This window comes from Pseudomonas karstica (assembly GCF_009707515.1).
Taxonomy (GTDB): domain Bacteria; phylum Pseudomonadota; class Gammaproteobacteria; order Pseudomonadales; family Pseudomonadaceae; genus Aquipseudomonas; species Aquipseudomonas karstica.
On sequence record NZ_WLYI01000009.1, the window covers coordinates 1 to 112,341 of the forward strand.

Here is a 112,341-nt window from a genome sequence, read left to right on the forward strand (position 1 = left end):
GCGTGGTGTTGGCGCCGCCGTTGCACAGGCGCAGCAATTCGTCGACATCTACCGGGAGCAGCTCGCTGAGCCTGCGCCCTAGCAAGACGCCGTGACCATGGGTTTCATGTTCGACGAAGGCTGAACGGTTGGCGCCGATGACCCGGCCCTGATCGTCCAGTACCAGTAGTTGCTCGTTGGCCAGATCACTGATCTCCTCGCAGGGCTTGATCATCAACGTCAGGGTATTGCGATGGCTGTGGCGCAAATACGCGTTTTCGATCATCCGTGCGTACATGATCACCAGTTGCAGCGTCAGGTACTGCGCGGCTTTCGGGCCGTTGCTGTTCAGGCAAGAAGCATTGAGACAGCCGCGTACATTACCCAGTGAATCGAAGATCGGTGACACAGAGCAACTCAGCCGGTCGTTCTCGCGCAGGAAGTGCTCGTCGCGGTGGATGATCAGCGCGCTACCTGAAGCCAGCCCGGTGCCGATACCGTTGGTACCTACCAGCGACTCGTCCCAGCGAGACCCGATGATGAGCCCGGAGTCGGCATACGCGCTGCCGGTTGTCGGTACTTGAGAGTCCAGCGCGATGCCGCGCTCGTCGCTGAGCAGCACCGCAAAACCGGCCTGGCCCACCCGCTTGGCCAGGCCGCTGACGCCTTGGCCGGCAATGGACATGTAATCGTGGTGAAGTTCCTGGTGGCGATGGATCTCGGCGGCGCTGAGAACCACCTTGTTGCCGCGCCCGGCAGGTTCCAGGCCGTGCTCCATGACACTGCGATACCACGACTGCACAATCAGTCCATCGGATGGCAGGCTGCGGTCGGGAAAGTAGTCACCGACGAACGTATTGAGGTCGGTGGGGCCGGTTCCCAAGGTCTGTAAGGACATGATGACTCTCCTGATGCGGCTGCTTTGCGGAGGAGGCAGCGCATATTTATTGTTCTGGTTTCGCAAAAGCTCAAGGCTGCGCGAGTTGCCCCGGCGACGGGCGTGGAGCTTCAGACTAGCCGTTGCCGAAAAAATAGTCTGTTACAAAAAACTCTCCGCGCACAAAGACGCACCAGCAAAGCTCATGCCGGGTCAGCGGTGATGTCGACAGGGGCTCTGTGATGGGGGGTAGGCAGTGAGGTGGACAAGGGTGTTGCGCGTCGTCTGTGCCAAGGGTGCAGCAGGTGTAGTGAAAGTGTTGCGCCGAGGCGTTGAACTCGCGGTTCCGGCACGTGGCTGTCGGTCTTGCGGTACCTCTGCATCGGCGTATAACAGAGCTGCCGGAGCGTTCCGGCCTTCTCCAGGAGCATCGCTTATGTGGACCAAACCGACCTTCACCGACCTGCGCATCGGCTTTGAAGTCACCATGTACTTCGCCAGCCGCTGACTGCCAGGTTTCATCGTGGCACTGGCGGTCGCTCGTGACCGCCAGAATCTGCTGCTCGACTCAATAAGACCCCTCAACCGCCTTTGCACCGCTGACGATAGCGATGCCGGAACTGCTGCCCAACCGAGTGGCACCCGCTTCGACCATCCCTTGGGCGGTTGCCAGGTCACGCACTCCGCCCGAAGCCTTTACCCCGATGTTCGCGCCCACCACTTTGCGCATCAGGCGTACGTCCGCCAGGGTTGCGCCGCCATGGCCAAAGCCGGTAGAGGTCTTGACGAAGGCGACGTTCAGTTCGCGGCACAAGGTGCAGGCGCTGATTTTTTGTGCGTCGGTGAGCAATCCGGTTTCCAGGATGACTTTCAACGGCACCGCCCCGCATGCCGCCAAGACCTGGGCGATGTCGTCACGCACTTGATCCAGCAGGCCGTCTTTCAACCAGCCGATGTTCAGTACCATGTCGATCTCACCGGCACCGGCCTCGATCGCCAACTGTGCCTCATACGCCTTGGCCGCGCCCATGCCTGCACCCAGGGGGAAGCCGACCACCGCGCAGACCAAGGGTGCGGCGCCGCGCAGGCATTCGACGGCGAACGGCACATTGGCACTGTTGACGCACACGGATTTGAAGCTATGTTCACGGGCCTCCAGGCACAGTTGGCGAATACTCGCCTGTGAAGCATCAGCGGCCAGCAGGGTGTGGTCGATGTAGGTGGCAAGCGGCGAGACGTTAGGTGACATGGCAGGTGTCCTGTAAGGATGAGGTGATGAGAAAAGCCTGTTCGTGTTAAGTTGGATGCATTAAATGTGAAAAAAATAACATTGTAAATGGGATTTGTGACTGCCCTTGTCAAGGGATCGCAATCATCGGGGGTTGGAACGCAGTGGACTCAAAGAAAAACGAAAGATTTCGGGCCATGCACAATGCATTGCAGGGAAAGTCGGCGATTCATCTGCGGGACATGGCTGTGCTGCTCGGCGTATCGGAAATGACCTTGCGTCGTGACCTGGTGAATGACCCGCAAGGCTTGCGCCTGCTGGGCGGGCACGTGACCCGCAGCGGGTCGTTGGAGCCGGATTATCAGGTGGCTGAACAGGATCAGCGGCACATCGCCGAGAAGCGCCAGATCGGTGTGCGCGCCGCGAGCCTGGTGCGACCGGGCGACACTGTGTTTATCGATTGCGGCACCACCACGCCATTTATCGTCGAAGCCTTGCCCGATGACCTGGAGTTCACCGCGCTGTGCAACTCCCTCAACGTGATGCTCAAGCTCCAGCAAAAGCCCAACTGCACCATCATCCTCTGTGGTGGCACCTTTCATCGGCGCAACATGGTCTTCGAGAGCCGCGCCGAGGCGGGCATCCTGGAGGGTATCCGCGTGGCCTGGGCGTTTATTTCGGCGGCCGGTGTCAGTGCTGCCCACGGCGTGACCTGTTACAACCTCAACGAAGTAGAGGTCAAGCGGCGGGTGATGGCGCGGGCACAAACCTGCGTGCTGGTGGCCGACCATAGCAAGTTCGACCAGGTGCGCGCCGCACACTTTGCCGAGTTGGCGGACTTCCAGCGGGTGATCAGCGATGGCGGCCTTGAGGCGGCACAGCAGCAGGTCGTCAAGGACAGCGGGGCGATGTTGTTGATTTGATTGTGTTGGTTGTTATTTTTATTTCATTTGTTTGGATTTTAACAAATTTGCCTTGACACTCCCGGGTGCAAAAGCATAGTTTTTCAAATGTGATCGCTGTTCACATTTGTGAGCGCGGCCTCCCTGAAGGCCGCGCCCGAATCCAGACAACAATAAAAATAGGAATCACCATGTTACAGATAGCCCGTAAACCTGTTCGTGTGTTGTCCCTTGCATTGGCTGTGGCAGCTTCGGCGCTGGCGCTGAACGTTCAGGCCAAGGATCTGAAGATCGGTTTCAGCCAGGTCACCCTGCAATCTCCCTTCTATGTACAACTGCGCGATGGCGCCAAGGCTGCAGCGGCCAAGGGCGGCGACGAGCTGATTTTCCTCGATGCCAACGGCGATATCAGCAAACAGAACAACGACATCCAGGACCTGCTGACACGCAAGGTCGACATCCTCATCATCAATGCCGTGAACCCCGACGCGGTAGGCGCCGCACTCGACGCTGCGCAGCGCGCCAAGGTCCCGGTAATTGCCGTAGACCGGGCGATCAACGCTGCGGTGGCTACCACCATCGGTCGCAACAATGCCGAGATGGGCGAGCTGTCCGGCAAAGCCCTGGTCGCCGCGCTCAAGCAGCGCGGCGTGACCAAGGGCAAGATCATCGAGATCCAGGGCGATGCCGGCGGCACGGTCATGAAGGAGCGCCGCAAGGGCTTCCACACCGCCCTGGCCGGCACCGACTTCAAGATCATCGACGGCCCCTACAGCGAGTACATGCGCGCCAATGCCGTGACGGCGATGCAGGACCTGCTCCAGGCGCACTCCGACCTCAAGGCCGTGATCGCGCATAACGACGACATGGCCATGGGCGCGCTGCAAGTACTCACCGAAAGTGGCAAGAAAGACGTACTGGTGGCCGGGATCGACGGTTTGTCGGAAGCGCTGAACGCCATTCAGGGTGGCGATCAATATGTCTCCACCGCGCTCAACGACCCACGCTATTTGGGCGAGGTCGCGATTGAGGCGGCACGGGCGCTGGCCGCCGGCAAATCGGTGCCCAGCTTTGTCGATGCCGGCACCCAGGTGGTGACCAAGGCCAACGTGGCCGAGGTCAAGCACGACTCGACCTTCGGCGAATACCGCCCCGGCGCGCTCTAACGTTTCTGCGCCGACCCTTTGACCATTTTGCTGGCACCCCTTTACGGGAGGTGCCTGTTCGAACGCACTTATCAATCAATAGAGGATTTCACTGTGAAAGCGGCCGTCATGCACCAACCGGGCGATATCCGGGTCGAAGATGTTCCAAAACCGCAAGTCAAGGCTGGCCACGCCCTGGTTCGGGTTGCAGCCTGTGGCGTCTGCGGTTCGGACATTCCACGGATGCTCAGCAAGGGTGCCCATGTGATGCCGTTGATTTGCGGTCATGAGTTCGCCGGTTTCATCGAGGAGATTGGCGGCGGCGTCGAAGGCTACGCCATTGGCGAACTGGTGACAGTGCCGCCGATGATCCCGGACGTCAGCAGCGACCAATATGCCCGTGGTTTCCCATCGCGCTCGGAAAATTACGATTACTTCGGCAGCCGCCGCGACGGCGCCTACGCCGAGTACGTCAACGTGCCATTGAGCAACCTGATCAAGGTGCCTGAAGGCATGGATCCGATTGCCGCCTCCCTGGTGGACCCGGCGGCGATTGCCCTGCACGCGATCTGGAAGGCTGACTTCAAGGCCGGGCAGAGCGGGGCGGTGGTGGGCTGCGGGCCGATCGGCCTGTTTGCGATTCAATGGCTGCGCATCATGGGCGCCAAGGACATTGTCGCCATCGACATCGCCGAAGAAAAACTCGCCATGGCCCGTGAAGCGGGTGCCACCCATACGCTGCTCAGCGGCGCGCCGGATGCCGAACTGCCACGCTGCCAATTGGTGATTGAAGCGGCCGGCCATCCGAGCTCGATCAACCAGGCCGTGCAATTGACCAAGGCCGGCGGGCACGTGGTGTTTATCGGGATTCCAACCAGTGATGTGCCGATCAGCACCGCGACGTTCTCGCACTTCCTGCGCCAGGAAATCTCCTTGCACGGCGCCTGGAACTCGTTCTCCGCACCGTTCCCCGGTGACGAGTGGACCGCTTCCATCGACAAGCTGGCCTCGGGCGAATTGCATTGGCAGTTCATGATTACCCACGACTTGCCGCTGGATGAATTACCCGCCATGTTCAAGCGTTATGCCGATCGCAGCGAAGTGGCCGCCAAGGTGATTTTCCGTCCCTGATCCGCGCGCCTATGTTGTGTGTCGCCAAGCACCGCGATGCTTCTGGTGAGCGGTGCTGTGAGGCTTAAAACAAAAAGCGTCGTCATCACAAGACGCAGGAGGACTACCGATGACCTTGTTGCTGGGACTGGATTTTGGAACAGGTGGGGTGCGGGCCGGTTTGTATGACTTGCACAGCCACAAACTGGTGCAGGTCGCCGAAGCGTCCTATGCCACGCAGTACCCGCAATTGGGCTGGGCAGAACAGACACCGGCCGACTGGTGGTCGGCCTTGGGCAAGGCCTGCCGCCAACTGATGGCCCAGGCCGGGCACCCTCAGGTGGCCGCCGTGTGCGTGGCAACCACGGCCTCCACGGTGGTGGTTGCCCAGGCCGATGGCCAGCCGTTGGCCCCGGCGTTGTTATGGATGGATTGCCGCGCCGCTGCCGAGTCGGCGCGCTCGGCCCACGTGACGCATCCGATGATGAATCAGGGCGGCGACGCAGTGGAGTGGCTGGTACCCAAGGCCATGTGGCTGGCCGAGCACGAACCCCAGGTGTATCAGCGTGCCGAGCGCATCTGCGAGGCGGTGGACTGGATCAACTTTCAACTGACCGGGCGTTGGGTTGCCTCCCAGCTCAATGCCAGTTGCAAGTGGAACTACGACACCCTGCAGCAGCGTTTCCCGGTGGAGTTGTATGCTGAACTGGGCGTGCCGGAACTGGCGGAAAAACTCCCCCAGGAAGTGATCAAGGTTGGCGGACGTATTGGTCCGTTGACCCTGGATGCGGCCAACCATCTGGGCCTGAGCCGCGACACGCTGGTCGCCCAGGGCGGTATCGACGCCCACATGGCGATGCTCAGCGCTGGCACCACTGGCGCCGGTGAGCTGCTGTTTATCGGCGGCACCTCGGTGGTGCAGTTGATGCACACTCCGCAACGCATCGATGTGCCGGGCATTTGGGGGCCATACCCCGGCGCCTTGCTCGATAACCAATGGTTGATGGAAGGCGGACAAGTCTCGGCCGGTTCGATCCTCAACTGGCTGGCGCAAAAGATGTTCGGCCTCGACGACGCGGGCCATCAACAGCTGATCCGTCAGGCGGCAGAACTGCAGCCAGGATCCACCGGCCTGCTGGTGCTCGATTACTGGATGGGCAACCGCACGCCGTATCGCTCGCCGGACATGCGCGGGGCGATCATGGGCCTGTCGCTGAACCACGATCGGCATGACCTGTATCGCGCGTCAGTGGAAGCCATTGCCTTGGGCTCGGCGAACATCTTTCACACCTGGCGCGCCGAAGGCATCGACATTACCCGTGTGGTGGCCGCCGGTGGTTTCCAGAAGAACCCACTGTGGTTGCAGGCCACCGTAGATGCGACGGGCGTACCGTTCGAAATGGTGCCCCACGACAACCTCACCCTGATCGGCACGGCTGCAGCCGCAGCCTGTGCCCTGGGCGCGTTCGGCACCTTGCAGGAAGCCGCGACCGACTTCACCACCGTTGGCCGGTTGATCGAGCCCGATCCATACGCCCACGAGCAGTACATCGAGTTGCTGGGCCGTTACCGTGCCGCGACTGACAGCGTCGCGCCCATCAGTTGCAAACCACCGGCAAACCGCACGCTCGGTGTAAGGCCGGCAGCATGAGCGCCCGTCCTGACGAGTCATTTCCCCCCAGGCTGTCGGCGGATTCCCCACGCGACGACCTGATGGTCCAGGTGGCAAAGCTCTATTACGACCTGGAGAAGACCCAAAGCGAAATCTCCCGGGAGACCGGCCTGACCCGTTGGCAGGTCAGTCGACTGCTGCGCGAGGCGCGCGATTGCGGAGTGGTGCGCATCGATATCGTCGCCCGCTCAGCGCGCTTGCCGCAGCTTGAAGTCGCGTTGCAACGGCGCTTTGGCTTGCGTGAAGCCTTGGTGCTGGACGTCGACGACAATGACACTGCGTTGAATGTCGTGACTCAGGCCGCCGCTTGTTATCTGTGCAATCTACAGCCGATGCCGGCGCTGATCGGCGTGTCCTGGGGCCGAACCTTGACGAAAATGGCCCAGTGGCTGGTGCCGCGCTGGAACGAGGGCGTCAATGTGGTGCTGCTTAACGGCGCGATCAATACCCGGTCGATGGGCGAGCCCAGCCATAACGTCGCCGAGCGCTTCGCCCAGGCGGCCCGCGGCCAGGCAACATTGCTGCCGGTGCCGGCGATTCTCGGGCACGCCCATACCCGCCAAGCCCTTGAGCAGGACCCGGTGATCGCCCAGGTGCTGCGCCTGGGCGAGGCCGCGCCTGTGGCGTGTTTCAGCCTGGGAGAGTTGTCCGACCATTCGGTGTTGATGGAGTCGGGTTATATCGACCGGCCGTTGCTGGCCGCGCTGGAAAAGCTGGGGGCCGTGGGCGACATCATGGGCCGGTTTATCGGCATGGATGGTGAGCCGGTGATGCCCGAGCTGGACGCCCGCACCCTGGGCCTGCCACTGGCGGCGTTGCGCGACAAGCCCTGGTCGATCGCCGTCTGCGTCGGTGCCCACAAGCACCGGATCGTTCACGCCAGCGTCAAGGCCGGTTACGTCAATGTGCTCGCCACCGACGTCGGCACCGCCCGTTATCTGCTGGAGCAGGATCATGAATGAGTTGGCCCTGGATATTCGCCATGTCAGCAAGCGTTTTCCGCCTAACGTGGTGGCGCTGACGGACGCTTCCCTCGACGTTCGCCCGGGAGAGGTGCATTGCCTGCTGGGGGCCAATGGCGCGGGCAAAAGTACCCTGTTGAAGATCGTCGCCGGCGCCCACCGGCCGGACGCTGGCGAAATGTCGATCGCCGGCCGGCGCGTCGATCTGAAAACCCCGCAACAGGCACGCCAGGCCGGGATCGCGATGATCTATCAGGAACTGGACCTGATCCCGCAAATGACCGTCGAGGAAAACCTCATGCTCGGTTATGCGCCCCAGCGCTTCGGTATTATTTCACGGGGCCGGCGCAGTGCGTTGGCCAAGGCTGCCTTGTTGCGAGTGGGGGCGAACTTCTCCAGTACCGACCGGGTCGGCAGCCTGTCGATTGCCAATCAGCAACTGGCGGCCATTGCCCGGGCGCTGACCTGCGAGGCGAAGCTGGTGGTGATGGATGAACCATCCGCCGCGCTCAATGAAACCGAGCTCAAGCGGGTGTTCCAGGTGATTCGTGAAATGACCGCCGCTGGGGTCGCGGTGCTGTACGTCAGCCATCGCTTGAACGAAATTCGCGAGATCGGTGATCGGGTCACGGTGCTGCGTGCCGGCCGCACCTTGCAAACCCATGAGTTGACGCAGATCGACGACCAGGCATTGATCGCCGCCGTTGTGGGTGAGCACCGCGATTTGCTGGAGCGCAGCCCACGTCAGGCGCCTCTTGAAAATCTGGCGCTGAATATTCGTCGACTGCAAGGTGAGCACGGCCTGGACGTGCAGGGGTTGGAAGTGCGCCAAGGTGAAATCGTTGGCCTCGCCGGGCTCAACGGTGCGGGCCGCAGCACCTTGCTCAAGGCCTTGTTTGGGGTGGGCCGCAATGCCAGCGATGTCGAGTTGTTCGGCCAGCCCTATCGCCCGCAGACCTCGCGCCAGGCCATCCGCCAGGGTGTCGGGTTGGTGCCGGAGAACCGCAAGACCGAGGGCCTGTTGCTGGATGCGCCGATCTACCGCAACGCCTGCCTGGTGCATACCCGGCACTTGAACTGGTTTTCCCATCGCCAGGCCAAGGACCGCGCCGGACCGGTGCTGCAACGCTTGCAGACCAAGCTCGACAACCTTGAACAACCGGTGCGCCAGTTGTCTGGAGGCAACCAACAGAAAGTGGTCATGGCCAAGTGGGTGATCGATGGAGCACGGCTGTTGCTGCTCGACGAGCCGAGTCGCGGCCTGGATGTCGGCGCCAAGGCCGACCTCTACGCCCTGGCGCGCAGCCTGGCGCAAGAGGGCGCTGCAGTGTTGGTCGCCAGCAGTGAGCTGGATGAGTTGTATGTCAATTGCGACCGGATCTGGGTCATGCATGAGGGGCGCAATGCGGTGTGTTTCGACCCCTTGAATGCCAGCCGCGACCAGATCGACCAGGCCATCCTTATCGGTAAAAGAGTGTAGAACCATGACTATTGCCAGTAATCCAACCCCTGTTTTTGACAAGCCCGTAGCCCTGTCGAGCAGCCGCCGCCGTGCGCTGCTGGAATGGGTTATGCGTTACAACTTCGTGTTCATTTTCCTGTTTGCAGTGGTGGTGGCGACCTTCCTGTCCGACGACTTCCTGACCTTCGGCAACATCGCCAACCTGTTCCAGCAGGGAGCGATTGTCGGGATCATCGCCATCGGCATGACCTTCGTCATCCTTACGGCCAACATCGACCTGTCGGTGGGCAGCTTATGTGCCTTCGGCGGAATCCTGGTGGCGGTGCTGCTGCAACAGCAGGTCAGCGGCTGGCTGGCGGTGCCGGCGACCTTGCTGGTGGGCCTGGCCGTTGGCGCCTTGATGGGCAGCCTGACGGTGTTTGGCAAAGTGCCGAGCTTCATCATTACGCTGGCCGGGCTGGTGTCGCTGCGTGGCGCGACGTTCCTGGCTTCCGACGGCGCGCCGATTGGTGGGCTGCCGGCCAGCTTCACGGCGTTCGGTTCGTCGATGATCGATATCTTGCCCAGTGCGGGTATCGCGTTTCCGGTGCTGGGGCTGATCTTCATCCTGATCACCGTGTTCGCTTGGCTGGTGCTGCGCTACACCGTGTTTGGCGAATATGTGCTGGCCACCGGCGGCAACCTGGAAGCCGCGCGGCTGTCCGGGGTGCCGGTGCGTGCGGTGACGGTGGCGGTATTCGCCATTTGCGGCGGCCTGGCGGCATTTGCTGGTTTATTGATGACCTCGCGCCTGCACGTCGGCCAGCCGACCGCGGCCCAAGGGCTGGAACTGGATGCCATCGCGGCCGTGGTCCTGGGTGGCACCAGCCTGTTCGGCGGGCGCGGCAGCGTGGTCGGCACGGCGGTGGCGGTGATGCTGCTGCAGGTGTTGCGCAATATCTTCAACCTGCTGGGGCTTGGCTCGTTCTACCAGATGGCTATCACTGGGGTGATCATTGTCCTGGCGATCCTGCTCAATCGGTTGATCGACCATTACGCTGGCCGTACCTGAACCTTTTAAACACGGAACCCTGCGATGAATGCACCCACGCGCGCGCCCGGCCCGGTCAAGGCCGTGATCTTCGACATGGATGGCCTGCTGCTCGACACCGAAGGCATCTACACCGAAGTGACGCAGTTGATTGCCGACCGCTACGGTCGCACGTTCGACTGGAGCATCAAGCAGAACACCATTGGCCTGGGGGCCTACGAGCTGGCCAGTTACATCGTCCAGGCCCTGGGCTTGCCGATGAGCCCCGAGGAATTTTTGCAGGTGCGCACGCCGTTGATGAATGAGCGCTTCCCGCGCGCGACGGCGATGGCTGGGGCCCAGGCACTGGTGCGGCACCTGTCGGCGCAGGGTATTCCGATTGCCGTGGGTACCAGTTCTTCGCGGCATTACTTCGAGCTGAAAACCACCTTGCACCGTGACTGGTTCGCCTTGTTCGACGCCATCGTCACGGCCGATGATCCCCAGGTCGGCGCTGCCAAGCCAGCGCCGGATATCTTCCTGGTGGCCGCCGAGCGCCTGGGTGTCAAGCCCGCTGACTGCATCGTGTTCGAAGACTCACCGTTTGGCATCAGCGCTGCCAAAGCTGCCGGCATGTATGCCGTGGCGATCCCGGACCCGGCGATGCCCGACGAGAAATTCCACCACGCGGACCTCCGCCTGCTCAGCCTGGAGGCTTTCGATTTGCAGGGTTGGGGGTTGCCCGGTTATCTGTCACCCGACGTTGGAAAGGTTGCACCTTGACGCTCGTACCTCAGGTAGTTGTGTGCACCAGTACCGGTGCAGACGAAACCGGCTCGCTCATACATTGACTTCGCAGGGTTATCAGGGTGAACACTCAACGCCAGGTGAGTGAAGCCCTGTCTCGTTGCATCCAGCGTATACGCATCAAGTAACGCCCGGCCAATACCGGCTCGCCTGTACGACTCGTGGACGTTGATTGTGCAAAGCTCGGCGCAGCCTTTCTCGGGTGCCCACAACGAGTATCCGGCGAACTGCTCGCCAATGACCGCGACTGTCATCCGCTCAAAGTTCTCTACCCACCGAGTCAGGTGTCGCTCCATCTGGGAGCGCCAAGCCTGTTCATGATCGGGTTCCCAGCGCCGAATATAGGACTGTTCTCCCCTGTATATCGATGGAAGATCCGTGACCCGTGCTTGTCTTAATCTGAGCGCCATCCTGGTGCCTTGTGGGTAATTGGGCCAGGGCAACTTAGAAGCTGTACTTGGCGGTCAGCATCAGGTTGCGGGGGGTGCCGTAGGTGTCGCCACCATAGCTCACGGAATTGGAGATGGACGAGTAGTACTTGCGATCGAAGATGTTGTTGGCGTTGAGTTGTAGGTCCAGGTGCTGGTTGACCTTGTAGCCGGCCATCAGGTCTGTAATGGCGTAGGCGCCCTGCTTGAGCCGGTAGTTACTGCCATCGAGCAGTTTGATGTCGTTGTACAGGCGGCTCTGCCAGGAGACGTTGCCGCCGACGCGCAGTTTTTCCAGCGGGCCCTGGAAACGGTAGTTGGTGGACAGCTTGAACATGTGCTCCGGCGTGTCGGTGTCGAAGCGCTGGTTCACGTTCTGTGGATTGGCATTATCCTTGATGGTGTGCAAACGAGCGTAGGTATAGCCGCCGCCTACCTGCCAGTTTTCGGTCAATGCGCCCTGCAGTTCGAAGTCGATGCCCTGGCTGCGAATCTCTCCGGAGGCCTCATTGCAGGTTGCCTGCGGGCAGTTCGCCACGAGCACCTGTACTGCGCGGTTTTCCTGGTCGACGCGGAACAGGGCCAGGCTCGCATTCAGCGCACCATCAAGGTATTCGCCCTTGATACCGACCTCGTAGTTCTTGCCAACGATCGGCTTAAGCGGGGTGCCGGAGGTGTCCTTGGCGCTCTGCGGAGTGAAGATGTCGCTGTAGCTGACATAGACCGAGTGCTGGTCGTCCAGGTCGTAGATCAGGCCTGCGTAACGGGTGAGGTTACGGGTGACCTTGTAGTCCCCGTCGCCATCACGGTTGTCATAGTCGTACCAGTCCAGGCGTGTGCCGAGGATCAGTTTAAGCGGGTCGGCCAGGCTCAGGCGGGTGGTGATGTAGATACCATCCTGAGTGGTGACTTCGCGGCTGTTGCCAGTGTGGACAAAGTCCGGTTTGCCGGCATTGATCGGCCAATTGGTGTCATACGGGGCGTAGTCGTGGGTGGTCATGTCGTAGATGCGCTTGCTGGCACCCACCACCAGTTCATGTGTACGCCCGAACGCGTCGAAGGGGCCACTGACAAAGGCGTCCACGCCGGCCTGGTTTTCATCGTGGGCAGACTGGTAGACAGTCCGGGCCAGTGTGTTGTTCGCCCAGCGCGACTGGTAAGACCCGGTGAACATCGCGTTCTGCTCGGAGTAGTTGGCGTTGAACTGAAGCTGCCAGTCATTGGCCAGGCGCTGACGGACTTCGGCGAAAAGGGTGTTGATCTCCTGATCTTTGTTCTCCCAATCAGTGCCGGGGTTGTACGAACGCGGCAGGTCCAGATGATGGCCGTCAAGACCGATCATCGAAGATCCCCAGAAGTAATTGGTCTTGTCTTTCTGGTGCGAGAAACCGAGGGTGAGGGTGGTGTCTTCGCTCAGGTCTGCTTCGGTGACCGCGTAGAACAGGCCGTGATCTTCCTCGGCATTATCTACGAAGCTGTTGGTATCGCGATAAGACGCGACTACTCGGCCGCGCAGGGTGCCACTGTCGTTGAGCGGGCTGGAGGCGTCGATCTCGCCACGGTAGTCGTCCCAACGGCCGGCGGCGCCGGTCAGGGTGACTCTCTGTTCGGCGAGTGGCCGTTTGCGTACAAGGTTGATGGCCGCCGAAGGGTTGCCAGCTCCGGTCACCAGGCCGGTGGCACCGCGCACAATCTCGACCCGATCGAACATCGCCAGGTTTGGCTGAGCGCCGACAGTCCAGCCTTGATAGCCACTTGGAATGCCGTCATACATGAGGTTGTCGATGTCGAAACCGCGCGCTGAGTATGTCTGCCGACCGGGGCCACTGGAAAAGTCGAGGAACAACCCAGGAGTGGCCTTCACCACGTCGTTGATGCTGGTCATGGCCTGGTCATCCATGCGCTGACGGGTAATGACGGTGACGGCTTGTGGTGTTTCACGCATTGTCAGCGGCAGCTTGGTCGCAGTCGACATTGCGCCAGTGGTGTAGGAGTTGGAGTCTTCGGTAATACTGCCCAGTTGGCTACTGGTGATTTCGGTGGCGCCTAGTTCCAGGGTGGTCGGCTCGGACTTCTCCTGCGTAACGCGGCTGTCATCGGCCAATGCCGGCGCCAGGGAGGCCATGCAAATGGCCATGGTCAAAAGATCTCTGGACGGGTGGAAATAACGCAGCGAGTTGGCACACGACGACATGAACGGCCTCCGCAAATACTAATAATTATAAGAATCATTATTAATAAGTATCTCAGGATTTGTCGTAGCAAAAAAGCTGGGCAGGCAAAAAGTTAGTGATCATAGAGAAGGAGGGGGAGACAGTCGGATTCTGGCGTGATCAACGGTATTTGAGGATCGCGACCTGTTGCAGTGCCTACTGGATGCCGGCAGTTGAAATTCCACTGCATCGAGCAATTGACCCTGACTCGCACTGGAGCCCGTCGCCATCGGTGAGGACGTAATCCTTGTCTTTCGGTTTGACCGCCTTGAGCTGGCGGTCGGAGAGGCGGGTGGTTTGAGTGCACATGAGAAGTTCTCCATGACACCTTTTGGTATTCCCAAGATTAGCGCCGGGTAGCCGGGAATGCCATTGGGAATACCAAATCGCCGGGAACTCAAAAAACCTGGAAAGCCTCCCGCAGCCCTGAAGCCCCCGTATTCACTGGATTTCAGGCACAAAAAAAGACGTCCGTGGACGTCTTTAGATGATGAAGTGGTGGGCCGGGGTAATCTGAAATGGGTTGTTAAGCTTTTGATTCTGCTGGGTAACATTAGATGTCACATCTCTTTGGAATACCAACTGGAATACCATGAGAAATTGAACTGATCAGATGTCGTACTCAACACTTTGGTCCTTGCTGATAGATCTGGGCGCGACAAATTTAGCTTGGGCCAATTTCGGTGGTCGCTTAGCGGTCAGCTTTAACGGCTTGATTTTCTAGTCGTTCAGAGGGCCATCTGTTTACTCTATGCCGAGTAAGTTGCGCATCCCACCCGTGGTGCGCTTGCCAAAGCCCGTGGGTATGAGGGTTTTTTGCTCTTTCATCTCAGCCAATACCGCCAACCACTCGGTTTTGCTGAAGCGCAGTTTGGTATCGTTCCAGCTATGCATGACTTCGGCCACGATGGCTTCATCGGTTACCGGGCGGCCCTCCAGGATGAAATCGTTCCAGGCTGCGTAAAGTGTGACGGTCATTTCGCAATGATCTGTATTCCACTCTCGCATCAGCTCGATAACTTGCTCAATAGAAGCGCGCTCCGTGGCCATCCAGGCGTTCTTATACGCCTGCTGATGTTGCCCAGCGTGTGAGAGCGGGCGGTAGGCATGGCCAACAGTCTCGCGCTCAATACGCTCGTACCACTTACGGTTTTGCAACTCACCTTCGATCTGATTCATCAAATGGCGATCATGTGGGCCGGCGGCGTCGCGGAGGTAGTCACCCTGAATGGCGGCGAGCCTGGCGACGTGTTCGGCTAAGTAAATCACCTTCTGCAGCTTGCGTTGGCCGAAGGTGCGTTGGCTATGTAGCCGATGAGTGATTTCTGCTGCGAGCAGGGTGCGAGCTACTCGCCGGTCCGTAATACTAGGAGCCTGCCGGCTATCTTCGTCTAGAGCTCGTTCGACCAAGGTGCTGGCTAATTGCTCGCTCAGCTGACGGGCTTGGGTTAGTCGGGTTTGGAGTTGCTCGCAAAGTGTCATTAGTTGATCGACTTTGCCGACGATTTTGTGTTGTTCTGCGAGCGGTGGAAGAGCAATTGGATAGTCATTCATTGCTTTGAGGCCAAGATTCTTGATTGTGGTCCCAGTCGCGCTTTTTAAGGCGTATTTCATAAATCCAGGGGCCTCAATCAACAATCTGACAAAGTGTTTGGATACTCCGCTGGCAAGGTTGAAGTAGCAGGCACTTTTCCCTAAAATAATTTTTTCATGTTTGTAAAAAGCAACATTTCCGATAGTGCCGTTGATTGAAACTAGGATGCTTTGCTCATCCAGTGACTTCTTATGTTTGGAATACTCACTTTCACTAACGGTCTTGGTTTCTGGCTTGATGACTATCTTGCCTTGCTTCAAGTTGTTTCCGTTCACGAAGTAGTAATCACCATCTGGGCTATAAATCGGCGTGCCGTGCAGGCCATCACCTAGTTGTCGCGTTATCTGTGAAAGCCTAACCCACTTCCACCCCCGGGGCGTTTGAAATACTCTATCTTCTGAAGGAATAGGGGCCGTCAGCTTTGGCTTTCTGATTTTTCCTTCTGAGTGTAGCAGCGCTATCTCTTTAGTTATTTTTCCCAGTAACTCGTCGGCTGGTTCATCGTTTGGATCTTGCGGTACCAACTTTCCCATCACGGCCAATTGCAGCAGAGTTTGTTTAAGGGCGTCGATGCTGGATTCGGTGGTGAACAGGGTTTGGAAGTGTTCGGCCAGGCGTTGCCAGTTGGCGGCGAAGTCGGTGGCGTCGCTGGCTTGGGGCAGGCTGTCGAGTAGCGTTTGCACCAGTTTGGTGTGGGCGTTTTCGGTGTCGGCCTGCTGAGCTTCCAGGCGGTCGCACAGGGCCATCAGCTCGTCGACTTTGGCAACGATGCGGTGTTGTTCGGCGAGTGGAGGAAGCCCTACTGGCTGAGCAAGGAAAGGCCCACGATTAATGTGTGCCATAACTAGGCCATGAGCATGGTCACTATCGGCAAGAACCTTGATCGCCCACTTCAACAACCAATAAAGATACTGATCGTGCATCACTGCGCTAGGAATTACGCGAAATATGTGCTGGTTAAGAACGGCTTGCTCACCCTGCCAAATAAACGCATCAAGGGTCGCAGACCAAGAAACCAGAATATCGCCGGGGCTGACCACTACCGAACTATCAACTTCTCGTTCGGTACGATTGAACTCGGAATTTCGACCAGAAAGATTCTGAATCCGAATAATCGGTCTTCCTATGCTAGACCAGTCACTAGGCTTGAATGCCAGCCCATTGATGTAGTCACCGGTATCAACAATACGGCACCACACCCAACCACATGGCAACCTAAATGGCTGCTCATTATTCGTAACTTCCACGGCAGGCTTTTCTTTTTTAATTTTCCCGTCGGCCATTGCTTTAACACGTGCAGTACGAGACGCATCCAACCCTGATTTTGCGGATAAATCCTCGGATTGTTGCGTTACAAGCTGACCGCGCACCGCCAACTCCAGAATCAGCTCACGCAGCTTCTTGATGCCATTCGGCGCACCGGCCAGCAGCGGCAGATTGTTGGTGAGCAACGCTGTCATACCTTGCGCTCCAGGGCTTCGGCCAGCACGGCCTTGAGCTGGTCGCGCAGGTCACTGATCTCGCTTTGCAGCGTGGCGTAGTTACGCAGCAGCTCGTCCGGGTCATGGCTGATCTGTTCGCCGATATGAGGGTTCTTGCAGTCTAGGTTCCAGTTGCGGGCCTGCAACTCCTCAACGCTGACCTTCCAGGCGAATTCGTGTTCTACTCGTGCGGCAAAGCCATCGGCTTCGCTGCCCCACCATGCCTCTTCCACGGCGAACTCCTCGATACGCATGGGGCGAGTCTTGGAGTAGTTCTTCACGCCGACCGGATACTGGTGTTCGTAGAACCACACCTGTTTGGTCGGTGTGCCTTTAGTGAAGAAGAGCAGGTTGGTCTTGATACCGGTGTAGGGGTTGAACACGCCGTTGGGTAAGCGAACGATGGTGTGCAGGTTGCACTCCGTCAGCAGTTTTTCCTTGATACGGCTTTTGATGCCTTCGCCAAACAGAAATCCATCGGGCAGCACCACGGCGGCGCGGCCACCGTCTTTCAGTAGCTGCATGATCAGCACCAGAAACAAATCGGCGGTTTCGCGGGTGCGGAAGGCGGCAGGGAAGTTGGTTTCAATGCCGTCTTCTTCCATGCCACCGAACGGCGGGTTAGCCACTATGCAGTGCACGCGTTCGCTCGGGCCCCAGCTGATCAGCGGTTTGCTCAGGGTATTGTCGTGACGGATCTGGCTTGGCACCTCGATGCCGTGCAGGATCATGTTGGTGGTGGCAAGCAGGTGCGGCAGCGGCTTTTTTTCCACGCCGAAGATGCTGGCCTGCAGGGTGCGCTCGTCCTCGGCGGTTTTTACATAGCGGCTGCGTTTGTGCTCGATGGCGCAGGTGAGAAAGCCGCCGGTGCCGCAGGCCGGGTCCATGACCTTTTCATCCAGCTTGGGATCGACCATGCGCACCATAAACTCTGTGACCGGGCGCGGGGTATAGAACTCGCCAGCGTTGCCCGCGTTCTGCAGGTCGCGCAGCAGTTGCTCATAGAGGTTGCCGAACTCGTGGCGCTCTTGGGCTTTGTTGAAGTCCACGCCTTCTTGAATCTTGTTGATCACCTGGCGCAGCAACTGCCCGGACTTCATGTAGTTGTAGGCGTCTTCAAACACGCTGCGCACCACAAAGGCCGAGGGCGTGTTGCTGTACTCGTGCAGGTTCTGCAATTGGGGGAACAGATTATTGTCGATAAAGTCCTTCAGCGCATCGCCGGTCATGCCTTCCGGGTTGGCGGCCCAGGTACGCCAGCGGCAACTGTCGGGAATGGGCGAGCGATAGTTGTCATCCATCAGTTCCCATTCAAGCTCGCGGTCATCGAAGATTTTCAGGAACAGTAGCCAGACCAACTGGCCGATGCGCTGGGCGTCGCCGTCTACGCCAACGTCTTTGCGCATGATGTCCTGGATGGACTTGATGGTGGAGCTAATGGACATGAAGTTCTCTCAACGCGTACCGCAAGGGGGGCGAAATTCTACCGGATAGTGGGGGCGACTGCTTTGGCATGTCGTCGGTGTTTAGCCGCTAGCTTGCGTAAAGTTCGTCTTCCAGCTCATGGATAGCCTTGTTGTAACCAGCTTTACCGCCAAAGGCTTTGACCAGTTCGAGGGGCGCACCGAACTGACTGAAAGGGTCGAGCTGCAGGATTTTGATGTCCTCGATATGCTCGACGCCGGTATCGGCGTATTTATCCAGCAACGCTTCCAGAACCTGGCGAGCCGCTCCGGAATACTTCGCAAAATAGTTGCGCTTCTTCACCTGCTCCGCCCGCTCGCGGCGTGATAGGGCAGGTTGATCGAAGGCGACGTGACAGATCAGATCGAACGGGTCGAGCGGCTTGCCCTGTTTCTTTTCCACCTCTTCTGCCAAGGCCTCCCACATCACGCCTTGGACGGCCATCTCCTCGATGATGACTTTCTTTTGCTCGGAGTCACTCCAGCGCCGAAGGAAGTCATCCAGGGAGGCAAACTGCTTTTGCACACAGGCGCGGGTGTAGTCGTGGAGCGATTCCGTGATCAGTCGGCCATCCGGGCCGTAATACTGCACACGCTCGGCGATGACATAAATCGGGACGTTGTCGATGACGTACTTGATGCGTTTTTTGCCCTCATCTTCGCCGGTAAAATCCAGATCATCGCCCTCGTTATCGTTGCCTGCGCTGATGCCATCTTCGTCGGCAAGCGGGTCATCCGGTGGTACGGGAGAGTCATCACCTTCTGGGGCGTAGATCACCACCGGGTCGCCGTCGAAGGCCGGGTCGGCAAACAGCTCGGTGGCCTTTTTGAAGTCCATGATGGTGAACCAGTACTTGCCGTAGTCTTCGTTGATGCGAGTGCCGCGACCGATGATTTGCTTGAACTCGGTCATCGATTTGATGTGCTGGTCGAGCACGATCAGCTTGCAGGTCTGAGCGTCGACGCCCGTGGTCATCAGCTTGCTGGTGGTGGCAATCACCGGGTAGCGCTCTTCCGGGTTGATGAAGTTGTCCAGCTCGGCCTTGCCTTCCTGGTCATCGCCGGTGATACGCATAACGTATTTGCGATTCTCAGCCACACGCTCGGGGTTGAGGTTGACCAGTGCCTGGCGCATGCGCTCAGCGTGGTTGATGTCGTCGCAGAAGACGATGGTTTTCTGAAACTGATCGGTGGCCTTGAGGAGTTCGGTAACTTTCTGCGCCACCAGTTGGGTCCGCGCCTCGATAACCAGGGTGCGGTCCATGTCCTTGAGGTTGTAGATGCGGTCTTCGATCAGCTCGCCATTCTTATCGAGCATGCCTTTGGGTGGCCGCCAGCCTTGCAGGTCTTTATCGAAGTCGATACGCACTACTTTGTAGGGGGCGAGAAAGCCGTCTTCGATGCCTTGCTTCAAGGTGTAGCTGTAAATCGGCTCACCGAAGTAAGTGATGCTGGATACTTCTTTGGTTTCCTTTGGTGTGGCGGTAAGGCCGACATGGGTGGCGCTGGAGAAGTATTCGAGGATTTCACGCCAGGCGGAATCCTCGGAGGCGCTGCCACGGTGGCATTCGTCGATCACGATCAGGTCGAAGAAGTCGCGGGAGAACTGCTTGTAGATGTTCATCTCTTCATCAGTGCCGGTGACGGCCTGATAGAGCGACAGGTAGATCTCGTAGGAGGTATCGATCTGACGTTTGGCGATTTTGGTCATCGCCTGGCCGAAAGGCTTGAAGTCGTTGTTCTTGGTCTGGTCGACCAGGATGTTGCGGTCAGCCAGGAACAGGATCCGTTTCTTCTGTTTCGATTTCCACAGCCGCCAGATGATTTGGAAGGCGGTGTAGGTCTTACCGGTGCCCGTGGCCATCACTAGTAAGATACGGTCTTGGCCACGCGCTACAGCTTCGACGGTGCGGTTGATGGCATTCATCTGGTAATAGCGCGGCATGCGCCCGGAACCGTCGTCGTAGTAGGGCGCTTCGATCTTGTGCTGGGCGGTATTATCCAGCCCCTTCCACTGGCAGTAGCGCTGCCAAAGTTCGGCAGGGCTGGGGAATTGATCAAGGGTGAGTTCGGTTTCTACCTGGCTGCCTGTGCCACTGCGGTCGTGAAACAGGAAACCATCGCCATTGCTGGAGAACACGAACGGTACGTCCAGCGCCTCTGCATAGCCCAGGGCTTGCTGCATGCCCGATCCAACGGAGTGCTTGTTGTCCTTTGCCTCGATCACCGCGATAGGCAGGTTGGCTTGGTGGTAGAGGATGAAGTCTGCGCGGCGTGCTTCTCCACGGCTGTGAAGTTTGCCCCGGACGATAATGCGGCCTTTGGTAAAGCTGACTTCCTCGCGCACCTGCTTGTGCATGTCCCACCCAGCTTGTTGAATGGCAGGGGCGATGTACTTGCTGCAGATGTCCCGCTCGGAAAGTGATTTCTTGTCCATGGCTGGCTATGTCCCTATGGCGTGCCGTGGACTTTACCAGATCGGGCTGGAGGCATGCTGCCAGTATTGGCACGCTAGGCTGAAACGCAGCGTGGTAAGCCCGGAAAGCGTACGCTTCTAATCCTTACGTGCGTCGGTTTGCTCCATCCGCGTAATTGCCGCGCGTAGAAACGGTGCCTGTCAGGTATCTGGGAATTGACGTAGACGATGCCCTTGAGATGGCAGAGCAGACCGATATCTGGCTTGGATAAGCGACGGTTGAGGTCAGGTCGTCGCTATCCGGCCCATACCGGCGTCTATCTAACAGGCGGTGAATGCAGGCACGCAGGAGTCGGCCACAAGCCTGGCTCAGCGTGTGGCCCCATAGAAATGCTGACTGTCTTATGAGCTAGCACCGGTATGCCACCCATCACTAAACATGGGGTATGAAACGAATGTGCTGGGAGCTGGTGTTTCAGCCAGAAGCGAACATCTTCAACAGGGCTATTGCTAAGGAAAAGAGGGACTACCTCGAATTCTTTGCGCTTAGCGTATGCACGTATTGGAAACCCGCTTGCTCCCAATCGCGCCAGTCTGGCGTCGTGTTAGGGAGCCAGGGAACATTGATAATTTCAACTAGCTTTTTTGTATCTTGTTCGTAAAACCCTGCCTGAACGCCTTCAGGAAGTTCTACAGCTAGCGGATAGGTATTTTTGTAGGCGCTATGATCAAGCTTCCATCCGGATTCTATCTGTTCCAAAATTTCGGTCAGCCGATTTTTCTGAACTTCGGCAATTTTCTCGATGAGTTCATCAAATGTGCAGATAAGAGGCTCGCCCTCTGAAAAATCGGAGAATCGTGCGCTAGGCCGGTCCCCCACACTCTTGTCCAGCTCGCGGCCAGTCCGGATATAGAAGTTTAGTGCTCCCAAATCGAGCACATCACCTCTCAGTTCTGCTTCACTCTCAAGCACTGCCAAAATATAAATCTGTGCCGGAAAGCCATAAGTCCAGCAGTTTGCATCTTTCAGAGGGTTCCAATAAGTTGTTTTGCTTAAGCTCCATGTTTTGGGGGCTCTAGTGGTTTTAAATTCACACGTTGTGCCCCAAGTTAGCTGAAGGTCAAACACATCACCGTGAGGTTGGCTCTCGTAGTGCTCGCGAATGCTTTTTTCGAGATCACCTTTGCGAGGATGCCAGGTGGTTAAGGTTCGCACCGTTTCGCCAACGATTTGATCAATGTTTTCAATGAGGTGTTGAACTAAGATGTACTCGATCAATACTCCGCGCAGCATAGGCACAGACATGTTCGAAAAGGCCCAACCCCAAAAACCGGAAGCTTTGTAGGGGGTTGAGATATCACCGAGTGAAAACTTAGTTGCCTCGCTGATCAAAGGATTTTTCAAAAGAAGTTCCTTAGATATGGTTTGTTGTGTAGGTAAAAAGTTGTTGTAGGAGTAATTCCATGCGGCGCCATGTGAGAACTCTGTAGTAATTTTTGCGCTAAGTTTTCTGAAAACCCAAAAACTGCCCATGTCGAGGCCAGTAGCAGACTCATAATTAACTTGCCGTGGAAGATTTTTTACCACTGCTGGCCTATATTTTGAGTGCCTCGCTGACTCCCGAGGGAGTCAGCGAGGCACTACGCGAGAAGCAGAAAGGCAGTGAATCACCAATACCGTGCGTAGGTCTAGACTCTGAAACTAACGCGATCAACTTACTCAAGCAGCCAGAGTTCGCATTGGTATGTCATACTGCACCCACCATTCGAGATTAAGGTTCCGGTAAGGTACTATCCCAATGCTTGGACAGAGTTTGCCAAACGTTTTTCTTGTCCAAATTGGGTGGTGTAGAACCGCTGCTCTATTCCATAGATGAGCATCTTTAGGTCGTTGTCCGTAGAAATGTCAAACATTCCCGAGTCTTTGTTAAATTTCAAGCTCTCGCCGCAATAGCCATCAATGTAGGAAAGCATACCTTCTTTGTCTTGCTCGGGTAACGCTGCCAACGTAGCCATAGCCAGTGCAATTCGTTTTCGGTTTGGCTTTGATACTTTGTCGGCATCAAATTCATTGCGGAGCGTAATAAATGGCTCGTCGAGGAATTGCTTAACCTCTTCTTGGGTTGCCTCTTTATAAAGCTCATCGATGCCCGGAAAAATACTGGAAATTGTCGCCAGATTTTTGAAAATCAACACGTCAAGTGCGGAGAAATATACCGCATCCGGTTGAGCATTGATCACCAACCTCAGTCGATCATCTTCAACCTCTGCCACCTCACCGAAGACAAAGGTCTTTCGGCGTAGAAACAGAGAAGGCGTGACTTTCTGAAAGTAGAAATCATCGCCCTGAAGCGCACAGATGTGAGAGATATCCGGAAATTTATCCTTAGGTAGGTCGTCGTAGTCTTTTGCATCGAAGTCCGATGTGAGAATTTCAGAGCAGTAGGCTTGCTCTGAAAACTCTTCGACCTTAAACCAGCACTCCTCGTCCAAATTATGATCGGGGTTGTAAGGAATGCACGCTGCGGGATCAATCTCCAATTTTGGGAATAGTGTGTAATCGGAAATTAACTTGAAGATTGGCTTTTTGCGCAGTTTTTTTACTTTTACTAGTACATGGTCCATATGTTCACTCTCGCTCAATAAATGTGTAATTATTTATTCTGAAGGCTTTGGCAATGGCGATATCACTGGGAACCTTGTATCTCTCGCGACTGATGAGGAATATGGAGGCCTTGGATGTCGTGGTTATATTGTAGAACTCATATCCATACAGCAAAAATAAGGGGTTGAAATATAATGCCTGTGACCTGAACGTAAAAATGAACAGGACCCCATATACAAAGAATAGTGTTTCCCAGTTGCTCACGCTGAGCGCCACGAAGAAATACCCCAGGTAGCTGGGTAAAAAGCTATTGTTCGCGTGCTCGATACTATCCACCTGCCCTTGCTTGAACTCGTCCTTTCCTAACAAAGAACTGAGGCGAAGACTCACTCCAGTGAGAAGGATCGGAACCAAAAGGTATAAGGCATAGGACACGGCATTAGGTGTTTTGTCTAACCAGGGAAGGCCAGAAAAGAAATGTGCCAGCGTAAGACCTTTTTGAACGAGATAAATGATGACCAGAAGCGGCGTAGCATTGAAGGTCAGCAATATCCTGAATATAAAGTTAAGATCAAATCGTAACCTGTCCATAGGTTCCTTAGCGTAAAGATTAGGCATCGAAATTTCAGCACCGCAGACCGGAACGATATCAAATTGCCATATTTTCGTCTAGCGTATGCTGGTTCGTCAGGTTGATCTAACATACAAGTTGGGCGAGATAGCCTTGCTGGGATTCGTGAAGCCGCCGCATCCCGACCAACAAGTTTCGATGCTTGAGGCTGTAATTGACGTTTGAAACTTTGCCTTTCCCGCTAAACCCTCCGATCCAGCGATCTTTGATCGCGCCGATCGGAGGGTTCACTTGCTTTTTCTCGAAGCTACCGCGTTCCACTTTCTCCTTTCAGATTTGATTAGCGCCGTGCCTTTGCCCCTTAGCAATTGCCCGCGATCTCTATCGAGCGCCGCGCCGTTTCAGTGTCAGAGCGGATCTTTTCGTGGGGGTATAAATGTAGGTGTGGCGACAGCGGCGACAGCGGCGACAACCCATGCGGAACGTGGCCTGGAGCGTGGCGACAAAAGTGGCGACAGTCGCCAATTTTGTTGCACTTTGGCCGTGACGCTTGACCGTATTTTCGAGCGGGTATAAAAATTGGCGCACGGATCGCTGTCGTTGACAGCACCAGCCCAGGTAGCCAGAACCTTCAAGGCTACGCCACTTGCGTGGTGGTTATCCCAAAGTGCGATTAGCATCCGGCGGCTCGCACGGTCACTCCCCAAGAGTGATGGATGCCTACTCGACTTGTCTGTCCACTGCGGCAGACGATGGACCTCCCTCGCTGCGCTGCAGCAACCTCACCTCTCGGCACATTTCGTTGCGCCAAACTGCGCCCGTCTCTTTCTGCTGGAAAGAGACGGGCGCTCGTACCACTGCTGTAAGCCACGTCGTACAGGGCATTGCCGCAACTCTCCTCGTGACAATCGGCCTGACAAATCCGATTCGTAGCCATCCGCAATGACACAGGCACGGGTGCCGCAGCCAATGGAAAGGCTGCACCTGACTGACAGTCAGGCATGCCCCAGGTGTCGATGTTGTTGCCTTCTCCCACTCAGGATCTCCAGGTGTCGAACTCGTCAGTCGGCACAGCCTCCACCCGCCCGCATCTTCGGATGCGTCTAAGGAGGCCAGATTCATGGGTTCATGCCCTTGCTCCCGGTCGTAAGGAGCCGTGCGTTCCGCGTCAGTGAACACCTCACAGGTCGCAGGGGCCTTGATCCCTGATAACACTCAACAGCTGTGGCGGGACTACGTGAGGACAACCAGCAATGAACGAGGAGAGGGCTCATGCCGCAGTTAGATCCGAAGTTTGAACTACCACGACCACCTCGACCGCTGATTGAGTCGAATCCCGTGGCCCAGCCTTATCCGGTGCAGGCACTGGTGGGATTCTTGGGCCTGCGGTGGAGCGCATGGCGGAGGTCATCGGCGTGCCCCAGGCGCTGGCCGCGCAATCGGTGTTGGCGGCCTCGGCGCTGGCCACACAAGGCCATGCGGGCTTACATCTCGACGGGCGCAGTTATCCGCTGTCGCTGTACCTGATCACCGTGGCCGCGTCAGGGGATCGCAAGACGGCGACAGATCGATTTGCCTTGCTGCCAGCACGGCAATGGGAGCGTGAGCAGTGGCAGCGTTACCGCGAACAGCTTGTACGGCACCGTGCCGCACAGCGGCAGGCGCAGCGTATCAAGCCTGGCGATCCTGAGTCCGCGAACGGAATGTCGCTCGAAGCGGAGCCCTCAGCCCCTAGGCTGATCACCACGGACCCGACTATCGAGGCCCTGATCAAGGGGCTCTGTCATGACCTGCCTAGCATGGGTTTGTTCTGTGATGAGGGTGGACAATTCCTCGGCAGCAGCACCATGAGTCGGGATAACCGTTTGAAGGCGGTCACAACCTTGTCGTCACTCTGGGACGGTAGCCCGATAGATCGCGCTCGCTCCATGGTTGGTGAAAGCTTGCGAGCCTACGACCGGCGCTTGAGCCTGCATCTGATGCTGCAACCATATTTAGCCATGCAGTTACTCAGTGACCCGTTGCTGCAAGGGCAAGGCATTCTCGGCCGCTGCCTGATGACCTGGCCCTCCAGCCTGGCAGGACAGCGCAGTTATCAGGCTGTCGACTTGTCGAAAGATGGCGCCCTAAAGCGCTATCACCATCGCCTCTCTGCCCTTTTTCATCAGCCTTGGTCACTGTCTCCTGATGGTGCTTTGCAGTTATCACCGCTAACCCTCTGTCCGTTAGCCCGCCGTCGCTGGATTGATTTGCATGATGCCATCGAAGCTCAGCTAGGTGAGTTTGGTGAGCTGGCCAGCGTACGGCCCAGCGGATCGAAGGCCGCCGATAACCTGCTGCGCGTCGCCTGCATTCTGGCAGTTGTGGAGGAGAGCAGCGTCGTGGAGGTCGACCATATCCAACGGGCCTCGGCCTTAGTTGGCTACTACCTCACCGAGATCCAGCGTCTGACTGAGCAGGAGCCAGTGTGTCGAATTAAGGAGGAGGCGGACCGGCTGCTGCGCTGGCTCCAGGTCAAAGATTGGAAGCGCTTCAGTATTCGTGAACTGAATCGCAATGGTCCCCGCTTTGCCCGTAAGAGCAGTCGCCATGCCACCAAGCTGTTAGTCGAGTTGCTTGACCATCAGTGGCTGATCACCGACGGCCACACCTTCGAGGTGCGCCATGTTCAATCTTGATGAAGCACTGCGCAACCACCTAGCTCAACGCCAAAAGGAGCCGAAAGCGCGGTTTGTCGCCGCGAGTGTCGCCACTTTGTCGCCACGCTCAAAGCCAGGCAGGACAAGGGATGTCGCCGCTGTCGCCGATGTCGCCATCCTCCGTAAAACTATCACCTCGACGACAGCCATTATCCAGTGGTTAGAAGAGGAGGGTGCGCATCTCTACGTTACCGACAACACGCTGTGTTTTCGCCCGACTGATTGGGCCCAGTTCGCTATCGTGAGTGTGCACTGGAGAGCCCTTTTGCATGATCTCGCGGCAGTCGATCAGGAGCAGGAAAATGGCTCGGTTCGGTAAGCGAGCGGTGCGTAATTTTGGCTTTGGTCGCCAGCTCAGCTATGCCGGACCGCAAGCACTGAAGGATCTATTTGGCGACGGCCATTTTGCTACCGTCAAAGCTCATAGCGATCGGTGGCAGGCTTTCGTGAATTGGTGTCGTTCCGAGGAAGGGCCGAGGCTGAATGACGCGCGACTGATCGACCGTGACATCCTCATGGGGTACGCCGCTTATGTTCGTAAGCAGGTTGATCAGGGCAGCGTCGGCATTGCCACCGCACAGAACCGACTGTCCAGCGTGAACCGAACGATGGCCGCGCTGCGCAGTGATCAGTACGTCAAAATCCCCAGTCCGAGTAAGGCGCTAGGCCTACAGCGTTCAAGCGTTCGTAGTGAGGCACCGCAAGGCCAAGACCGTGTGCAGGTCAGACTGATTGCGCAAACTCTGTCAGAGCGACAGCAATCGAGAGTGAGTGCCATTGTGTTCTTAGCTCGGGAGACCGGCATGCGGCTGCGTGAAGCGATCTTGGCGGACCTGCCACGGCTGCAACGAGAGGCTCAGCGACTGGGCAAGATCAATATCCAGGATGGCACCAAGGGGGGGCGGGCAGGTGCATCAGCGCCGCGTTGGATCGCAGTCACGGATCAAGTTCGCGATGCCCTCGATAGGGCCACGGAAGCGTCACCCAAGGGCAGTCGGAATCTGTTAGCACCTGATGAAAGCTACAAAGACTTCTCACAGGCAGTTGTTCGACCTGCTCGGGACATTCTGCATGAGCATGGATTGAAAGGCTTTCATGAGCTGCGAGCGGCTTACGCCTGTGAGCGCTATGAGCAACTGACCGGCTTCTCTGCACCCATTAATGGCGGCCGTGGTTATCGAGAGGATCGAGCACTCGATCAGCGTGCACGACAGCAGATCAGCCATGAGTTGGGGCATAACCGCATCGATGTGGTGAGTGCCTACATCGGAGGTCGGCGATGAAGGCCGAGTTCGATATGACGTTGTTTCTGAGTCCTGTGCTCAAAGGTGCGCACGCTACGCGGCAGCGGCACATCAGGCAGGCAGAAAAGATGCGAGAGGTAATTCGTGAGCGCTGGAGTTGCGCAACTCCTTGGTCCTGGAGGGACAAACACGTGAGATGGTTTCTGGAGCACTATCTGCGTTGTTCAGCACCAGGGACCGTTTACTACTACGGATTAACAGCGAGGTTAATCCGCTGCAGAAAGGCGCAACTCAGTAAGCGGACAGTGCGTCTATCTTGCGTCCTATCTAGTCGTTTGTTGCTCCAGAGCTAGACGAGGCAGCACCTTCAGCAGTCGCGATAGAACAGCTTGAGATCAGGCGAAAGATACCTGAGTAAAGCAAACGTCAGAGTACAGGCTTGCGCCTGATTCGCATGGCGGAATACGTTCACTTATAAAGACTTCGGTACAGGCATGTCCCCGTGTTTTTAATCAATAGCGGAGTGGGCGTAGGCGTTTGAGCCGCCAAAATACAGTCCAGCTTGGGAAGCACTGCGATGTCCTTGCTTACCACAGGCGCCGCCACTTTCACCTTGGCGTCAGACAACGTAATACATAGATGCGCGTAGCTACCTATCTTCTTCAAAGCGACATTTCTGTGCCGGCCAGGGCAGATCAACAATATGTCCCCAAAGCGAAACTGACGGAACGCCCTCACGCTGTACAAACCATTGGGCCCTCCGTAGGCCTCCAGCTGCCAGAGATTTTTATTAAAAACCTCCTTTGGGTAATCCTTTTCGTCCAGGACATAGCTCAGCTCGGTATTGTCCCTGATCTTGATCAGATTGCCTGCGGAATAGACCCACAAATCCAAAATTGCAGGAAGTAAAACGGCATTGGCAAAAATGCATACCAGCAGAGCAAGAGCGGCTCGACCGGTGCGCTGCAGCACGTTGCCTTCTGATAAATAGAAAGACATAACAGGCGCTAGGTAAAGACACATGATCAACAAGCAGACGCCGATCGCCCCAAGTGCTTCCCAGCCGTTCTCTCCGCCGCGCCAAGCCATGATACCTAGTTGAGCCGGAAACACTCCGCTCATTGAAGTAAAAGCGAGCAATAGACCTAGCCAGCCAAGCCGAACGGTGCGATAGCCTTTTCTACGCCAAGGTTTACGAGGCCCAGGCGAGAGCTCCAGTACTTTTTCCTTGAGTGATGCTTCTTTGCAGAGGACATGCCACGCTGCCCAAGCAGCAGCAAATGCGACAAATACGAAAAAGTAGCCAGGAGCAACGGCTATACCAAAGGTTGAACCCAGTAGATTAAGCGAGAGTAGTCCGTATCCTCCACCGACAATAAGGCTAAATCGAAATGCGAGCGTTTTTTCCAACTCCCTTCCAGGCGAGCATTGTGTAATACACATCATGAAGGCTAACGACGGCACTGATACGATAACCAGAAGCGAAGCTAGAACGAGTAAAGTAAAAAACAACCAAGCTACGAGGTTCGATGGGTTTCCCAAAGAGCTCAGAATCAATTCTGGGTGATGGATAAGCCACAAATACTTGGTTAGAAGTGAAGTTGAAATTAATGTCGCTGCCAAGGGAAGCCACCATTTGATGTCGGCAAGTAGTCCAGACAGCGCTTGCCGGTAGCTGGTAGCTCTCGATATCTCCGTTGGCGTTTCGGGTAGTGGGTTTTGCGCGGTGGTTTGCTGTTCCACTTCACCGGTCATTAGCGAAGATTCCTTCCTTGGGGATCAAATGACATTTGGTCGTTCTGGCTTTGCGAGGTGCGCAATTCTAATGGAACGAGACCTCTTGTCAAAACTCACTACCAATCGCCGGTTATGCCAGATAGTCGTACCCGTCACGCCTAGCTTTAGCGCCCTCTCAACGGTGCTGTGGCTGAAACACGCCGTAAGCGTCCGCGCATCCCGTTTTGCGTAGCTAAGCCGGTTGCCAATGATGCGGCACAAAACTCCCCGATTTCACTCGCCCGCTGCGTCGGCAGGCGAGTGAGGAGGTCCTTAAAATAAGCTTATGCATCATGCCCGTTGAACTTGGCCGACTGGATCAAACTCATTGGTGCTTCTTCCCGTTTTCCGCTGCGTAATGACCCAACGAACAACCCATTCTTGCGCCCTAGCGTCCATGGTCGTATCTGATTTTCGACGTGGTTATTGTCTGCGCAACTCGTGGTTGTCTGATAGAACTTTTAAGCGTGACCCCCTGAGTATGGGAATGCGGAGCCTTCCCATACTCAGGGGCTTGGCCGAGGGGGCGCAGGCATGTAGGAGAATTAGCGACAGTCGTCATTTCTGTTGCCATGCTCCACGACAGGGATCGCATGGATTGTCGCCGGTGATGCTCAGCGTATCGGCACCACGTTACGGTCCCTGGTTTGATTGATGGCAGATGCCGACAGGCTTCCAGTGGCTGCCTTCTGAATATGCTCACTCCACCAGGCCATCATCGGACGCCGGCGTTCGATGTAATCCGCCCTGTTGTAGGCGCTACGAACTTCGTCCTTGTCGACATGCGCCAGTGCGACCTCGATCAGTTCCGGATCCCAGCCATGCTCATTCAGGATGGTACTCGCCATCGAGCGCAAGCCGTGGCTGACCAGACGGTCCTGAAAGCCCATGCGCTTCAATGCCATGTTGGCGGTCTGGCTATTGGCATGGGTGCGGGGATTTCTATCTGAGGGGAACACGTACTCTCTGTTACCACTGAGTTGCTTGAGCGTCTCCAGTAACGAAAGTGCCTGATCGGTAAGGGGGATTGTGTGCGGCCGACGCTTTTTCATACGCTCTGGCGGAATGGTCCAAATGCGCTTGTCGAAGTCGATATCTGCCCATCGTGTGGTGGCTGCTTCGGCAGGGCGGGTCATCGTGTGCAACTGCCATTCGATCAGGCAGCGGGTCGTGCGCTTGATGCTGGCGTTCGCGATTTCCATCATGAGCTCGGGAAGCTCCTCAGGTGGAAGCGCAGCCATGTTCTCTTTCTTGGGTTTCTTGAACACCGCCCGAATTCCATTGAGGGGATTCGAGAATATCAGTCCAGAATTGACGCCGTAGGTCATGATCTCGTTGAGCCGCTGGCTCAACCTTTTCACAGTTTCGAGGCTGCCCTTGGCCTCGATTGGGCGAAGGATCTTGATGACCATTGGAGCAGTGATCTGCGAGAGCGGTGTTGTTTTCATGCTTGGGAGAACATGAAGCGTCAGTGATCGCCAGATGTCTTCGCCGTAGGCCTTGGTAACCGAGTCTTTCTTCAACTCGAACCAGGCCATGGCCACCTTCTCGAAGGTGTGCTCAGTTTCAGCGAGCTTGGCTTGCCGTACCTCATCACGTTGGGCTTTGGGATCAATACCCAGGGCGAGCAGCTCACGCGCCTCGACGGCTTTCTTTCGGGCATTGGCCAGCGAGAGGTCGGGGTACGGACCGAGGGCCATGTTGATACGGCTTCTGGTCAACGGCTCGCGATAATTGAAATTCCACATCATCGAGCCGCTGGCGCGCACTCGAAGCTGCAAGCCATCGCCGTCGCTAAGGACGAAGTCTTTACCAGTTGCCTTGACTGCCTTGAGCTGGCGATCGGAAAGGCGGGTTGCGTTAGTAGGCATGGGACTACCTCCAGCACCGTTTTGGTATCCTGAAAATAGCACCAGGTAGTATGGGATACCACCCGGGATACCAAAACGCCTGGAACTCAGAGAGGCTCCAAAGCCCCCAAAAGCCCTAAAACCCCCGTAATCATTGGGTTTCAGGCACAAAAAAAGACGTCCTTGGACGTCTTTAGATGATGAAGTGGTGGAGCCGGGGGGATTTGAACCCGCATCCAACCTACGTAGTCCGTGGCTTGCAGCCTAGTAGCTGGCATAAAGCTGTCATTTGAGTGTCCAGACCTTGACAGCAATTTTGGCCATCTCGCGCTGTCGTTGCTCAATGGCATCCATATCCCACTGATCCAACTCCGCGATTTGGCTGGTCAGCTTGAATGGTGAGTCCCGGAAAACTTCTCGTTTTTCTTCAAAGGCCTCGTTGCCAAATGTGCTGTTTGACTTAGAGGACATAATCGCTAGATTCCCCAGGCGTTTTTGATATGCACGTGCGTCTTCAGAATCCCAATCTGTGAGCCATTCAGATGAAGGCGTCTGGGGCAATATGTGCTCCAGATTAACCTTTTGGACGTCCTCGTTCGGTACCAGTTCGCCCGTCGATCCTGGTAGCCCTAACTCCAGTGTTCTGAGGTAATACCGTGCGAGAGCAGGTTTCGAGATAGAGGCGATAGAGAAAGCCTGCTCGAATGTTGCGTCTGATGGAAGGTTGGAAAATGCAGCTATGATTTCTTTAATAGATGTGAGCTTTCCTTCAGTGACCCCTTTGGCGGCTTCGCCATAAACTCGCTCAAGAGTGCCGCTGCCCGTGCCGCCTACGATTTGATAACGAACCGCAACGGCAACCAGCCGCTTAAATGTCTCGCCTATTTTCTGCTGTGAGAATTTTTCCATCACAGCTAAAAGCAACGGCCGGACCTGTGTCATGCCTAGTACGTTGAATGCTGCTACAGATTCCTTGGTGCCTTGCTGTCCTCGCCACAATTCATGATCAGTATTCAAAAGCGCAGCGTAATTTCGAGCTGCGTTACACAGTTCTGTCGAAAAGCCGAGAGCAAGCTTTTTGCTTGTTATCTTTCTTTTTATCACTCCGAACAGTTCTTTTTCTCGAATCAAGCCATATTTTGACATGGCAAAATGACGAAGGTAAGTTACAACTAGCGGGTCATCAGATGCGCTTTCCAACGTCGCCACCATTGTTAGCCAGCGATCTTTGGTATCGGCGATCTTATCGCCCGACCGGTGAAATAGATAATTTTTAAGCAAGTCGGAAATCGCAAGTTCAAGACCCCGGTCGTTGAGGGTCTCAAAAATTATGAACGCGTTAGTGTCGTCTGGGGCCTGAACTACGATTATTTTTAGATTGGTTTCTAGATAATCCAGCCACTCATGCAGAGTTTCCTCGGAGTCATGCGCTTCTTGGCATAATTTGTCCACGAAATCTGTCAAGTAACTTGATGCTTTCAGGAGCCTTTTATGAGACTGGCGCTGATATTTCTTCAGGTCAATAGCGCCGCGATCATCAATTAGTTCTTGGTAAAGTTCATCGTCGACCTCGTTGAGTATTAATCGTGGTTCGCGCTCCTTTGTCTTCCTATCAACGCTTGCCAAAAAATCGTTGCGGATTGACGTTTCGGCCTCCGTATCACCTTCTGATCGGAACCGATCTCGGATTGCAGAAATTAGCAGGCTCACTGTTGTCAGCCGCTGCTGTCCATCCACTACTTCAAATCTTCTGTCGATCGGTCCTGTGGCAACGATCGATCCGAGGAAATACTCACGTTCTTTGGACTTGATTGCGTCACTGACGTCCATTACCAAGGCTTCAACATGTTCAACTTCCCAAGCGTAAGAGCGCTGGTACGCCGGAACCCGGAACCGTTTGGTTTTAAGTGCGTTACTAGTGCCGTCGAGGTGAATGCTAATTTCTTGTACAGTTGACATGGTTTCTATCCATGAAATGCTCATTGGGAAGCCCTTTGGGACGAAATCTCGTCTGCGAGGCCGGCGGCGAAGATGGCCTCCGCCTTGGTCCCTGCCAGCTTATCTGCTTGTGGTATCCATTTGCCATACACTCGGGCAATCATGGTCCAATCGCTGTGTCCCATTTGCTTGGCCACCCACATTGGATGCTCACCCGCAGACAGCATCATTGACGCGTAGGTGTGGCGAGTCTGATAGGGGCGCCTGTACCTGACGCCAGCCTTCTTCATCGCCGGCACCCACATCGTTTTTCGGATCGGCCCATCGCCCGTCCAGCGCTCAAGCGTGCGCGGGTTCTGGAAAACTTCTGCATCTGCCAAGAAGGTGAGGGCTTTTTGAGCTTTCAATGCCTCCAATGCAGGCCTGAGCAGTTTCACGCTTCGGCGACCTGCGGCCGTCTTCGTAGTCTCCGCTTTACCCTTGCCGGCCTGGGTCATCGCTCGACTAACCATGGCCTCTTCGCGCAGCCAATCGATATCGCCCCAGTCCAGCGCTACCAGTTCGCTGGTACGCAGACCGGTCCATAGGGCGAACTGCATCATGTTGCGAGCCTGGCCGGAGAGGGCGGCCAGCACTGCCTGTTGCTCCTCTGGACTGAACGGGTCGACGTCATCCTCTTTCGGCGGTGCCGCCTTCCGCGAGTAGGTCCAGCCGGCTAAAGGGTTCAGTTCGATCAACTCTTCCTCAGTCGCGTCATTGAGTGCAGATCGCAGGCAGCTTTGAATGTTGCTTAGCGTCTTGTTGCTCACCTCCAAGGTGTCGAGCCAGTCCCGCACCGCTTTTCGCTTCAGGTCGACCATCATTGTGTCGCCCAGAGCGGGGATCAGGCGCAGGGTGACCAGCTTCCGGTATCCATCGAAGGTACTGCTGGCGACGTGCTTTTCCTTGGCGGCTAGCCACCTGGTCAAGAATCCATTGACCGTTTCGCGGGATGCCTCAGGCGCAAACTTCGCCGCCCGGGCAGATCCCGGAAAGGTTACCGCGTAGTCAAAGGTTCCGATCGAAATCGCGTGCTCGATCGCGGCTTTATGCTGCTCGGCCTTCTTCAGATTAGTGGCGGTGGGCTTGAGCGTGATCCGCTCACGGCACCTGACGCCCCGATACATGAACGTGATTTCGATACTCGTATCGGAGACTGCCCGAACTCCCCTCCCGCCTCTACCCATGATTCATATCCCTCTACATCGAGAAGCGTCCGGCCATCCGGCGCCTTGATCCATATCTCACCGAGCCGCCAGATGCCGTCACGAATCTTTGAGCGGATCGCGTCCTCTGTGTAGCCAGACTCGCTGGCAAATTTCCTGACGGTCACATAGCGCATAGCTTCACCGCTCTTCGTGTCGCGACACGTTTTCGTTAACTGCAGAATGTGTCGTCGCCATTTTCAGAAGCATGGGGTTAGCCTCGCCGGAAGTGATCAGCCAACAGCCGGCGAGCGTCGACCCCGCACGATGCCGACATGGCGTAGATCTGGCCGAAGGTGGTTTCCCGGTGCTGCAGTGCGTTGAATAGCTCAATCAAGCGCAGGCCCAAGGGACCGTTACGGCGGCTCACGGCAGCGACTCCGGGGTCTCTGCTTCGGCGTCCAAGGCACGCTGACCGTACATGCGCACACGGTCATCAATGTGCATCTGCTCTGAAACCACCGAAATTCCGGTAGTTTCACTGGCGGCTATGGCCAGGGCATCCAGCAGGATCTGTTGGCGGTTCTGACCATCCAGATACTGGCGCACAGCCTGGACGAACACGCTGTTCATGCTTCGATCAGCATTGTTTGCTGCTGCTTCGATATCGGCGCGAAGGCCGTCCGGCAGACGCACCACAAACTTGTCGGCGGTGCGCGAATCGTAATTGGTGGTGCTCATGCACATCTCCAGTGCGGCCGAAGCCGCAGAAGCAATTAATGAATTAACGAATAAGCAGGCTGCGGACGGGGCGGACACGGAGCTCGTAGTACTTGACGCTGACGTCCTGATAGCCATCACCGAAGTACATGGTGAAAGCGCTGAGGGCGGAGCGCTGCGAGCTGCTCCAGTACGCCTCTTTGGCGAAGCTGTCCGGAACGAAAGTCCAGGCATGGTTCAGCTCGGCAATGCTCGGAAGCACGAAGTCGTGATGTCCGTCAGCCGTGTAATTTCCAGCAGACTCAGCAGCGGGGAACGATCCCTCGGTATCGCGCAGAGTGCAGGTGTTCAGTACCCCATTGATCTTGCTGGTGGCGGCAGTCTCGGTGCCGTGCTCGCCCCAGGCGAAGGTGCCCACATCGGTGTCGGCGAAAATCTTGTGGTACTGCTGACCGTCTTCGTCTTGCTGGATGCCGGCGTAGATGCCGCCCTGGCCAGGCCAGATTTCGCCGATGGCTGGCGGGGTGAGCTCGTCACCGACAGGCGCTGCAGGTGTAATGTTGCTGGGCTCTAGGTAGCTGGAGCTGGACGCCAGGTGCTCAGGAAGAAAGCTGCTGATGCTGACGTGCAGGTTCTTGATTTGGATCAGTGGTGATTTCATTTCTCATGCTCCGAGTTGCCCGCTGGCTTGCGGGTGTTGAGGACGTACAAAACAATGCAGGTCGTACAGATCATCCAAACAGCTGTACCAGCAAACCCAGCAACTACCAGAGCGTCGGAAGAGCTGCCGATAAGTTCGGGGATGGCAATGAGCACCCAGGCCAACAAGCCGGCCAGGTAACACAGTGCGAACATCAGGATTTTGAATAGCGTCTTTGGTGACATTTCACTTTCTCCAGGGCGAGCAAAGGTCCGCCGCGTTGTTGGCTTTCGCAAAAATCAGGGTTGGTTAAACGGTGTGAGCAGCCTCGATGCGGCGGACGGCCACGCGGGTTTCAACGCGGCGTTCGCCTGGGCGGCGGATTCGGTTCATGTGATCGTCGGTGATGGCCGCGTGAAGTGTCAGAACTGCACAAATCAGAATCACCATATGACGTGCGATGCCGCGGCAGAACAGCTCGGCAGGGATCGCTGACCGACTTGTAACGCCGAGCTTGTAGAAAACGCGTTCGATGGATTTTTTAACGGTGCCTGGAGCGCAGCCAACAGCGCGGGCGATTTCCTTATTAGCCAGGCCGGCGCAGATGGCGAGGGCGGCACGCAGCTCTTGTTCAGCAAGTACGCCGGTTGTGCCTTGGATCTTGCCGAAATTGATAACCGTGCCCATCTCTTTTACCCGTCATATGCGCTGCTGATGGATAAAAATATAAGTAAATTTATAGAAGCTATCAAGCAGTATTTTTATTATTTTATCGCTTTACTGGTTTTATCTAATCGCCAGGCGAAAAAAAACCCGGCGAACCGGGCCTTGAGAGCTTGTACTTCAGCTAGTAAAAAGACGCGCCCCAGAATACTCGGCCCATGATGCGGATTCTGGATTCTTCCATCTCGCGCACAGAATATGTCTCGTCGGGATGCTCATAAGTGTTGTAGCTCTTCATGCGGATGCCGCCGCCAGGCAGTCGATAGAGCGCCTTTACTCTAATCTGCCCTCCGTGATCTATCACGTACATGCGGCCGTCGACCACTTGGGTTTCCCGGAGGTGAGCAACCACGGTGCCGCCATCTTGCAGGACGGGGGCCATTGAGTTGCCAGATATTGCCACCGCGACAACGTACTCGGGTAGCACGCCTTGCTTTGAAAGTATCTCGGTGTTGAGGTCTAGGTGTACTTTTACGCTGATTTCAACGACCGTCTTTGACGGATCTTGAGAGTCGTCCAGCTCGATTAAGTAGGGTATTTCCTCGGTCAGAAGGGAGTTTGAGGGGGCATACCTACTTGCACTCCTCAATTCTTCGATTCTGTCCCTCAGGGCGGCGTTAAGTGCCGCGTCATCCTCATGCTCTCCTCGCAGTATCTCTTCAAGCTCACTGCTGAAGTAGGTCGTAACGTCCTCAGGAGCCAGCATTTCGCCTTCCCCGGACACTAGCCAGGTGCTGTTCACCCCGCACGCTCGGCTTATCTGCACCAGATACGAGGAGCGGAGTGTCTTCCCGGATTCGAGTTGGCTGATGGCTGTCTGCGCGATGCCCACGGACTCTGCAAGCTGGGACTGTGTGAGCCCTGCTTTCTTGCGAGCCATTTTAATTCGGTCGGATAGATTCATCCGTTGATCCTATAAAGATACTTATGGGGTTGCAAAGAAGTTTGCTTATGTGCAGTCTATAAAAAGACTTATCAGAGGCCTACTTCATGGCTAAAAATATCAGTTCGCTAATTAGTCACTTTGGAAGCCAGTCCTTGACAGCAAAGGCCCTTGGCGTCTCTCAGGCCACGGTTTCCTATTGGTTGTCCGGCTCTCAGAAAGTCAGCCCTGAAAAGGCGCTTCTTGCCGAGTCAATCACACATGGAGCTATCAAGGCTTCCTCGCTATGTGACCTGATCGCTCAAGTCGAAGCACGCCACAAGGTAGGTGAATCATCCCCCATATTTTCATGTTCCGCACCTGGGCCTGATGGATCTGTATGCGCATCCAGTGCCTGCTAGGCAGGTACTGTGCGGATGAACAGCCTAATCAACGGACTTACTCGAACGCTCGGCCAAGACGATCCTGTGTATGTCGCTGAAGAGGCATCCCATGCGGTGACGAGTAAGTGCAATGAGTTCAGTGGATTCCAATTCCACAATTACGCAACCTTCAGCAATAGGCCCTCTCCAGGGCCTGGTCAGCGACTTCCAATGGTTGGCTTTTGCCTGCCCAATGAAAAGGAACACGGCATGAGCCAGCACCCACCTTCACAGTTTTTGTTGTCTGGCTAAATCGCAGGCAACAAAAAGGCCCGCATTCGCGAGCCTTCTTAACCAGTCCACGCCAATGGACTTTTTGAATCTTCGTCCTTAGGAGACGATTTCATGCACCCAAAAAATAGCAACAATCAGAATATAGCGCAAGACTCGATCACAACTCAAGTGGATTTCTGCAATACGCCCATAAGCAACACGGGCACCCAGATGCTCCAGGTTGTTGCGGGAATTGACTCCCGTGACGCAATTCAGCAGGCGCGCACTCTCGCTTCCGGGCTCGGCCAGATTTGTCAGCACATGCATGACAGCCTGAACTACGGTGAGATGACCTACACCGACGGCATGGCGACATTGCAGTTTGTGGCCGAAAGCGTGAGCGCCATTCTCTGGTCCGTTCAGCGCGGCCTTCCCTCTGAAATTGCAGAGAGGGAGCAAGCATGAACACTCTTACAGAGCAAATCAAAGAACTGGTTGAAGAGGCCGAATTTCAGATGCTGGCACACGCTGACATTTGCAGTTGGGTTGCAGCCGTCGCCCGCGCCATCGCCCGCGACGCTGAAAGCGGCGGCGGTCGCGATGTACCGGCACTTACTGATCTGGTGAAGTATTTCGACGATTCCGGCCGCGCCACCCTGGACGATGCGTTTGAGCAGTTCAAGAAGATCGCATCCCTTGTACCCGCGCCACAAATCTCGCAATCCGAAAACGTGGCGCGCGAAAGCGGGGTGGCTGGACATGAGTCGTAAAACCATCCTTCCAGATCGCTTGGAAAACGCGCTGCTCACGATAAACCAACTGAGCAAGATCCTCATCAGCAACGAGGCGCTGCGTGACAGTGAACCGGCGCCTCAGCTTGACCATCTGGACGTTGATGCGGTCATGCGGGCGGTTTTGCTGATCAGCGGTCAGGCACACGACGACTTCTGCGAAATCATGAACTCTGCGGAGGCTCGCCCATGACCATCGCCAAATTCCAAGGCAGCGATGCCGTCACTATGTCCTCCCGCGAAATCGCCGAGCTTACGGGGAAGCGCCACGACAACGTCATGGCTGATATCCGCAGCATGCTTTCTGAGCTGAAAATAGATGTCCTGACTTTTCAGGGGATCTATCTCGACAGCATGAATCGGCAGCAAGTCGAGTACCTGCTCGATCACGAACATACCGACTGCTTGTTGACGGGCTACAGCGCCGCTATGCGGATGGCGGTAATCAAGCGTTGGCTCGAGCTGGAGGCGCAGGCTGCCCGCCCAATGACCCAGGCCGAGATCACCGCCGCCAACGCGAACCACCTAGTGGCCGTCGAGCGACAGCAGCGTGAGCAGCAGGTGGCGCTGGAGCGGATCGAGCGCCGCGTCGAGGACTTGAGCCAGACAACCGTGTGGGGCCACTGCCCGCAGAACTGCCAGTCACTGACCCGTATCAAGGAAACCATGCTGGCGCGCCACGGCCTGTCTGGCGCTGTCGTCGACTACGTGCTGAAGGTCTGGCCAAACCAGCCAAACCCCGCCGGCATGGTCCGCAATGGCCACGAGGAAGCGCTGGGCTCCCAGTACCTGGTCTGGTCAAAGAGCCATGTCACGGCCGCATTCCACCGCTTCGTATTCGAATCCACGATGGTCACCGCCACCCAGGCGACCCACCCATATTTTGAGGGCCGGTTCCGCCTGGTCCAGAAGGTGCCTCAATGAACAACGTGCTCAACTTCCCGCAGCCTCAAGCGACCGTGCACATCAACGACGAAACCATGAGCCTTCTCACGAACGAACAGCTCGCCTATCGCATTTGGGAGCAGCTCGACAGCGCGGTCGAGATGATCGGTTGCCCGGACGATCAAGAGTCTCGCGACAACTGGCACTTCAATCAGCAGGAAGCGTTCGGGAGCGCGCTTGAGGCGCAGATATGCGCTCGGGTATTGGCTCGCCGAATCATCGGTGTAGAGCCGCGTGAAATCCAGACTGAGCAAACCCGCCGCTTGCGCGAGAAGTACGGCATTCCGAACGATGGGGGTGAAGCATGAAATCTCAACTTAAAGCCGAGCGTCAAGCTCACCACGATCAGGCTTACTTCGAGCAGTTCGACAACTTCACGTTGGTCGCGATGGGCTTCAACCTTACAGATGACGCATACGATGAGCTGTCTCACGCGCAGGATCTGCGCCTTGACGCGGAAACTGCCTGGAATCTGTCTGCGTCCATCGCCAACGCGAATATGGCTCTTCGTGTTCTGGTATTGAGGCTGGGCGCCGGCCCTGAGGAAGCTGCGCGCGCTGGCGTGCGTCCGGCTGGGGAGACGCTGCAATGACCATCCTAAGCCCTCATGCCCCCCTCCAGGAGGCTCGTACAGCGTCGGTAATCGTCGGGCCATGGCCGAGCTATGCCGCGTTCGCCGAACTGCCGGAACAGAAGCGCTGGCTGATGTACAGCGGCGCCAAGGCTCACCGCGAGATGCTGGAGCAGGCGGGCTTCGTCATGTCTGAGGCCTATGACGACTTCGTACGCCGGGTTACGCGGGAGCTGAACATATGACTACTGACTCTCCACGCAAATTCCAGGGGGTCTGGATCCCCGCCGAGCGCTGGCTTGATCGGACGCTGTCGCCAAACGAGAAGGTCATGCTGGGCGAGATATCCAGCCTGGAGACTGGTCCGCGCGGATGCTACGCAACGAATGCACACTTCGCCGAATTCTTCGATCTGTCTATCTCCAGGGTTTCGGAGATCATCAGCGGGCTGGTTGATAAGGGGCATCTGCGGGTGGAATTGATCCGCGAGGGCAAGCGAGTTGTAGAGCGCCGTCTGCGGCTTATTGACCCCTTCGGTTTTCCGAATACCCCTTCGGGAAACGCTGCGAACCCCTTCGGAAAAGACGGCGAACCCCCTTCGGAAAACACGCAGGGGAGCAATACACACAGCAACAATACAAAGAGCATTAAACCCTCTTCAGCATCGGGTGGTGAAAAAGCGATTTTGGAAGAAGGGTTTAATCAGTTCTGGAAACTCTATCCGAAGAAAAAAAGCCGCAAGGAAGCTCTCAAGGCCTGGGCAAAGTTGAAGCCAAACGAAACCCTGCGCCAGACCATGATCGAGTCACTGGGTAACCACTGCAGTTCCGATGATTGGGCCAAGGACGGTGGTCGTTACATTCCGAATGGCGCTACCTGGATTAACGGCGAGCGCTGGACTGATGAACTGACAAGCTCCGGCGGCAAGAAGTCTCGACACAACAACCTCGACCAGATCAACCATGAAGACGGCCTTGAACGGCAGGCCGACGGCACCTATCGAATTGCGAGCGTGACCCCATGACCACAAAACCCAAGTACACCCTGGAAACTCGGGCGGGCGATTGCCGTGAGCATGGCCGCTTTCCTGACAACTTGGTACAGCAGTTCGGCGCCGACCCAGTCTGGCTCGGTTGCCCGCGTTGCCACTTCGACGCTCGCCACTCGCAAGACCTTGATCAGCGCTCGAAGGCGGCGGGTATCCAGCGGGACAGGCTGCTGAACGAGTGCCTGCTCGACGCTGGCATACCGGAGCGGTTCACGGGCTGCACATTGTCCAATTGGAGCGCTGAAGCGCCTGCACAGGTCCAGGCGCTTGCCGCGTGCAGTGGATTCGTGGAGGCGTTCGAGGAAAACTTTGGTGCAGGACGATCCGCAATGCTGCTGGGCACGGTGGGCACCGGCAAAACGCACCTGGGCACCGCAATGCTGCAGGCGGTGATTCGACAGCACGCCCACGCTGGCCTTCGCGGGCTCTACGCCACCGCCGGCTCAATCATCCGCGACGTAAAGGCCACCTTCGGCAACCGCGGGCGTACCGAGGCTGACATCTACGCCGACCTGATCCGCCCCGATCTGCTGGTCATCGATGAGGTTGGCGTTCAGCACGGGACTGACTTCGAGCGCCAGGTGCTGTTCGAAGTGATCAACGGCCGGTACGAGAAGCTGTTCAAGCCGACCATCGTAGTGAGCAACCTCGGCGTGACCGAACTGCGGCAGTGCCTGGGCGATCGTGCTGTTGACCGGCTGCGGGACAAGAGCGGCATCGTCGTTGTGTTCCGTTGGGCTTCTGCGCGGGGTGCTGTATGAGCCGCGAACTGTTCAGCGAAGAGGCTGAGTTCGGCATCCTCGGGGCAATCATGCTCAAGCCAGACCTGACTGATGAAATTATCAGCAAAGTCAGCGTGGCCGACTTCCACGACTTGGAGAGCGCTGCGCTGTATCAGGTCATGATTGATTGTCATGCGGCCGGAACGCCCATCGACATTGTTACCTTGAGTGATCGCCGCCAGAGCTTACCCAGCGGCAAGCTGACGATGGTGCACGCCGGCGAGGTAGCAATGAAGGTGCCGAGCGCCGCCAACTGGAGGGCTTACGCTCGCATTGTTCGGGAGCGGGCAGTTCTGCGCCAGATTGTGAGCGCTGCCTATGTGATCAATGACACTGCCAACGAAGAGCGCCCGCTCTCCGAGATTATCGCCATGGCCCAGCAGGCGACCGCGGATCTGCGCGATCTGGACGACGACGGCCAGCAGGATTACTACAAGGCCAGCGACATTCTGACCACCGTAGTTGACACCATCGACTCGAAGTTCAACAAGACGATGCCTACCGGGCTTTCCACTGGGCTGAAAGATCTTGATGAGCTGGTGCGTGGGCTACGTCCCGGCAACATGATCGTCGTCGGCGGGCTCACTGGTTCCGGCAAGACAATCCTCGGCCTGCAAATCGCCCAGCACGTCACCTGCAAGCTCGGCGGCGCGGGTTTGGCGTTCAGCATGGAGATGACCAAGGAGGAGCTCATAACGCGCGGCCTGGCATCGCTTGGTAGCGTCAACCTGAGCAAGTTGGACAGTGGCGAGTTGGAGGATGACGACTGGCCCAAGCTGACTGGTGCGGTGAACGTCCTCAACCAAGCAAACCTGTTCGTCAACGATCAGGCAGGCATGACGATGCCCCGCATTCGCTCAATTTCCCGCCAATGCCAGCGCCGTGAAGGTCTCAACGTGTTGCTGGTCGATTACGTTCAGCTGATCAGCGCCGAGAGCAGCTCGAACCGGTCCCTGGAGGTCGGGAAGATATCCACGGCACTGAAGAACCTGGCCAAGGAACTTAAGATCCCGGTAATCGTGCTGGCCCAACTCAATCGTGGCTCGACCAACCGCCCAGACAAACGCCCGCGCCCAAGCGATATCCGCGACTCCGGTCAGATCGAGCAGGACGCCGACGTGGTGATCCTGGTGCACAAGGACATGGATAGCGAAGAGGGCCAGAACGGCGTCACCGAGCTGATCGTGGGCAAGGTCCGTCACGCCCGCGTGGGCTCGTGCATGGTCCAGCAGCAAGGCAAGTACGTCCGTTTCGTCGACTTCGAGGGCAAGCCGCCCAGCAATGAAGAGGTCGAGATGGGTCGGTCGAGCTATGCCAGCAAGTACGGCAAAGGGAGGAAGACCGATGAGAAATTTTAAGCTGCTCGATCGCTTGCTTGGGCGCAGCATCACTCCCGCCCCCTTTGTCGCAGGTGAATCACTGGGCGCTTTGCAAGCTGCGATAGAAGCCGGCAAGCCCACTGTTCTGCCATTGGGGTCAATTGTCGTTGAGGCTCCCAAATATCCCGAAGCTGAGCGCATCGCCGGGTCGATCCGGGATTGCCCAGATGACTGGGGTTGGGCGAGGAAAGGCTTCGACCTTATTCACGTACCCAGCGGGTTCAGGCTGTGGGTAGCCAATGAGGATTATGGGCTGGCCGAGGTCCACCCGAATAACGGGAAGACGAACTTCGCGAAGCCAGAACAGGCGATCATCTGGCCCTCGGTGAAGAACTGGCTTGGACACCGGAAGACTTCCTTCACTGGAAAACCCCAGAAAGCGACCATCATCAGTCGCGGTGGAACCTTCTGGTGCTTTGCTAAGGGGCTTCCTTGGGTCGGCGTGGGTAGTTCGCCGGCGGAGTCGTATCGGACTTGGCGTCACGCCGTATCGGCTCAGGCCCGCAACGACATGAACCCTAATGAATATCTGAAAGTTCGGAGTGCCACGCTATGAGTAACGTAACGGCGGCATTGCCGCGCAAGATGCTGGCGGACTTCAGCCCGGCGATCTACCGAAACGTGATGTCGGCAATCGTTCGTGTGCTGGCCGCCGACAACATCGACAACTCCACCAAGCAGAGCTGGCAAAAGCTGATCGATTCGGGTCCGCGGACTGGCGGGTTCAGGGCGCTGCTCTCTGCCCGTGATCAGTTCGATTACGACTGCTGCCTGCATGCGCTCTTGCACCGCGAGTTGAGCGCCGGCCACTGGGATATCTTGGTTGGGCGGTACTCGACCAGCAAAGGTAACCGTGTCGGAGCCATCTCCCGGACGATCCCCCGCATCATCTCGCCGGCGCCCGCCCTGTTCATTTACAAGGCAACCACGGTGTGGTTTATCCCGAAGATGAAGGGCAAGCAAGGCAAGCGATCGACCGACGTGGCGATCCTTCCAGACGAGTTCTACGACATCAACACCTGGGACGTTGAGGCTCGCCCTGACTCCACCCGCGGGCGCTGGAGGCTTGGAATCCACAAGCGCTTGGATGCGATGGAGGAGGGCGCAGTAGTTCATGTGACTGAAATTCTGGATAAGGAGCAGCTCATTGATTAAGTCACTTGACAGTGGTGAGCAAATGGGCGAAATTGCCGTCCATCATCTGATCCCTGCGCGTTAAAGGGATTGAAGAGGAAACCCGGCCATGAAAGCCGGGTTTTTTGCGAATGTAAAGATGGCGTAACGCCATTGCGGTTGCCTGGATCCATGGGTAATATCGCCACCCCAAGATTAAGGCGATACTCAGTATGGATGGCGGAGTGGTTACGGCGGTCAAGGCTGCTAATGAAGAGTTGCTTGAGCGCACGGTAATCGAACTCAAAAGCGTAGTGAGTGTCGAAACTGTTAGCCCTCTGATTGAGGCGCTAAACAATGCTGGTACTGAGGCTCTGATAGAGATTCACATTCGCCATAACGGTGGAGGTGAGGTTGATTCGCTAATTGCCCTTCTCCGAGCTATCGTGAGTACGAAGGCTCAAGTAGAGATCACTATCGGCCGATATGTAATGAGTGCTGCTGCGACATTATGGCTTTGGTTCTGGTTGTGGCCGGTACCGCACGTTAAGGCGCTTATGCCTCTGAAGCCTGCGGTCCTGATGTACCACCGACCACGTCAGACTTGTGGTGGTAATGGTGATTACTATTGCTTTGCCGAGAGCTTGAAGGATGGCGATCCTGTAAAGCAGTCACTGCAGGATAAGATCAAGATTTTTGATGAGTTGTTCGATGCTCTGCTTCAGAGGCTGGGATGGTCTAGCCTCAGCGATGCGTCGCTAGTGCTTGAAGATGTCTCCTACCAGCATCACCTACAGCATTTGAAAGAGGCATATTACGGGAATAAAGATTGTATTTTTCCCGTTTTCCCCGACCAAGGAGCTACAGATGAAGACGTTCGCGCTGAGTAACAAAGCGTTCAACAGTAACCACGATGTCAAGCCGAATCTTGATCTTTCGCTGGAACAACTGCGCCGTTTTAAGGAGGCTGATGACAGCCTGCAGGCCGCATGCGTACGTCTTGGAATTGACACCCCTAAGCTGGTAGCTCGCTCTCGCTGATCTACTAGAACTTAAAAAACCCGGCCATGTCTGAGCCGGGTTTTTTATGACCAAGATTCAGAGCCCAGCCATCGTGCTGGGCTTTTTCGTTTCTGGAGGCTGTATGGCAAAGCTCGAGATTGAAGTGAGCGTAGAAGGCGCAGAAGACCTGCTCCTCCCACTGATTGAAGCTATGCAGTCACTTGAACATTTTCCCGAGTTGCCGCTTCAGGTCTTCCGTGACCTTGTTGCCAACAGCCTTCATGACGTTTCCGTAAGTTTCGACGGCGCCGCACTTGCCGCAGGTGATCTTCGAGGAGTTTGTCGGCCTGGCCGGAATCTCGAACTGGTCACTGCCGCACTTCTTGCACTTAACGCTTACCTTCATCACTGATGCTCCATGGTTCGTTCGGTGTGGAAACAGAACGATAGCACGGAGCCACTATCCGCCACTGAGCGGGTTTTATTCATAACTCCCTGACGGGGAGGAACCGAGATGTCCAACATGCCCGATAAGCCAGACACCTGGGTTTTTTTACTCGCGTGGCTGAGTCAGCACGCCCCGGCCTTTTACGCCGCAGGCTTTGCGATATCGATCTCTGCACTGCGGATCATCTACGGTGGCGGCACACGCAAGGCAGCGTTCTTTGAAAGTCTGCTGTGTGGCTGCATCACGTTGTCGATGCTGTCCGGCCTTGAGCTGCTCGGCATCCCGCAGTCAGCGGCTAGCCTTATCGGCGGCATGGTGGGATTGCTGGGCGTGGATAAGGTCCGCGCCTTTGCTGATAGGGTCACTGGCTTCAAGTTGCCTGGCCGGAATGCTGACTGATGGCCAGCACCTCGCCCTGGCATCACCTCTACAAGACCAAGCGCTGGTACCGACTGCGATGGCATCAGCTACAGGCTGAGCCTACCTGCCGTCTGTGTCGTGCGCTGGGAACGGTCGAGGCTGCCGATACCGTCGACCACATCAGGCCACACAAGGGCGACGAGGAACTGTTCTTTGATGCCTTGAACCTGCAAAGCCTTTGCAAGCCATGCCATGACGGAGCCAAGCAGAGGCAGGAGAGGACAGGGATATTGCCAGGGCATGACGTGTCAGGCATCCCGGTCGACCCGAATCATCACTGGAACCGCGATTGATCGAATCTATGGTCGATTCGACTTGTAGCACGCCTGTGGCCCAGGGGGGAGGGTGAATTATGAGGTTTTCCGCCTCATAGGACCGCCCTCGACTCCTTCCTTCATTCCTAACCCGGAAAACGCCGCCAAAACACATCGCGGCAGCATTGAGAAAATCTATGACAGCCAAGCGTAGCCGCTCCGATAGCGCGACATCGGCGGTTACTGCTATGCAGGCCGCTGCCGCTGGTCCGATCAAGCCTCCAAGTTTCGTCAACATCCGCACGGCCGACAAACCGTTTTGGAATTCCATTGTGCGCGCACGCACGCGAGAGAGCTGGACCGACTCCGACCTGGTGCTGGCCGGAAACCTGGCCCGATGCCTTTCCGACATTGAACGGCTCCAGAAGGAGATCGATGTTGAGGGTGACGTGCTGACAAATGATCGCGGCACCCAGGTGATCAACCCCAAACATAACCTGCTTGAGACATTGAGTCGCCGAGCTGTGGCGTTGAGCCGGACCCTGCAAGTGCATGCCCAGGCGACACAGGGTGAATCCCGCGACCAGGGCAAGAAAGCCACCAAGCAGCGAGCCGCGGAGAAGGTACTTGCTGAGCAGGACGACGAGGATCTCATTCCGAGGGCTATGCACTGATGGCAGTCAAGCGCAGGACGCGGGGCGAAAAGGTCATCGCCTTCATTGAGAAGTACTGCCGGGTTCCAGAAGGGCAGCACATTGGGAAGGCCCTAGTACTCGACCAGTTCCAGAAAGACTTCATTCTGGATGTCTACGACAACCAGCATGGCACCAGCACTGCCTTCCTTAGCATTGCTCGCAAGAACGGTAAGACTGGCTTGATAGCCGGCATCCTGCTGGCTCACATCGTGGGCCCAGAAGCTGTACAGAATTCACAGATCGTATCGGGTGCAATGAGTCGTGAGCAGGCCGGCCTGGTGTTCAAGCTGGCCGTGAAGATGATCCAGCTCAACCCCGAGCTGCAGTCTTTGATTCACATCGTACCCAGCAGCAAGACGTTGATCGGCACGCCGCTTAACGTCGAGTACCGGGCGCTTTCCGCCGAAGGGAAAACGGCTCATGGGCTATCGCCGATCCTGGCGATCCTCGACGAAATCGGCCAGGTGCGTGGACCGCAAAGCGATTTCATTGACGCAATCACGACAGCCCAGGGCGCCCACGCTGCTCCGCTGTTGATTGCGATCAGCACCCAGGCCGCCCAAGACAGCGACCTGTTCAGTATTTGGCTCGACGATGCCGAGAAGTCGCAAGACCCGCACATCGTCAGTCACGTTTTCCAGGCGCCCAAAGACTGCAAGGTCACTGACCCAGCAGGCTGGAAGGCGGCAAACCCCGCGCTCGGCTCGTTCCGCTCGCTGGCTGACCTTGAGAAACAGGCCGAGCGAGCCAACCGAATGCCTGCTTCGGAGAACACGTTCCGGAACCTTTGCCTGAATCAGCGAGTGTCGACGGTGTCGGTGTTCGTCTCCAAGGGGGTCTGGGTGGGCTGCGGCGAGGATCCAGATAGTCCCGACGGCATGGATCTTTACGGCGGGCTCGACCTTTCGTTCAGGACCGATCTAACGGCCTTCGTGGTTATCGGAAAGCGAGGCAACAACTGGAGCGTCTGGCCATTCTTCTGGACACCCGAGCAGGGGCTGGCTGAGCGCGCCAAGCGTGACAGGGAGGCCTACGAGGTGTGGGCGCGGGAAGGTCTGCTGCTGACTACGCCCGGGGCAACTGTGGACTATGCGTATGTTGCCGCGGACATCGCTCGGATTCTTGCCGAGCTCGGCGGCGATATCCAGGCCATTGCCTTCGACCGATACCGGATCGATCTCTTCAAGCGTGACGCGGAGGCCCAGGGCGTGACCCTGCCCCTGGTCGAGTATGGCCAAGGGTACAAGGACATGACCCCGGCCATCGACGCGCTGGAATCGGAACTTCTCAACGGGAGGCTAAGCCACGGTATGCACCCAGTGCTCACGATGTGCGCATCCAACGCGGTGATCCAGAAAGACCCGGCGGGCAACCGCAAGTTCGCTAAGGACAAAGCCACTGGCCGCATCGACGGAATGTCGGCACTGGCAATGGCGTTCGGCGCGACCTTGGGATCTCCAGAAGAGGCCAAGGGCGACATCGACGACTACCTCAAAAACGGATACTCCGGACTTCTATAGGCTCAATATGGCGTCTCGCTGGTACAACCCAATGAGCTGGAGTTTCTTTGGCTTCAACGATCCCAAGACGGGTGAATACGTTGAAGTCCAAACAGACATCGGCGGACAGACGCGTTCAGGCGCGGTCATCACTCCCAAGAAGGCCCTGGCAATTCCAATTGTTTGGTCGTGCATCAAGATCCTGAGCGAGACGGTATCAGGGCTGCCCTTAAAGCTTTACGAGGATCAGCCGACCGGCCGGGTTGTTGTGAAGGACAACAAGCGTGCGCTTCGCATCCTGGCAAAGCCAAACCCTTACATGACAATGTTGAACTTCATCAAGGCCGCTGTGGTGAACATGGCCTTGCGCGGCAATGGCTACGCGTTGATTGAGCGTGCAGACAATGGCGACTTCATTGGTCTGGTACCGGTTGGCGCGGATGTAGTCGAGATCGATACCGACACAGCAGACGACCTTCTCTACTGGGTGACGCTTAAGGGTAAGCGCTTCCCGGTTTCCCCCGAGAACATGCTGCATTTCAAGCTGTTCAGCGCGGACGGAATCGCCGGGCTTTCCCCTGTGGAGTTTCACAAGGAAGCGATGGGCCTGGCCAAGGCAGCGCAGGACTGGTCGGCGCGATTCATGCGCAAGGGCGGCTTCACAGGTGGTTACGTCATCTACGAGAATTTTCTCACGTCAGAGCAGCGCGACCAGGTACTGAACAAGTTCCCGAAGATCCGCGACGGAGACGTAGAAGACATCGGGAAAATGGGCCTGCTCGAGGGTGGACCGACCATCGTGCCCGCGGGCATGACCCAGAAGGACAGTCAGTTCATCGAGTCCCAGCAGTTTCAGGAGGAGGCTCTCGCAGGAATCTGGGGCGTCCCACTGTATCTGGCCAACCGTGCCGGGAAGACCTCAATTATGGGGTCGAACCTGGAGCAGCAAACCAGCGGCTTCATCACGTTCGGCCTGAGCCCTTACATCAAAGCAATCGAGGACGAGATCAACGACAAGCTGTTCGCAGGAACGGCGCTGTTTGTCGAGTTTGTCGTCGAAGGCTTGCTGCGCGCTGATAGCGCGGGGCGTGCCACTTACTACAAGGGCGCCCTCGGCGGCTCCGGCGGCTCTGGCTGGATGACCATCAACGAGGTTCGCCGCAAAGAAAACCTTCCTCCGCTGGCTGGCGAAGAATACGACCGGGTCACCCGGTGGGAGATGCAGACCAATGCTAAGCAAGATTGAAGTCCCCTTCGAGGTGAAAGCCAGCGATGAGCTTGGAAACTTTGAAGGTTACGCCGCAGTTTTCAACAACATCGACTTGGGTGATGACGTGATCCTCCCTGGTGCATTTACCAAGGTAAAGACCACGCGCGCGGGTCGTTTGAAGTTGGCGCTGTTCCATGATCTGACTCGCCTTGTGGGTTCGGCTGAATTCTCACAGGACGACCACGGGCTCTACATCAAGGGCAAGGTCAACCTGGCGGTGAGCTACGCCCGTGACGCCTACGAGTTGATGAAGGAAGGCACGCTCGACAGCATGTCCATTGGTTTCAACACGATCCTGGCGGCCTACGAAGAGCGGGAAGGCCGAAGCGTTCGGATTATCAAGCAGGCGGAGCTCTGGGAAGCATCCCTGGTGCCGTTCGGCATGAATCCAGAGGCACAGGTAACCGACGTGAAGTCGGACATCAGAATTTTTGAGAAAGCCCTGCGCGACCGCATGGGGCTTTCCCAAAAGGAGGCGGCGGCAGTCGCCTCGCTCGGCTATCCCGCAGTGCACCGCGATGGTGACGCTGAGGCCACGGCGACCGTGGAAGAGCTGAAGAAACTCTCAATCACATTTGACCAATTCTTTGGAGTGTCGCCATGACCGATCCAGTTAAGGAAGTAAAAGATTCGCTCGAAGCCAAGCTGAAAGAAGGCTTCACCGGCCTGCAAGTGAAGTATGACGCTGTCGCCGATGAGCTTCAGAAGGGCAATACCATCACCGGCGCCATGAAGGCCCAGATCGAAACCCAAAAGGGTGAGATCGAGCGCGTCATCGAACAGGTGCAAAAGCTTGAAGAGAAGGGCGTTAAGCTGCGCAACCAGAACCCAGAGAAGAAGAGCTTCATCGACTTCGTTAAGGGTAACGACAAGTATCAGGCGCTGACCCAGAAAAACCAGTCTTCTGCCGAAATTGAAATCACCAAGTCCGACATGGCTAGCATGTCCGAGACGAAAGTGACCAGCGCAGGTCTGGTGGCCCCTCAGTACGACCCGGTAATTCAGGGGGCTCCGCGGCAGAACCTGCTGATCCGTGATCTGATTCCTACCACGCCAGTCACTGGGCAAGCGTTCACGTATTTCCGTGAGCTGCTGCACACCCTGGGTGCTGGCATGGTTGCTGAGGGTACGGCCAAGCCAACCAGTAACGTGACCTTCGAGCAGGTCACCGACACCATCAAGAAAATCGCCGTATGGATGCCGGTGACTGATGAGGCGCTCGACGATGTGCCGCAGCTCTACAGCTACATCCAGGAGCTGCTGCGCTTCGACCTGGAACTGAAGCGCGAAGGCCAGTTGCTGAAAGGCGACGGGACCGGCAACAACCTGAACGGCATCATGACCCAGGCGACTGTGTTCGACCCGGCCCTCAGCAAGACAACCGACACCGCAATCGACACCGTGCGCCGCGCGATCTACCAGGCGCGCAAGCAGTCCAAGCTGCCAGCCGATGCTGTGGTCATGTCCGATCTGGATTGGATGAACATCGAGCTGCAGAAGGACGGCGAGAACCGTTACCTGTTCGCCAACCTGCAAGGCCTGGTGACTCCGGTGCTGTGGGGGCGCCCAATCGTTGCATCCGACAGCATGGACGAAGGCGACGGTGCAACCACTGGCGGCGAGTTCCTGACCGGCTCGTTCCAGCAGGGTGCACGCATCTACGACCGCATGGGCTTCACCATCAAGGTCGGCATGATCAACGATGACTTCATCAAGAACCAGCGCGCCATCCTGGTGGAAGAGCGTCTTGGCCTGGCGGTGCGCAAGAAGTACGCCTTCGTGAAAGGTCGCTTCAACTACGCAGCCTAAACCTCCGCTCTCGCAGGGGCCTTCGGGCCCCAACTATTCAGGTGAACATCATGAATATTAAAGTTTTGTGGGGCTTCGAAGGCGACCCCGAGAAGGTCAAGACTCAAAACGGGCGAGTGTCTGCGGGCCAGGTTCTGGACCTTGAAGACGAGGAATACGGGCACCAACTGATCGGCAAGGGGTTGGCAGCCCTCGAAGACGGCGCCGCTCCAAAATCCAACAAACAGTCCAAGCCAAACGAGAACAAGTAGATGATCGACATGGCACGCGCGAAGCTCCACCTGAGGGTGGACGGTGACGAGGAAGACACGCTCATTTCCGGATACATCGAGGCGGCCAAGTCCCATGTAGCAATGCACTGTGACCGGGAACTGGTGGATACCGTGCCGACCGGGCCGGAGCAGATGGGCTTCACCCCAGATGTTGAACAGGCGGTGTTGCTACTGGTCGGTCACTGGTACGCCAACCGGGAGGCAGTTGTGATCGGCACCATTTCATCGGCAGTTCCTATGGCCGTTGACCGTCTTCTCTGGCCCAGGAAGCGTTTCTGATGAGAGCAGGTCCAATGCGTCACCGCTGCACCATGTTCAGGCCGGTGCTGACCAAGAACAAGTCAGGCGGCTCCGATGTCACCTGGGTCGAAGTCGGCAAGCTGTGGGCTGAGATCACTATGCCGACAGGCCGCATTGCGCCTATTGCTGAAAGGCTTACGGCGGTAATCATCGCCGAGATCCGCATCCGCCCCAGGGCTGACGCGGTGGCCGGCAACCGCCTGGTGCATACGGAAAAAGGAATCACCACCACCTACCTGATCGGCGCTGCGCTGATTGACAACGAGAACACCATGCTCCGGCTGCCGTGTTCCAACGTACCCAACCCATAGAGGTGAGTCATGAAAGTTATTGCCCTGGGAACCTTGTCCGGCGCCACTGGCGATCGGGAGAAGGGTGAAGACTTTGTGGTCGACGCCAAGCTTGGCGCTGACCTGGTGGCGCGTGGCCTGGTAGAGGAAGTTTCTATTCCCGCCCCGGCTGCTGAAAAGGCCGCCAAGGCCAAGGAGTAGGCCATGGCTGCCCGCCGCTCGCGCATGTCTGGCGACTTCAAATTGCGCCGGACGCTACGCAGCATCCACGCGACCATGGATAACGAGCTGGCGCCGGTGATGCGCGACAGTGCTGAACGTATTCTTTCCACCATGAAGAACCTGATCCCGAAAGACACGGGCGCGGCAGCTGCCGCTCTGAAGGTTTTTGTGTCCAAAAGCGGGCTTGATGCGCAGATCGGTATCCGTGGCAAAAAGGATAACAACCGGTTCTTCTACCTCAAGTTTGTTGAATACGGCACCAAGGGATATTCAGGCCCTAAGCGGTCTGGTGGACGAAACCGCCGGCCGACCAACAAAAGCGATGGCGCCGACTTCTTTGGCAAATACCCGGATATCCCGGCGCGCCCAGCGCATCCATGGCTTCGGCCCGCGAAGGATGTGAACCGGGAGTATGTGATCGCCAACATCCAGGCCGCAATAAGTCGGACACTCAGTAAGGCAAGCAAGGGGCTATCCAATGGCTGATCCGTCGGTTGCATTGCAGGAAGCGATGTTTGCTCGCCTTGATGCCGAGGTGTCGTGCCCTGTTTTCGATGGCGCACCCATGGACACCGACATGCCTTATGTGTCGTTTGACCGGGAGATCAGCACCAACATCTCACCTATCGCCGGCAGGAAACGCCAGCGGCGTCTGATCTATCTGTCGGTATGGTCCGATGCCCACGGTCAGGCCGAGGTGAAGCGCATTCTTGGCGAGGTTGTGGCGGCTCTGGATGAGCGCCGCATGCCGTTGACTGTGGGCCGGGCCGTATCGGTCAGGGTCGAGCAGGCAGACGCCCAGCGCGATGCCGACGGCGTCACGTATCAAGGATCGGTCACGGTCCGCGTTATCACCACCCACTAAACCCAACACCCCGGCCGCCCCGCGGCTTTATCCAATGTGCCCTTGGAGGAACCCCCATGGCCGATGACAATCTCAATACAGCCGCTGGCTGCCGAATCTCTATCGGCAGCAAGAACGGCGCAGATACCGAAGCGCTCTATAAAGCTGACACTTACGTCGAAATCGGCGAGGTGGAAGACCTGGGCGAGTTCGGTGATACGTTCAGCTCTGTGACCTTCACCTCGCTGCGCGATGGACGTGTGCGCAAGTACAAGGGTACTGCTGATGCCGGCGACCTTACCCTGGCTATCGGCCTCGACAACGGCGACCTGGGGCAGGCGAAGCTGAAGATTGCTCACAAGGATCGCAGTAAGGGCGACTACAACATCAAGATCACCCTCAATGACGGCGATCCTGATGCAGTCCCGGCGCTGCTGCCTACCACGTTCTACCAGCGCGCGAAGGTGATGAACAATACCGTCGCTGCTGGAGCCGCTGACAACGTGGTAAGACGCAACGTCACGCTCGCCATCAACTCCGACATCCTGGAAATTCTCCCGGTCGCCGCTGCTTAACCTGCGGGGCTTAGGCCCCGACACCCAAGGATTCGACACATGAGCAAGACCCTTTTCGGTACCGTCGACATTGTGCTTGATGGCGAGACCTACACCCTCAAACCGACGTTGGGCGCTGTGCGGGCCATTGAGTCGCACTTTGGCGGGTTGCGCGGCGCTGCTCAGGCTATCAACTCTATGAGCGTCGATGGCTGTGCTGCCATTGTCGTTGGCGGTGCCGGTCTAACCGGGAAAGATGCCGAAGAAATGGCTGAGAAGGTATGGCAGGCTGGCGTCCTCGATGTGTCGATTAAGCTCAATGCCTATTTGGTGGCGCTGTACAACCCGAGAGGCCAAGATGCGGGAAAGCCTCAAGCGGCGACGGAGTAAGCGCTGTCGAGGACGGCAGCTATGTTGACCGGCTTTACGCTGTGGCCACTGGGTGGCTTGGATGGTCGCCCGAGCTTGCTTGGCGCATACCACTCCCTGAATTGTTCCTGGCCATGGACGCCCGGATCGAGTGGGCGCAGATGACCAACCCATTCGGCGCCGGCAAGAAAGCACTGGCGGCCGGTAAGCCGTCACCGGCGACCGTGGCTGATAAGTTGCGGCAAGCGTTGACCGGACGAGTTTCGAAATAGTTGATAAAGTCGCAGTCCACCAAGGAGGAATTGACTGTGTCGAGAGTGTTTGCAGTAGCGATAGCGTTGGTCTTTACCGCTGGCTGTGCCAGCAACCCTGTGCCTCCGAGCGAGGCTGATCAGGTGCCTGCCGATTCTCTCTATGGGATGCAGCGACCAACCAGCCCCGATGATGCGAGGATTGTTTTCACCAGGGACAGCGGTGTGACATGCGCGCTTTATGACCTGCACCTTCATATTGACGGGCAAAAGGTTGCGTCGGTCGGAACGTCAGAAACTGCCACTTTCTATCACCACCCTGGCCCAGTGATGCTAGGAATAAAGAGCAATAGTATGTGCGGCGGGGGTGGGTTCCAAGAGTTAGCTTTGGACTTGAAGCCGGGTTATTCCTATCAAGTAAGGGGCTTTAGGGGAATGATGGGTGACCCAGGACTAGCGATTTCTGGTCGAGCGCCATACCCGTATAAAGCTGGCGTCAAATAACGAATCCTTCTGCCGGATGACCGGCTAATCATTGAAGTAAATTAATGCCTGGCTTATGCCGGGCTTTATTTTGTCCGGAGAAAAACATGGCAGACACTGACGTTCAGGGGATGCTCGTCCGCATCGAGGCGACCACAGCCCAGTTGCGTCAGGAGATGGCGCGAGCGGACTCGAGCGTCGGCCAGGCGTCTGGAAAAATAGACAAAAGCCTGGGGAGAGTGGACGCCGCTTTTGATCGTGCTGGTGAGCGCGCCGTAAACGCATCAGGCCTGATAAAGAGCGCACTTGCGGCTGCCATTGGTGCGGCATCTATTGGAAAGATTATTGAGGCTGCCGACTCCTACGGTCAGATGTCTGACCGTATTGGCATGGCGACCAGCAGCGTAGGCGAATACGACCTAGTACAGCAGCGCCTGCTGGACACAGCGAAGCGCACTTACCGCCCGCTGGCCGAGGCGCAGGAGCTTTACATCCGCACCTCGGACAGTTTGAAGTCCATGGGTTACAACACCAGCCAGGCGCTGGATGTGATGGACAGCTTCAGCTTCTTGCTGGTGACCAACTCTGCATCGGCGGACAAAGCCAGCTCAGCGATTAACTCCTACTCCAAAGCACTCCAGACCGGCAAGGTAGATGCTGACGGATGGCAGTCGATCCTGGCGGCGATGCCGAGTGTTGTCGACACGATTGCCAAGTCGACAGGAAAAACCTCCGAAGAGATTCGTAGTCTTGGCGCGCAAGGAAAGTTGAGTCTCGATGTTTTAACTGAGGGATTGCAGAGGTCTGCCCAGGCCAACGGCGAGTTAGCGGACAGCATGAGTGTCGCGGTCCGTGATGCGGTGCAGAATTTATCCAACGCATTCACCGTGTACGTCGGTCAGCTGGACGAGACAATTGGTTTCACTGGGAAACTCGGAAGCGGCATAGCCGTGCTTGGAGATAACTTTTCAACACTGGCTGATATTGCAATTTTTGCCGCGATTACCGCGCTGACAAGGTACGGCGTGACCTCGGCAAACTCTGCGGCCGTTGCAGCCTATTCGGCATACAAGGACGCGACTGCGCGGAAAGCCCAGGCAACTGCCATTCTTCTTTCCGCTCAAGCTGAGCAGCAAAAAGCTCAAACATCTGTGTTCCTTGCGCAGAAAGAGGCAGTCGCTGCGCGCGGCACAGCCGTACAAACTCAAATGTCCCTTCAACTGGCAGAGGCCCGGATGGTGGAGGCAAGGGCGACCAGTGCGGTGTCAGCTGCGCAGGCCGGCCTAAGTCGAGTTAGTGGCGGGCTGGTTGGGCTTCTTGGTGGTCCACTTGGCGTTGCTGCACTGGCCATCGGAGCGGCTACCGCGTTCATTACTCTGCGTGACAACACCAGTGTTCTGGAAAAAAAGTTGGGCGACCTGGCCGACCCCATCGACAAGTTGGTTGAGCGCTTCAACAAGCTAAACCGAGCAACGCAGTCTGTCACTCTTCGGGAACTGAAAGCCTCTATCGAAGATGCTGAAAACGATTTGACTACAGCGGCCGGCTCGATTGCGTTCGAGTTCCAGAGCAGCCTAACAAACGCAGGCCTGGCTGGCGCTTCAGGGTTTATGGGGGGAATTGCTCCGTTGCCGGCTGAGTTTCAGTCAGCGATGGATGTCATCAAGAAGGCATCTGCCGACCAGTCTTCCGGAATGGTTGTTGACTGGAAAGCAGTAGCGGACCAGGTGCGCGAGGTTCCTGGCGTAACCGCCGAAATGGTCAACGCACTTGAGAAGAGTGGCGGCGCGGCGGCAGAGAAGGCTGAAGTCATTGCACGACTCAAAACTGCAATGGCAGAGCTTACCGGGCAGACCGATGATAATACTCGTGCCGAGCTTGAGAATGCTGCCGCAAAAGCTACAGCGGCCGGTGTTGGCCAAAAATATCTAGAGCAACTGCAGAAACAATTGGGAGCTGCCCAAGACAAGACGGCACTCCAAGCAGCTAACCGGTTCATCTCCGAGAATACGCTACTCACGAAAGAGATGATTGTTGCGATCCGCTCGGCTGCTGCAGCCAAGGATGCGCAGAAGACAGCCGATGATGCGGCTACAAAAGCCAAGCGGAAGAACACCAGCGCTACAGACTCCGCGGCCAAGCAGCAGCTCAAGTCCTTCGACACCGTCGAGGAAGGCTACAAGCGCCAGATCGAGCTGATCAACACCACGGGCGACAAGCAGAAAGACGCCACCGAAGTGATGAAGCTGTCTTTCGAACTTCAGGAAGGCAAGCTAGGCAAGCTGAGTGAGGCGCAAAAGAAAAAGCTCATGGGCATGGCTGCCGAACTGGACGCGCTCAACAAAATCAAAAAGGCCAACGAGGATGACTTGAAGCTAACCGCTTTCAAGGCCTCACAGGCCACCGGAACCCAGACCGCCCAGGATGGGTTCGACCAGGAGCTGGCCGGCATCGGTATGGGCGATAAGGCCCGCGACCGTATGCGCGCGGACCTTGCCCTTCGCCAAAAGTACGCGGCTGATGTTGCCACTCTCAACGAGCAGGTCAACACCGGACAGATCTCGCCAGAGCTATATGCCAGCGAGACGAAGGTTCTGCAGGATGAGCTGGCCAAGCGGCTGGTCTCCCAGCAGAGCTATTTCAGTCAAGTAGATGCTGCCCAGTCCAATTGGGTTAACGGCGCATCGGATGCCTTCCACGACTACGCGGCCCAGGCCGCTGACGTTGCAGGACAAACCAAGCAAATGTTCACCAGCGCCTTCACTGGGATGGAGGACGGCATTATCAACTTCGTGAAGACGGGCAAGTTGTCGTTCAAGGACATGGCCGACTCCATCATTGAGGACTTGATCCGGATTCAAATCCGTCAAGCCGCGGTTGGATTCTTGAGCAATGCGTTCGGCTTTCTTTCTGGAGGCAGCCAGGCGCTCGGGCCGGGGACGATGACCGGTTCCAGTAGCGGAGCGATGGTGGCCAACGCAAAGGGTGGAGTCTATAACTCAGCCAGTCTTTCGTCGTACTCCGGCGGGGTTTACAGCACGCCGCAGACATTCGCTTTTGCCAAGGGGGCTGGCATTTTTGCCGAAGCGGGCCCTGAGGCAATCATGCCGCTGACTCGCGCTGCCGATGGTTCTCTCGGCGTTCGGATGGTGGGTGGCGGCGCTGAAGAAAACTCGCCTGCAAGTACCACCACGCTTGCCGGGGTGACGCAGCACTTTCACTTCAGTGGTGATGCGAATGCTGTGTCCAGGGATGAGCTTAAGCGAGCAGCTCAGGATGGTGCTCAAGCTGGCTACCAACTAGTGCTAAATGACCTCAAACAAAACGGGCCCGCCCGACAAATGATCGCTCGCCGGTAGCCGGCTGTAGGAGAAACCATGGCGCTTGAGTGGCCTGAATCGTTGGAACCGACAGAGACTGCGTGGGGCATGACCTACAACAACCGTGCCTTCACGTCGACGCTGTCAAATGCTCAGCAAATAGTGGGGTATCCGGGCTCCTACTGGACGTGCTCTCAGACCTTTGGCGTGCTGTTTGCCGAGGACGAGCGACAACTGACAGCGCTTTTGGGGCGATTGCAGGGCATGTTCGGCACTGTGAACATCCCCGCGCTTACCCGTATCCGCGAAGATGACGTTGGCCAAGCTGTAGTGGTCTCGGGGATAGCCCAGGCTACCGCCATGATCATTGGCGGTGTAAGCCCGAGCGCAAAGGTGTTCTCCCTTGGCGACTACATCACGGTTAAAGGGGAGATGTTCGAGGTAGTGCAGGATGCTGTCTCGAGCGCCCAGGGCCAGGTCACTGTCTCGCTCAACAAGCGCATCCGTCGCACCCTTGCGGCCGGCATTGCCATTGAGTACCGAAACCCATATTCAGAAATGCGCCGCGTTGATGACGTGCACCAGGTCGCGATCCAGCCTGTTGTATCCAACTGCACGCTGCAATTCCGGGAGGCCTTCTAATGCCATCAGCATTCCCATTCAGCCAGAGCGTGGTGGACATTATCGCTACTGGCAATTTTATGCCGGTGTACGCCGTGCAGCTGGACTTTGTCGACGGCATGGTCTTTGCCCACACCGGCACCGGGCAGTTGGTTGTAGATGGTGTGACCTACGATGGCGTGGGCAACTTCGGTCAGGTGAGCCAGTCGCAGGAAAGCGACAACTCAAACTCGCCAATGTCGGTAGACCTTACCTTGAGCGGCCTGGATGCCTACATCATTTCCGAAACCAATATTCGCGGGTGTCGGGGCCGGATGGCCAAGGTTCTGTTCATCGTATTCGACGAGGCCGGGAACTACGCCTCGGACATTCTGTTCTCGGGACGCATGGACGCCGCAAAGTTCTCTTTTGCCGGCAATGGCCAGGACGGCAACAGCATCACCGTTCCTGTAGTTGATCGCATGGCTGAGTGGAGCCGGACCGGTACCGAGCGGTTCACTGACGAAAACCACCGCGCCCGCCACGAGGGCGACCGGTTCTTCTACGCCATCGCGCAAATGTCCGAATGGCCAATTTATTGGGGCTCCAGCAAGGACGCGCCGGCATTCACCTACGGAACCTAGCGATGCGACATAGAGACTGGACTACGCGTCTGAACGACGTGATCAAGGCTGCCCAAGGGCGGCCTTTTTCGTGGGGCGAATTTGACTGCTGCCTGTTCGTCGCAGACTGCGCCGCTGCTGTTTGTGATGTTGATCCGGCAGAGCAGTACCGGGGCAAATACAAGACTGAGGCCGGCGCCAAGCGGCAACTGAAGCGACAGCACGGAAGTCTTGAGGCTGCTTGGGACGCCTGCTTTGCCCGGATATCCCTGTCATTCATTCAGCGCGGCGACGTAGTGCTGTATGACGCCCCGGCCGGACGGAGCATGGCTGTCTTCTGGGCTGGAGATTACTGGTCAACGACCGACGACGGCGTTGCCCGCGTCGAATGCGAGCCTAAGGCTGCGTGGAGAGTTGAGTCATGAGTAGTGGCGTAAAGAAACTCGCGCAAGTTGTCGTTGGAGCGGTAATCGGTTTTGTGCAGGGCGGGCCTGTAGGCGCCGCAATTGGCGCGGGCCTGGCGTTCTACGCGGCCGAGCAGCAGGAGAAGCTGAACACCAAGTCTCCGCTGCGTGATAACGAGCCCTCCGCTCAGACGGTCAGATCTTCCAAGGCCCCCGTGCGCTTCATCCTCGGGCGTGTCGCCACTGGCGGCGTTCTGGTTTGGGCTCAGGAGCAGTCCGGGGACCAGACTGATGGCGAGTGGCTGCACCTGGTGTACGTCTTGTGCGAAGGATCCGTGGACGCCCTGGAAGATATTCTTCTGGGGGAGGAATCCATTTCCACATTCGGCGAGCTGGCCAGCTATGAGCTGGTCGTCAACCCTACCCAGGTTAACGCCTTCCTTAAGGCGAATTGCCCGGACTGGAAGGACAGCCAGATAGGCCGCGGCCTTTCATACGTAAGGCTTTCTCTCAAATACAGCGCCGAGAAATTCCCCTCAGGCATTCCTGACGCTCGCTTCATTGTGCGCGGTCGAAACGATATCTACGATCCTCGCACAGGCAATAGCGGCTATAGCGCAAACACGGCTCTTCACCTGCTGTGGTACCTGCGTAACCGCTGCAATGTTCCAGACGATGAGATTGTGTTTTCAACATTTGCCAGCGCCGCCAACGTTTCAGACGAGGCCATCACCAACGCTGACGGGTCCGTGAGTCAGCGCTACCGGACTTCGTGCGTGATCGGCGCCGATGAGCAAAAGTCGGGCGTGCTGCAAAAACTTGAGGCCGCATGCGCTGGCAAGCTGATCCGCGTCGGTGGTCGCTGGATGCTTCAGGCTGGCGCCTACTACGGGCCTTACGACTTCGAAATAACCGAAGACATGGTGATCGGCACCATTGGGGGCAGCACCGAGCCGTCCAATGATTCGGCCATCAACACCGTGCGCGGCACCTTCATCGATCCTACACAGTCCTGGACCGAGACGGATTACCCGGAGGTCAGCATTGCGGAATGGATCACCGAGGACGGTGGAGAGGCTGCGGAGACCCTGACCTTCTCCTATGTAACCGATCCGTACCTGGCCCAGCGCCTGGCCAATATGGAGTTGCGCCGGCGGCGGGCAGGCGGGGTGATTACCATCCCTATGAACTTCTCAGGCTACAACTGCAGGCCCGGGCGGGTGGTAAGGGTAAACCTGCCATCTCTGAATATTCTGGGTGAGTTCATCGTCACCAACTGGTCCATGGGCGATAACGAAGGTTGCAACGTCCAGGTCCAACAGTATGAAGCGGCTATCTTCGATGATGCCGTGGGTCAGCCATACAACCCCCTGGGCTTCATCAATCTGCCGTCCGGCGGTCTTGGGTCGCCAACTGGCCTGGCCTGGTCACAGGATTCGGGTGCAGAGGTTGTGCAGGGAGTGCTGTCTTGGTCTCCACCTGATGGAATTGTGTCCGAGTACGCGGTCATCGTCAGGCAGGGAGCAGGCGTTGCTCAATCTCACACCATCCAGGCGGCCAGCAACCGATGCCCAATCAACGGGCTACCCTCGGGCAGTTACACGATGAGCGTGGCGGCTCTAGGGCCAATGGCTCGCTCTGGCGAGGCGACAATCAGCGTCAGCATTCAAGGGCCCCCGATTCCAGAGTCCTGTGTTGTGCAGTCTTCCATCGACTCGATCACGCTGATACCAGGGAATGTACTTCAAGGCCTGAATGGTGGGACCTACGAGTATTTTTTCAGTACCTCCCCTCAAGCTACCGCCGCTGAGGCTACCTATCTGGGGCAGGGCCTGACGTTCACGCATACGGGCCTGGGGTTCTACACGAACTATTACTACTTCATCCGCTCCGCAAATGCTTACGGGAAGAGTGCGTTCCTTTACGTGCCTGCAGCCACATCCAATGACGTGTCCGCCTATTTGGCCGCGCTGGCTGGCAAGATCACCAAGACACAGCTTGGTCAGGACCTGCTGGGCGAGATCAACAAGATTCCTGGCCTTCAGGATCAGATCGACGCCCTCGATGACATCCTGCTTTATGACCCGGCGAAGCCCTACGTCAAGAACGACATCGTTCGTCAGGGCCAGCGGCTGTACCAAGCCAAGGGACCGGTGCCGGTTAACACACCTCCACCGAACCTCACCTACTGGGTAGATGTGGGTCAGTCGGTCGAGACTGCCAACGGCCTGGCGCAACAGGTGGCGACCAACACTGCAGACATCACCGAGATCGACGGCGTTGTCACGGCCCAGGCCACGGCCTTCGAGGCGTTGCGGGCTTCCTATCGCGACGACAACGGGGAGGGGGACCTGGCAGACGCCATCAAGGGCTGGACCAGCACGGCGGCAATTGCTCAGGAAAGCAGTGTTCGGGCTTCCGAAATCGAAGCGGCCGCACAGCGCCAGACCACTCTTGAAACGCAGGTCGGCAATAACGCGGCGAACCTGACCATTCTCGAAAGGGTGGTTTCCAACAACAACTCTGTCACTGCGCAGCAGCTCAGCCAACTCAGCACTACCGTGGGCGGCCAGGGCAGCCAAATCGGTCAGCAGCAGACCTTGATCGAGACCAACGCCTCGATCATCAACAACGTGAAAGGGGATCTCGCTGCAAGCTGGTCCGTGAAGATGCAATACAACAGCAGCACCGGGCAGTACATCACCGCAGGGATTGGCCTTGGCATTGAGAACGTTGGCGGGACGCTGCAAAGCCAGTTCCTGGTCAGTGCCGACAGGTTTGCCATCGTCAACACCATGGCCGGGGGGACAGTCTCGGTACCGTTCGCAGTGCAGGGCGGCCAGGTCTTCATGAACTCCGCATTTATCCAGAACGGTAGCATCACGATGCTGAAGATAGGATCAGCTCTTCAATCCGACAACTATGCCGCAGGGGTTCAAGGCTGGCGTCTGGATAAGGCCGGGAATCTCGAGTTTAACGGGCCTGCACCTGGTGGTGGTCGTCTGACGATGACCAACAGAGCCATCAAGGTCTATGACGAAAACAACGTCAAGCGCGTGCAACTGGGAGATCTGACCGCATGAGTCATGGAGTGAGAACATGGAGCGCTAACGGCACCCTACAGATGGACACTGATAGTTTTACTTATCAGGTCATCCACAGCGCACTATACAAACTGACACAAGGGGCTGTTATTACAGTCCCTATTGCAGGGTTTGACCCACTGAAGTGTGCTGCTGCGATACTTCCAACTAAACCGGCTGACCCTGGTACCAGCATCAGGGACGCCATGCCTTACCAGTCCGTAGCTAACGGGTCAGTGACTATTCGATCAAGGCATCCAAGCGAGGGTACAGCAGAATACGCCTCAACAATCGAATTTAGGCTGCTCGTAGTGAGGTATAAAAATTGACATATGGGCTAACCGTACAAAATGACTCCAACTACATCCAGATAGACTCCGATACCCCCAGACTCTGTGCAATATATAGCGGTACGTATTCAGAAGATGGAACGACAGCTACTATCACGTTCTCTTCGCCTATAACTACAAGTGAGCCACCTTGTATGTTTATACGTAATGATCAGAGCCTGCCGGACACTCTGTACAACGGATGCACAATAATCGGGGTAGTAGGAAATTGGACCGGGTTTACCCTAAGCACTAACAACACTAACTTTGGGATAAAGGGGAAGTGGTTTGCTGCCGTATTCTCGGCAAAGGCCGAGGCTGATTATGGTCTACGGATGTGGGCGGCTGATGGCTCCATCATCTATGATTCCGGTACGACTCCTGTATTAGTTACCCGTGCAAGCCACTCCTGGACATACCAAGGCTCCTACAACGGAAGCCAGGGGACAGGTAACTATAGAAGTAGTAACGCAGGAGGAGGACCCCTCCTGAGTGATGAGTATTTTATGATAAACCCTTTTTCAAGAGGGGCGCTGTGCAGCAACGGAGGATGGGCCGAATCAGGCGTACAATTCAACTCCACAAACAATTATCTGCTGTGGTACGCATTCCAGGCATTCGGTCTGTGGATTGATGCGGGGCAGCCAGCAGCCATCTTTGCGCGACTGCCTGGCACATAATTAAAATTAATAAACTGTAAGCCAACTTAGCGATAACAGGCCCGCCGATGTGCGGGTTTTTTATTACCTGAATAAAGGAAAAGCCATGCCCTGGTACAAATCTGGGACGGTTTCCGTCACCCTGAATTCCAATGCCGTTATCGGTACTGGCACGGCGCTCATCGTGAACTGCCGAGTCGGCGATGCGTTCCGTGGGCCAGACGGCGCATGGTACGAAGTCACCAACGTTGCGAGTAACACGGCACTTTCTATTTCGCCGACCTACAAGGGGGCCACGACAGCGGCAGGTAGCTATGCACTGGCTCCGATGCAGGGGTACGTGAAGGATTCGGCGGATGCGCTGAGAGCCATCGTCAATACCTACGGTGCCCAGTTGGCAGCCCTCGGGACTACCGGCAACTATGACGTGCTGCCAGTGACAAAGGGCGGAACCGGATCGGCAACCCAGGGGGGAGCACGGACCAATCTTGGTCTGGGCGCTGCCGCAGTGGCGGCCATCGGTTATGAAAATGGGGATGTGGCTGATTCCTATGCGACGGGCAGAACGAGAGCAAGCGTTGTTCAAAGCTGGCTGACAAACACGGGGCATGGACTCGACCCTAACCTTTACCCACCCGGCTCTCCGAGCATGCCCACTGGTGGCACAGGGTTTTGGTATAAGCAGGTTTTCCGACATTCTGCTACCACCAACAGACTGACAATCGCCTGGCCTTATGGGACTACCAGCTCAGGCTCTGGCACAGTGAAGTTTCAGTCGATCTATGACGGCTCCTTAACGCCATGGATCGAGCTGTACCACACCGGAAACACCACTCGAGGATCAGGCGGAGTGTTGTCGGCTGCATCGCCGATCCTGCGTATTGCCTGCGTTGCGACCAGTGAGCGTGGCGACCTGCAGGAGCAGACTTTTGAGCCTGCCGGGGAGTGGGGCGTAACCAACAATGAAGCCCGTGGCGTCAGCGTTGAACGCCTCGCCGAAGGTGAATACAGGGTGACCGGTAGTTTGGGCCTGGCCCTTGAGGGTTGGCGCACCCAAGACCCTTGCTCACCTGACGGTGGCCGCACGCTGGGCATTTCGGACAGTCGCCAGGATTCCGATGGAACGGTAACCATCAGCCTGTTCAAACAGCGCTGGACGCTCTCAGAAGACGGCGAAATGGTTCCGGGCCGAGGTGCCCCGATGGATGTGCCGCTCAACAGCTGGATCGATGTCCGGCTTGAGATGCCAGCCATCGAGCCGCCACCGCCTCCCTCCCTAATCGAAGAATAACAGCCCGCCCTGAGCGGGTTTATTTTCGTCTGGAGAAAAGTATGACCATCACCGAGCAGCAGTTGCTGCGCATCCTTCCGAACGCCGGCCGCCAAGCTGGCGTTTTTGCATCTGCGCTGAGCCTGGCCATGGAGCGGTACCAGATCAACACAAAGCTGCGCATGGCTGCTTTCATTGCCCAGGTCGGCCATGAGCCTTCCAGTTCCGATGCCTGGGGCCAAATTCAGAGTGCAAAAGCAAGGCGCTACTGCATTAACTATCGCCGCCGCTGGCGGGACCTCTATGCTTACAGGCGCAACAGGAAGCCGTACATCGGCAGTCGCAACAACTGCCGAGCTCGGGTCATGCCTTGAGTTCGAGGCGCTAGGATCAGCGCTGTGGATGGTCACTGCGGTGCGTGGGACCTGGGCATTTACATAGCGGGTATTGCTTTATTCTGTTCAGGCGTGACAGCGGAGTTATTGCCCGGCCGGCGGGAGCGAGGTTAGGTAGCCGTCATGCGAATCTCGCTCAACATTGGTCACGATCACATAGTCAGGCTTGAACTTTTTCACAAGCTCAGCAACGCTCGCAGGCTTCACTCTTTTGTGATGAGCCTGAAGGATCTCAGAGAAGGTCGCCGACATAAATGGAGACATGGCGGAGCCAAACGAGTCGCGCAGCCACAGCACGCGCTTGTTGTTCAGGGCGCCTTCTGACCTAACCAGGGTCGGGGTTACAGGAGCGCCGACAGGGATGTTCTCCCCCGTGGAGATCAGTTTCATGCTGGAAAACTCAAACTGACTGATCTCCATTTGCCGTATTGTCTTGTCGGTCAGTGAAAGCTCTGTGTCCTTGAGATTTACTCGTATACGCTGAAAGTTTGCCAAATCCCCGCCGATACGAGGCGTTGCAGTGTAGTCATCGAATCTCGGCGCCTCAGGAAAGCTAAGATCTGGAGCGCTACCATGAAGACTGGCGGTCAACTCATTGAAGGCAATCCAAGCGCCCAATGCATTCCAGTGGGTATCGGTCTTGTAATATAGAGGAAGTTCAGTCTTGGCTTTCGCTTCTACGAGTTCCGACTTCGGGAATACGAAGATGCCTTGGTGGCCGTTATCGACAATCGCATCAGTCACGCCTGTGGGGCTGCTGGCAGCCCAGTCAGGCATGAATTCAGGATAGATAGTTTCTTTGTCAGGGCCGATTAGGACCTTGTAAACAGTTACTCCGTTTTGGGAGTACCACTTATTCCAGGCGTCTGCCGAAATATCGATCTTCTTAACTAAAGGCTCGATGCTTTTGGTCGCGCCAAGTCTCTTGGAGGTAATGTTTTTAGCGAAGTCATCACCAAGATACATCCAGCCATCACGACCAATTACTACCTGCTTAGGGCTAATGGATATCCCGAGGTGGTAGTAAACATTTCCAAGGTATGGAAGCGTAAAGTCCATGTTGTATAGCTCAGACTTCCATCCTAGCCAGTCCACTGGAAGTGGTTTCGTGGATTCATGGATTCGTTTGTAGTTTGCTATAGGAGCTATAGACAAAGCCGACAAAGAGAGAGCAATAAACGCGAATATTTTAATCTTCATGTGATTGCACTCAGAAGTTGAAATACAGGAATACGGTGCTTACGGACTGTACTGTTGAGTACATCGCAACACTGAACAGGATCGACATCCAGATCATTTTTCTCCAGCCCAGGCTGCCTTGCGTTGTCATCTCGTAGGAGTTTTTGTGTGCTATGACAACGAATGCAATCGCAATCATGCCAAAGCATATGGCGTTGGCGGCCATGCCTATTGGGAGAATATTAAGCAGGTGGTCAGATCCGACGCCAGCCCAGGCCAGCTTGTCAGTTGAGATGTCTGCGATATTGGATTCTGCAATCGACCTGAAATTCACCATTCCAGACAGGATGCGCATGGCGTCATCGATAGATGTGGCGCGGAAGAAAATCCAGGTTACGTTGATGAAAAGGAACGTGACCAGCCACGCCAGAGGGTTTGGCATGGACATCCCGAGGTTTTTCCACAGGCGGTGTATCACCAGGGCTCCACCATGCAGTGCGCCCCAAATTACGAACATCCAGCTTGCGCCGTGCCACAGGCCGCCAAGGATGAATGTTGCCATGAGATTGAAATAGATTCGTGCAGATGAGCAGCGGTTGCCGCCAAGCGGGATGTACAGGTAGTCGCGAAGGTACCGGCTAAGCGTCATGTGCCAGCGCCGCCAGAAGTCCTGTATATCGAGGGACTTGTATGGTGAATTAAAGTTGATTGGTAGCCATATGTTGAAAAGTAGTGCGGCGCCAATAGCCATGTCGCAGTAGCCACTGAAGTCGAAATAAAGCTGGAAGGTATACGACAGGCTTGCCGCCCACGAGCTGAAAAAGTCATGACTGGCTCCGCTGGCAAATCCGGCATCAGCCCAGACCGCAAACGTGTCAGCAATCATGACCTTTTTGAAAAGCCCGATACTGAAGATGAAGATACCCATGAAAATGTTTCGATACCTGACAGCCAGAGTCCACTTCGACTGAAACTGGCCCATCATTTCCTTGTGGTGCAGAATGGGGCCGGCGATCAGGTGCGGGAAGAATGTCACAAATAGAGCGTAGTTTACGAAATCGTATTCTTTTGCCTCTCCCTTGTAGCTATCTACCAAAAAAGCAATCTGGGTAAAGGTGTAAAAGCTGATACCTAGAGGCAGAATTATCTCGCTAAGATGAAAGGACGATCCTGCGACAGCGTTCAAATTGTCGATAAAGAAGTTTGCGTATTTAAAGTACCCAAGCAATGCAAGGTTTATAGCAATGCTCAATCCAAGGACCAGCTTTCTTGATGCCTTGATTCTCAACCCCGTGGCATGAGGGGAGATTGCGCACCCTATTACGAAGTTGAAGAATATAGAGCCAAGAAGCAACGGTATGTATGTGACGCTCCAATATCCATAGAAGAAAACACTTGCAGCTACAAGCCATAGCTTTCCTGCTGGTACTAGACGGAGCTTGTTCAGCGCAAAATATACGAAAAACACAACTGGCAGATAAACCAGTATGAATATTGATGAGCTAAATATCATTTGTATCTTCCTGATGCGTTATTTCACCCGCGACTATCGCAAGCATCCAGTTCTTGTCTTCCAGCAATTTTTATTATTCGTCCGGCCTGTCTCTCGCGAGTCTCTCCGCTATGGCGGCCGAGATTCTACCTGAAACGGAGTGGCATATTACCATCACTGACCGGCAGATGCCGGGCGGCCCCTCAAACACCGGCCTCGAGGCCGGTATTTTTTTGCCTGGAGAAAAGTATGACCGTTACCGAAAAAGACCGGGATATCCTGGCACGCACGCTTTATGGAGAGGCCCGCGGCGAGGGTTTTGAAGGCCAGATCGCCGTCGCCTGGACCATTCGCAACCGCGTGTTCGATGGCAAAGCCAAGTCCTGGTGGGGAGAGGGCTACGCCGGCGTGTGCCTGAAGCCCTGGCAGTTCAGCTGCTGGAACAAGAACGACCCGAATTACGCCTACCTGAGTGGCGCCAAGCCGATCCCGGCGGCGCAGTTCGCCCAGGCCCAGCGCGCTGCTGACTTAGTGATGTCGGGCGCGGTACCGGATCCAACCGGCGGGGCTACGCATTACTACGCGACCACCATGCCAAAAGCTCCGACCTGGGCGGCGAAGACCAAGGAGACGCTGCGCCTTGGTCATCACGTCTTCTTCAAGGATGTGCCATGAACCCGCTCTGGCTGCGAATCCTTCCTTATATAGCAGCGGTGGCCATAGTCCTGGTCGGCCTGTTCATGGCATACGGTCATGGCCAGTCGGTCACGGATGCTGAGTGGCAGGTCAAGTGGAGCGCTAGGGATACCATGGACGCCACAGCCAAAGCCGCCAACGAATCCACCGAACGGGCAAAAGAGCAGGCCCGCCAACAGACAATCAACAAGGTGATTCAGGATGGACAACAGATCATTGACCAGGCGACTGCTGATGCTTCCACTGCTCGCGCTTCTGCTGGCAGCCTGCAGCTCACCGTCGACAGGCTTACCGACCAGCTCTCAACCGGTCAAGCCGGCGTCAATTCCTGCACTACCGCCGCAAGCCAGGCAGCTACCCGCGCCGTCATGGTGTTTGCCGACGTGCTCAAGCGCGCTGATCAGAGAGCGGGAGACCTGGCGGCAGATGCTGATCAAGGCCGGAGCAGGGGAGTGACCTGCGAGCGGGCATATGAGGGCCTTGGGGGATAGGTCATGGTAGTGGCCTGATCAGTTCAGGTCCCTTGTTGCGCACATTGCCAACGGCTGTGTCGACCCTGAACCACTCGAAAGCCTCGACTGGCTCGCCCTGGTGCAACACCATCTGCTCGGCGCGTTCTTTGGGTGTTGCTGGATCCAGTCATTCTCTGGCCAAGTCCGGCGTCAGCGCCACGGGTCGCCGATCGTGAATGTCAACCATGCTTACGGTGCTGTCGGCGGTGATGATCACGAAGCAATCATGTTCACTTGGGCCTTCATCGGCGTCGGGTAATTGGCCGATGGCCGCGCAAAGTACCGCCTCGATCTCTTGGTGTCCCAGTTAGTTGATGGGGGGCGATCGCCGAGAGGCGCAAACGCCTACGGTCCTTGGGCGCGCAAGACGGCCGAGGGGGCGCAAGACGGCCGAGGGGGCGCAAGACGGCCGAGGGGGCGCATACCAGCGTTACATTTGGAGGATAGTTAACGGTCAGCCCGGCGCAGCGAGCGGCCATGGTTAATGGGTACCAGGCTGGCCGGCCGGACACTAGGTCGCGACCGTGAAACTCTAGCTTGAGATTCAATCCGGTGCTGGCTGAGGCGATGGAAGGGCTGAGTCTAGGTTGTTTACTGGCGGCGGTTTTGACGATTCAGGGGAAAACTGTCAGCTTGTTCAGCCACCTTCTGAGGATATCTTGAGGCAAAGACAATGGATCAAGATCGTGTCCATAGAGATACTCTGTACTCCGAAGTATGGGCTAGGCCTATGGCTTCCCTTGCTCCCAAATACGGAGTTTCTGCAGTGTTCCTATCGCGGGTTTGTGCCCGCTTGAACATACCTTGCCCACCGCGAGGTTATTGGGCAAGGAAGCATTCGGGGCAGAGGACAGAGACTCCTCCCTTGCCCGCGCCTACGGTCGGCATTCCTACCGAGTGGAGAAGGGGGGACCAGCTACCCCGCATGGCTGGACCTGAACCGGCTATGCCTAACCCGAAGAAGGCCAGTGCCCACAGCGCAATATTGATGGGATCGCTGAACTCATTCATCAGCGGGAGAATTGCTGGCGACGGCTATCTCAAACCGGCGAAACGAAATCTCCCTGACCTTGTAGTTACAGAATCCTCTCTCCGTAGGGCCGCGTCAGTTCTGCAGAAACTTGCTAACAGCTTTCGTGATGCCAGCTGTCGAATTTCAGTTGCCTGTAGTGACGGTCGGTATACACGTAAGGTACTAGGGGATGAGGAGGGCCGGTTGAAGAGATCGGGTTTTGAAACAGATCTTTGGTCACCGGGCCGACCGACATTGGCCTTCATTGGTGAGGTAGCGATCGGGCTGAGTATCTACGAACAAACAGTAGAAAAAGAGATGGTGTACCTCGATGGGCGGTATGTGCCGGTCAAGGAGGCCAAAGAAATTAAGCCCGGGCTTTGGGATCGGAAAACGAAGACATTTTACCGTCGGAGTACTCAGCGTGTTGCCTCCAAACGTCTGTGCTTAAGAGCTTATAGCCCATATTCGCGATTGAGTTGGGAATATACCTGGACGGAGGACAAAGGAAGCCTGGTTAGACAGTGTGACGCCATCGTTGCGTATTTGGTGGACAGGGCGGTGACCTTAACGCTCGAGGTCGAAAGGGCTGATCGGCAAGCGGATGAAGAGCGAAAGCGATGGGAGGCTGAGCGCGCAATTGCGATCTCGCGACACGAGCGATCTCTAATTATTCAGGCCCGAGAAGACTCTCTACAAAATCTACTGAAAATTATTGAAGCATGGAACCATGACAGGAAGCTTCAGGAATTCTTCGACGAGATTACTGCCAGGTCAGTCGATATGAATAGCGAAGGTCGAGCGCAGCTTTTAGCAAAGGTTCACGAGGCGAAAAACCTGCTTGCGTGCGCTGACAGTATTGAGGCGCTGATGTCATGGGTGTCGCCACCACCGAAACCGGCAGAGTAGAACAAACTATCGGCGATAGGGCGCGTATGCCATTCACATGCTGTCACTCAGCCTTGATGGCTTACTTCGGCATGCGAAAAAGCCACTCGGCGACTGAATCACTTACCCTTTGCGAAATGAAAGTTTCCGTCTAACCCTACCGAGACCTACACGCACTCATTGGGTGTAAATGGCGCCAAATGAGAGTTGGGTTTTAGACAGCACCTGTCTGTACTCCGCCTGATATAAGGCCAGGTAGTGCTTTGGGTGTGGGTATGTCAGAGTTGTTGACCCCTGATTTACGTTGAATGGAGCTAAGATTGTACGCTGAGTGTCGGCAGAGGATCAGATACGAAAAGCTGTTGAGCGCGGCAATAGCACCGCTCCTTGATTGACCCCCTATATCTCCATCGTTGACCAGTAGTCGATTGTCTTGCAATCAATCTTCTTGATCAGCCGGTTGTAGATATCAGTCCTGATTCCGCCCTTCTCGCCCATTATCTTGACGTTCGATGCATACGATTGCAGCGCGATTTTCATGAAACCGTTGGAGCTAAGAGCCTTAAGGTGCAGCAAAGTTTTTTGATCAGCAAAAACCTCAGCGCCCACAAGATCCATCGTCCTATCAGATGTGTTGAAATTCTTCTGTTTTCTGAAGTCCAACGCATGCATCAGCTCGTGGTGGAGAGAATTGTATCTCCAGAGCCAAACGAGGTCTTCTCGCGTCCCTTCAGGCATGCAGTTTTCGTTGACGAATACGGCGCTACAACCCCTGCCGGCCAAGAGGAAATTTATCGTAATCCCTCCTGCCCCTTCTATGCCGTATTTTTCTAAGTCAGCCGTGTCATCGTTGAAGTAGAGTTTTTCATCGTATTTAACCTTGCAGATGTCCAAAAGGTCGGTGCGCTCGCTCATCTGCTTGGAGGGAACAAGATATACGTCCGATGTAAGGCCAGCATATCGACTGACTAGTTTTCTGTAGGCATCTTCAAAGACTTCAACACCGAGCATCATTCGACATCCTTGCGCTTGAGCGACTTATCGTTGGGAATCTCGTCCGCCTAGGAATCTTCGTACGCGTTCGACCGGGGCTGTCATTAAGCTGGCATAACCGAGCCAAAACCACCCATTCAGGCACAAAAAAGGCACTTGCGATAAACGCTAAGTGCCTGATTTGTATAGCTTATTTGGTGGAGCCGGGGGGATTTGAACCCCCGTCCGCCAGTACTCCGCTGTCGGTACTACATGCTTAGCCGTGTCTATTAAGTTAACCCTCAGCGACCCGACGGGCAGGGTGCTTTGGGCGAGTTGTGTAAGTTTTAGCCGCTTCGTCCACAACGTACTGCACGGCGATTCTGTTCTATATGACAATCACTTTGGGTTTACAGACATCCCCTAGTGATTGCTGGACCCGAAGGTACCAGAAGGGAAGGGCTAAGGCTGCTTACGCAGCGAGAGCGTATTCCCCGTAGGTTTCGTCATTGGCAACTATAGAAAGTTGCAACAGTGGATTTACGAGTTCTGTTACCAACTCGGCATGCACCTAAAGTTTCGCAACCGGCGTCGAATCCTAAACGGCCCCGTGCTTGTTGCTCGGTGTTTCAAGGTGAGCGACAAGCCTGCGCAGTGTACGCCAAACGGCCACAGAAGGCCAACCCGAAGGTTGGCCTTCTGTGGTGGCAGGTTACTGTTTGCCGCCTTTCTCACTGTCCTGCAGGTCTTGCAGAGCCTTGGAGGTTATTTCGATACACTTCTTGTCATCACCGGCGGCATGGGCCGCCTTGGCTTGGGATACGGCGGTGTCAATCTCGCCGCTTTTGCCGCTGGTGTCGGTGGCGAGCAGTGCTTTGCCGTTGTTGATTTTGTCCAGGTTGATTTGGCACAGGTCATCGGTTTTGTCCGCCGCGAACACTGGGGATGCCAGCATTGCGACGGTAACAAACAGACCAGCAAGCGCGGAACGCTTCATAGGTATCTCCTAGTGCAAAGAGAGCGCAGTGCTGCCGGATTTTTCGGGCAGCCGACGAGTTCACTGATGAGCCCCGTTTGCCGAGGCTTATGCAGATGACTGCACCGATGCGCAGGGGTTCTGTTTTATTACCCGATTAATGCGCGCGCCTGGGTGACGCGATCTACCAGATACACCAGTCCGTGATAATCAATCCCTCCATGCTGGCTCAGGCCGATCTCACAGGTGCGGCTGGTGGAGATGCCCTCGCTGCAATACTGCACGGCGTCTTTCAGCGAGCGTAGCGAGTGGGCGTTCAACTGCGGCGTGGTGAAGCCTTTGTCACCGGCAAAACCACAGCAGTGGATGCCTTCGGGGATCACCACATGCTTGCTGCACCGCCGGGCCAAGTCGATCAGGGCCTGGCCTTCTCCCAGGTGCTGGGTGCTGCAGGTGACGTGCACGGCGATCGGTGCTTCCTGGGGTGTGAAGTCGAGGCGGTCTATCAGGTGGGTGCGGATAAAACGCACCGGGTCGTAGAGGTCCAGGCGCGTTTCGTCCAGGTCTTGCGTCAGCCGCAGGGTACAGGGGCTGGTGTCGCAATAGATTGGGTCGAGACCACCGCGGCTGGCGTGGAGCAGGGCGCCGATCAGCTCCTGGCGCTTGTGCTCGGCGTGTTCAGCGTAGCCTTTGGAGGCAAACGGTTGGCCGCAGCACAGGTTGTCCTGATTGTCCGGAAAGATTACCTGGTAACCGGCTTTTTCCAGCAACCCACGGGTTTTGTCGTACAGCGACATCTGCTCTTTGTCGTTTGCCGAAGGCCCCATCACCCGTGACACGCAGGCGGCCAGGTACACCACTCGCGGCCGTTCATCGCTGATGGCAGGGCTGAAGCGAATGGCTTTTTCCGGTTGCGGCATGGCGTTGGTCCATTGGGGGATTTGCCCCTTGGACAATTTGCTCACGGAGGCAGAAAGCTTTGCCAGCCGTGGCGCGCCCAAGAGCATCCGTGCGCCATTGGCCACGTGCAAGGTGAGGCGGGCACCTTGCAGTGCCATGGTGAAATGTGTGGCCAGCCAATCGGCAGTTTTCGTACGGGTAGCGTCGCGGCTGCGCAGTTTTTTCACCAGGTCGCCAGTATTGATGCCTACAGGACAGCGTTGAGCGCACAACCCGGTCGCGGCGCAGGTCTCAATGCCCTGGTAGTGGTAGGCAGCCTCCAGCGCTGTGGTGCTGATACCCGCGCGTTTTTTTGCCTGGATGTCGCGCCAGATCACGATGCGCTGGCGCGGGCTCAGGGTCAGGCCTTTTGAGGGGCAAACCGGCTCGCAAAAGCCGCACTCGATGCACTTATCCACAAGCTCGTCGGCTGCTGGCAGAGGCTTGAGGTGCTTGAGATGGATCTGCGGGTCCTGGCTGAGGACAACGTCCGGGTTGAGAATGCCGTTGGGGTCCAGTAGGCGCTTGAGCTGCCACATCAATTGGTAGGCATCGCTGCCCCACTCCAGCTCGACGAACGGCGCCATGTTGCGACCGGTCCCATGCTCGGCTTTCAGCGAGCCGCCGAACTCCACCGCCACCAACTGTGCGACGTCGTCCATGAATGCCTGGTAGCGTGAGACTTCTTCGGCACTGTTGAAGCCCTGGGTGAAGACAAAGTGCAGATTGCCTTCCAGTGCATGTCCGAAAAGGATGGCTTCGTCGTAATGATGTTTGTCGAAAAGCTCGATCAAACGATTTACGCCGATGGCCAGTTGTTCGACCGCAAAGGTCACGTCTTCGATAATTACCGTGGTGCCGGTTTTGCGCACCGCGCCGACGGCGGGGAAGGTGTCCTTGCGGATCGCCCACAGGCGGGCGTTTTCCACAGGGTCTTCGGTGAAGTCGACTTGCTTCTCCACCGGGAAGTCGGCCAGGGAGGCCATGATCAGCGCCAGTTGTTCGTGGAGCAAGGCGGACGAGGCGGCGCGGGATTCAATCAGCAGTGCGCAGGCATTATCCGAAAGATGCTGTACGAACGCCGGCATGCCCGGTTTGTTTTGCACCGATCGCAGACTGCGTCGATCCAGCAGTTCGACGGCCGAGACCGGTTGGGTTTTCAGTACTGTCACGGCGTTGCAGCAGGTTTCTACAGTGGGGAACACGATCAGCGCCGACGCTTTGTTGGGATGATCGATCACCGTGTTGTACGTCACCGCGCTGATAAAACCCAGAGTACCCTCGGAACCCACCAATAAATGGCTGAGGATATCCAGTGGCTCGTCGAAATCCACCAGGGCGTTAAGCGACAGGCCGGTGGTGTTTTTCAGGCGGTATTTGTGGCGGATTCTGGTTGCCAACTCAGCATTTGCCCGCGTCTCGCGGCCCAGGGTTGCCAGGTGTTCCAGCAGGTCGCCATGGCGCTGGCGGAAGGCCGAGACGCTGGCGGCGTCTTCGGTATCCAGGCAACTGCCGTTGGCCAGCACCAGGCGAATCCCTGCAAGGGTGTGGTAGGTATTTTGCGCGGTGCCGCAGCACATCCCGCTGGCGTTGTTGGCGACGATACCGCCGATCTTGCAGGCATTGATCGACGCTGGGTCGGGGCCAATCTTGCGCCCGAACGGCGCCAGCCAGGCATTGGCCTGGGCACCGATAACCCCGGGTTGCAGGCGGATTTGCTCGCCTTGGCCGCGGATCTCGCGAGCGTTCCAATTGTCACCCAGCACAATCAACACCGAATCGCTGATGGCTTGCCCGGAGAGGCTGGTGCCAGCTGCACGAAAGGTCACCGGCACGCGGTCGCGCTGGGCCAGTTGCAGCAAGGCGACCACCTCGTCCTCTGACTCGACGCGGATCACCAACTGAGGGATCAATCGGTAAAAACTGGCGTCGGTGCCAAAGGCCAAGGTGGAAAGCGGATCGTCGAAGCGTCGATCTTTCGGAATCAACTGTGCGACATCAGCAAGAAAAGCAGCAGGCAGTGTCATTGGTCCTCCAGAATCAGCACCACCAAGTCTTTTGGGCCATGGGCGCCGTAGGCCAGCACTTGTTCGATATCGGCAGTCTTCGACGGGCCGGACACCAGCAAGGCATTGGTGGGCATGCCTTGGGCCCAGGCGAATTGCTGCTGGACCTGATAGAAATTATCGTAAATCTCGCTGGCCTTGAGCAGGGCGAAATGCACCGGCGGCACCAGGCTCATCAGTCGCGGCTCTTGCGGTGTGGGCCAGATAATCAGGCTACCGGTGGCAGCGATGGCGCCCAAGGTAGCGGTAAGACTGGCCGGCGTGTCGTTGAACAGTTCGGCTTTCCATGCTTCTACCGGCCGATCGTAGGCTTTAAGCGTTGGCAGCTGTGGATTGTTCGCCCAGTGTTCGGTAATACGTCGTCCATGGGGTGTGTCTGGGGCGATCAACAGGCCGGGTAGTTGACGATCCTGTAGCAGCTTTTCCAGTAACCCCGGCCAGTCGGCTGCGGATGTCAGATGAATTTCGGTGTGTACCGCCTCCATGAGCTTACGCAGTTGTGGGATGCGTTGCTCCGCAGGGTAGGTGTAGATCTCGGTCACCAATGCTTCGTCAAAGTTGTCGGGTACGGGCGTGGTACCTGCCAGGCTTTTACGCAACTTGCCGAGGATAGTGTGCTTGGCGCTCATCAGCGATTTTCCTGTTTGGCCAGATGGTCGCGAGCAAGGTCATGCAGCGAGCGAGGGGCGGGTTTGGGCGCGCTATGGTTTTGTGTCCATGGCCCAACGTTATTGGGCATCAGGGCGCGTAAACGAGTGATGCCGAAGGCAAGCAACCGGTACAGCATGGGTGAGCTGTTGAGGCGCGCCCAGGCATTCCAGATAAAACGCTCCTTGCGTGAATATTTGCTGCCCTGGCCACGCATCACGGGATTAATACTGTCGGGAGCCTTGACGTTCTCTTCACGCAAGCGTCGCAACAATGCCGGGATTGGAATCTTGACCGGGCATACTTCACCGCAGGCACCACACAGCGATGAGGCGCTCGGATGATCGGGCACCTTTGCCAGGCCAACCAGGTGTGGGGTGATGATTTTTCCTATAGGACCGGGGTAGACCTCGCCGTAGGCGTGACCGCCGATTCGGGTGTACACCGGGCAGTGGTTCATACACGCGCCACAACGGATGCAATTCAAGGTCTGACGCAATTCACTGTCGGCAAAGGCCTGGCTGCGGCCGTTGTCCAGCAGCACCAGATGCACTTCCTCGGGGCCGTCCAACTCATCGGCCTTGCGCGGACCGGAGATCATGTTGACGTAGGTGGTAATCGGCTGGCCAAGGGCCGAGCGGGTCAGCAAGGACAGCAGCGGCACTACGTCCCTCAGGTTTTCGACGACTTTTTCGATACCGGTCACGGCGATGTGTACCGGCGGTACTGTGGTCGACATACGGCCGTTGCCTTCGTTTTCCACCAACAGCAGGGTGCCGGTTTCAGCGACGGCGAAGTTGACGCCGGAAACCCCGATGTCTGCTTCAAAGAATTTTTGCCGCAAGACGTTGCGGCCGATCTGGATCAGTTGATCGACGTCCTTGGTGTACTCCACGCCGAGTTTGTCGTGGAATAAGGATGCGACCTGGCCGGCATTCTTGTGGATCGCCGGCATAATGATGTGTGAAGGTTTCTCGTGGTCGAGTTGGACGATGAACTCACCCATGTCCGACTCCAGGCATTCGATGCCCTGTTCAGCGAGGACATGGTTCATTTCCATCTCTTCGCTGACCATTGACTTGCCCTTGATCACTTGTCGGGCCTCATGAGCACGGATGATCGAGAGGACGATGTCATTGGCCTCGTCCACCGTCTGCGCCCAGTGTACGGTCACACCATTGCGAGTCAGGTTCTGTTCAAGTTGCTCCAGCAGGTCGGGCAGCTTGGACAAGGCGCGGGCGCGGACAGCGTTGCCCAGTGCACGCAGGTGTTCACGCTCGTGGGCGTCGCTGAAGGAGGTTGCCCGTTTGGTCATCAGGGAGTCCATCGCACTGCGAAAGTTGTTTCGCAGTTGCGTATCGCCCAAGGCTTCGTGAGCGCGGGTGCGAAAGTCTTCCGATATATCGACGGTGGGAATCCGCGTTGCAGTGTTCATCGCGTTCCACCCGTGCGTTTCCAGAGAAAGCTGGCCAGGTGTTGGCCGCGTATGGCTTCCTTTTGCTTTTCCAGGGCGCCATTGATGTTCATCAGGCAGCCGCAATCAGCACTCAAGACCTGGTGGGCGCCGGATTCCTTCAAGGCGCGGGTTTTGTCGGCGACCATCGCGCCGGAAATATCCGGCATCCGGATGCTGAATGTCCCACCAAATCCGCAGCATTCACTTTCGTGGCTGTGGTCGACACGTTCGACGTTCTGCAGTTGTGCCAGCAGTTCCCTGCCGTGGAGGTGAGTATTCATTTCTCGACGCGCCGAGCAGGAGGTATGCAGCGCAACCTTGACCGGAGCGCCGCTGTCCTTGAGCTGGACCTTACACACCAACAACAGGAACTCAGCCAGCTCAAAAGTACGAGCGGCGAGGGCTTGTACCTGCTTCAGCGTTTCGGGCTCGTCCTTGAACAGGTCGGCGTAATGCTCGCGCAGCATGCCCGCGCAGGATCCGGAAGGCACCACCACCGGGTAGTCTTCGGCGAACAGTGCCAATTGCGAACGCGCGACCTGCCGTGCTTGTTCGGTGTAGCCCGAGGTATAGGCCGGTTGTCCGCAGCAGCTTTGCCCTTGGGGGTAGTCGACGCGGATGCCTTCGCGCTCCAGCAGATGAATCGCGTCCATCCCGGCTTCGGGATAAAACAGATCCACCACACAGGTACCGAACAGGTAGACCGTGTGTGGTTTTACACTGGGGTACTGGCGTGGCTCGGGCAGCGGTGGCGCGACACGGGTGGCATTCGGCACGGCGTTGTAGAAAAGCTGGCTCATCAGGCGCGTTCTCCGGGTGGTCCCGGTTATCCGTCGGTGTTGGCCGCCGAGAGGTCGACGACCAACATAGACCGGGTTGTGAATAGCTGATGCCGAAGTTGCTGTTCGGCGTCGGTTGTTACCCTGTTACGTATAGGGCTCAGTGCACCAGCATGCCGGTTAACCAGTAGGCCTGGGCCAGGGTGATCAGGCCGACAATGGTGGCAAAGAACAGGCTGTGCTTGAGGGTGAAACGGAACAGATCGGATTCTTTGCCCACCAGTCCGGTCGCAGCACAGGCCACGGCGATCGATTGCGGGGAGATCATCTTGCCAGTCACGCCACCACTGGTATTTGCCGCTACCAATAGGGTGTCGTTGACACCGATCTGGTGGGCGGTGGTGGCCTGCAGGGAGCTGAACAGTGCGTTGGATGAGGTATCGGAGCCGGTCAGAAACACGCCCAGCCAGCCAAGGAACGGCGAGAAGAACGGAAAGGCTGCGCCAGTGCCGGCTAGAACCAGGGCCATGGTCGAGGACATGCCGGAGTAGTTGGTGACGAAGGCAAATGCCAGCACCATGCCGATAGACAAAATTGGCCAGCGCAGTTCGTAGAAAGTTTCCTTCAAAGTGGTCAGACCAATTTTTATATTGATCTTCAGTACTAGCATCGAGATCAGGGCGGAGAAGAAGATCGCCGTGCCGGTCGCGGAAATCGGGTCCAGTTTGAACACTGCTGGAATGGCGGTCGGGTTGGTGACGATAGGCGCGACCTTGATTACCAACTGATCCAGATGCGGGATCGCAATATTGAAGACCCAGCCGTACATCGAACCACCTGCGGCAAACATTGCCTTGAACGGTTTGAGGGTCCAGAGGGTGACCAGGGCCGTCAGGATCAGGAACGGTGACCAGGCCTTGAAGATTTCCCCCAGGCTGTAAGGCGAAGCTTCAGTGCTGCGAGGCAGGCCGAAACCACCGGCGCTGGCTGTGATCGCAGTGCCGGATGTTGCCCCGGCAATCTGAGCGCCCACGGTGCGCTTGGGCTGCCAGACTTTCAGGAACAGCGTCAGGGAAATCAAGCTGGCCAGGGCCGAGGTGATGTCCGGCAGTTCCGGGCCGATATAGTTCGAGGTGAAGTACTGGGTGACGGCAAAGCTGAAGCCCGCGACCAGTGCGGCCGGCCAGGTTTCCTTGACGCCTCGTAGGCCGTCCATCATGAACACCAGCCAGAACGGCACGAACATCGACAGCAGCGGCAGTTGGCGGCCGGCCATGGCGCCGATCTTGAACGCGTCGATGCCGGTCACCTGGCCGGCAACGATGATCGGAATCCCCAAGGCGCCGAAGGCTACCGGCGCGGTGTTGGCAATCAAGCACAGGCCGGCGGCGTACAGCGGGTTAAAGCCCAGCCCTACCAGCAGGGCGGCGGTAATCGCTACCGGTGCGCCGAAGCCGGCGGCACCTTCCAGGAAGGCGCCGAAGCAGAAGCCGATCAACAGTACTTGCAGGCGCTGGTCGTCGGTAATCGACAACACGGAGCTGCGGATGACTTCGAACTGGCCGCTTTTGACCGTCAGTTTGTAGAGGAATACGGCAGCAACAATGATCCAGGCGATCGGCCATAGGCCATAGGCAAACCCGTAGCCGGCGGCGGCGAGGGCCATATCGACGGGCATCTTGAAGGCGAAGATCGCTACCAGGATCGACAGCGCCAAGGTGATGCTGCCGGCCACGTGGCCTTTGAGGCGAAACACGGCCAGGGCCAGGAAGAAGAACACGATGGGAATAACGGCGGCCAATGCGGACAGGCCGAGGCTGCCGAGTGGGCTATAGAGTTGTTGCCAGGTTTGCATGTGGGGTGGCCCCTAATTGTTGTTGGTCAGGCACTGCTAGCTAATATGGATAATTGGTAATACCAATTTACAATGGCTGTTGGCTAGGTTAAGAGTCTTCCGGGGGCGTGTCAATTTGCCGCTGTTGAAACTTTGGTCGAATGCCAATAGGTGGTGACGCTGATCTGGTGAATCAAAGGCGCGCTGATAGGTGCCGCCGAGGCGGCAATAGGCCAGAATAGAGGCCCTGGCGAGTGGTCGGGATTGTGGAGAGTAAGTTATGGGCTTTGATCAGGTGCATCAGCGCCGTTTGTCTGACGATATTGTCGAGCAGCTTGAGGGAATGATCCTTGAGGGCACGCTGAAGTCGGGCGAGCGCTTGCCGGCTGAACGTGCGTTGGCCGAGCAGTTCGGTGTGTCGCGACCGTCGTTGCGTGAGGCCATCCAGAAACTGGCGGCAAAGGGTTTGCTGGTCAGCCGTCAGGGCGGTGGTAATTATGTGGTGGAGTCGTTGGGCTCAACCTTCAGTGACCCGCTGCTGCATCTGTTGGAAAACAATCCTGAGGCCCAGAGCGACCTGTTGGAGTTTCGGCAGACCCTTGAAGCGTCTTGCGCCTATTACGCGGCGTTGCGCGCCACCGAAGTGGATCGCGAGCGGCTCACCGCCGCATTTGAAGCGCTACAGGATTGCTACGCGCGGGCGGATGAAGTGAGCCGGGTGGAAGAGGGCGCGGCCGATGCGCGCTTTCATCTGGCCATTGCCGAGGCCAGTCATAACGCCGTATTGCTGCACACCATTCGTGGCTTGTTCGACCTGCTCAAACGTAACGTGGTGACCAACATTGGCGGCATGTATCAGCAGCGCGCCGAAACACGGGATATGCTGATCAGTCAGCACCGGGATTTGTACCTGGCGATCATCGAAGGGCGAGCGGAGCAGGCACGAGAGATTTCAACACGTCACCTGCTCTATGTGCAGGAAGTGCTGGAAGAAGTACGTCATGAAGTTCAGCGCATGGCCCGGGCGGAGCGGCGCAAGGGGAAGTAGTCGAGGGCGTTTGGGCGCCCTCGTAGGGTGTCAGTCTTCTTTGCCCTTGTTGCGTACGGCGCGTTGCAATTCCCGATTGGAATCGCGTTCGCGCTCGGTGTCACGCTTGTCGTATTCTTTTTTGCCCTTGCCCAGAGCGATCTCGCACTTGATCAAGTGCTTGCTCCAATACCACGACAGGCAGATGCAGGCATAACCCTTTTGTTGCACGGCGGCGGCCAGCTTTTCCAGTTCGCGGGCATTGAGCAGCAGCTTGCGCGTGCGCACCGGGTCGGCAATAACGTGGGTGCTGGCAGTGTTCAGCGGAGTGATATGGCTGCCGAGCAGCCATGCTTCGCCATCCTTGAGCAGCACGTAGCTGTCGACCAGCTGCAGCTTGCTTGCACGCAGACTCTTTACTTCCCAGCCGGCCAGGACCAGACCAGCCTCGAACCGATGCTCGATGAAGTAATCGTGTCGCGCCTTCTTGTTTTGCGCGATGGTCCCTGTTGGGTGTTTCTTTTGTTTAGCCATAGGGGCGGCATTATAGGGAGTTGCGAGCGTGTCGGCTACGGTCAACCTGCGTGCTTGAGCGTGTTGTTTGAATCCCGGACAATGCGCGCTCTTTTTTGATCGGTTGGGCGTGTAACGATGTCGACGGACAAGGTTTCTGTCCACGGAGGGTGGGCAAGCCGCTGGGTCTTCGTACTCGCTGCCACCGGCTCTGCGGTAGGCTTGGGAAGTATCTGGAAGTTTCCCTATATGGTGGGGATGTACGGCGGCGGGGCATTTGTCCTGGTATTTTTGGCCTGTATCGCCCTCATCGGTCTGCCTGTCATGTTGGCCGAGACCCTGATTGGCCGGCGTGCTCGGCAAAGCCCGGCGAATGCCCTGAAGGTATTGGCCCTGGAGGCCGGGCATTCGGCGCGCTGGTCCTGGTGGGCCTTCGCCGGAATGATTGCGGCGCTGTTGATCCTGTCTTTTTATAGCGTGGTCGGTGGTTGGTCACTGGACTACATCATTGATATGGGGCGCGGCGACTTTCAGGGCGTGACGGCCGAGCAGGTCGCAGCCTACTTTGACAAGGTGGTGGCGGACCCTTGGCGCCTGACATTCTGGCACACACTCTTTATGGTGTTGTCTGCCTTGGTGATAGCCAGGGGAGTGGTGGCCGGGCTTGAGCGCAGCTTGCGGATCATGATGCCGCTGTTGTTCGTGATGTTGCTGGTACTGCTGGGATACAGCATGACCACCGGGTACTTCATGGAGGGGCTGCATTTCATGTTCGACTTCAACTCCGAGCGGTTGCTCGAAGGGTTGCTGCCGGCCATGGGGCATGCGTTCTTTTCTCTGAGCGTCGGTGTCGGCTCTATCATGATTTATGGGGCGTATATGCCCAAGGGTGCATCACTCTCGGGGACTGTGGTCGGTGTTGCGCTGCTGGATACGTTTGTCTCACTTTTGGCGGGAATGGCGTTGTTTCCCATTGTCTTCGCTGCAGGCTTGAGCCCGAGTGAAGGCCCAGGATTGATGTTTGTCAGCTTGCCATTTGCTTTTGGTAGCGTGGCTTTCGGGCAGTTGATGGGGGTAGTGTTTTTTGTGCTGGTGGCCATTGCCGCCTGGAGTTCGGCGATCTCTTTGCTGGAGCCCATGGTGGCCTATCTGGTGGAGCGTACAAAGGTTAAGCGTGCCTGGGTTACCTTCTGGTTGGCCTTCAGTTGCTGGTTTGTTGGTTTGGGAACGGTGTTTTCCTTTAATATCTGGCAGCAGGCCAGGTTTTTCGTGAGCGAGGATGGCGCCTTTCGCCTTTATCAATGGGGCGCCGCCAGTGGCTTGGATTTCTTTGGTGTCATTGATTTCTTCACATCGCGAATCATGTTGCCCTTGGGTGGTTTGTGTTTCGTGGTGTTTGCGGGTTGGGTGATGGGGCGCGAAGCTGTTCGGGATGAGCTGTCGATTCGTAGCCCGGCAATGTTCGCCCTGGCTTTCTTCTTGATGCGCTATATAGCGCCCATCGGCATTCTTGTAGTGTTTGCCGCTCAGTTGTGGAAATAACGTTCACATGACGACGCATATTCAACGCTCGGCCCTGCTGCCCTATCCGGCGCAAGCGCTCTATGACCTGGTCAATGATGTGGCGCGTTATCCTGAATTTCTGCCTTGGTGCTCGTCTGCCGAGGTGCTGGAGAGCAGTGATGAGCACATGCGCGCCAGCCTGGCAGTGGCCAAGGGCGGGTTCAGTCAGCACTTCGTCACGCGTAATACCTTGGTGCCCGGAGAGTCTATCGAGATGAATCTGGAGGAGGGGCCGTTCAATCAGTTGCACGGTGTCTGGGTTTTTAAGGTGTTGAATGACAAGGCCTGCAAGATCAGCCTGGACCTGTCGTTTGATTATGCCGGGCCGGTGGTTCGGGCGACTCTCGGGCCGCTGTTCAATCAGGCGGCGAATACGCTGGTGGATGCGTTCTGTCAGCGGGCCAAGCAATTGCATGGCTGAGTCAGTCGTCGAAATTGAAGTCGTGTATGCCGCTGTGAATCGTCAGGTGTTGCTGGCTTTGTCCGTTGCAACGGGCTCCAGCCTGAGGGCAGCGGTGCAAAGCTCGCAGATTGCTGCGCAGTTTCCGGAACTGGATCTGGCCACCTGTCCTTTGGGGATCTTCGGCAAGGTTGTGTCTGACGCGGATGTCCGTGCAGTGCAAGCTGGGGACCGCATTGAAATCTACCGGCCGTTGCTGGCTGACCCCATGGAGATTCGTCGTCTGCGCGCAGCCAGGGCAGCCAAGGCGAAACAGCAGGGTTCTTGATTTCGTGAAGTGCCAGACAACAAAAAGCCCGGCATGCCGGGCTTTTTGCTGAGGTTTCAACTTTATTGCGGGCTGGTGTCCAGAGGGGCAGGCGCCGGGACCGGAACGGTCTGTACATCATCGACGTCTTTCTGGATCTGATCCAGCAAGGAGCCTGGCTTGGCCGGCACCTCGGACTTGGGCTCCTCGGCATTCTGCGTAGGTGCCGTGACATTGGTGTCGTTATCTTTGCCCAGCAACGCTTCATCACGGCTCACGCCAGGCATGAAATCACCCGACAGGCTGACGAGTTGGTCAGTGTCATTGAATATGACGCTGACGCGCTCCTGCTGGCGTTCACCGCCACCAGGCTGGATGCTATAAAGATAATCCCAGCGATCGGCATGGAATGTGTCGGTCAGCAGGGGGTTACCCATGATAAACCGTACTTGCCGTCGGGTCATTCCCGGGCGTAACTGGTCTATCATGTCCTGCGTGACGACATTGCCCTGCTGGATGTCGATTTTGTAAACCCCGGGGAATGAACAACCGGCGAGTGCGAGCAGTCCCACAAAGGTGAAACTGGTTAGCAAGAGCTTGGTGTTTTGCATCGGTGGGCGACTTCCACTATCTTGGCTGGGACAACGTAAACGCCGATCATACCCGTATTAAGAGAAGCTGCGAAGCAGCATCCGCGAGAAAGCTAACCATGGTTGAAAATAGCGAACTACGCAAAGCCGGTCTTAAAGTGACTCTGCCACGGGTCAAGATTCTACAAATGCTTGATTCTGCTGAGCAGCGTCATATGAGTGCCGAGGATGTTTACAAGGCACTCATGGAGTCTAACGAGGACGTCGGCCTGGCCACGGTTTACCGTGTGCTGACCCAGTTTGAAGCCGCAGGGCTGGTGGTTCGTCATAATTTCGACGGCGGTCATGCAGTATTCGAACTGGCTGACAGTGGTCACCACGACCATATGGTTGATGTGGAAACGGGCGAAGTGGTTGAGTTTGTCAGCCTGGAAATCGAGAAGCTTCAGAAGGCTATCGCCGAGGAGCATGGAGTCGAATTAGTGGACCACAATTTGGTTCTGTACATACGTAAGAAAAAGTAAGAAAAGCTACGCAGGCCACTCTGCGGAACAATCGAAGGCGACCTCAGGGTCGCCTTCGTGCTTTCAGATTGTCTATCAATCGTGGCTCAGGCCTTTGCAGTCACCACCATCTTCTTCGCGTGGGCCAAGGATTCCTTGGTCAGGTCAATGCCGCCCAGCATGCGTGCCACTTCTTCAACCCTTTCGGTCTTGTTCAGCTTGGATACCGCTGTGTGGGTTGCATCGCTGCCTCGAACCTTATGCACAAACAAATGCTGGTGTCCTTGTGCGGCCACTTGCGGCAAGTGGGTGACGGTCAGCACCTGTCCGCGTTCGCCCAGGCGCCGCAACAACTGCCCCACAATTTCTGCTGTCGGACCGCCAATGCCCACGTCCACTTCATCGAATACCAATGTCGGTATCCGTGAGGTCTGGGCAGTGATGACCTGGATTGCCAGGCTGATCCGTGACAGCTCGCCACCGGAGGCTACTTTTGCCAGCGCTTTTAGCGGTTGGCCGGGGTTGGCGCTGACCAGCAGTTCAACTTGTTCCAGGCCGTTGGGTTGCAGTTCGTTGCTGGTGTTAGGGCGCAGTTCGATAGTGAAGCGTCCCCCTGGCATGCCCAGGCGCTGTATTTCCTGCTCTACGGCGCTGGCCAGGCCGTTTGCCGCCTGTTGGCGCAGATCGCTCAGCTCACGAGCCTTCTCCTGATAATGACGGGCAAACGACGCGAGTTCGCTTCCCAGGCGCTCAATCGATTCATCGTTGGCATTCAGGGTTTCAATTTCATCCAGCAGTTTCTGTTGCATCGTTGCGACTTCAGTCGGTTGAATGCGATGTTTGCGGGCCAAGGTATAGATAGTGTCCAAGCGCTCCTCTATCTCTTGCAGGCGCGCCGGGTCGGCATCGAAGTGGTCAAGGAAGCGGTTCAACTCGCCCACGGCCTCTTCTACCTGAATCTGCGCACTGGTCAGCAGGGTAGTGGCTTCGCTCAGCGAGCCTGAGGCGGTGTTTATGCTCGACAGACGATTCAGGCTGGCGGTCAGCGCATTGAGTACGTTGCCGGAATCGTTTTCGCTGCACTGCTCGACAACTTGTCGGCAAATGCCCAGCAAGGTTTCGGCATTGGTCAGGTTCTTGTGTTCTTGTTCCAGTTGCTCAAGTTCCATTTCGCCCAGCCCCAGGCTTTCCAGCTCTTCCAGTTGATAGCTGAGTAACTGATGGCGTGCACGCTGTTCGTCCCCGGAATTGGAGAGCCGCTCCAGCTCCTGGCGGGTCTGGCGCCAGCGCTGCGCAGCCAATTGCACTTGGCGCGCCAGGTCGGTGGCGCCTGCATATTCGTCGAGCAGGCGGCGGTGAGTGTCGACTTTCAGCAGGGATTGGTGTTCGTGCTGGCTGTGGATGTCGATCAGCAACTCGCCTAAGGCTTTCAAGTCGCCCAAGGGGCAGGGCGTGCCATTGATATAGCCGCGCGAGCGACCTTCAGCGGTGATGACTCGGCGCAGGATGCACGGGCCGTCATTGTTCAGGTCGCGCTCGGCGAGCCAGGCCTCGGCTTCGGGGATGTCTGCCAGGTCGAAGGTGGCCAGGATATCGGCCTTGTCGGCTCCGGGGCGAACGACCCCGCTGTCTGCACGATCGCCCAGGGTCAATCCTAAGGCGTCGAGCATAATCGACTTGCCAGCGCCGGTTTCGCCTGTGATTACGCTCATCCCGCGATCCAGTTCAAGATCCAGGTGTTCGACGATGGCGTAGTTATGTACGGACAGGTGCACCAGCATGACGGCCGCTCCCAGATTTATGTCTGGTTATTTATACAGTGTTTTGTTCAGGGCTGACAATCCTGGCGCTTAGCTCTATTTGTTTGAGTTGTCGCATTATTTAGTGCGATGAGGAATGAGTGGGGAGATTTAATCTGAGACAAGTGAAAGGCTTTTGGTGATGGCTGCGCCCTTGAACCTGGAAATTGTGGCCCCATATACCCGAACAGAAGCGCGAGTCGAGTTCGCGCACGATTTTGAAAGGAGAAAATTCTATGGCTGACGAACAGACGCAGGATACGCAAAATCCAGATGATACCCAGGCCTCGCAAGCAACAGGTGAAGATCTGGCGGTTCGCGTGCAAGTGCTCGAAGAGCAACTGGCAGGCGCACAGGATCAGGCTTTGCGTGTTGCCGCCGATCTGCAGAACGTCCGCCGCCGCGCCGAGCAGGATGTAGAAAAAGCCCATAAGTTCGCGTTGGAAAAATTTGCCAATGATCTGTTGCCGATCATCGACAGCCTGGAGCGCGGCTTGGAGTTGTCCAGTCCGGACGACGAAAACATCCGCCCAATGCGCGAAGGGATCGAGCTGACACTGAAAATGTTCCAGGACACCCTGAAGCGCTATCAGTTGGAAGCCATCGATCCGCAAGGCGGCGAACCGTTCAATGCCGAGCATCATCAGGCGATGGCGATGCAGGAAAGTGCCGATCTTGAGCCTAACAGTGTGCTGAAAGTGTTCCAGAAGGGTTATCAGCTCAACGGACGTCTGTTGCGACCTGCGATGGTAGTGGTGAGCAAGGCTCCCGCACCGACCGCACCTTCGATTGATGAGCAGGCTTGAAATCGGTCGCAAGGCCCCCATCTATATGTCAAGCGTTTAAGTGCTACCGCAGTTAGCCACCACTGCTGCGGCAACCAAATCTAAAGTTTCGGGAGAGTTAACATGGGCAAAATTATCGGTATCGACCTGGGGACTACCAACTCCTGCGTCTCCGTGCTGGAAAACGGCAAATCCAAAGTCATTGAAAACGCCGAGGGCGCGCGCACTACTCCGTCCATCGTGGCTTATGCCAACGACGGCGAAATCCTGGTGGGTCAATCCGCCAAGCGTCAAGCTGTGACCAATCCGCATAACACCCTGTACGCGGTGAAGCGTCTGATCGGTCGTAAGTTCGACGAAGAAGTCGTACAGAAAGACATCAAGATGGTCCCTTATAAAATTGCCAAGGCTGACAACGGTGACGCCTGGGTTGAAGTAAACGGCCAGAAAATGTCGCCGCCGCAAATTTCGGCTGAAATCTTGAAAAAGATGAAGAAGACTGCCGAAGACTACCTCGGTGAAGCAGTGACTGAAGCAGTGATCACTGTTCCTGCCTACTTCAACGACAGTCAGCGTCAGGCGACCAAAGACGCCGGCCGTATTGCTGGTCTGGACGTGAAACGTATCATCAACGAGCCGACCGCAGCCGCTCTGGCCTACGGTATGGACAAGGCCAAGGGCGATCACACCGTGATCGTTTACGACCTGGGTGGCGGTACGTTTGACGTTTCCGTGATCGAAATCGCTGAAGTCGATGGCGAGCACCAATTCGAAGTGTTGGCCACCAACGGTGACACCTTCCTGGGTGGCGAGGACTTTGACATTCGCCTGATCGACTACCTGGTTGACGAATTCAAGAAAGAAAGCGGCATGAACCTTAAAGGTGACCCGCTGGCGATGCAGCGCCTGAAAGAAGCCGCTGAGAAAGCCAAGATCGAACTGTCTTCGAGCAATTCGACCGACGTGAACCTGCCGTACATCACTGCAGATGCCACCGGTCCTAAGCACTTGAATGTGAAAATTTCCCGCGCCAAGCTGGAAGCGCTGGTTGAAGACCTGGTTCAACGCACCATCGAGCCTTGCCGCATTGCGCTGAAAGACTCGGGTATCGACGTGGGCTCTATCAACGACGTGATCCTGGTGGGCGGTCAGACCCGTATGCCACTGGTTCAGAAGCTGGTGACCGAGTTCTTTGGTAAAGAAGCCCGTAAAGACGTCAACCCGGACGAAGCGGTCGCCATGGGTGCTGCCATCCAGGGCGCGGTATTGGCCGGTGACGTGAAAGACGTACTGCTGCTGGACGTAAGCCCGCTGACCCTGGGTATTGAAACCATGGGTGGCGTGATGACTGCGCTGATCGAGAAAAACACCACGATTCCTACCAAGAAATCCCAGGTGTTCTCGACTGCCGATGACAACCAGGGCGCGGTGACCATTCACGTGCTTCAGGGTGAGCGCAAGCAAGCTACCCAGAACAAGTCCCTGGGTAAGTTCGACTTGGCCGAGATTCCGCCAGCGCCACGTGGCGTGCCACAAATTGAAGTGACCTTCGATATCGACGCCAACGGCATTCTGCACGTGGGCGCGAAGGACAAGGCCACCGGCAAGACTCAGTCGATCGTGATCAAGGCCAACTCCGGTCTGTCCGAGGAAGAAATTCAGCAGATGATTCGCGATGCTGAAACCAACGCCGAGGAAGATCGCAAGTTCGAAGAATTGGCCGCTGCCCGTAACCAGGGTGATGCGTTGGTCCACTCGACTCGCAAAATGATCGCTGATGCTGGCGACAAAGTGACCGAAGAAGAGAAAACTGCAATCGAAGCTGCTCTGGTTGCCTTGGAAGCTGCCGTCAAAGGCGACGACAAGGCTGACATCGAAGCCAAGGTTGAGGAACTGTCGAAAGTCTCCGCGCCAGTTGCCCAGAAGATGTATGCCGAACAAAGCCAGCCGGCTGATGGTGCTGCGCAGCAGGCAGAGCCTGAAACCAAGCATGACGATGTTGTCGATGCTGAGTTCGAAGAAGTCAAAGACCAGAAGTAAGTTGGTCGCCCGGTTGACCGCTAACAAGCGGTGACTGGTAGGATGTCGCCGCGCGGGAGCTTGCTCCCGCGTTGGCGTGTCTGGAGTACGCGAATTTTTACAGCATGCGACAACATTCGGATGTTGGCGGTGTGATCGGGAATGCTCCTGCTTTGCGATCGACATTCACCGCGTTTTTGGCCGGCTCCCTGGCTGAAGACAGTGTAACGACCAGGATCGTTGAATTGACGTGAGTTGGGTCCGGGCCTGTATTGGGGCTCAACGAGTTTGGCAAGGCTCAGGAGGGTTTTGCTGAACGTCCTTAAGAGTGCAAAGACTTATGGCAAAGCGTGACTATTACGAAGTGTTGGGTGTGGAGCGTGGTTCCAGCGAGGCGGAGCTGAAAAAAGCTTACCGTCGCCTGGCGATGAAGCATCACCCGGACCGTAATCCGGATAGCAAAGAATCCGAAGAATTGTTCAAAGAGGCTAATGAGGCCTACGAATGCCTGTGTGATCCGAATAAGCGGGCGGCCTACGATCAGTATGGTCACGCGGGCGTCGATCCAAGTATGGGTGGCGGCGGGGCTGGCTTCGGTGGCCAGAACTTCTCCGACATCTTTGGTGATGTGTTCAGTGATTTCTTCGGTGGCAGTCGTGGCGGCCAGCGTGGCGGCGCTCAGCGTGGCAGTGATCTGCGCTACACCCTGGAACTGAACCTGGAAGAAGCGGTACGTGGTACCAGTGTCAATATCCGTGTGCCGACACTGGTCAACTGTAAGCCTTGCGACGGTTCTGGCGCCAAAAAAGGCTCTTCGCCGATCACGTGTCCGACGTGTGGCGGTATCGGTCAGGTGCGCATGCAGCAAGGCTTCTTTTCGGTGCAGCAAACTTGCCCACGCTGCCATGGCCAGGGCAAGATCATTTCTGATCCGTGCGACTCGTGCCATGGCGAAGGGCGTGTCGAGGAGTACAAGACGCTCTCGGTGAAGGTGCCTGCTGGTGTTGATACCGGTGACCGTATACGCCTGTCCGGCGAAGGCGAGGCAGGGGTCCAGGGCGGTCCGACGGGTGATCTGTACGTGGTGATCAATGTGCGCGAGCACTCGATCTTCCAGCGCGATGGCAAGCATTTGTTCTGTGAGGTGCCGATCAGCTTTGTCGATGCAGCCTTGGGTGGTGAGTTGGAGATTCCGACGCTGGAAGGCCGGGTCAAGCTCAAGATTCCTGAAGGGACGCAGACTGGCAAGCAGTTCCGTATCCGCGGTAAAGGCGTTGCGCCGGTACGTGGAGGTGGTGCGGGCGACTTGATGTGTCGTGTAGCGGTAGAAACCCCGGTGAACCTGGGCCGTCGCCAGCGTGAGCTGTTGGAAGAGCTTCGTAGCTCCCTGGCCGGCGATGACACTCATTCGCCAAAAACTACTGGCTGGTTCGAAGGCGTGAAGCGTTTCTTCGGAGACTTGTAAGGAAGTGAGTATGCGACGTATAGCGGTGATGGGTGCTGCCGGGCGCATGGGCAAGACCTTGGTCGAGGCTGTGCAGCAACGCTCGCCGGCCTCCGGGCTGACGGCGGCAATTGTTCGCCCTGGCAGTACCTTGATCGGTGCGGATGCCGGTGAGTTGGCGTCCCTTGGGCGGATCGGCGTTTCGTTGTCTGGCAGCCTGGAGCAGGTCGCTGACGAGTTCGATGTGCTGATCGATTTCACCCTGCCGGAAGTGATGCTGAAAAACCTGGCGTTCTGCCGCAAGGCGGGCAAGGCCATGGTAATCGGCACTACGGGCCTGAGCGCTGAGCAAAAGCAGTTGCTGGTCGAGGCGGGCAAGGATATTCCTGTCGTGTTTGCGGCCAACTTCAGTGTTGGTGTCAATCTGTCGCTGAAATTGCTCGACATGGCAGCGCGCGTCCTGGGGGATGAAGCTGACATCGAGATCATCGAGACCCATCATCGACACAAGATTGATGCGCCGTCCGGTACTGCGTTGCGCATGGGCGAAGCAATTGCCGATGCCCTTGGGCGTGATCTGTCGAAGGTGGCGGTGTATGGCCGTGAAGGTCACACCGGAGCCCGCGCTCGCGATACCATCGGTTTTGCCACCGTTCGCGGCGGTGATGTGGTCGGTGATCACACGGTGTTGTTCGCAACCGACGGTGAGCGCCTTGAGATCACTCACAAGGCATCCAGTCGCATGACGTTCGCCAAGGGAGCTGTACGTGCGGCCCTGTGGTTGGATGGTCGCGAACCTGGCCTGTATGACATGCGTGACGTGCTGGATCTGCATTAAGCGCTAGCTAAAACGGGGCCCGGGCTTTAATCTGGGGTCCTGTTTTACCCGCTAAGCGACGACCTGTCGCATTCTCCTGCCTTTAAGGCTCTTTAGCGGTGGACCAAAAAAGCCTTTTTCTGTAAGCTACAGCTTTAGTGTGTCCACTAAAAGCGCGCAGAATAATTCGATGAAGAAGCGGGGTGACGTGTCCATACGTCACTCCGCTTTTTTACAACCTGCGATCGCCCTTTCAGGCTTTATTTACGGGAGGTCTTCTTGACTAAGCCAGCCATACTCGCCCTTGCTGATGGCAGCATTTTTCGCGGCGAAGCCATTGGAGCCGACGGTCAGACCGTTGGAGAGGTGGTGTTCAACACCGCCATGACCGGCTATCAGGAAATCCTTACCGATCCTTCCTACGCCCAGCAGATCGTTACCCTGACCTATCCGCACATTGGCAACACCGGTACTACACCGGAAGATGCCGAGTCTGATCGTGTCTGGTCGGCCGGTCTGGTGATTCGTGACCTGCCACTGGTTGCGAGCAACTGGCGTAACACGATGTCCCTGTCTGATTACCTGAAAGCCAATAACGTCGTGGCTATCGCCGGTATCGACACGCGCCGCCTGACACGCATCCTGCGTGAAAAAGGCTCGCAGAACGGCTGCATCATGGTCGGTGAGAATATTTCCGAAGACGCGGCGATTGCCGCAGCCCAAGGTTTCCCTGGCCTGAAAGGCATGGACTTGGCAAAAGTTGTCAGCACCAAGGAAAAGTACGAGTGGCGCTCCACTGTCTGGGACTTGAAGACGGACAGTCATGCGACTATCGACGCGGCTGAGTTGCCATACCATGTCGTGGCCTACGACTACGGCGTCAAGCACAACATCCTGCGCATGCTGGTCGAGCGCGGTTGCCGTGTGACCGTGGTGCCTGCACAAACCCCAGCCAGCGATGTGCTTGCCCTGCAGCCAGACGGTGTATTCCTGTCCAACGGTCCGGGTGATCCGGAGCCTTGTGACTACGCGATCCAGGCCATCAAGGACGTGCTGGAAACCGAAATTCCGGTATTTGGCATCTGCCTCGGCCATCAACTCCTGGCCCTGGCCTCCGGCGCCAAGACCCTGAAAATGGGACACGGCCACCACGGTGCCAACCACCCGGTGCAGGACTTGGACACAGGTGTCGTCATGATCACCAGCCAGAACCATGGTTTTGCGGTGGATGAGGCAACCCTGCCGAGCAATGTCCGGGCGATTCACAAGTCGCTATTCGACGGTTCCCTGCAAGGCATCGAGCGTACCGACAAGAGCGCGTTCAGCTTCCAGGGCCACCCTGAAGCGAGCCCGGGCCCGAACGACGTAGCGCCGCTGTTCGACCGTTTCATCACTGAGATGGCCAAGCGACGCTGACTGAGCGGCTTGAGGGTGGCCCCGGATTTCGGCGGCCCCTCGGGCTTTTCAAAGATTGTTCAAGACGGCTTGCCGACTGACCTGCGGATTTGAGTGACAAACCCATGCCAAAACGTACAGACATAAAAAGCATCCTGATTCTCGGCGCTGGCCCGATCGTGATCGGCCAAGCCTGCGAATTCGACTACTCCGGCGCGCAGGCCTGTAAAGCCCTGCGCGAGGAGGGTTACCGCGTCATCCTGGTGAACTCCAACCCAGCCACCATCATGACTGACCCGGACATGGCCGACGCCACCTACATCGAGCCGATCAAGTGGCAGACGGTTGCCAAGATCATCGAGAAAGAGCGCCCTGACGCCTTGCTGCCAACCATGGGTGGCCAGACCGCCCTGAACTGCGCACTGGACCTGGAGCGCGAAGGCGTTCTGGAGAAGTTCGGCGTAGAGATGATCGGCGCCAATGCCGACACCATCGACAAGGCTGAAGACCGTTCGCGTTTCGACAAGGCGATGAAGTCCATTGGTCTTGATTGCCCACGCTCGGGTATCGCCCACAGCATGGAAGAGGCCAACACCGTCCTCGAGAAGCTTGGCTTCCCGTGCATCATCCGTCCGTCCTTCACCATGGGCGGCACCGGCGGCGGTATCGCTTACAACCGTGAAGAGTTCGAAGAAATCTGCGCCCGCGGTCTGGACCTGTCGCCGACCAAAGAGCTGCTGATCGACGAATCGCTGATCGGCTGGAAAGAATATGAGATGGAGGTTGTCCGTGATAAGAAGGACAACTGCATCATCGTTTGCTCCATCGAAAACTTCGACCCGATGGGCGTGCACACCGGTGACTCGATCACCGTGGCGCCGGCACAGACCCTGACCGACAAGGAATACCAGATCCTGCGGAACGCCTCCCTGGCGGTATTGCGTGAGATCGGTGTGGAAACCGGCGGTTCCAACGTTCAGTTCGGCATCTGTCCGGACACCGGCCGCATGGTCGTGATCGAGATGAACCCGCGTGTTTCGCGTTCCTCGGCGCTGGCTTCGAAAGCTACTGGTTTCCCAATTGCGCGTATCGCTGCCAAGCTGGCGATCGGCTATACCCTGGACGAGTTGCAGAACGAAATCACCGGCGGCGCTACTCCGGCGTCCTTCGAGCCGTCGATCGACTACGTCGTGACCAAGCTGCCACGTTTCGCCTTCGAGAAATTCCCGAAAGCCGACGCACGCCTGACCACTCAAATGAAGTCGGTCGGTGAGGTCATGGCCATCGGCCGGACTTTCCAGGAATCCCTGCAGAAAGCCCTGCGCGGTCTGGAAGTGGGCGTTTGCGGCCTGGATGAGAAGCTCGACCTGAGCAATCCGGAAAGCATGAGCATTCTCAAGCGCGAACTGACCGTGCCGGGCGCCGAGCGCATCTGGTACGTGGCTGACGCCTTCCGCGCCGGCCTGTCGGTCGAAGATATCTTCGGCATGAACATGATCGACCCGTGGTTCCTGGTACAGATCGAAGATCTGATCAAGGAAGAAGAGAAGGTCAAGACCCTGGGTCTGGCCAGCATCGACCGCGACCTGATGTTCAAGCTCAAGCGCAAAGGCTTCTCCGACATGCGTCTGGCCAAGCTGCTGGGCGTGACCGAAAAAGCCTTGCGTCGCCACCGTCACAAGTTGGAAATCTTCCCGGTCTACAAGCGCGTCGACACCTGCGCGGCCGAGTTCGCCACCGACACCGCCTACATGTACTCGACTTACGAGGAAGAGTGCGAAGCCGCGCCGTCGGGCCGCGACAAGATCATGATCCTCGGCGGCGGTCCAAACCGTATCGGCCAGGGCATCGAGTTCGACTACTGCTGCGTACACGCGGCACTGGCCCTGCGCGAAGACGGTTACGAGACCATCATGGTCAACTGCAACCCGGAAACCGTTTCCACCGACTACGACACCTCCGATCGCCTGTACTTCGAGCCGGTGACCCTGGAAGACGTGCTGGAAATCTGCCGGGTCGAGAAGCCTAAAGGTGTGATCGTCCAGTACGGCGGCCAGACTCCGCTGAAACTGGCGCGTGCCCTGGAAGAAGCCGGCGTGCCGATCATCGGCACCAGCCCTGACGCCATCGACCGTGCCGAAGACCGCGAGCGCTTCCAGCAGATGGTTGAGCGCCTGAACCTGCGTCAGCCGCCAAACGCCACTGTGCGCAGCGAAGACGAAGCCATCCGTGCCGCCAGCAAGATTGGCTACCCGCTGGTGGTGCGTCCGTCCTACGTGCTGGGCGGTCGGGCGATGGAAATCGTCTACGAAGAAGAAGAGCTCAAGCGCTACCTGCGTGACGCGGTGAAAGTGTCCAACGACAGCCCGGTGCTGCTCGACCACTTCCTTAACTGCGCCATCGAAATGGACGTGGATGCAGTCTGCGACGGCACCGACGTGGTGATCGGCGCGATCATGCAGCACATCGAGCAGGCCGGCGTTCACTCCGGTGACTCCGCGTGCTCCCTGCCGCCGTACTCGCTGCCTGCGCACATCCAGGACGAGATGCGCGAACAGGTCAAGAAAATGGCCCTGGAACTGGGCGTGATCGGCCTGATGAACGTTCAGTTGGCGCTGCAAGGCGAAGACATCTACGTCATCGAAGTCAACCCGCGTGCTTCGCGTACCGTACCGTTCGTGTCCAAGTGCATCGGTGTTTCCCTGGCAATGATCGCGGCGCGCGTCATGGCCGGTAAAACCCTGAAGGAAATCGGCTTCACCAAGGAAATCATTCCTAACTTCTACAGCGTGAAAGAGGCGGTATTCCCATTCGCCAAATTCCCTGGTGTGGACCCGATCCTGGGCCCAGAGATGAAGTCCACCGGTGAGGTGATGGGCGTGGGCGATACCTTCGGTGAAGCCTTTGCCAAGGCCCAGATGGGCGCCAGCGAAGTGCTGCCGACCGGCGGTACTGCGTTCATCAGTGTGCGTGATGACGACAAGCCACTGGTTGCAGGCGTGGCCCGTGATCTGATCAACTTGGGCTTTGAGGTCGTGGCCACCGCCGGGACTGCCAAGCTGATCGAGGCGGCAGGCCTGAAAGTACGTCGCGTAAACAAGGTGACGGAAGGTCGTCCGCACGTGGTCGACATGATCAAGAATGACGAAGTCACCCTGATCATCAACACCACCGAAGGTCGCCAGTCGATCGCGGACTCCTACTCCATTCGTCGCAACGCCTTGCAGCATAAGATCTACTGCACCACCACTATTGCTGCTGGCGAAGCTATCTGCGAAGCGCTCAAGTTTGGTCCGGAAAAGACCGTGCGTCGCTTGCAGGATCTACACGCAGGATTGAAGGCATGACCAAATACCCAATGACCGTCCAGGGCTTCAAGGCCCTGGAAGAAGAGCACGCTCACCTGACCAAGGTCGTCCGTCCGAAGCTCAGCCAAGACATCGGAACGGCCCGTGAGTTGGGTGACTTGAAAGAAAACGCCGAATACCATGCTGCTCGCGAGCAGCAGGGTATGGTCGAGGCGCGGATCCGTGATATCGAAGGCCGCCTGCAGAACGCGGTGGTTATTGATGTCACGACCATTCCCAAGACTGGCAAAGTTATTTTTGGCACCACCGTGGAGATCGCCAACGTCGAGACCGACGAAAGCGTGGTTTATCACATCGTTGGTGAAGACGAAGCTGACTTCAAACTCGGCAAGATCTCTGTCGGTTCGCCGTTGGCCCGCGCCTTGATTGCCAAGGAAGAGGGCGATGTGGTGGCTGTGAAGACGCCAGGCGGCGTGATCGAGTACGAGATTGTCGAAGTTCGTCACGTATGAAAGGCGGCGCCCGCTGCGTGCGGGCGCCATGCTTTGGCAGCTCTCCCAGATGCTTTGGGTCGGTGGCCTGTGGCTGTTGCATGTTGGCGTGATACCGGCGCTGGGCCTGATTGGCCTGGCACCGTTGCTGATCGATGAGATCGGCGGATTATTGAGTGCGCTGCTGGTAGGTTTTGCAGCGGCGTGCGTAACGCTTCAGGCGCTGGTGCTGATCAAGGCCGAAGGTTTGAAGGGTTTGTGGCGGGGTATTCGAGGGCAACTGCTGTTGATGGCGCTGTATGCCTGCGCAATGTACTGCGTTGTGCGCATCTGGCTGCCGGAAGCGTTGCGCTGGCAGCTATTCAGCTATCTTGTGCTAGGGTTCTGCGGTCTGGTGCTGGTTGTGCAGCCGGCGCCGGGATGGAGTGGCAGGGCGCGCAAAGCACGCCCGTGACCCTTGTTATCATTTGAAGCGATGAACGTTCGACAGTTGCTTGTTGACGCTGAAATTCTTGCGATATAGCAGCGCCATCTTGCCGATGACCTGAACCAGGTCTGCCTTGCCGACCTTGCAGAGTTCTGCAATGGCCGCCAGGCGCGACTCGCGATCAAGGATGTTGACCTTGATCTTGATCAGTTCGTGATCGCCCAATGCGCGTTCAAGTTCGGCTAACACACCTTCAGTCAAACCGTTGTCAGCCACAATCAAAACTGGTTTCAGATGGTGGCCAATGGATTTGTACTGTTTCTTCTGCTCTTGAGTGAGCGGCATAATCTGACCCCTGCGTCTGATCTTGTAAAAAGCGGCGGCCAGTTTACCCGAGCGAGTCCGGGACCGCCCAGTTAATCACGACCCGTTTTATTTTCGAGGTGGCCCGTGGCCCGTTCCAAAACTAGCCTTAAGTGGCTGCAAGAGCATTTCAACGATCCTTACGTCAAAATGGCGCAAAAGGATGGCTACCGTTCCCGGGCCAGCTACAAGCTGCTGGAGATCCAGGAAAAGGACAAGTTGATCCGTCCGGGCATGAGCGTTATCGACCTTGGCGCCGCCCCAGGTGGCTGGTCCCAGGTGACCAGTCGTCTGATTGGTGGGCAGGGTCGTTTGATCGCATCCGATATCCTGGAAATGGATAGCATCCCGGACGTGACCTTCGTTCACGGTGATTTCACCCAGGATGCAGTACTGGCACAGATCCTCGAGGCTGTCGGAAATTCGCAGGTAGACCTTGTGATTTCCGATATGGCCCCCAATATGAGTGGATTACCAGCTGTAGATATGCCACGAGCCATGTTTCTCTGTGAATTGGCATTGGATCTGGCGGGGCGGGTTTTGCGTCCGGGTGGTGACTTTCTGGTCAAGGTCTTCCAGGGTGAAGGCTTCGACGAGTATCACAAGAACATCCGCAAGCTGTTCGATAAGGTGCAAACACGCAAGCCTGATTCTTCCCGGGGCAGGTCTCGTGAGCAGTATTTGCTGGGTCGCGGTTTCCGTGGCATTGAAGGCGCTGCCAGTGAAGAGCGTTTTTGAGGAATTTGAGGAGGGCGATAGGTTTTTTTATATCGCTTTCGTCACGAAGCTTTACGAATATTGTGTAGTCAAAGTTTCACAAAGGGTTACAGACGGCGCCTGCCAGAGTTGTAGGTAATGTAGTAAGTTAGGCCGGTGAATATCATGCGAAGCGCGCGCCAACAGCGGAGCTTGCTTCAGAGGGTAGTTAATTGAACGATATGGCAAAGAATCTGATCCTGTGGTTGATCATCGCGGCTGTCCTGGTGACGGTGATGAACAACTTCTCCAGCCCTAACGAGCCGCAGACCCTCAACTATTCCGACTTCATCCAGCAAGTTAAGGATGGCAAGGTCGAGCGCGTAGCGGTTGATGGCTACGTGATTACCGGCAAGCGCAACGATGGCGACAGCTTCAAGACCATTCGTCCGGCGATCCAGGACAACGGTCTGATCGGCGACCTGGTGGATAACAAGGTCGTTGTTGAAGGCAAGCAGCCTGAGCAGCAGAGCATCTGGACCCAGCTCCTGGTGGCCAGCTTCCCGATCCTGGTGATTATCGCCGTGTTCATGTTCTTCATGCGCCAGATGCAAGGCGGTGCGGGAGGCAAGGGTGGGCCGATGAGTTTCGGCAAGAGCAAGGCGCGCCTGCTCTCCGAAGATCAGGTGAAAACTACCCTGGCTGACGTTGCTGGTTGCGACGAAGCCAAGGAAGAAGTGGGCGAGTTGGTGGAATTCCTGCGTGATCCGGGTAAGTTCCAGCGCTTGGGCGGTCGTATTCCTCGCGGCGTGCTGATGGTCGGCCCTCCTGGCACGGGTAAAACCCTGTTGGCCAAGGCGATTGCCGGCGAAGCCAAAGTTCCTTTCTTCACCATTTCCGGTTCCGACTTCGTTGAAATGTTCGTCGGCGTCGGTGCCAGCCGTGTTCGCGATATGTTCGAGCAGGCCAAGAAACATGCGCCATGCATCATCTTCATCGATGAGATCGACGCCGTTGGTCGCCATCGTGGCGCCGGCATGGGCGGCGGTCATGACGAGCGTGAGCAGACTCTCAACCAGTTGCTGGTCGAGATGGACGGCTTTGAAATGAACGATGGCATCATCGTGATTGCTGCCACCAACCGTCCTGACGTACTCGACCCTGCGCTGCTGCGCCCGGGTCGTTTTGACCGCCAGGTTGTGGTCGGCCTGCCGGACATCCGTGGTCGCGAGCAGATCCTGAAAGTACACATGCGCAAAGTGCCAATGGGTGATGATGTGGCTCCGGCCGTGATTGCCCGGGGTACGCCTGGTTTCTCAGGTGCCGACCTGGCCAACCTGGTCAACGAAGCGTCGCTGTTTGCCGCCCGTACCGGCAAGCGCGTTGTTGAAATGAAAGAGTTCGAGTTGGCAAAAGACAAGATCATGATGGGCGCTGAGCGCAAATCCATGGTCATGTCCGAGAAAGAGAAGCAGAACACCGCTTATCACGAAGCCGGCCACGCTATTGTCGGTCGCGTTGTGCCTGAGCATGACCCGGTCTACAAAGTCTCGATCATTCCTCGTGGTCGGGCGCTGGGCGTCACCATGTTCTTGCCGGAAGAAGATCGTTATAGCCTCTCCAAGCGCGCCTTGATCAGTCAGATCTGCTCGCTGTACGGCGGCCGTATCGCTGAAGAAATGACCTTGGGCTTCGACGGCGTGACTACCGGTGCTTCCAACGACATCATGCGTGCCAGCCAGATTGCGCGAAACATGGTGACCAAATGGGGTTTGTCGGAAAAGCTCGGTCCTTTGATGTATGCCGAGGAAGAGGGTGAGGTGTTCCTGGGGCGTGGTGGTGGCGGTCAAGGCACCAGCTTCTCTGGTGAGACAGCCAAGCTGATCGACTCTGAAGTGCGCAGCATCATTGACCAGTGCTATGGCACGGCCAAGCAGATTCTGACGGATAACCGTGACAAGCTCGACGCCATGGCTGATGCCTTGATGAAATACGAAACCATTGATGCCGAGCAGATCGACGACATCATGGCTGGTCGCACTCCTCGTGAGCCTCGCGATTGGGAAGGTGGTTCGGGCACGCCGCCAGTGGTGCAGAGCGAACGCCCTGAAACCCCGATCGGCGGTCCGGCTGCCGACCTTTAAGGTTTGAAATGACTTCTGCGTTGTCCTCCACCCGGTTGCCTTGCGGCAGCCGGGTTCTTGATTTGGCCCATACACATGTCATGGGTATCCTTAACGTAACCCCTGACTCTTTTTCCGATGGTGGCCGTTTCAGCCAGCTTGAGGCCGCGTTGCGTCATGCCGAGGCAATGGTGTCTGCCGGCGCGACGTTGATCGATGTCGGTGGTGAGTCGACCCGCCCGGGGGCTCGCGTTGTTTCCCCCCTGGAAGAGCTGGAGCGTGTTGCGCCGATTGTCGAGCGCATCCATCGTGAGCTGGATGTGATCATTTCCGTTGATACCTCCACGCCGTCTGTCATGCGCGAAACGGCGCGTCTGGGTGCGGGGTTGATCAATGATGTGCGCTCCCTGCAGCGTGACGGTGCACTGGATGCAGCTGCTGCCACTGGTTTGCCGGTGTGCCTGATGCATATGCTCGGTGAGCCCGGCACGATGCAGAACGACCCGCATTACGACAATCTGGTGGGTGAAGTGGCGGAGTTTCTTGCCGGGCGTATGGCCCAGTGCTCGGCAGTGGGAATTGCACCTGAGCGGATCATCCTCGATCCAGGGTTCGGCTTTGCCAAGTCGCTGCAACACAATTTAAGTTTGTTCAAGCATATGGAAGCCCTGCATGCCCTTGGTCGCCCCCTGTTGGTTGGGGTCTCGCGCAAGAGCATGATAGGTCTGGCGTTGAATCGTCCTGTGGGCGAGCGATTGCATGGTGGCCTGGCTCTCGCGGCACTTGCGGTGGTCAAGGGCGCGCGTATATTGCGCGTGCATGACGTTGCCGAGACGATGGATGTGGTGCGGATGCTCGCTGCAGTAGAATCAGCCGAATAAGAATGATGGAGTACTTATGACTAAAAAATATTTTGGCACCGACGGTATCCGTGGTCGGGTCGGCGAATTTCCGATTACTCCTGACTTTATGCTCAAGCTCGGCTGGGCGGCAGGCATGGCGTTTCGCAGTATGGGGGCATGCCGCATCCTGGTGGGCAAGGACACTCGTATCTCGGGTTATATGTTTGAGTCCGCGCTGGAGGCTGGCCTGTCCGCTGCTGGGGCAGATGTGATGCTGCTGGGGCCAATGCCTACACCGGCGATCGCTTACCTGACGCGTACCTTTCATGCTGAAGCCGGTATTGTGATCAGTGCCTCGCATAATCCTCACGATGACAATGGCATCAAGTTTTTCTCGGGCCAGGGCACCAAGCTACCAGACGAAATCGAGCACATGATCGAAGAGCTGCTGGATGCGCCGATGACGGTCGTCGAATCGAGCAAGTTGGGTAAGGTTTCCCGAATTAATGATGCTTCGGGCCGTTACATCGAGTTTTGTAAAAGCAGCGTGCCAACCAGTACCAACTTTGCTGGCCTGAAAGTGGTCATTGACTGTGCTCATGGAGCAACTTACAAGGTCGCTCCCAGTGTGTTCAAGGAGTTGGGTGCTCAGGTCACCGTGCTGTCGGCTCAGCCTGATGGCTTGAACATCAACGACAACTGCGGATCGACCCATATGGGGCAGTTGCAGGCGGCTGTGCTGGCTGAGCATGCCGACTTGGGTATCGCCTTTGATGGCGATGGTGATCGGGTATTAATGGTCGATCACACAGGTGCCATTGTCGACGGTGATGATCTGCTGTTTATCATTGCCCGTGACTTGCATGAGCGTAATAAGCTCCAGGGTGGTGTTGTGGGTACCTTGATGAGCAATCTGGGGTTGGAACTGGCCCTGGCTGATCTTGGGATTCCATTTGTCCGCGCCAATGTGGGTGACCGTTATGTAATCGCTGAACTGCTTGAGCGTAATTGGCAGGTCGGTGGCGAAAATTCCGGGCACGTTGTCTGCTTTCAGCACACCACGACGGGTGATGCAATCATCGCTGCGCTGCAGGTGCTGCTGGCGTTGCGGCGCCGTGATGAAAGTCTTGCCCAGGCGCGACAGGCGTTGCGCAAATGCCCGCAAGTGCTGCTCAATGTTCGTTTTGCCGGTGGCGCGAACCCTGTCGAGCATCCGGCCGTCAAGGCGGCCAGCGAGCGCGTTACTGCAGCCATGGCGGGTCGTGGGCGGGTCTTGCTGCGCAAGTCGGGCACTGAGCCTCTGGTTCGGGTGATGGTCGAAGGCGAGGACGAAATGCAGGTTCGTGGCTATGCAGAAGAGCTGGCAAAACTGGTAACTGAAGTTTGCGCCTGAATTCGGCTTGCCAGTGATGATGTGGTTGGGTAACATCTGCGCCCACTTTGACCGACGGGGTACAGCATGCGTCGCACTATGGTAGCTGGTAACTGGAAAATGCACGGTACCCGCGCCAGTGTCGCTGAGCTGATCAACGGCCTTCGTCATTTGGCCTTGCCGAGCGGTGTTGACGTCGCGGTATTTCCGCCTTGCTTGTACATCAATCAAGTGGTTGATGGCTTGAAAGGCAAATCGATTCAAGTCGGCGCGCAGAATTCTGCGGTGGAAGCCATGCAGGGTGCGCTGACCGGTGAGATTGCGCCGAGCCAGCTGGTTGATGCGGGTTGTTCTTATGTGCTTGTCGGGCACTCCGAGCGCCGTCAGATGATGGGCGAGCGTGATGGGACACTCAATCGCAAGTTCGCAGCGGCACAGGCTTGTGGCCTGATTCCAGTGTTGTGCATAGGGGAGACCCTGGAGCAGCGTGAATCTGGCAAGACTCTTGAGGTTGTCTCGCGTCAGTTGGGCAGCATCATCGAGGAGCTGGGTGTTGGTGCGTTTGCAAAGGCAATTATTGCTTACGAGCCGGTCTGGGCCATTGGCACCGGGCTGACTGCTTCGCCGCAACAGGCGCAGGATGTGCATGCAGCCATCCGCGCGCAGTTGGCGGCAGAGAATTCTGAGGTCGCACGAGGTGTGCGGCTTCTATACGGCGGCAGCGTGAAGGCGGCCAATGCGGTCGAACTGTTCGGCATGCCGGATATCGATGGGGGGCTCATTGGTGGAGCTTCCCTGAATGCAGATGAGTTCGGTGCGATCTGTCGCGCCGCGGGAAACTGAAAAAATGCTGGAAACAGTCGTAGTCGTTTTTCATCTGTTGGCTGCCCTGAGCGTAGTTGCTCTGGTTTTGCTGCAGCAGGGTAAAGGTGCGGATGCTGGTGCGTCTTTCGGTGCAGGTGCTTCAAATACTGTGTTCGGAAGCCAAGGTTCCTCTACCTTTCTTAGTAAGTTTACTGCTATACTTGCCGCCGGTTTCTTCATAACCAGCTTGGGGTTAGGTTACTTTGCTAAAGAGAAAGCTCATGTGCAGACTCAAGTAGGTTTACCAAATCCAGCAGTGTTGGAAGTACCAAAAGCAAAACCGGCTTCTGACGATGTCCCGGTGCTTCAAGAGCAAAAGTCGGCTACTCCAGCGACTGACGTGCCTCCAGCTCAAGAGCAGAAGTAAGAAGGTTTGATGCTTTAAATGTTGTATTGCCGAGGTGGTGGAATTGGTAGACACGCAACCTTGAGGTGGTTGTGCCCATAGGGTGTAGGGGTTCGAGTCCCCTTCTCGGTACCAATTATCAGGAGAGCCCGCTGTTGCGGGCTTTCTTGTAGGTGGAAGGTTACATTGACCCTGTAAGGGATCGGTCGTATACTTCCGCCCCAGCTTTGTCGCGGGGTGGAGCAGTCTGGTAGCTCGTCGGGCTCATAACCCGAAGGTCGTCGGTTCAAATCCGGCCCCCGCAACCAGTTTTAGCGGAGCCCCTTTTAAGGGGCTTTTTGTTAGCTGGACACTTTCAACGCCGCTGTTCGACGGCGTTTCAAGGATGGGCGTTTCGCCCATTTTTTTATTTTGCACAGCATGCACATACATGCACGAGGGGGTTCGGGTGTCGAGCAAGCTAGAAGAGTTGCAGGCCTTGCTGGCCCCGGTGGTCGTGGCCCTAGGCTATGAATGCTGGGGTATTGAGTTTTCGGCTCAAGGTCGCCACTCAATGTTGCGCGTTTATATCGATAAAGAGGGCGGTGTGCTGGTGGATGACTGTGCCATTGTCAGCCGTCAGATCAGCGGTGTCCTGGATGTTGAAGATCCGATCTCTGCTGAATACACCCTCGAAGTTTCCTCGCCAGGCATGGAACGCCCGCTGTTCACTATTGAGCAGTTTGCAAAATTTGCCGGTGAACAAGTGAAGATCAAGTTGCGCTCGCCTTTTGACGGGCGACGCAACTTTCAGGGCCTTCTGCGCGGTGTGGAAGAGCAGGATGTCGTGGTGCAGGTAGAAGACCATGAGTTCTTGTTGCCGATCGATATGATCGACAAGGCCAACATTATTCCCAGTTTTGACTGAGACGTGCCAGAAACTGCGGATCCCGCGGATCCAATGGCTTGCGAAAGGCGAGGCGTACGATGAGCAAAGAAGTACTGCTGGTTGTTGAGTCGGTATCCAATGAAAAGGGCGTACCGGCAAACGTGATTTTTGAAGCGCTGGAGCTGGCCCTGGCCACTGCTACCAAAAAGCGTTTTGAAGACGAAGTTGATCTGCGTGTGGAAATCAACCGCCACACCGGTGCCTATGAGACTTTCCGTCGCTGGACGGTTGTCGAAGAGGACGACCTTGATGATCCGGCTATCGAAACCTGGCCAAGCAAGGTTGCGCAAACGCACCCTGGCGCCAACGTTGGCGATGTTGTCGAGGAAAAGATCGAGTCGATCGAGTTCGGTCGTATCGCTGCACAGACCGCTAAACAGGTCATCGTGCAGAAGGTTCGCGAAGCCGAGCGCGCTCAAGTTGTTGACGCCTATCGCGAGCGCCTTGGGGAAATCATCTCCGGCACCGTGAAAAAAGTGACCCGAGACAACGTGATCGTTGACCTGGGCAACAACGCCGAAGCGTTGCTGGCCCGTGAAGACATCATCTCTCGAGAAACTTTCCGGGTTGGCGTGCGTTTGCGCGCGCTGCTCAAGGAAATCCGCACCGAGAACCGCGGCCCTCAGTTGATCCTGTCGCGTACCGCGCCGGAAATGCTGATCGAGCTGTTCCGTATCGAAGTGCCGGAAATTGCCGAAGGCCTGATCGAAGTCATGGCTGCGTCCCGCGACCCGGGTTCGCGTGCCAAGATCGCGGTCCGCTCCAAGGACAAACGTATCGACCCGCAAGGTGCTTGCATTGGTATGCGCGGTTCGCGCGTCCAGGCAGTGTCGGGCGAATTGGGCGGTGAGCGTGTAGATATCGTCTTGTGGGACGATAACCCGGCGCAGTTCGTAATCAACGCCATGTCGCCTGCAGAAGTGGCGGCAATTATCGTTGACGAGGATGCCCATGCCATGGACATCGCCGTTGGCGCAGACAATCTGGCTCAGGCCATCGGTCGCGGTGGTCAGAACGTACGTTTGGCCAGCCAGTTGACGGGTTGGACCCTGAACGTGATGACCGAATCGGACATCCAGGCTAAGCAGCAAGCTGAAACCGGTGACATCCTGCGCAACTTTATCGACGAGTTGGAAGTCGATGAAGACCTGGCACAGGTGCTGGTAGATGAAGGCTTTACCAGCCTGGAAGAGATTGCCTACGTACCGTTGGAAGAAATGCTCAACATCGACGGCTTTGACGAAGACACTGTCAACGAGCTTCGCGCTCGGGCCAAGGATCGTTTGTTGACTAAAGCCATCGCTACTGAGGAAAAGCTGGCAGACGCCCATCCGGCCGAAGACCTGCTCTCGCTTGAGGGTATGGACAAGGATTTGGCGATGGAACTGGCGGTGCGCGGCGTAATTACCCGCGAAGACCTGGCCGAGCAGTCTATTGACGACCTGCTCGACATCGACGGCATTGACGATGATCGTGCCGGCAAGTTGATCATGGCCGCCCGAGCCCATTGGTTCGAGTAATTAGGCGCGGCCTGAGGAGAGAAGTGCATGACGCAAGTCACGGTGAAACAACTGGCCGATGAGGTCAAAACACCGGTAGAGCGCCTGTTGCAGCAGATGCGTGAGGCAGGTCTGCCGCACACCGCCGCCGACGAAGGTGTGAGCGATAGTGAGAAGCAATCTTTGCTGACTCACTTGAAGAGCAGCCACAAGGCGAAAGTGGAAGAACCGCGCAAGATTACATTGCAGCGCAAAACCACCAGCACACTGCGTGTTGCTGGTAGCAAAAGCATCAGCGTTGAAGTACGCAAGAAAAAAGTCTTCGTACAGCGCAGCCCGGAAGAAATCGAAGCCGAGCGCAAACGTGACCTGGAAGAACGTCGTGCAGTAGAAAATGCTGCTCGTCAGAAGGCTGAAGAAGAAGCCAAGCGTCGCGCCGAAGAAGAAGCGCGTCGCCAGCCTACTGCTGCGCAACCTGCTGCCACTGAAGCGGTCGCCGCACCTGGCGCGCCTGTTGAAGCTGTGCGTGAGGCCGCTCCGGTCTCCGCGGCACCTGCTCCTGCAGCTGATGCCCGTAAGCGCGACGAACCTCGTCGTCCGGACAAACCACGTGCCGACGACAACAATCGTCGCAGTGGCGGTGGCGATGGCGAGCGTAAAAACGCTCCTCATCGTGCTTCGGTCAAAGAGAAAGCGCCAGCTCCACGCGTTGCTCCACGTACTACCGACGAAGAAAGCGATGGCTTCCGTCGTGGTGGTCGCGGCAAGGCTAAGCTGAAAAAGCGCAATGCCCACGGTTTCCAGAGCCCAACCGGCCCTGTCGTGCGTGATGTGCAGATCGGCGAGACTATCTCTGTTGGCGATCTCGCCAATCAGATGTCGGTCAAGGCTGCTGAAATCATCAAGTTCATGTTCAAACTGGGTACTCCAGCGACCATCAACCAGGTGCTTGATCAGGAAACTGCTCAGCTGGTAGCCGAAGAACTGGGCCACAAAGTGACCTTGGTCAGCGACACCGCCCTGGAAGACTCCCTGGCTGAGTCCCTGAAGTTTGAAGGTGAGACGTTCTCCCGTGCGCCAGTTGTGACCGTAATGGGTCACGTTGACCATGGTAAGACTTCGCTGCTCGACTATATTCGTCGTGCCAAGGTAGCTGCTGGCGAAGCCGGCGGTATTACCCAGCACATCGGTGCATACCACGTTGAAACTGAACGCGGCATGGTCACCTTCCTCGACACCCCGGGTCACGCCGCGTTTACCGCGATGCGTGCCCGTGGTGCCAAGGCGACTGATATCGTGATCCTGGTAGTTGCAGCGGACGACGGCGTAATGCCGCAGACCATTGAAGCTGTCCAGCACGCCAAGGCCGCTGGTGTTCCACTGGTGGTTGCAGTGAACAAGATCGACAAGCCGGGCGCCGATCTCGATCGCATCCGTAGCGAATTGTCGGTTCACGGCGTGACTTCCGAAGAGTGGGGCGGTGATACGCCGTTCGTTTCGGTCTCGGCGAAAGTCGGTACGGGTGTCGACGATCTGCTCGAAGCGGTCCTGCTGCAAGCTGAAGTACTCGAACTGAAAGCAACCCCGTCGGCCCCAGGTCGTGGTGTTGTGGTTGAATCGCGTCTCGACAAAGGTCGTGGCCCGGTTGCAACCGTTCTGGTTCAAGACGGTACGCTGCGCCAAGGCGACATGGTTTTGGTCGGTTCGAACTATGGCCGCGTACGTGCCATGCTCGACGAGAACGGCAAGCCAATCAAGGAAGCCGGTCCTTCCATCCCTGTCGAGATCCTCGGCCTGGACGGTACTCCGGACGCTGGCGACGAGATGAGCGTGCTGTCGGACGAGAAGAAAGCCCGTGAAGTGGCTCTGTTCCGTCAAGGCAAGTTCCGCGAAGTCAAACTGGCTCGTGCTCACGCCGGCAAGCTGGAAAATATCTTCGAAAACATGGGCCAGGCAGAGAAGAAGACGCTGAATATCGTCCTCAAATCTGACGTTCGTGGTTCCCTCGAAGCGTTGAACGGCGCCTTGAATGGCCTGGGTAACGACGAAGTGCAAGTGCGTGTTGTGGGTGGCGGTGTCGGTGGTATTACCGAATCCGATGCCAACCTGGCACTGGCTTCCAACGCTGTACTGTTCGGCTTTAACGTGCGTGCCGATGCTGGCGCACGGAAGATCGTCGAGCAGGAAGGCCTGGACATGCGTTATTACAACGTGATCTACGACATTATCGAAGACGTCAAGAAAGCCCTTACCGGCATGCTTGGCAGCGACGTCCGGGAGAACATCCTGGGTATTGCTGAAGTTCGCGATGTGTTCCGTTCGCCGAAGTTTGGCGCGATTGCCGGTTGCATGGTTATCGAAGGCGTTGTGCACCGTAACCGTCCAATCCGTGTACTGCGTGAAGACATCGTTATCTTCGAAGGCGAGCTGGAATCCCTGCGCCGCTTCAAGGATGACGCTGCTGAAGTGCGTGCCGGCATGGAATGCGGTATCGGCGTCAAGAGCTACAACGACGTCAAAGCTGGCGACAAGATCGAAGTCTACGAGAAGGTTCAGGTTGCTCGCAGCCTCTAACTCGCGCACTTCAAGGGCCACGAAGCGCCTGGGCATGCAAATGCGCAGGCCTGCGTCAGGACTCTAAACGCAACGCCCGGTCTGGCTTTTGTCAGGCCGGGCGTTTGCCGCTTTCAGACCCCACGGGTTTCACCGTGAGGCAGTAACAGGTAACAAGACATGGCAAAAGAATACAGCCGTACCCAACGTATCGGCGATCAGATGCAGCGTGAGCTGGCACAACTGATCCGTCGTGAAGTCAAGGATCCACGTGTTGGCCTGGTCACCATCACCGCTGTTGAAGTAAGCCGTGACGTAGGTCACGCCAAAATCTTCATCACCGTGATGGGCCAGGACAACAGCGAAGAAATCGCGCAAAGCATCAAGGTGCTCAACTCTGCCGCTGGCTTTCTGCGCATGCAGTTGGCCCGTGAAATGAAGCTGCGCAGCGTTCCACAGTTGCACTTCCATTACGACGAAAGCGTCGTGCGTGGTGCGCATCTGTCTGCATTGATCGAGCGGGCTGTGGCTGAAGACAGCCAGCACCCGGAAACGTCCACACCTGAAGACGCCAAGGAGTAATCGGTGGCTCAGGTCAAACGTATCCGTCGCAATGTCAGCGGTATCATTTTGCTCGACAAGCCCATTGGCTTTACCTCCAATGCTGCCTTGCAGAAGGTCCGCTGGCTGCTCAATGCCGAGAAGGCAGGGCACACTGGCAGCCTGGACCCACTAGCAACAGGCGTATTGCCACTATGCTTTGGCGAGGCCACCAAGTTTTCGCAATACCTGCTCGATTCCGACAAGGGTTACGAAACCCTGGCGCAACTAGGCAAGACCACCACCACGGCAGACGCCGAAGGTGATGTTTTGCAGGTTAGGGATGTGACCGTTGGTCGTGCTGATATCGAAGCTGTTTTGCCCGCTTTTCGCGGAGAAATCAGACAGATACCGCCGATGTACTCGGCTCTCAAGCGTGATGGGCAACCGCTTTACAAGCTGGCGCGTGCGGGTGAAGTAGTGGAGCGTGAACCGCGTTCTGTTACTATTGCGCGCTTGGAATTGCTCGCCTGTGAAGGCGACACCGCCCGGCTAGCCGTGGACTGCAGCAAAGGTACTTATATCCGTACCCTGGTGGAAGATATCGGTGAACAACTGGGCTGTGGTGCATACGTTGCAGAACTGCGACGGACCCAGGCCGGTCCCTTCAGCCTGGCCCAGACGGTCACGCTGGAAGAGTTGGAAGCAGTACATGCAGAAGGCGGCAACGAAGCGGTTGATCGCTTCCTGATGCCTTCGGACAGCGGTTTGCTGGATTGGCCATTGCTGCACTTCTCGGAGCACAGCGCGTTCTACTGGCTTAATGGCCAGCCGGTACGTGCCCCGGATGCCCCGAAGTTTGGCATGG

At 56.8% G+C, this 112,341-nt stretch carries 110 protein-coding genes, 2 tRNA genes, 1 other RNA gene and 5 pseudogenes (1 of these 118 only partly in view); 80 read left to right on the top strand and 38 right to left on the bottom strand.

The window, feature by feature from the left end:
• Positions 1-877 (bottom strand): sigma-54-dependent transcriptional regulator family protein (locus GIR22_RS08295; protein WP_154742872.1); only part of this gene is annotated, 877 nt, incomplete at its 3' end.
• A gap of 415 nt (positions 878-1,292) precedes the next feature.
• On the opposite strand from GIR22_RS08295, the gene pqqA reads away from it, so the two are divergent.
• A complete protein-coding gene (gene pqqA, locus GIR22_RS08300) occupies positions 1,293-1,364 on the top strand; it encodes a pyrroloquinoline quinone precursor peptide PqqA (protein ID WP_154742994.1) in 72 nt (23 codons plus the stop codon).
• Between the two features lie 60 nt (positions 1,365-1,424).
• On the opposite strand, the gene deoC is transcribed toward pqqA, so the two are convergent.
• The gene (deoC, locus tag GIR22_RS08305; protein WP_154742873.1) at positions 1,425-2,105 is read right to left on the bottom strand and encodes a deoxyribose-phosphate aldolase; all 681 of its coding nucleotides are present in this window, start codon (positions 2,103-2,105) and stop codon (positions 1,425-1,427) included.
• A gap of 143 nt (positions 2,106-2,248) precedes the next feature.
• On the opposite strand from deoC, the gene deoR reads away from it, so the two are divergent.
• The 8 genes from deoR (at position 2,249) to GIR22_RS08345 (ending at position 11,129) form a co-directional block, all read left to right on the top strand.
• A complete protein-coding gene (deoR, locus tag GIR22_RS08310) occupies positions 2,249-3,007 on the top strand; it encodes a DNA-binding transcriptional repressor DeoR (RefSeq protein WP_178122158.1) in 759 nt (252 codons plus the stop codon).
• 170 nt (positions 3,008-3,177) lie between these two features.
• On the top strand, positions 3,178-4,152 hold the full coding sequence (locus tag GIR22_RS08315) for a substrate-binding domain-containing protein (RefSeq protein WP_154742875.1): 975 nt from the start codon (positions 3,178-3,180) through the stop codon (positions 4,150-4,152).
• Positions 4,153-4,245: 93 nt separating this feature from the next.
• Entirely contained in the window at positions 4,246-5,262 is a 1,017-nt protein-coding gene (locus GIR22_RS08320) for a galactitol-1-phosphate 5-dehydrogenase (protein ID WP_343039643.1), read from the top strand.
• Positions 5,263-5,371: 109 nt separating this feature from the next.
• Positions 5,372-6,892: an FGGY-family carbohydrate kinase gene (locus GIR22_RS08325; protein WP_154742876.1), complete on the top strand. Its 1,521-nt coding sequence runs from the start codon at positions 5,372-5,374 to the stop codon at positions 6,890-6,892.
• Entirely contained in the window at positions 6,889-7,875 is a 987-nt protein-coding gene (locus tag GIR22_RS08330; protein WP_154742877.1) for a sugar-binding transcriptional regulator, read from the top strand. Before GIR22_RS08325 ends, GIR22_RS08330 begins: the two co-directional genes overlap by 4 nt.
• Positions 7,868-9,355 carry a sugar ABC transporter ATP-binding protein gene (locus tag GIR22_RS08335; RefSeq protein WP_154742878.1) on the top strand — a complete coding sequence of 496 codons (1,488 nt, stop codon included), beginning with the start codon at positions 7,868-7,870 and terminating at the stop codon, positions 9,353-9,355. The genes GIR22_RS08330 and GIR22_RS08335 overlap by 8 nt, the downstream gene beginning before the upstream one ends.
• Before the next feature lie 4 nt (positions 9,356-9,359).
• Positions 9,360-10,388, top strand: a complete 1,029-nt coding sequence (locus GIR22_RS08340; protein ID WP_154742879.1) for an ABC transporter permease — start codon at positions 9,360-9,362, stop codon at positions 10,386-10,388.
• Positions 10,389-10,412: 24 nt separating this feature from the next.
• Positions 10,413-11,129, top strand: coding sequence for an HAD-IA family hydrolase (locus GIR22_RS08345; protein WP_154742880.1), 717 nt, complete (start codon positions 10,413-10,415; stop codon positions 11,127-11,129).
• Here the strand turns inward: GIR22_RS08345 and GIR22_RS08350 are convergent.
• The 9 genes and pseudogenes from GIR22_RS08350 to GIR22_RS08390 all read right to left on the bottom strand — a co-directional run bounded on the left by GIR22_RS08350 (position 11,093) and on the right by GIR22_RS08390 (position 23,971).
• A complete protein-coding gene (locus GIR22_RS08350) occupies positions 11,093-11,563 on the bottom strand; it encodes a GNAT family N-acetyltransferase (protein ID WP_154742881.1) in 471 nt (156 codons plus the stop codon). The genes GIR22_RS08345 and GIR22_RS08350 overlap by 37 nt on opposite strands.
• Positions 11,564-11,597: 34 nt before the next feature.
• Complete coding sequence (locus tag GIR22_RS08355; RefSeq protein ID WP_154742882.1) at positions 11,598-13,775, bottom strand: TonB-dependent siderophore receptor; 2,178 nt, start codon at positions 13,773-13,775, stop codon at positions 11,598-11,600.
• 140 nt (positions 13,776-13,915) lie between these two features.
• Positions 13,916-14,103, bottom strand: a pseudogene (locus tag GIR22_RS26320) (integrase); the annotation flags it as partial.
• 435 nt (positions 14,104-14,538) lie between these two features.
• The gene (locus GIR22_RS08365; RefSeq protein ID WP_154742883.1) at positions 14,539-16,848 is read right to left on the bottom strand and encodes a restriction endonuclease subunit S; all 2,310 of its coding nucleotides are present in this window, start codon (positions 16,846-16,848) and stop codon (positions 14,539-14,541) included.
• Entirely contained in the window at positions 16,845-18,314 is a 1,470-nt protein-coding gene (locus GIR22_RS08370; RefSeq protein WP_154742884.1) for a type I restriction-modification system subunit M, read from the bottom strand. Before GIR22_RS08370 ends, GIR22_RS08365 begins: the two co-directional genes overlap by 4 nt.
• Positions 18,315-18,402: 88 nt before the next feature.
• Positions 18,403-20,769: an EcoAI/FtnUII family type I restriction enzme subunit R gene (gene hsdR, locus GIR22_RS08375; protein WP_154742885.1), complete on the bottom strand. Its 2,367-nt coding sequence runs from the start codon at positions 20,767-20,769 to the stop codon at positions 18,403-18,405.
• A gap of 505 nt (positions 20,770-21,274) precedes the next feature.
• Positions 21,275-22,282: a hypothetical protein gene (locus tag GIR22_RS08380; RefSeq protein ID WP_246208113.1), complete on the bottom strand. Its 1,008-nt coding sequence runs from the start codon at positions 22,280-22,282 to the stop codon at positions 21,275-21,277.
• A 257-nt stretch (positions 22,283-22,539) separates the two neighbouring features.
• Entirely contained in the window at positions 22,540-23,373 is an 834-nt protein-coding gene (locus GIR22_RS08385) for a hypothetical protein (protein WP_060768025.1), read from the bottom strand.
• Positions 23,374-23,377: 4 nt separating this feature from the next.
• The gene (locus GIR22_RS08390) at positions 23,378-23,971 is read right to left on the bottom strand and encodes a hypothetical protein (protein ID WP_246208116.1); all 594 of its coding nucleotides are present in this window, start codon (positions 23,969-23,971) and stop codon (positions 23,378-23,380) included.
• 1,225 nt (positions 23,972-25,196) lie between these two features.
• On the opposite strand from GIR22_RS08390, the pseudogene GIR22_RS08395 reads away from it, so the two are divergent.
• The 4 genes and pseudogenes from GIR22_RS08395 to GIR22_RS26325 all read left to right on the top strand — a co-directional run bounded on the left by GIR22_RS08395 (position 25,197) and on the right by GIR22_RS26325 (position 28,220).
• Positions 25,197-26,602: pseudogene (locus tag GIR22_RS08395) on the top strand (YfjI family protein).
• Positions 26,589-26,942, top strand: coding sequence for a hypothetical protein (locus GIR22_RS08400; protein ID WP_154742887.1), 354 nt, complete (start codon positions 26,589-26,591; stop codon positions 26,940-26,942). Before GIR22_RS08395 ends, GIR22_RS08400 begins: the two are co-directional and overlap by 14 nt.
• Complete coding sequence (locus GIR22_RS08405; protein WP_154742888.1) at positions 26,926-27,906, top strand: integrase domain-containing protein; 981 nt, start codon at positions 26,926-26,928, stop codon at positions 27,904-27,906. Before GIR22_RS08400 ends, GIR22_RS08405 begins: the two co-directional genes overlap by 17 nt.
• Positions 27,903-28,220, top strand: a complete 318-nt coding sequence (locus GIR22_RS26325; RefSeq protein ID WP_246208118.1) for a hypothetical protein — start codon at positions 27,903-27,905, stop codon at positions 28,218-28,220. Before GIR22_RS08405 ends, GIR22_RS26325 begins: the two co-directional genes overlap by 4 nt.
• A 115-nt stretch (positions 28,221-28,335) precedes the next feature.
• Here GIR22_RS26325 and GIR22_RS08410 read toward each other — a convergent pair whose 3' ends face one another.
• The 11 genes and pseudogenes from GIR22_RS08410 to GIR22_RS08460 form a co-directional block, all read right to left on the bottom strand.
• Complete coding sequence (locus GIR22_RS08410) at positions 28,336-29,622, bottom strand: hypothetical protein (protein WP_154742889.1); 1,287 nt, start codon at positions 29,620-29,622, stop codon at positions 28,336-28,338.
• A 214-nt stretch (positions 29,623-29,836) separates the two neighbouring features.
• Positions 29,837-30,074 (bottom strand): annotated as a pseudogene (locus GIR22_RS08415) (transposase domain-containing protein); the annotation flags it as partial.
• A gap of 183 nt (positions 30,075-30,257) precedes the next feature.
• A complete protein-coding gene (locus GIR22_RS08420) occupies positions 30,258-31,514 on the bottom strand; it encodes an integrase domain-containing protein (RefSeq protein ID WP_154742890.1) in 1,257 nt (418 codons plus the stop codon).
• Between the two features lie 264 nt (positions 31,515-31,778).
• Positions 31,779-33,452: a DUF262 domain-containing protein gene (locus tag GIR22_RS08425; RefSeq protein WP_154742891.1), complete on the bottom strand. Its 1,674-nt coding sequence runs from the start codon at positions 33,450-33,452 to the stop codon at positions 31,779-31,781.
• A 20-nt stretch (positions 33,453-33,472) separates the two neighbouring features.
• The gene (locus GIR22_RS08430) at positions 33,473-34,657 is read right to left on the bottom strand and encodes an Arm DNA-binding domain-containing protein (protein ID WP_154742892.1); all 1,185 of its coding nucleotides are present in this window, start codon (positions 34,655-34,657) and stop codon (positions 33,473-33,475) included.
• A 232-nt stretch (positions 34,658-34,889) separates the two neighbouring features.
• Positions 34,890-35,045, bottom strand: coding sequence for a hypothetical protein (locus GIR22_RS08435; protein WP_154742893.1), 156 nt, complete (start codon positions 35,043-35,045; stop codon positions 34,890-34,892).
• Complete coding sequence (locus GIR22_RS26660) at positions 35,042-35,356, bottom strand: CopG family ribbon-helix-helix protein (RefSeq protein ID WP_343039644.1); 315 nt, start codon at positions 35,354-35,356, stop codon at positions 35,042-35,044. Before GIR22_RS26660 ends, GIR22_RS08435 begins: the two co-directional genes overlap by 4 nt.
• 43 nt (positions 35,357-35,399) lie before the next feature.
• A complete protein-coding gene (locus GIR22_RS08445; protein WP_154742894.1) occupies positions 35,400-35,996 on the bottom strand; it encodes an Lcl C-terminal domain-containing protein in 597 nt (198 codons plus the stop codon).
• Positions 35,993-36,220 carry a hypothetical protein gene (locus tag GIR22_RS08450; protein WP_154742895.1) on the bottom strand — a complete coding sequence of 76 codons (228 nt, stop codon included), beginning with the start codon at positions 36,218-36,220 and terminating at the stop codon, positions 35,993-35,995. Before GIR22_RS08450 ends, GIR22_RS08445 begins: the two co-directional genes overlap by 4 nt.
• A 64-nt stretch (positions 36,221-36,284) precedes the next feature.
• Positions 36,285-36,662: a LuxR C-terminal-related transcriptional regulator gene (locus GIR22_RS08455; protein WP_154742896.1), complete on the bottom strand. Its 378-nt coding sequence runs from the start codon at positions 36,660-36,662 to the stop codon at positions 36,285-36,287.
• Between the two features lie 160 nt (positions 36,663-36,822).
• Complete coding sequence (locus GIR22_RS08460; RefSeq protein ID WP_154742897.1) at positions 36,823-37,602, bottom strand: XRE family transcriptional regulator; 780 nt, start codon at positions 37,600-37,602, stop codon at positions 36,823-36,825.
• Positions 37,603-37,688: 86 nt separating this feature from the next.
• Between GIR22_RS08460 and GIR22_RS08465 the strand changes: the two genes are divergently transcribed.
• From GIR22_RS08465 to GIR22_RS08535, 15 genes are all read left to right on the top strand, one after another.
• Complete coding sequence (locus GIR22_RS08465; RefSeq protein ID WP_154742898.1) at positions 37,689-37,982, top strand: transcriptional regulator; 294 nt, start codon at positions 37,689-37,691, stop codon at positions 37,980-37,982.
• Between the two features lie 366 nt (positions 37,983-38,348).
• Positions 38,349-38,681, top strand: coding sequence for a hypothetical protein (locus tag GIR22_RS08470; RefSeq protein WP_154742899.1), 333 nt, complete (start codon positions 38,349-38,351; stop codon positions 38,679-38,681).
• Positions 38,678-38,986, top strand: a complete 309-nt coding sequence (locus GIR22_RS08475; RefSeq protein WP_154742900.1) for a hypothetical protein — start codon at positions 38,678-38,680, stop codon at positions 38,984-38,986. The genes GIR22_RS08470 and GIR22_RS08475 overlap by 4 nt, the downstream gene beginning before the upstream one ends.
• Positions 38,976-39,200 carry a hypothetical protein gene (locus GIR22_RS08480; RefSeq protein ID WP_154742901.1) on the top strand — a complete coding sequence of 75 codons (225 nt, stop codon included), beginning with the start codon at positions 38,976-38,978 and terminating at the stop codon, positions 39,198-39,200. Before GIR22_RS08475 ends, GIR22_RS08480 begins: the two co-directional genes overlap by 11 nt.
• Positions 39,197-39,931, top strand: coding sequence for a Rha family transcriptional regulator (locus tag GIR22_RS08485; RefSeq protein ID WP_246208124.1), 735 nt, complete (start codon positions 39,197-39,199; stop codon positions 39,929-39,931). Before GIR22_RS08480 ends, GIR22_RS08485 begins: the two co-directional genes overlap by 4 nt.
• Complete coding sequence (locus GIR22_RS08490) at positions 39,928-40,260, top strand: hypothetical protein (protein WP_154742902.1); 333 nt, start codon at positions 39,928-39,930, stop codon at positions 40,258-40,260. The genes GIR22_RS08485 and GIR22_RS08490 overlap by 4 nt, the downstream gene beginning before the upstream one ends.
• A complete protein-coding gene (locus tag GIR22_RS08495) occupies positions 40,257-40,544 on the top strand; it encodes a hypothetical protein (RefSeq protein WP_154742903.1) in 288 nt (95 codons plus the stop codon). Before GIR22_RS08490 ends, GIR22_RS08495 begins: the two co-directional genes overlap by 4 nt.
• Entirely contained in the window at positions 40,541-40,768 is a 228-nt protein-coding gene (locus GIR22_RS08500) for a hypothetical protein (protein WP_154742904.1), read from the top strand. Before GIR22_RS08495 ends, GIR22_RS08500 begins: the two co-directional genes overlap by 4 nt.
• On the top strand, positions 40,765-41,547 hold the full coding sequence (locus GIR22_RS08505; RefSeq protein ID WP_154742905.1) for a helix-turn-helix domain-containing protein: 783 nt from the start codon (positions 40,765-40,767) through the stop codon (positions 41,545-41,547). The genes GIR22_RS08500 and GIR22_RS08505 overlap by 4 nt, the downstream gene beginning before the upstream one ends.
• Positions 41,544-42,332, top strand: a complete 789-nt coding sequence (locus tag GIR22_RS08510) for an ATP-binding protein (protein ID WP_154742906.1) — start codon at positions 41,544-41,546, stop codon at positions 42,330-42,332. Before GIR22_RS08505 ends, GIR22_RS08510 begins: the two co-directional genes overlap by 4 nt.
• Positions 42,329-43,711 (top strand): replicative DNA helicase, encoded by a 1,383-nt coding sequence (locus tag GIR22_RS08515; RefSeq protein ID WP_154742907.1) that lies wholly within the window; start codon positions 42,329-42,331, stop codon positions 43,709-43,711. Before GIR22_RS08510 ends, GIR22_RS08515 begins: the two co-directional genes overlap by 4 nt.
• Positions 43,698-44,288 carry a hypothetical protein gene (locus GIR22_RS08520; RefSeq protein WP_154742908.1) on the top strand — a complete coding sequence of 197 codons (591 nt, stop codon included), beginning with the start codon at positions 43,698-43,700 and terminating at the stop codon, positions 44,286-44,288. The genes GIR22_RS08515 and GIR22_RS08520 overlap by 14 nt, the downstream gene beginning before the upstream one ends.
• A complete protein-coding gene (locus GIR22_RS08525) occupies positions 44,285-44,887 on the top strand; it encodes a hypothetical protein (RefSeq protein ID WP_154742909.1) in 603 nt (200 codons plus the stop codon). Before GIR22_RS08520 ends, GIR22_RS08525 begins: the two co-directional genes overlap by 4 nt.
• 191 nt (positions 44,888-45,078) lie before the next feature.
• Positions 45,079-45,735 (top strand): Clp protease/crotonase-like domain-containing protein, encoded by a 657-nt coding sequence (locus GIR22_RS08530; protein ID WP_154742910.1) that lies wholly within the window; start codon positions 45,079-45,081, stop codon positions 45,733-45,735.
• On the top strand, positions 45,713-45,886 hold the full coding sequence (locus tag GIR22_RS08535) for a hypothetical protein (protein WP_154742911.1): 174 nt from the start codon (positions 45,713-45,715) through the stop codon (positions 45,884-45,886). The genes GIR22_RS08530 and GIR22_RS08535 overlap by 23 nt, the downstream gene beginning before the upstream one ends.
• A gap of 178 nt (positions 45,887-46,064) precedes the next feature.
• Here GIR22_RS08535 and GIR22_RS26730 read toward each other — a convergent pair whose 3' ends face one another.
• The gene (locus GIR22_RS26730) at positions 46,065-46,253 is read right to left on the bottom strand and encodes an ECs_2282 family putative zinc-binding protein (protein ID WP_425502932.1); all 189 of its coding nucleotides are present in this window, start codon (positions 46,251-46,253) and stop codon (positions 46,065-46,067) included.
• A gap of 108 nt (positions 46,254-46,361) precedes the next feature.
• Between GIR22_RS26730 and GIR22_RS08545 the strand changes: the two genes are divergently transcribed.
• From GIR22_RS08545 to GIR22_RS08650, 23 genes and pseudogenes are all read left to right on the top strand, one after another.
• Positions 46,362-46,694, top strand: a complete 333-nt coding sequence (locus tag GIR22_RS08545; protein ID WP_154742913.1) for a phage holin, lambda family — start codon at positions 46,362-46,364, stop codon at positions 46,692-46,694.
• The gene (locus GIR22_RS08550) at positions 46,694-47,008 is read left to right on the top strand and encodes an HNH endonuclease (protein ID WP_154742914.1); all 315 of its coding nucleotides are present in this window, start codon (positions 46,694-46,696) and stop codon (positions 47,006-47,008) included. Before GIR22_RS08545 ends, GIR22_RS08550 begins: the two co-directional genes overlap by 1 nt.
• 158 nt (positions 47,009-47,166) lie before the next feature.
• Entirely contained in the window at positions 47,167-47,643 is a 477-nt protein-coding gene (locus tag GIR22_RS08555; protein ID WP_154742915.1) for a TerS protein, read from the top strand.
• On the top strand, positions 47,643-49,184 hold the full coding sequence (locus tag GIR22_RS08560; protein WP_154742916.1) for a terminase large subunit: 1,542 nt from the start codon (positions 47,643-47,645) through the stop codon (positions 49,182-49,184). The genes GIR22_RS08555 and GIR22_RS08560 overlap by 1 nt, the downstream gene beginning before the upstream one ends.
• Positions 49,185-49,191: 7 nt before the next feature.
• Complete coding sequence (locus GIR22_RS08565; protein WP_154742917.1) at positions 49,192-50,409, top strand: phage portal protein; 1,218 nt, start codon at positions 49,192-49,194, stop codon at positions 50,407-50,409.
• Positions 50,393-51,037 (top strand): HK97 family phage prohead protease, encoded by a 645-nt coding sequence (locus tag GIR22_RS08570; protein WP_154742918.1) that lies wholly within the window; start codon positions 50,393-50,395, stop codon positions 51,035-51,037. The genes GIR22_RS08565 and GIR22_RS08570 overlap by 17 nt, the downstream gene beginning before the upstream one ends.
• Positions 51,034-52,242: a phage major capsid protein gene (locus tag GIR22_RS08575; RefSeq protein ID WP_154742919.1), complete on the top strand. Its 1,209-nt coding sequence runs from the start codon at positions 51,034-51,036 to the stop codon at positions 52,240-52,242. Before GIR22_RS08570 ends, GIR22_RS08575 begins: the two co-directional genes overlap by 4 nt.
• 50 nt (positions 52,243-52,292) lie before the next feature.
• A complete protein-coding gene (locus tag GIR22_RS08580; RefSeq protein ID WP_154742920.1) occupies positions 52,293-52,493 on the top strand; it encodes a hypothetical protein in 201 nt (66 codons plus the stop codon).
• Positions 52,494-52,793, top strand: a complete 300-nt coding sequence (locus tag GIR22_RS08585; RefSeq protein WP_154742921.1) for a head-tail connector protein — start codon at positions 52,494-52,496, stop codon at positions 52,791-52,793.
• The gene (locus tag GIR22_RS08590) at positions 52,793-53,125 is read left to right on the top strand and encodes a head-tail adaptor protein (RefSeq protein WP_178122159.1); all 333 of its coding nucleotides are present in this window, start codon (positions 52,793-52,795) and stop codon (positions 53,123-53,125) included. Before GIR22_RS08585 ends, GIR22_RS08590 begins: the two co-directional genes overlap by 1 nt.
• Before the next feature lie 9 nt (positions 53,126-53,134).
• On the top strand, positions 53,135-53,305 hold the full coding sequence (locus GIR22_RS25945) for a hypothetical protein (RefSeq protein ID WP_178122160.1): 171 nt from the start codon (positions 53,135-53,137) through the stop codon (positions 53,303-53,305).
• A gap of 3 nt (positions 53,306-53,308) precedes the next feature.
• On the top strand, positions 53,309-53,812 hold the full coding sequence (locus GIR22_RS08595; RefSeq protein WP_154742922.1) for an HK97-gp10 family putative phage morphogenesis protein: 504 nt from the start codon (positions 53,309-53,311) through the stop codon (positions 53,810-53,812).
• Positions 53,805-54,191 (top strand): DUF3168 domain-containing protein, encoded by a 387-nt coding sequence (locus tag GIR22_RS08600; RefSeq protein ID WP_154742923.1) that lies wholly within the window; start codon positions 53,805-53,807, stop codon positions 54,189-54,191. The genes GIR22_RS08595 and GIR22_RS08600 overlap by 8 nt, the downstream gene beginning before the upstream one ends.
• Before the next feature lie 56 nt (positions 54,192-54,247).
• Positions 54,248-54,745: a hypothetical protein gene (locus tag GIR22_RS08605; RefSeq protein ID WP_154742924.1), complete on the top strand. Its 498-nt coding sequence runs from the start codon at positions 54,248-54,250 to the stop codon at positions 54,743-54,745.
• Between the two features lie 39 nt (positions 54,746-54,784).
• Positions 54,785-55,114 (top strand): hypothetical protein, encoded by a 330-nt coding sequence (locus GIR22_RS08610; protein WP_154742925.1) that lies wholly within the window; start codon positions 54,785-54,787, stop codon positions 55,112-55,114.
• 113 nt (positions 55,115-55,227) lie between these two features.
• Positions 55,228-55,365: a hypothetical protein gene (locus GIR22_RS08615; protein WP_218581652.1), complete on the top strand. Its 138-nt coding sequence runs from the start codon at positions 55,228-55,230 to the stop codon at positions 55,363-55,365.
• 569 nt (positions 55,366-55,934) lie between these two features.
• The gene (locus GIR22_RS08620; RefSeq protein ID WP_154742927.1) at positions 55,935-59,186 is read left to right on the top strand and encodes a phage tail tape measure protein; all 3,252 of its coding nucleotides are present in this window, start codon (positions 55,935-55,937) and stop codon (positions 59,184-59,186) included.
• An 18-nt stretch (positions 59,187-59,204) separates the two neighbouring features.
• Entirely contained in the window at positions 59,205-59,789 is a 585-nt protein-coding gene (locus tag GIR22_RS08625) for a hypothetical protein (protein WP_154742928.1), read from the top strand.
• Positions 59,789-60,391, top strand: coding sequence for a hypothetical protein (locus GIR22_RS08630; protein WP_154742929.1), 603 nt, complete (start codon positions 59,789-59,791; stop codon positions 60,389-60,391). The genes GIR22_RS08625 and GIR22_RS08630 overlap by 1 nt, the downstream gene beginning before the upstream one ends.
• A 2-nt stretch (positions 60,392-60,393) precedes the next feature.
• Complete coding sequence (locus tag GIR22_RS26335; protein ID WP_154742930.1) at positions 60,394-60,795, top strand: DUF6950 family protein; 402 nt, start codon at positions 60,394-60,396, stop codon at positions 60,793-60,795.
• Positions 60,792-63,857: a phage tail protein gene (locus tag GIR22_RS08640; protein WP_154742931.1), complete on the top strand. Its 3,066-nt coding sequence runs from the start codon at positions 60,792-60,794 to the stop codon at positions 63,855-63,857. Before GIR22_RS26335 ends, GIR22_RS08640 begins: the two co-directional genes overlap by 4 nt.
• Positions 63,858-64,951: 1,094 nt before the next feature.
• Entirely contained in the window at positions 64,952-66,136 is a 1,185-nt protein-coding gene (locus GIR22_RS26340; RefSeq protein ID WP_246208126.1) for a phage tail fiber protein, read from the top strand.
• Positions 66,137-66,177: 41 nt separating this feature from the next.
• Positions 66,178-66,330, top strand: a pseudogene (locus tag GIR22_RS08650) (glycoside hydrolase family 19 protein); the annotation flags it as partial.
• Between the two features lie 264 nt (positions 66,331-66,594).
• Here GIR22_RS08650 and GIR22_RS08655 read toward each other — a convergent pair.
• Both GIR22_RS08655 and GIR22_RS08660 read right to left on the bottom strand, forming a co-directional pair.
• A complete protein-coding gene (locus tag GIR22_RS08655) occupies positions 66,595-67,710 on the bottom strand; it encodes an alginate O-acetyltransferase AlgX-related protein (RefSeq protein ID WP_154742932.1) in 1,116 nt (371 codons plus the stop codon).
• 10 nt (positions 67,711-67,720) lie between these two features.
• Entirely contained in the window at positions 67,721-69,202 is a 1,482-nt protein-coding gene (locus GIR22_RS08660) for an MBOAT family O-acyltransferase (RefSeq protein WP_154742933.1), read from the bottom strand.
• Between the two features lie 228 nt (positions 69,203-69,430).
• On the opposite strand from GIR22_RS08660, the gene GIR22_RS08665 reads away from it, so the two are divergent.
• Both GIR22_RS08665 and GIR22_RS08670 read left to right on the top strand, forming a co-directional pair.
• On the top strand, positions 69,431-69,856 hold the full coding sequence (locus GIR22_RS08665; RefSeq protein ID WP_154742934.1) for a cell wall hydrolase: 426 nt from the start codon (positions 69,431-69,433) through the stop codon (positions 69,854-69,856).
• Entirely contained in the window at positions 69,853-70,368 is a 516-nt protein-coding gene (locus GIR22_RS08670) for a DUF2514 domain-containing protein (protein WP_154742935.1), read from the top strand. Before GIR22_RS08665 ends, GIR22_RS08670 begins: the two co-directional genes overlap by 4 nt.
• 1 nt (position 70,369) lies before the next feature.
• On the opposite strand, the pseudogene GIR22_RS26345 reads toward GIR22_RS08670, so the two are convergent.
• A pseudogene (locus GIR22_RS26345) lies at positions 70,370-70,672 on the bottom strand (SOS response-associated peptidase family protein); the annotation flags it as partial.
• A gap of 933 nt (positions 70,673-71,605) precedes the next feature.
• Here GIR22_RS26345 and GIR22_RS26350 point away from each other — a divergent pair.
• The gene (locus GIR22_RS26350; protein ID WP_246208134.1) at positions 71,606-72,310 is read left to right on the top strand and encodes a hypothetical protein; all 705 of its coding nucleotides are present in this window, start codon (positions 71,606-71,608) and stop codon (positions 72,308-72,310) included.
• A gap of 378 nt (positions 72,311-72,688) precedes the next feature.
• Here GIR22_RS26350 and GIR22_RS08680 read toward each other — a convergent pair whose 3' ends face one another.
• The 8 genes from GIR22_RS08680 to GIR22_RS08715 form a co-directional block, all read right to left on the bottom strand.
• A complete protein-coding gene (locus tag GIR22_RS08680) occupies positions 72,689-73,303 on the bottom strand; it encodes a hypothetical protein (RefSeq protein WP_154742937.1) in 615 nt (204 codons plus the stop codon).
• 174 nt (positions 73,304-73,477) lie between these two features.
• Positions 73,478-73,871, bottom strand: a transfer-messenger RNA (tmRNA) gene (gene ssrA / locus GIR22_RS08685).
• A gap of 102 nt (positions 73,872-73,973) precedes the next feature.
• Positions 73,974-74,258 (bottom strand): hypothetical protein, encoded by a 285-nt coding sequence (locus GIR22_RS08690; protein ID WP_154742938.1) that lies wholly within the window; start codon positions 74,256-74,258, stop codon positions 73,974-73,976.
• Positions 74,259-74,386: 128 nt separating this feature from the next.
• Positions 74,387-77,203, bottom strand: coding sequence for an FAD-binding and (Fe-S)-binding domain-containing protein (locus GIR22_RS08695; RefSeq protein WP_154742939.1), 2,817 nt, complete (start codon positions 77,201-77,203; stop codon positions 74,387-74,389).
• Positions 77,200-77,871 (bottom strand): LutC/YkgG family protein, encoded by a 672-nt coding sequence (locus GIR22_RS08700; protein WP_154742940.1) that lies wholly within the window; start codon positions 77,869-77,871, stop codon positions 77,200-77,202. Before GIR22_RS08700 ends, GIR22_RS08695 begins: the two co-directional genes overlap by 4 nt.
• Positions 77,871-79,325 (bottom strand): LutB/LldF family L-lactate oxidation iron-sulfur protein, encoded by a 1,455-nt coding sequence (locus GIR22_RS08705; RefSeq protein WP_154742941.1) that lies wholly within the window; start codon positions 79,323-79,325, stop codon positions 77,871-77,873. The genes GIR22_RS08700 and GIR22_RS08705 overlap by 1 nt, the downstream gene beginning before the upstream one ends.
• Entirely contained in the window at positions 79,322-80,146 is an 825-nt protein-coding gene (locus tag GIR22_RS08710; RefSeq protein WP_154742942.1) for a (Fe-S)-binding protein, read from the bottom strand. The genes GIR22_RS08705 and GIR22_RS08710 overlap by 4 nt, the downstream gene beginning before the upstream one ends.
• Positions 80,147-80,285: 139 nt before the next feature.
• Positions 80,286-81,980, bottom strand: coding sequence for a lactate permease LctP family transporter (locus GIR22_RS08715; protein WP_154742943.1), 1,695 nt, complete (start codon positions 81,978-81,980; stop codon positions 80,286-80,288).
• A gap of 259 nt (positions 81,981-82,239) precedes the next feature.
• On the opposite strand from GIR22_RS08715, the gene GIR22_RS08720 reads away from it, so the two are divergent.
• Entirely contained in the window at positions 82,240-83,007 is a 768-nt protein-coding gene (locus GIR22_RS08720; protein ID WP_154742944.1) for a GntR family transcriptional regulator, read from the top strand.
• A gap of 30 nt (positions 83,008-83,037) precedes the next feature.
• Here GIR22_RS08720 and smpB read toward each other — a convergent pair whose 3' ends face one another.
• Entirely contained in the window at positions 83,038-83,520 is a 483-nt protein-coding gene (smpB, locus tag GIR22_RS08725; RefSeq protein WP_154743000.1) for an SsrA-binding protein SmpB, read from the bottom strand.
• 117 nt (positions 83,521-83,637) lie between these two features.
• Between smpB and GIR22_RS08730 the strand changes: the two genes are divergently transcribed.
• Genes GIR22_RS08730 through GIR22_RS08740 form a run of 3 tightly spaced genes read left to right on the top strand, consistent with a single transcriptional unit; the run spans position 83,638 to position 85,790 of the window.
• Positions 83,638-85,041 carry a sodium-dependent transporter gene (locus GIR22_RS08730; RefSeq protein ID WP_154742945.1) on the top strand — a complete coding sequence of 468 codons (1,404 nt, stop codon included), beginning with the start codon at positions 83,638-83,640 and terminating at the stop codon, positions 85,039-85,041.
• A gap of 7 nt (positions 85,042-85,048) precedes the next feature.
• Positions 85,049-85,483 (top strand): type II toxin-antitoxin system RatA family toxin, encoded by a 435-nt coding sequence (locus GIR22_RS08735; RefSeq protein ID WP_154742946.1) that lies wholly within the window; start codon positions 85,049-85,051, stop codon positions 85,481-85,483.
• Positions 85,476-85,790: an RnfH family protein gene (locus tag GIR22_RS08740; RefSeq protein ID WP_154742947.1), complete on the top strand. Its 315-nt coding sequence runs from the start codon at positions 85,476-85,478 to the stop codon at positions 85,788-85,790. The genes GIR22_RS08735 and GIR22_RS08740 overlap by 8 nt, the downstream gene beginning before the upstream one ends.
• Before the next feature lie 62 nt (positions 85,791-85,852).
• Here GIR22_RS08740 and GIR22_RS08745 read toward each other — a convergent pair whose 3' ends face one another.
• Complete coding sequence (locus tag GIR22_RS08745; RefSeq protein ID WP_154742948.1) at positions 85,853-86,380, bottom strand: outer membrane protein assembly factor BamE; 528 nt, start codon at positions 86,378-86,380, stop codon at positions 85,853-85,855.
• Between the two features lie 98 nt (positions 86,381-86,478).
• Between GIR22_RS08745 and fur the strand changes: the two genes are divergently transcribed.
• Positions 86,479-86,883, top strand: coding sequence for a ferric iron uptake transcriptional regulator (gene fur / locus GIR22_RS08750; protein WP_154743001.1), 405 nt, complete (start codon positions 86,479-86,481; stop codon positions 86,881-86,883).
• Positions 86,884-86,969: 86 nt separating this feature from the next.
• Here the strand turns inward: fur and recN are convergent, their stop codons facing one another.
• Positions 86,970-88,643 carry a DNA repair protein RecN gene (recN, locus tag GIR22_RS08755; RefSeq protein ID WP_154742949.1) on the bottom strand — a complete coding sequence of 558 codons (1,674 nt, stop codon included), beginning with the start codon at positions 88,641-88,643 and terminating at the stop codon, positions 86,970-86,972.
• Positions 88,644-88,897: 254 nt separating this feature from the next.
• On the opposite strand from recN, the gene grpE reads away from it, so the two are divergent.
• The 8 genes from grpE (at position 88,898) to GIR22_RS08795 (ending at position 99,374) form a co-directional block, all read left to right on the top strand.
• Positions 88,898-89,467 (top strand): nucleotide exchange factor GrpE, encoded by a 570-nt coding sequence (gene grpE / locus GIR22_RS08760; RefSeq protein WP_154742950.1) that lies wholly within the window; start codon positions 88,898-88,900, stop codon positions 89,465-89,467.
• Positions 89,468-89,569: 102 nt separating this feature from the next.
• Positions 89,570-91,486 carry a molecular chaperone DnaK gene (gene dnaK, locus GIR22_RS08765; protein WP_154742951.1) on the top strand — a complete coding sequence of 639 codons (1,917 nt, stop codon included), beginning with the start codon at positions 89,570-89,572 and terminating at the stop codon, positions 91,484-91,486.
• 319 nt (positions 91,487-91,805) lie between these two features.
• Complete coding sequence (dnaJ, locus tag GIR22_RS08770; protein ID WP_154742952.1) at positions 91,806-92,930, top strand: molecular chaperone DnaJ; 1,125 nt, start codon at positions 91,806-91,808, stop codon at positions 92,928-92,930.
• A 10-nt stretch (positions 92,931-92,940) separates the two neighbouring features.
• Complete coding sequence (gene dapB / locus GIR22_RS08775) at positions 92,941-93,747, top strand: 4-hydroxy-tetrahydrodipicolinate reductase (protein ID WP_154742953.1); 807 nt, start codon at positions 92,941-92,943, stop codon at positions 93,745-93,747.
• Between the two features lie 258 nt (positions 93,748-94,005).
• Entirely contained in the window at positions 94,006-95,142 is a 1,137-nt protein-coding gene (carA, locus tag GIR22_RS08780; RefSeq protein ID WP_154742954.1) for a glutamine-hydrolyzing carbamoyl-phosphate synthase small subunit, read from the top strand.
• A 104-nt stretch (positions 95,143-95,246) separates the two neighbouring features.
• Entirely contained in the window at positions 95,247-98,468 is a 3,222-nt protein-coding gene (gene carB, locus GIR22_RS08785; RefSeq protein ID WP_154742955.1) for a carbamoyl-phosphate synthase large subunit, read from the top strand.
• Positions 98,465-98,941: a transcription elongation factor GreA gene (gene greA, locus GIR22_RS08790; RefSeq protein WP_124527760.1), complete on the top strand. Its 477-nt coding sequence runs from the start codon at positions 98,465-98,467 to the stop codon at positions 98,939-98,941. Before carB ends, greA begins: the two co-directional genes overlap by 4 nt.
• A gap of 28 nt (positions 98,942-98,969) precedes the next feature.
• Positions 98,970-99,374, top strand: coding sequence for an MFS transporter (locus GIR22_RS08795; protein ID WP_154742956.1), 405 nt, complete (start codon positions 98,970-98,972; stop codon positions 99,372-99,374).
• Between the two features lie 9 nt (positions 99,375-99,383).
• On the opposite strand, the gene GIR22_RS08800 is transcribed toward GIR22_RS08795, so the two are convergent.
• Positions 99,384-99,692, bottom strand: a complete 309-nt coding sequence (locus GIR22_RS08800; protein WP_154742957.1) for a YhbY family RNA-binding protein — start codon at positions 99,690-99,692, stop codon at positions 99,384-99,386.
• A gap of 105 nt (positions 99,693-99,797) precedes the next feature.
• Between GIR22_RS08800 and rlmE the strand changes: the two genes are divergently transcribed.
• From rlmE to truB, 13 genes are all read left to right on the top strand, one after another.
• Positions 99,798-100,448 carry a 23S rRNA (uridine(2552)-2'-O)-methyltransferase RlmE gene (rlmE, locus tag GIR22_RS08805; RefSeq protein WP_178122161.1) on the top strand — a complete coding sequence of 217 codons (651 nt, stop codon included), beginning with the start codon at positions 99,798-99,800 and terminating at the stop codon, positions 100,446-100,448.
• Positions 100,449-100,648: 200 nt separating this feature from the next.
• Positions 100,649-102,550, top strand: coding sequence for an ATP-dependent zinc metalloprotease FtsH (gene ftsH / locus GIR22_RS08810; RefSeq protein ID WP_154742958.1), 1,902 nt, complete (start codon positions 100,649-100,651; stop codon positions 102,548-102,550).
• 8 nt (positions 102,551-102,558) lie between these two features.
• Positions 102,559-103,410, top strand: a complete 852-nt coding sequence (gene folP / locus GIR22_RS08815) for a dihydropteroate synthase (RefSeq protein ID WP_154742959.1) — start codon at positions 102,559-102,561, stop codon at positions 103,408-103,410.
• Positions 103,411-103,426: 16 nt separating this feature from the next.
• On the top strand, positions 103,427-104,764 hold the full coding sequence (gene glmM, locus GIR22_RS08820; RefSeq protein ID WP_154742960.1) for a phosphoglucosamine mutase: 1,338 nt from the start codon (positions 103,427-103,429) through the stop codon (positions 104,762-104,764).
• Between the two features lie 66 nt (positions 104,765-104,830).
• Entirely contained in the window at positions 104,831-105,586 is a 756-nt protein-coding gene (tpiA, locus tag GIR22_RS08825) for a triose-phosphate isomerase (protein WP_154742961.1), read from the top strand.
• Positions 105,587-105,590: 4 nt separating this feature from the next.
• Positions 105,591-105,974, top strand: a complete 384-nt coding sequence (gene secG, locus GIR22_RS08830; protein ID WP_154742962.1) for a preprotein translocase subunit SecG — start codon at positions 105,591-105,593, stop codon at positions 105,972-105,974.
• 28 nt (positions 105,975-106,002) lie between these two features.
• A tRNA-Leu gene (locus GIR22_RS08835) sits at positions 106,003-106,088 on the top strand.
• A 96-nt stretch (positions 106,089-106,184) separates the two neighbouring features.
• Positions 106,185-106,261: transfer RNA gene (locus tag GIR22_RS08840), tRNA-Met, on the top strand.
• 140 nt (positions 106,262-106,401) lie between these two features.
• The gene (gene rimP / locus GIR22_RS08845; protein ID WP_178122162.1) at positions 106,402-106,860 is read left to right on the top strand and encodes a ribosome maturation factor RimP; all 459 of its coding nucleotides are present in this window, start codon (positions 106,402-106,404) and stop codon (positions 106,858-106,860) included.
• A gap of 59 nt (positions 106,861-106,919) precedes the next feature.
• A complete protein-coding gene (gene nusA / locus GIR22_RS08850) occupies positions 106,920-108,401 on the top strand; it encodes a transcription termination factor NusA (protein WP_154742964.1) in 1,482 nt (493 codons plus the stop codon).
• 27 nt (positions 108,402-108,428) lie between these two features.
• On the top strand, positions 108,429-110,954 hold the full coding sequence (gene infB / locus GIR22_RS08855) for a translation initiation factor IF-2 (RefSeq protein WP_154742965.1): 2,526 nt from the start codon (positions 108,429-108,431) through the stop codon (positions 110,952-110,954).
• Between the two features lie 159 nt (positions 110,955-111,113).
• Positions 111,114-111,515, top strand: a complete 402-nt coding sequence (rbfA, locus tag GIR22_RS08860) for a 30S ribosome-binding factor RbfA (protein WP_154742966.1) — start codon at positions 111,114-111,116, stop codon at positions 111,513-111,515.
• Positions 111,516-111,518: 3 nt separating this feature from the next.
• Positions 111,519-112,341 carry the 5' portion of a tRNA pseudouridine(55) synthase TruB gene (gene truB / locus GIR22_RS08865; RefSeq protein WP_178122163.1) on the top strand. Its footprint extends 95 nt past the window's final position, so only the first 823 of its 918 coding nucleotides appear in the window; the start codon lies at positions 111,519-111,521; its stop codon lies beyond the right edge, outside the window.

What these genes read in the sequence shown, in the direction of transcription:
- GIR22_RS08680 (WP_154742937.1), bottom strand. Translation starts at nt 73,303, where the DNA reads ATGATGCTCGGTGTTGAAGTCTTTGAAGATGCCTACAGAAAACTAGTC.
- GIR22_RS08590 (WP_178122159.1), top strand. Translation starts at nt 52,793, where the DNA reads ATGAGAGCAGGTCCAATGCGTCACCGCTGCACCATGTTCAGGCCGGTG.
- GIR22_RS08345 (WP_154742880.1), top strand. Translation starts at nt 10,413, where the DNA reads ATGAATGCACCCACGCGCGCGCCCGGCCCGGTCAAGGCCGTGATCTTC.
- deoC (WP_154742873.1), bottom strand. Translation starts at nt 2,105, where the DNA reads ATGTCACCTAACGTCTCGCCGCTTGCCACCTACATCGACCACACCCTG.
- dapB (WP_154742953.1), top strand. Translation starts at nt 92,941, where the DNA reads ATGCGACGTATAGCGGTGATGGGTGCTGCCGGGCGCATGGGCAAGACC.
- GIR22_RS08545 (WP_154742913.1), top strand. Translation starts at nt 46,362, where the DNA reads ATGTCCAACATGCCCGATAAGCCAGACACCTGGGTTTTTTTACTCGCG.
- GIR22_RS08575 (WP_154742919.1), top strand. Translation starts at nt 51,034, where the DNA reads ATGACCGATCCAGTTAAGGAAGTAAAAGATTCGCTCGAAGCCAAGCTG.
- nusA (WP_154742964.1), top strand. Translation starts at nt 106,920, where the DNA reads ATGAGCAAAGAAGTACTGCTGGTTGTTGAGTCGGTATCCAATGAAAAG.
- GIR22_RS08480 (WP_154742901.1), top strand. Translation starts at nt 38,976, where the DNA reads ATGAGTCGTAAAACCATCCTTCCAGATCGCTTGGAAAACGCGCTGCTC.
- GIR22_RS08535 (WP_154742911.1), top strand. Translation starts at nt 45,713, where the DNA reads ATGAAGACGTTCGCGCTGAGTAACAAAGCGTTCAACAGTAACCACGAT.
- fur (WP_154743001.1), top strand. Translation starts at nt 86,479, where the DNA reads ATGGTTGAAAATAGCGAACTACGCAAAGCCGGTCTTAAAGTGACTCTG.
- GIR22_RS08365 (WP_154742883.1), bottom strand. Translation starts at nt 16,848, where the DNA reads ATGACAGCGTTGCTCACCAACAATCTGCCGCTGCTGGCCGGTGCGCCG.
- GIR22_RS08740 (WP_154742947.1), top strand. Translation starts at nt 85,476, where the DNA reads ATGGCTGAGTCAGTCGTCGAAATTGAAGTCGTGTATGCCGCTGTGAAT.
- GIR22_RS08325 (WP_154742876.1), top strand. Translation starts at nt 5,372, where the DNA reads ATGACCTTGTTGCTGGGACTGGATTTTGGAACAGGTGGGGTGCGGGCC.
- GIR22_RS08580 (WP_154742920.1), top strand. Translation starts at nt 52,293, where the DNA reads ATGAATATTAAAGTTTTGTGGGGCTTCGAAGGCGACCCCGAGAAGGTC.
- GIR22_RS08465 (WP_154742898.1), top strand. Translation starts at nt 37,689, where the DNA reads ATGGCTAAAAATATCAGTTCGCTAATTAGTCACTTTGGAAGCCAGTCC.
- greA (WP_124527760.1), top strand. Translation starts at nt 98,465, where the DNA reads ATGACCAAATACCCAATGACCGTCCAGGGCTTCAAGGCCCTGGAAGAA.
- GIR22_RS08475 (WP_154742900.1), top strand. Translation starts at nt 38,678, where the DNA reads ATGAACACTCTTACAGAGCAAATCAAAGAACTGGTTGAAGAGGCCGAA.
- GIR22_RS08620 (WP_154742927.1), top strand. Translation starts at nt 55,935, where the DNA reads ATGGCAGACACTGACGTTCAGGGGATGCTCGTCCGCATCGAGGCGACC.
- GIR22_RS08795 (WP_154742956.1), top strand. Translation starts at nt 98,970, where the DNA reads ATGCTTTGGCAGCTCTCCCAGATGCTTTGGGTCGGTGGCCTGTGGCTG.
- GIR22_RS08515 (WP_154742907.1), top strand. Translation starts at nt 42,329, where the DNA reads ATGAGCCGCGAACTGTTCAGCGAAGAGGCTGAGTTCGGCATCCTCGGG.
- GIR22_RS08370 (WP_154742884.1), bottom strand. Translation starts at nt 18,314, where the DNA reads ATGTCCATTAGCTCCACCATCAAGTCCATCCAGGACATCATGCGCAAA.
- GIR22_RS08350 (WP_154742881.1), bottom strand. Translation starts at nt 11,563, where the DNA reads ATGGCGCTCAGATTAAGACAAGCACGGGTCACGGATCTTCCATCGATA.
- GIR22_RS08555 (WP_154742915.1), top strand. Translation starts at nt 47,167, where the DNA reads ATGACAGCCAAGCGTAGCCGCTCCGATAGCGCGACATCGGCGGTTACT.
- GIR22_RS08665 (WP_154742934.1), top strand. Translation starts at nt 69,431, where the DNA reads ATGACCGTTACCGAAAAAGACCGGGATATCCTGGCACGCACGCTTTAT.
- GIR22_RS08330 (WP_154742877.1), top strand. Translation starts at nt 6,889, where the DNA reads ATGAGCGCCCGTCCTGACGAGTCATTTCCCCCCAGGCTGTCGGCGGAT.
- GIR22_RS08455 (WP_154742896.1), bottom strand. Translation starts at nt 36,662, where the DNA reads ATGGGCACGGTTATCAATTTCGGCAAGATCCAAGGCACAACCGGCGTA.
- GIR22_RS08390 (WP_246208116.1), bottom strand. Translation starts at nt 23,971, where the DNA reads ATGCCTAATCTTTACGCTAAGGAACCTATGGACAGGTTACGATTTGAT.
- GIR22_RS08640 (WP_154742931.1), top strand. Translation starts at nt 60,792, where the DNA reads ATGAGTAGTGGCGTAAAGAAACTCGCGCAAGTTGTCGTTGGAGCGGTA.
- GIR22_RS08605 (WP_154742924.1), top strand. Translation starts at nt 54,248, where the DNA reads ATGGCCGATGACAATCTCAATACAGCCGCTGGCTGCCGAATCTCTATC.
- GIR22_RS08525 (WP_154742909.1), top strand. Translation starts at nt 44,285, where the DNA reads ATGAGTAACGTAACGGCGGCATTGCCGCGCAAGATGCTGGCGGACTTC.
- GIR22_RS08315 (WP_154742875.1), top strand. Translation starts at nt 3,178, where the DNA reads ATGTTACAGATAGCCCGTAAACCTGTTCGTGTGTTGTCCCTTGCATTG.
- folP (WP_154742959.1), top strand. Translation starts at nt 102,559, where the DNA reads ATGACTTCTGCGTTGTCCTCCACCCGGTTGCCTTGCGGCAGCCGGGTT.
- GIR22_RS08380 (WP_246208113.1), bottom strand. Translation starts at nt 22,282, where the DNA reads ATGGGCAGTTTTTGGGTTTTCAGAAAACTTAGCGCAAAAATTACTACA.
- GIR22_RS08430 (WP_154742892.1), bottom strand. Translation starts at nt 34,657, where the DNA reads ATGGGTAGAGGCGGGAGGGGAGTTCGGGCAGTCTCCGATACGAGTATC.
- GIR22_RS08655 (WP_154742932.1), bottom strand. Translation starts at nt 67,710, where the DNA reads ATGAAGATTAAAATATTCGCGTTTATTGCTCTCTCTTTGTCGGCTTTG.
- GIR22_RS08800 (WP_154742957.1), bottom strand. Translation starts at nt 99,692, where the DNA reads ATGCCGCTCACTCAAGAGCAGAAGAAACAGTACAAATCCATTGGCCAC.
- GIR22_RS08445 (WP_154742894.1), bottom strand. Translation starts at nt 35,996, where the DNA reads ATGAAATCACCACTGATCCAAATCAAGAACCTGCACGTCAGCATCAGC.
- GIR22_RS08730 (WP_154742945.1), top strand. Translation starts at nt 83,638, where the DNA reads ATGTCGACGGACAAGGTTTCTGTCCACGGAGGGTGGGCAAGCCGCTGG.
- GIR22_RS08495 (WP_154742903.1), top strand. Translation starts at nt 40,257, where the DNA reads ATGAAATCTCAACTTAAAGCCGAGCGTCAAGCTCACCACGATCAGGCT.
- GIR22_RS08335 (WP_154742878.1), top strand. Translation starts at nt 7,868, where the DNA reads ATGAATGAGTTGGCCCTGGATATTCGCCATGTCAGCAAGCGTTTTCCG.
- GIR22_RS08470 (WP_154742899.1), top strand. Translation starts at nt 38,349, where the DNA reads ATGCACCCAAAAAATAGCAACAATCAGAATATAGCGCAAGACTCGATC.
- GIR22_RS08450 (WP_154742895.1), bottom strand. Translation starts at nt 36,220, where the DNA reads ATGTCACCAAAGACGCTATTCAAAATCCTGATGTTCGCACTGTGTTAC.
- GIR22_RS08550 (WP_154742914.1), top strand. Translation starts at nt 46,694, where the DNA reads ATGGCCAGCACCTCGCCCTGGCATCACCTCTACAAGACCAAGCGCTGG.
- GIR22_RS08510 (WP_154742906.1), top strand. Translation starts at nt 41,544, where the DNA reads ATGACCACAAAACCCAAGTACACCCTGGAAACTCGGGCGGGCGATTGC.
- infB (WP_154742965.1), top strand. Translation starts at nt 108,429, where the DNA reads ATGACGCAAGTCACGGTGAAACAACTGGCCGATGAGGTCAAAACACCG.
- GIR22_RS08570 (WP_154742918.1), top strand. Translation starts at nt 50,393, where the DNA reads ATGCTAAGCAAGATTGAAGTCCCCTTCGAGGTGAAAGCCAGCGATGAG.
- GIR22_RS08340 (WP_154742879.1), top strand. Translation starts at nt 9,360, where the DNA reads ATGACTATTGCCAGTAATCCAACCCCTGTTTTTGACAAGCCCGTAGCC.
- GIR22_RS25945 (WP_178122160.1), top strand. Translation starts at nt 53,135, where the DNA reads ATGAAAGTTATTGCCCTGGGAACCTTGTCCGGCGCCACTGGCGATCGG.
- GIR22_RS08585 (WP_154742921.1), top strand. Translation starts at nt 52,494, where the DNA reads ATGATCGACATGGCACGCGCGAAGCTCCACCTGAGGGTGGACGGTGAC.
- GIR22_RS08520 (WP_154742908.1), top strand. Translation starts at nt 43,698, where the DNA reads ATGAGAAATTTTAAGCTGCTCGATCGCTTGCTTGGGCGCAGCATCACT.
- GIR22_RS26340 (WP_246208126.1), top strand. Translation starts at nt 64,952, where the DNA reads ATGCCCTGGTACAAATCTGGGACGGTTTCCGTCACCCTGAATTCCAAT.
- GIR22_RS08420 (WP_154742890.1), bottom strand. Translation starts at nt 31,514, where the DNA reads ATGCCTACTAACGCAACCCGCCTTTCCGATCGCCAGCTCAAGGCAGTC.
- carB (WP_154742955.1), top strand. Translation starts at nt 95,247, where the DNA reads ATGCCAAAACGTACAGACATAAAAAGCATCCTGATTCTCGGCGCTGGC.
- GIR22_RS08625 (WP_154742928.1), top strand. Translation starts at nt 59,205, where the DNA reads ATGGCGCTTGAGTGGCCTGAATCGTTGGAACCGACAGAGACTGCGTGG.
- GIR22_RS08505 (WP_154742905.1), top strand. Translation starts at nt 40,765, where the DNA reads ATGACTACTGACTCTCCACGCAAATTCCAGGGGGTCTGGATCCCCGCC.
- GIR22_RS26660 (WP_343039644.1), bottom strand. Translation starts at nt 35,356, where the DNA reads ATGAGCACCACCAATTACGATTCGCGCACCGCCGACAAGTTTGTGGTG.
- GIR22_RS08560 (WP_154742916.1), top strand. Translation starts at nt 47,643, where the DNA reads ATGGCAGTCAAGCGCAGGACGCGGGGCGAAAAGGTCATCGCCTTCATT.
- GIR22_RS08565 (WP_154742917.1), top strand. Translation starts at nt 49,192, where the DNA reads ATGGCGTCTCGCTGGTACAACCCAATGAGCTGGAGTTTCTTTGGCTTC.
- GIR22_RS26730 (WP_425502932.1), bottom strand. Translation starts at nt 46,253, where the DNA reads ATGAAGGTAAGCGTTAAGTGCAAGAAGTGCGGCAGTGACCAGTTCGAG.
- GIR22_RS08595 (WP_154742922.1), top strand. Translation starts at nt 53,309, where the DNA reads ATGGCTGCCCGCCGCTCGCGCATGTCTGGCGACTTCAAATTGCGCCGG.
- glmM (WP_154742960.1), top strand. Translation starts at nt 103,427, where the DNA reads ATGACTAAAAAATATTTTGGCACCGACGGTATCCGTGGTCGGGTCGGC.
- GIR22_RS26325 (WP_246208118.1), top strand. Translation starts at nt 27,903, where the DNA reads ATGAAGGCCGAGTTCGATATGACGTTGTTTCTGAGTCCTGTGCTCAAA.
- GIR22_RS26335 (WP_154742930.1), top strand. Translation starts at nt 60,394, where the DNA reads ATGCGACATAGAGACTGGACTACGCGTCTGAACGACGTGATCAAGGCT.
- GIR22_RS08710 (WP_154742942.1), bottom strand. Translation starts at nt 80,146, where the DNA reads ATGAGCCAGCTTTTCTACAACGCCGTGCCGAATGCCACCCGTGTCGCG.
- GIR22_RS08600 (WP_154742923.1), top strand. Translation starts at nt 53,805, where the DNA reads ATGGCTGATCCGTCGGTTGCATTGCAGGAAGCGATGTTTGCTCGCCTT.
- GIR22_RS08405 (WP_154742888.1), top strand. Translation starts at nt 26,926, where the DNA reads ATGGCTCGGTTCGGTAAGCGAGCGGTGCGTAATTTTGGCTTTGGTCGC.
- GIR22_RS08630 (WP_154742929.1), top strand. Translation starts at nt 59,789, where the DNA reads ATGCCATCAGCATTCCCATTCAGCCAGAGCGTGGTGGACATTATCGCT.
- rbfA (WP_154742966.1), top strand. Translation starts at nt 111,114, where the DNA reads ATGGCAAAAGAATACAGCCGTACCCAACGTATCGGCGATCAGATGCAG.
- GIR22_RS08720 (WP_154742944.1), top strand. Translation starts at nt 82,240, where the DNA reads ATGGGCTTTGATCAGGTGCATCAGCGCCGTTTGTCTGACGATATTGTC.
- secG (WP_154742962.1), top strand. Translation starts at nt 105,591, where the DNA reads ATGCTGGAAACAGTCGTAGTCGTTTTTCATCTGTTGGCTGCCCTGAGC.
- GIR22_RS08610 (WP_154742925.1), top strand. Translation starts at nt 54,785, where the DNA reads ATGAGCAAGACCCTTTTCGGTACCGTCGACATTGTGCTTGATGGCGAG.
- GIR22_RS08485 (WP_246208124.1), top strand. Translation starts at nt 39,197, where the DNA reads ATGACCATCGCCAAATTCCAAGGCAGCGATGCCGTCACTATGTCCTCC.
- GIR22_RS08715 (WP_154742943.1), bottom strand. Translation starts at nt 81,980, where the DNA reads ATGCAAACCTGGCAACAACTCTATAGCCCACTCGGCAGCCTCGGCCTG.
- GIR22_RS08400 (WP_154742887.1), top strand. Translation starts at nt 26,589, where the DNA reads ATGTTCAATCTTGATGAAGCACTGCGCAACCACCTAGCTCAACGCCAA.
- GIR22_RS08700 (WP_154742940.1), bottom strand. Translation starts at nt 77,871, where the DNA reads ATGAGCGCCAAGCACACTATCCTCGGCAAGTTGCGTAAAAGCCTGGCA.
- dnaK (WP_154742951.1), top strand. Translation starts at nt 89,570, where the DNA reads ATGGGCAAAATTATCGGTATCGACCTGGGGACTACCAACTCCTGCGTC.
- hsdR (WP_154742885.1), bottom strand. Translation starts at nt 20,769, where the DNA reads ATGGACAAGAAATCACTTTCCGAGCGGGACATCTGCAGCAAGTACATC.
- GIR22_RS08660 (WP_154742933.1), bottom strand. Translation starts at nt 69,202, where the DNA reads ATGATATTTAGCTCATCAATATTCATACTGGTTTATCTGCCAGTTGTG.
- GIR22_RS08735 (WP_154742946.1), top strand. Translation starts at nt 85,049, where the DNA reads ATGACGACGCATATTCAACGCTCGGCCCTGCTGCCCTATCCGGCGCAA.
- smpB (WP_154743000.1), bottom strand. Translation starts at nt 83,520, where the DNA reads ATGGCTAAACAAAAGAAACACCCAACAGGGACCATCGCGCAAAACAAG.
- ftsH (WP_154742958.1), top strand. Translation starts at nt 100,649, where the DNA reads ATGGCAAAGAATCTGATCCTGTGGTTGATCATCGCGGCTGTCCTGGTG.
- grpE (WP_154742950.1), top strand. Translation starts at nt 88,898, where the DNA reads ATGGCTGACGAACAGACGCAGGATACGCAAAATCCAGATGATACCCAG.
- GIR22_RS08690 (WP_154742938.1), bottom strand. Translation starts at nt 74,258, where the DNA reads ATGAAGCGTTCCGCGCTTGCTGGTCTGTTTGTTACCGTCGCAATGCTG.
- GIR22_RS08745 (WP_154742948.1), bottom strand. Translation starts at nt 86,380, where the DNA reads ATGCAAAACACCAAGCTCTTGCTAACCAGTTTCACCTTTGTGGGACTG.
- GIR22_RS08530 (WP_154742910.1), top strand. Translation starts at nt 45,079, where the DNA reads ATGGATGGCGGAGTGGTTACGGCGGTCAAGGCTGCTAATGAAGAGTTG.
- GIR22_RS08410 (WP_154742889.1), bottom strand. Translation starts at nt 29,622, where the DNA reads ATGACCGGTGAAGTGGAACAGCAAACCACCGCGCAAAACCCACTACCC.
- tpiA (WP_154742961.1), top strand. Translation starts at nt 104,831, where the DNA reads ATGCGTCGCACTATGGTAGCTGGTAACTGGAAAATGCACGGTACCCGC.
- GIR22_RS08385 (WP_060768025.1), bottom strand. Translation starts at nt 23,373, where the DNA reads ATGGACCATGTACTAGTAAAAGTAAAAAAACTGCGCAAAAAGCCAATC.
- GIR22_RS08355 (WP_154742882.1), bottom strand. Translation starts at nt 13,775, where the DNA reads ATGTCGTCGTGTGCCAACTCGCTGCGTTATTTCCACCCGTCCAGAGAT.
- GIR22_RS08705 (WP_154742941.1), bottom strand. Translation starts at nt 79,325, where the DNA reads ATGAACACTGCAACGCGGATTCCCACCGTCGATATATCGGAAGACTTT.
- GIR22_RS08460 (WP_154742897.1), bottom strand. Translation starts at nt 37,602, where the DNA reads ATGAATCTATCCGACCGAATTAAAATGGCTCGCAAGAAAGCAGGGCTC.
- GIR22_RS08500 (WP_154742904.1), top strand. Translation starts at nt 40,541, where the DNA reads ATGACCATCCTAAGCCCTCATGCCCCCCTCCAGGAGGCTCGTACAGCG.
- recN (WP_154742949.1), bottom strand. Translation starts at nt 88,643, where the DNA reads ATGCTGGTGCACCTGTCCGTACATAACTACGCCATCGTCGAACACCTG.
- GIR22_RS08670 (WP_154742935.1), top strand. Translation starts at nt 69,853, where the DNA reads ATGAACCCGCTCTGGCTGCGAATCCTTCCTTATATAGCAGCGGTGGCC.
- GIR22_RS08490 (WP_154742902.1), top strand. Translation starts at nt 39,928, where the DNA reads ATGAACAACGTGCTCAACTTCCCGCAGCCTCAAGCGACCGTGCACATC.
- dnaJ (WP_154742952.1), top strand. Translation starts at nt 91,806, where the DNA reads ATGGCAAAGCGTGACTATTACGAAGTGTTGGGTGTGGAGCGTGGTTCC.
- GIR22_RS08615 (WP_218581652.1), top strand. Translation starts at nt 55,228, where the DNA reads ATGGACGCCCGGATCGAGTGGGCGCAGATGACCAACCCATTCGGCGCC.
- GIR22_RS08425 (WP_154742891.1), bottom strand. Translation starts at nt 33,452, where the DNA reads ATGTCAACTGTACAAGAAATTAGCATTCACCTCGACGGCACTAGTAAC.
- GIR22_RS08695 (WP_154742939.1), bottom strand. Translation starts at nt 77,203, where the DNA reads ATGACACTGCCTGCTGCTTTTCTTGCTGATGTCGCACAGTTGATTCCG.